General features: G+C 56.1%; 104 protein-coding genes, 3 pseudogenes and 1 other annotated feature (1 of these 108 cut by a window edge). Of the genes and pseudogenes, 44 read left to right on the forward strand and 63 right to left on the reverse strand.

What is annotated here, in order from left to right; all coding sequences use genetic code 11:
* Both ASB66_RS21555 and ASB66_RS21560 read right to left on the reverse strand, forming a co-directional pair.
* Positions 1 to 809, reverse strand: partial view of a methyl-accepting chemotaxis protein gene (locus tag ASB66_RS21555; protein WP_060716619.1) — the start only. The gene continues 1,114 nt to the left of window position 1, outside the view; 809 of the gene's 1,923 nt are visible here — the first part of the coding sequence; it begins with the start codon at positions 807 to 809; the stop codon falls past the left edge of the window.
* A gap of 1,151 nt (positions 810 to 1,960) precedes the next feature.
* Positions 1,961 to 2,464: a TetR/AcrR family transcriptional regulator gene (locus tag ASB66_RS21560; RefSeq protein WP_060716618.1), complete on the reverse strand. Its 504-nt coding sequence runs from the start codon at positions 2,462 to 2,464 to the stop codon at positions 1,961 to 1,963.
* 179 nt (positions 2,465 to 2,643) lie between these two features.
* Between ASB66_RS21560 and ASB66_RS21565 the strand changes: the two genes are divergently transcribed.
* The 3 genes from ASB66_RS21565 (at position 2,644) to ASB66_RS21575 (ending at position 5,667) form a co-directional block, all read left to right on the forward strand.
* The gene (locus tag ASB66_RS21565) at positions 2,644 to 3,492 is read left to right on the forward strand and encodes an oxygenase MpaB family protein (protein WP_156545263.1); all 849 of its coding nucleotides are present in this window, start codon (positions 2,644 to 2,646) and stop codon (positions 3,490 to 3,492) included.
* A gap of 296 nt (positions 3,493 to 3,788) precedes the next feature.
* Positions 3,789 to 5,153 carry an LLM class flavin-dependent oxidoreductase gene (locus ASB66_RS21570; protein ID WP_060716617.1) on the forward strand — a complete coding sequence of 455 codons (1,365 nt, stop codon included), beginning with the start codon at positions 3,789 to 3,791 and terminating at the stop codon, positions 5,151 to 5,153.
* A complete protein-coding gene (locus tag ASB66_RS21575; protein WP_060716616.1) occupies positions 5,146 to 5,667 on the forward strand; it encodes a flavin reductase family protein in 522 nt (173 codons plus the stop codon). The genes ASB66_RS21570 and ASB66_RS21575 overlap by 8 nt, the downstream gene beginning before the upstream one ends.
* Here the strand turns inward: ASB66_RS21575 and ASB66_RS21580 are convergent.
* Entirely contained in the window at positions 5,652 to 6,596 is a 945-nt protein-coding gene (locus tag ASB66_RS21580) for a LysR substrate-binding domain-containing protein (protein WP_060716615.1), read from the reverse strand. The genes ASB66_RS21575 and ASB66_RS21580 overlap by 16 nt on opposite strands.
* A 273-nt stretch (positions 6,597 to 6,869) precedes the next feature.
* Between ASB66_RS21580 and ASB66_RS21585 the strand changes: the two genes are divergently transcribed.
* The 7 genes from ASB66_RS21585 to hisC all read left to right on the forward strand — a co-directional run bounded on the left by ASB66_RS21585 (position 6,870) and on the right by hisC (position 13,038).
* The gene (locus tag ASB66_RS21585) at positions 6,870 to 7,646 is read left to right on the forward strand and encodes a transporter substrate-binding domain-containing protein (RefSeq protein WP_234614283.1); all 777 of its coding nucleotides are present in this window, start codon (positions 6,870 to 6,872) and stop codon (positions 7,644 to 7,646) included.
* Positions 7,647 to 7,673: 27 nt separating this feature from the next.
* Positions 7,674 to 8,321 (forward strand): amino acid ABC transporter permease, encoded by a 648-nt coding sequence (locus ASB66_RS21590; RefSeq protein WP_060716614.1) that lies wholly within the window; start codon positions 7,674 to 7,676, stop codon positions 8,319 to 8,321.
* Complete coding sequence (locus ASB66_RS21595) at positions 8,318 to 8,986, forward strand: amino acid ABC transporter permease (protein ID WP_060716613.1); 669 nt, start codon at positions 8,318 to 8,320, stop codon at positions 8,984 to 8,986. Before ASB66_RS21590 ends, ASB66_RS21595 begins: the two co-directional genes overlap by 4 nt.
* Positions 8,986 to 9,765: an amino acid ABC transporter ATP-binding protein gene (locus ASB66_RS21600; RefSeq protein WP_081088920.1), complete on the forward strand. Its 780-nt coding sequence runs from the start codon at positions 8,986 to 8,988 to the stop codon at positions 9,763 to 9,765. Before ASB66_RS21595 ends, ASB66_RS21600 begins: the two co-directional genes overlap by 1 nt.
* 11 nt (positions 9,766 to 9,776) lie before the next feature.
* Complete coding sequence (locus ASB66_RS21605; protein ID WP_060716611.1) at positions 9,777 to 10,703, forward strand: hydroxymethylglutaryl-CoA lyase; 927 nt, start codon at positions 9,777 to 9,779, stop codon at positions 10,701 to 10,703.
* Positions 10,700 to 11,860 carry a CaiB/BaiF CoA transferase family protein gene (locus ASB66_RS21610; RefSeq protein WP_060716610.1) on the forward strand — a complete coding sequence of 387 codons (1,161 nt, stop codon included), beginning with the start codon at positions 10,700 to 10,702 and terminating at the stop codon, positions 11,858 to 11,860. Before ASB66_RS21605 ends, ASB66_RS21610 begins: the two co-directional genes overlap by 4 nt.
* Positions 11,861 to 11,934: 74 nt before the next feature.
* Entirely contained in the window at positions 11,935 to 13,038 is a 1,104-nt protein-coding gene (gene hisC / locus ASB66_RS21615) for a histidinol-phosphate transaminase (RefSeq protein ID WP_070167324.1), read from the forward strand.
* Positions 13,039 to 14,248: 1,210 nt separating this feature from the next.
* On the opposite strand, the gene ASB66_RS21625 is transcribed toward hisC, so the two are convergent.
* The 3 genes from ASB66_RS21625 to ASB66_RS21635 all read right to left on the reverse strand — a co-directional run bounded on the left by ASB66_RS21625 (position 14,249) and on the right by ASB66_RS21635 (position 16,609).
* Complete coding sequence (locus tag ASB66_RS21625) at positions 14,249 to 14,965, reverse strand: IS6 family transposase (RefSeq protein WP_060720071.1); 717 nt, start codon at positions 14,963 to 14,965, stop codon at positions 14,249 to 14,251.
* Positions 14,966 to 15,180: 215 nt separating this feature from the next.
* On the reverse strand, positions 15,181 to 15,690 hold the full coding sequence (hpaR, locus tag ASB66_RS21630; RefSeq protein WP_060716975.1) for a homoprotocatechuate degradation operon regulator HpaR: 510 nt from the start codon (positions 15,688 to 15,690) through the stop codon (positions 15,181 to 15,183).
* Between the two features lie 73 nt (positions 15,691 to 15,763).
* Positions 15,764 to 16,609: a helix-turn-helix domain-containing protein gene (locus ASB66_RS21635; RefSeq protein WP_060716974.1), complete on the reverse strand. Its 846-nt coding sequence runs from the start codon at positions 16,607 to 16,609 to the stop codon at positions 15,764 to 15,766.
* A gap of 105 nt (positions 16,610 to 16,714) precedes the next feature.
* Here ASB66_RS21635 and ASB66_RS21640 point away from each other — a divergent pair, with 105 nt between their 5' ends.
* The 11 genes from ASB66_RS21640 to ASB66_RS21690 all read left to right on the forward strand — a co-directional run bounded on the left by ASB66_RS21640 (position 16,715) and on the right by ASB66_RS21690 (position 28,008).
* Positions 16,715 to 18,280, forward strand: coding sequence for a 4-hydroxyphenylacetate 3-hydroxylase N-terminal domain-containing protein (locus ASB66_RS21640; RefSeq protein WP_060716984.1), 1,566 nt, complete (start codon positions 16,715 to 16,717; stop codon positions 18,278 to 18,280).
* Positions 18,281 to 18,291: 11 nt separating this feature from the next.
* On the forward strand, positions 18,292 to 18,807 hold the full coding sequence (locus ASB66_RS21645; protein ID WP_060716973.1) for a flavin reductase: 516 nt from the start codon (positions 18,292 to 18,294) through the stop codon (positions 18,805 to 18,807).
* A 90-nt stretch (positions 18,808 to 18,897) separates the two neighbouring features.
* Positions 18,898 to 19,290 (forward strand): 5-carboxymethyl-2-hydroxymuconate Delta-isomerase, encoded by a 393-nt coding sequence (locus tag ASB66_RS21650; RefSeq protein ID WP_060716972.1) that lies wholly within the window; start codon positions 18,898 to 18,900, stop codon positions 19,288 to 19,290.
* A gap of 98 nt (positions 19,291 to 19,388) precedes the next feature.
* Positions 19,389 to 20,906, forward strand: coding sequence for a 5-carboxymethyl-2-hydroxymuconate semialdehyde dehydrogenase (hpaE, locus tag ASB66_RS21655; protein WP_060716971.1), 1,518 nt, complete (start codon positions 19,389 to 19,391; stop codon positions 20,904 to 20,906).
* Positions 20,907 to 20,968: 62 nt separating this feature from the next.
* Complete coding sequence (hpaD, locus tag ASB66_RS21660; RefSeq protein WP_060716970.1) at positions 20,969 to 21,949, forward strand: 3,4-dihydroxyphenylacetate 2,3-dioxygenase; 981 nt, start codon at positions 20,969 to 20,971, stop codon at positions 21,947 to 21,949.
* An 83-nt stretch (positions 21,950 to 22,032) separates the two neighbouring features.
* Positions 22,033 to 23,487 carry an NADP-dependent succinate-semialdehyde dehydrogenase gene (gabD, locus tag ASB66_RS21665; protein ID WP_060716969.1) on the forward strand — a complete coding sequence of 485 codons (1,455 nt, stop codon included), beginning with the start codon at positions 22,033 to 22,035 and terminating at the stop codon, positions 23,485 to 23,487.
* A 13-nt stretch (positions 23,488 to 23,500) separates the two neighbouring features.
* Entirely contained in the window at positions 23,501 to 24,376 is an 876-nt protein-coding gene (locus ASB66_RS21670) for a fumarylacetoacetate hydrolase family protein (RefSeq protein WP_060716983.1), read from the forward strand.
* A 1-nt stretch (position 24,377) separates the two neighbouring features.
* Positions 24,378 to 25,181: a 2-oxo-hept-4-ene-1,7-dioate hydratase gene (gene hpaH, locus ASB66_RS21675; protein ID WP_060716968.1), complete on the forward strand. Its 804-nt coding sequence runs from the start codon at positions 24,378 to 24,380 to the stop codon at positions 25,179 to 25,181.
* 14 nt (positions 25,182 to 25,195) lie between these two features.
* Complete coding sequence (gene hpaI, locus ASB66_RS21680; protein ID WP_060716967.1) at positions 25,196 to 26,002, forward strand: 4-hydroxy-2-oxoheptanedioate aldolase; 807 nt, start codon at positions 25,196 to 25,198, stop codon at positions 26,000 to 26,002.
* A gap of 253 nt (positions 26,003 to 26,255) precedes the next feature.
* Complete coding sequence (locus tag ASB66_RS21685) at positions 26,256 to 26,690, forward strand: low affinity iron permease family protein (protein WP_060716966.1); 435 nt, start codon at positions 26,256 to 26,258, stop codon at positions 26,688 to 26,690.
* A 211-nt stretch (positions 26,691 to 26,901) separates the two neighbouring features.
* Positions 26,902 to 28,008 (forward strand): Fic family protein, encoded by a 1,107-nt coding sequence (locus ASB66_RS21690; RefSeq protein WP_060716965.1) that lies wholly within the window; start codon positions 26,902 to 26,904, stop codon positions 28,006 to 28,008.
* Between the two features lie 89 nt (positions 28,009 to 28,097).
* Here ASB66_RS21690 and ASB66_RS21695 read toward each other — a convergent pair whose 3' ends face one another.
* The 5 genes from ASB66_RS21695 to ASB66_RS21715 all read right to left on the reverse strand — a co-directional run bounded on the left by ASB66_RS21695 (position 28,098) and on the right by ASB66_RS21715 (position 33,746).
* Positions 28,098 to 29,732, reverse strand: coding sequence for an FGGY-family carbohydrate kinase (locus ASB66_RS21695; protein ID WP_070166118.1), 1,635 nt, complete (start codon positions 29,730 to 29,732; stop codon positions 28,098 to 28,100).
* Positions 29,733 to 29,781: 49 nt separating this feature from the next.
* Positions 29,782 to 30,510, reverse strand: a complete 729-nt coding sequence (locus ASB66_RS21700) for an SDR family oxidoreductase (protein WP_060716964.1) — start codon at positions 30,508 to 30,510, stop codon at positions 29,782 to 29,784.
* Between the two features lie 25 nt (positions 30,511 to 30,535).
* A complete protein-coding gene (locus tag ASB66_RS21705; protein WP_060716963.1) occupies positions 30,536 to 31,798 on the reverse strand; it encodes a sugar ABC transporter permease in 1,263 nt (420 codons plus the stop codon).
* Positions 31,795 to 32,628 (reverse strand): ATP-binding cassette domain-containing protein, encoded by an 834-nt coding sequence (locus ASB66_RS21710; RefSeq protein WP_015918479.1) that lies wholly within the window; start codon positions 32,626 to 32,628, stop codon positions 31,795 to 31,797. The genes ASB66_RS21705 and ASB66_RS21710 overlap by 4 nt, the downstream gene beginning before the upstream one ends.
* A gap of 71 nt (positions 32,629 to 32,699) precedes the next feature.
* A complete protein-coding gene (locus ASB66_RS21715; protein ID WP_060716962.1) occupies positions 32,700 to 33,746 on the reverse strand; it encodes an ABC transporter substrate-binding protein in 1,047 nt (348 codons plus the stop codon).
* A gap of 236 nt (positions 33,747 to 33,982) precedes the next feature.
* On the opposite strand from ASB66_RS21715, the gene ASB66_RS21720 reads away from it, so the two are divergent.
* Positions 33,983 to 35,032, forward strand: a complete 1,050-nt coding sequence (locus ASB66_RS21720; protein ID WP_060716961.1) for a LacI family DNA-binding transcriptional regulator — start codon at positions 33,983 to 33,985, stop codon at positions 35,030 to 35,032.
* Between the two features lie 196 nt (positions 35,033 to 35,228).
* On the opposite strand, the gene ASB66_RS21725 is transcribed toward ASB66_RS21720, so the two are convergent.
* Both ASB66_RS21725 and ASB66_RS21730 read right to left on the reverse strand, forming a co-directional pair.
* Positions 35,229 to 36,437 (reverse strand): MFS transporter, encoded by a 1,209-nt coding sequence (locus ASB66_RS21725; protein ID WP_060716960.1) that lies wholly within the window; start codon positions 36,435 to 36,437, stop codon positions 35,229 to 35,231.
* Between the two features lie 60 nt (positions 36,438 to 36,497).
* Positions 36,498 to 37,487 (reverse strand): AraC family transcriptional regulator, encoded by a 990-nt coding sequence (locus ASB66_RS21730; RefSeq protein WP_060716959.1) that lies wholly within the window; start codon positions 37,485 to 37,487, stop codon positions 36,498 to 36,500.
* Between the two features lie 374 nt (positions 37,488 to 37,861).
* On the opposite strand from ASB66_RS21730, the gene ASB66_RS26905 reads away from it, so the two are divergent.
* The gene (locus ASB66_RS26905; protein ID WP_233741825.1) at positions 37,862 to 38,116 is read left to right on the forward strand and encodes a DUF6118 family protein; all 255 of its coding nucleotides are present in this window, start codon (positions 37,862 to 37,864) and stop codon (positions 38,114 to 38,116) included.
* Here the strand turns inward: ASB66_RS26905 and ASB66_RS21735 are convergent.
* The 7 genes from ASB66_RS21735 to ASB66_RS21760 form a co-directional block, all read right to left on the reverse strand.
* Positions 37,999 to 38,994 (reverse strand): TraB/GumN family protein, encoded by a 996-nt coding sequence (locus ASB66_RS21735; protein WP_060716957.1) that lies wholly within the window; start codon positions 38,992 to 38,994, stop codon positions 37,999 to 38,001. The genes ASB66_RS26905 and ASB66_RS21735 overlap by 118 nt on opposite strands.
* Positions 38,995 to 39,235: 241 nt before the next feature.
* Entirely contained in the window at positions 39,236 to 39,544 is a 309-nt protein-coding gene (locus tag ASB66_RS27080; protein ID WP_326492043.1) for a transposase, read from the reverse strand.
* A gap of 13 nt (positions 39,545 to 39,557) precedes the next feature.
* On the reverse strand, positions 39,558 to 39,779 hold the full coding sequence (locus tag ASB66_RS21740; protein ID WP_060716956.1) for a winged helix-turn-helix domain-containing protein: 222 nt from the start codon (positions 39,777 to 39,779) through the stop codon (positions 39,558 to 39,560).
* A 342-nt stretch (positions 39,780 to 40,121) separates the two neighbouring features.
* The gene (locus ASB66_RS21745; RefSeq protein ID WP_060716955.1) at positions 40,122 to 41,600 is read right to left on the reverse strand and encodes a UdgX family uracil-DNA binding protein; all 1,479 of its coding nucleotides are present in this window, start codon (positions 41,598 to 41,600) and stop codon (positions 40,122 to 40,124) included.
* Complete coding sequence (locus tag ASB66_RS21750; protein WP_060716954.1) at positions 41,597 to 42,829, reverse strand: putative DNA modification/repair radical SAM protein; 1,233 nt, start codon at positions 42,827 to 42,829, stop codon at positions 41,597 to 41,599. Before ASB66_RS21750 ends, ASB66_RS21745 begins: the two co-directional genes overlap by 4 nt.
* 80 nt (positions 42,830 to 42,909) lie before the next feature.
* Positions 42,910 to 44,190 (reverse strand): ATP-binding protein, encoded by a 1,281-nt coding sequence (locus ASB66_RS21755; RefSeq protein ID WP_060716953.1) that lies wholly within the window; start codon positions 44,188 to 44,190, stop codon positions 42,910 to 42,912.
* Positions 44,190 to 44,876 (reverse strand): response regulator transcription factor, encoded by a 687-nt coding sequence (locus ASB66_RS21760; RefSeq protein WP_060716952.1) that lies wholly within the window; start codon positions 44,874 to 44,876, stop codon positions 44,190 to 44,192. The genes ASB66_RS21755 and ASB66_RS21760 overlap by 1 nt, the downstream gene beginning before the upstream one ends.
* A 155-nt stretch (positions 44,877 to 45,031) precedes the next feature.
* On the opposite strand from ASB66_RS21760, the gene ASB66_RS21765 reads away from it, so the two are divergent.
* From ASB66_RS21765 to ASB66_RS21775, 3 genes are all read left to right on the forward strand, one after another.
* On the forward strand, positions 45,032 to 46,507 hold the full coding sequence (locus tag ASB66_RS21765) for an efflux transporter outer membrane subunit (protein ID WP_060716951.1): 1,476 nt from the start codon (positions 45,032 to 45,034) through the stop codon (positions 46,505 to 46,507).
* Positions 46,508 to 46,569: 62 nt separating this feature from the next.
* Positions 46,570 to 47,610 (forward strand): efflux RND transporter periplasmic adaptor subunit, encoded by a 1,041-nt coding sequence (locus ASB66_RS21770; protein WP_060716950.1) that lies wholly within the window; start codon positions 46,570 to 46,572, stop codon positions 47,608 to 47,610.
* A complete protein-coding gene (locus ASB66_RS21775) occupies positions 47,607 to 50,690 on the forward strand; it encodes an efflux RND transporter permease subunit (protein WP_060716949.1) in 3,084 nt (1,027 codons plus the stop codon). The genes ASB66_RS21770 and ASB66_RS21775 overlap by 4 nt, the downstream gene beginning before the upstream one ends.
* Positions 50,691 to 50,727: 37 nt before the next feature.
* Here the strand turns inward: ASB66_RS21775 and ASB66_RS21780 are convergent, their stop codons facing one another.
* Together ASB66_RS21780 and ASB66_RS21785 are read right to left on the reverse strand one after the other, a co-directional pair.
* Entirely contained in the window at positions 50,728 to 52,023 is a 1,296-nt protein-coding gene (locus ASB66_RS21780; protein WP_114386922.1) for a Zn-dependent hydrolase, read from the reverse strand.
* A 5-nt stretch (positions 52,024 to 52,028) separates the two neighbouring features.
* Entirely contained in the window at positions 52,029 to 52,871 is an 843-nt protein-coding gene (locus ASB66_RS21785; RefSeq protein ID WP_060716948.1) for a BtpA family protein, read from the reverse strand.
* 46 nt (positions 52,872 to 52,917) lie between these two features.
* On the opposite strand from ASB66_RS21785, the gene ASB66_RS21790 reads away from it, so the two are divergent.
* Complete coding sequence (locus ASB66_RS21790) at positions 52,918 to 53,814, forward strand: ribokinase (protein ID WP_070166102.1); 897 nt, start codon at positions 52,918 to 52,920, stop codon at positions 53,812 to 53,814.
* Between the two features lie 5 nt (positions 53,815 to 53,819).
* On the opposite strand, the gene ASB66_RS21795 is transcribed toward ASB66_RS21790, so the two are convergent.
* Genes ASB66_RS21795 through ASB66_RS21820 form a run of 6 tightly spaced genes read right to left on the reverse strand, consistent with a single transcriptional unit; the run spans position 53,820 to position 59,520 of the window.
* Positions 53,820 to 54,590, reverse strand: coding sequence for a glutamine amidotransferase (locus tag ASB66_RS21795; protein WP_060716946.1), 771 nt, complete (start codon positions 54,588 to 54,590; stop codon positions 53,820 to 53,822).
* Positions 54,591 to 54,620: 30 nt separating this feature from the next.
* Positions 54,621 to 55,688 (reverse strand): phosphotriesterase family protein, encoded by a 1,068-nt coding sequence (locus tag ASB66_RS21800; protein WP_060716945.1) that lies wholly within the window; start codon positions 55,686 to 55,688, stop codon positions 54,621 to 54,623.
* 3 nt (positions 55,689 to 55,691) lie between these two features.
* Positions 55,692 to 56,696, reverse strand: coding sequence for an ABC transporter permease (locus ASB66_RS21805; protein WP_060716944.1), 1,005 nt, complete (start codon positions 56,694 to 56,696; stop codon positions 55,692 to 55,694).
* Positions 56,693 to 57,508: an ATP-binding cassette domain-containing protein gene (locus ASB66_RS21810; RefSeq protein WP_060716943.1), complete on the reverse strand. Its 816-nt coding sequence runs from the start codon at positions 57,506 to 57,508 to the stop codon at positions 56,693 to 56,695. Before ASB66_RS21810 ends, ASB66_RS21805 begins: the two co-directional genes overlap by 4 nt.
* Complete coding sequence (locus tag ASB66_RS21815) at positions 57,505 to 58,461, reverse strand: ABC transporter substrate-binding protein (protein ID WP_114386930.1); 957 nt, start codon at positions 58,459 to 58,461, stop codon at positions 57,505 to 57,507. Before ASB66_RS21815 ends, ASB66_RS21810 begins: the two co-directional genes overlap by 4 nt.
* A gap of 39 nt (positions 58,462 to 58,500) precedes the next feature.
* Positions 58,501 to 59,520 carry a LacI family DNA-binding transcriptional regulator gene (locus ASB66_RS21820; protein ID WP_060716980.1) on the reverse strand — a complete coding sequence of 340 codons (1,020 nt, stop codon included), beginning with the start codon at positions 59,518 to 59,520 and terminating at the stop codon, positions 58,501 to 58,503.
* A 588-nt stretch (positions 59,521 to 60,108) separates the two neighbouring features.
* Here ASB66_RS21820 and ASB66_RS21825 point away from each other — a divergent pair.
* Positions 60,109 to 60,876, forward strand: coding sequence for a Crp/Fnr family transcriptional regulator (locus ASB66_RS21825; protein ID WP_060716942.1), 768 nt, complete (start codon positions 60,109 to 60,111; stop codon positions 60,874 to 60,876).
* Between the two features lie 41 nt (positions 60,877 to 60,917).
* The gene (locus ASB66_RS21830; RefSeq protein ID WP_060716941.1) at positions 60,918 to 61,124 is read left to right on the forward strand and encodes a hypothetical protein; all 207 of its coding nucleotides are present in this window, start codon (positions 60,918 to 60,920) and stop codon (positions 61,122 to 61,124) included.
* 322 nt (positions 61,125 to 61,446) lie between these two features.
* Here the strand turns inward: ASB66_RS21830 and ASB66_RS21835 are convergent, their stop codons facing one another.
* The 5 genes from ASB66_RS21835 to ASB66_RS21855 form a co-directional block, all read right to left on the reverse strand.
* On the reverse strand, positions 61,447 to 62,286 hold the full coding sequence (locus tag ASB66_RS21835; protein WP_060716940.1) for an ABC transporter substrate-binding protein: 840 nt from the start codon (positions 62,284 to 62,286) through the stop codon (positions 61,447 to 61,449).
* Positions 62,287 to 62,361: 75 nt separating this feature from the next.
* The gene (locus tag ASB66_RS21840; RefSeq protein ID WP_060716939.1) at positions 62,362 to 63,129 is read right to left on the reverse strand and encodes an amino acid ABC transporter ATP-binding protein; all 768 of its coding nucleotides are present in this window, start codon (positions 63,127 to 63,129) and stop codon (positions 62,362 to 62,364) included.
* 5 nt (positions 63,130 to 63,134) lie between these two features.
* Positions 63,135 to 63,887: an amino acid ABC transporter permease gene (locus ASB66_RS21845; protein ID WP_060716938.1), complete on the reverse strand. Its 753-nt coding sequence runs from the start codon at positions 63,885 to 63,887 to the stop codon at positions 63,135 to 63,137.
* The gene (locus ASB66_RS21850; protein ID WP_060716937.1) at positions 63,884 to 64,591 is read right to left on the reverse strand and encodes an amino acid ABC transporter permease; all 708 of its coding nucleotides are present in this window, start codon (positions 64,589 to 64,591) and stop codon (positions 63,884 to 63,886) included. The genes ASB66_RS21845 and ASB66_RS21850 overlap by 4 nt, the downstream gene beginning before the upstream one ends.
* Positions 64,588 to 65,340, reverse strand: a complete 753-nt coding sequence (locus ASB66_RS21855; protein ID WP_015918688.1) for an SDR family oxidoreductase — start codon at positions 65,338 to 65,340, stop codon at positions 64,588 to 64,590. Before ASB66_RS21855 ends, ASB66_RS21850 begins: the two co-directional genes overlap by 4 nt.
* 239 nt (positions 65,341 to 65,579) lie before the next feature.
* Here ASB66_RS21855 and nac point away from each other — a divergent pair, with 239 nt between their 5' ends.
* A complete protein-coding gene (gene nac, locus ASB66_RS21860) occupies positions 65,580 to 66,485 on the forward strand; it encodes a nitrogen assimilation transcriptional regulator NAC (RefSeq protein WP_060716936.1) in 906 nt (301 codons plus the stop codon).
* A 190-nt stretch (positions 66,486 to 66,675) separates the two neighbouring features.
* Here nac and ASB66_RS21865 read toward each other — a convergent pair whose 3' ends face one another.
* The 8 genes from ASB66_RS21865 to ASB66_RS21900 all read right to left on the reverse strand — a co-directional run bounded on the left by ASB66_RS21865 (position 66,676) and on the right by ASB66_RS21900 (position 73,765).
* Complete coding sequence (locus ASB66_RS21865; RefSeq protein ID WP_060716935.1) at positions 66,676 to 67,878, reverse strand: pyridoxal phosphate-dependent aminotransferase; 1,203 nt, start codon at positions 67,876 to 67,878, stop codon at positions 66,676 to 66,678.
* A 49-nt stretch (positions 67,879 to 67,927) separates the two neighbouring features.
* Complete coding sequence (locus ASB66_RS21870) at positions 67,928 to 68,695, reverse strand: 5-oxoprolinase subunit PxpA (protein ID WP_060716934.1); 768 nt, start codon at positions 68,693 to 68,695, stop codon at positions 67,928 to 67,930.
* A gap of 15 nt (positions 68,696 to 68,710) precedes the next feature.
* Positions 68,711 to 69,709, reverse strand: coding sequence for a 5-oxoprolinase subunit C family protein (locus ASB66_RS21875; RefSeq protein WP_060716933.1), 999 nt, complete (start codon positions 69,707 to 69,709; stop codon positions 68,711 to 68,713).
* Positions 69,706 to 70,407, reverse strand: a complete 702-nt coding sequence (gene pxpB / locus ASB66_RS21880) for a 5-oxoprolinase subunit PxpB (RefSeq protein WP_234613949.1) — start codon at positions 70,405 to 70,407, stop codon at positions 69,706 to 69,708. The genes ASB66_RS21875 and pxpB overlap by 4 nt, the downstream gene beginning before the upstream one ends.
* Positions 70,408 to 70,415: 8 nt before the next feature.
* Complete coding sequence (locus ASB66_RS21885) at positions 70,416 to 70,856, reverse strand: acetyl-CoA carboxylase biotin carboxyl carrier protein (protein WP_060716931.1); 441 nt, start codon at positions 70,854 to 70,856, stop codon at positions 70,416 to 70,418.
* Positions 70,853 to 72,226, reverse strand: a complete 1,374-nt coding sequence (gene accC, locus ASB66_RS21890) for an acetyl-CoA carboxylase biotin carboxylase subunit (RefSeq protein ID WP_060716930.1) — start codon at positions 72,224 to 72,226, stop codon at positions 70,853 to 70,855. Before accC ends, ASB66_RS21885 begins: the two co-directional genes overlap by 4 nt.
* Positions 72,223 to 72,642 carry an acetyl-CoA carboxylase biotin carboxyl carrier protein gene (locus tag ASB66_RS21895; RefSeq protein WP_060716929.1) on the reverse strand — a complete coding sequence of 140 codons (420 nt, stop codon included), beginning with the start codon at positions 72,640 to 72,642 and terminating at the stop codon, positions 72,223 to 72,225. The genes accC and ASB66_RS21895 overlap by 4 nt, the downstream gene beginning before the upstream one ends.
* A gap of 175 nt (positions 72,643 to 72,817) precedes the next feature.
* Entirely contained in the window at positions 72,818 to 73,765 is a 948-nt protein-coding gene (locus tag ASB66_RS21900) for a LysR family transcriptional regulator (protein WP_272940009.1), read from the reverse strand.
* A gap of 127 nt (positions 73,766 to 73,892) precedes the next feature.
* Here ASB66_RS21900 and ASB66_RS21905 point away from each other — a divergent pair, with 127 nt between their 5' ends.
* On the forward strand, positions 73,893 to 74,567 hold the full coding sequence (locus ASB66_RS21905; RefSeq protein ID WP_060716928.1) for a 4-carboxy-4-hydroxy-2-oxoadipate aldolase/oxaloacetate decarboxylase: 675 nt from the start codon (positions 73,893 to 73,895) through the stop codon (positions 74,565 to 74,567).
* 305 nt (positions 74,568 to 74,872) lie between these two features.
* Here the strand turns inward: ASB66_RS21905 and ASB66_RS21910 are convergent, their stop codons facing one another.
* The 8 genes from ASB66_RS21910 to ASB66_RS21945 all read right to left on the reverse strand — a co-directional run bounded on the left by ASB66_RS21910 (position 74,873) and on the right by ASB66_RS21945 (position 84,974).
* Entirely contained in the window at positions 74,873 to 76,675 is a 1,803-nt protein-coding gene (locus ASB66_RS21910; protein ID WP_060716978.1) for an NAD(P)/FAD-dependent oxidoreductase, read from the reverse strand.
* 92 nt (positions 76,676 to 76,767) lie between these two features.
* Positions 76,768 to 77,841 carry a 2,3-butanediol dehydrogenase gene (locus ASB66_RS21915; protein ID WP_060716927.1) on the reverse strand — a complete coding sequence of 358 codons (1,074 nt, stop codon included), beginning with the start codon at positions 77,839 to 77,841 and terminating at the stop codon, positions 76,768 to 76,770.
* 164 nt (positions 77,842 to 78,005) lie between these two features.
* Complete coding sequence (locus ASB66_RS21920; RefSeq protein WP_060716977.1) at positions 78,006 to 79,892, reverse strand: sigma-54-dependent Fis family transcriptional regulator; 1,887 nt, start codon at positions 79,890 to 79,892, stop codon at positions 78,006 to 78,008.
* A gap of 329 nt (positions 79,893 to 80,221) precedes the next feature.
* Positions 80,222 to 81,307 (reverse strand): ABC transporter ATP-binding protein, encoded by a 1,086-nt coding sequence (locus ASB66_RS21925; RefSeq protein ID WP_060716926.1) that lies wholly within the window; start codon positions 81,305 to 81,307, stop codon positions 80,222 to 80,224.
* Between the two features lie 27 nt (positions 81,308 to 81,334).
* Positions 81,335 to 82,180, reverse strand: a complete 846-nt coding sequence (locus ASB66_RS21930) for an ABC transporter permease (RefSeq protein WP_060716925.1) — start codon at positions 82,178 to 82,180, stop codon at positions 81,335 to 81,337.
* Between the two features lie 3 nt (positions 82,181 to 82,183).
* Positions 82,184 to 83,053, reverse strand: coding sequence for an ABC transporter permease (locus ASB66_RS21935; RefSeq protein WP_060716924.1), 870 nt, complete (start codon positions 83,051 to 83,053; stop codon positions 82,184 to 82,186).
* Positions 83,054 to 83,081: 28 nt separating this feature from the next.
* A complete protein-coding gene (locus ASB66_RS21940) occupies positions 83,082 to 84,377 on the reverse strand; it encodes an ABC transporter substrate-binding protein (protein WP_234613901.1) in 1,296 nt (431 codons plus the stop codon).
* Between the two features lie 93 nt (positions 84,378 to 84,470).
* A complete protein-coding gene (locus tag ASB66_RS21945) occupies positions 84,471 to 84,974 on the reverse strand; it encodes a flavin reductase family protein (protein ID WP_060716922.1) in 504 nt (167 codons plus the stop codon).
* 213 nt (positions 84,975 to 85,187) lie between these two features.
* Here ASB66_RS21945 and ASB66_RS21950 point away from each other — a divergent pair, with 213 nt between their 5' ends.
* Positions 85,188 to 86,492 (forward strand): amidase, encoded by a 1,305-nt coding sequence (locus ASB66_RS21950; protein WP_234613899.1) that lies wholly within the window; start codon positions 85,188 to 85,190, stop codon positions 86,490 to 86,492.
* Between the two features lie 68 nt (positions 86,493 to 86,560).
* Here the strand turns inward: ASB66_RS21950 and rutA are convergent, their stop codons facing one another.
* Together rutA and ASB66_RS26535 are read right to left on the reverse strand one after the other, a co-directional pair.
* A complete protein-coding gene (gene rutA, locus ASB66_RS21955) occupies positions 86,561 to 87,664 on the reverse strand; it encodes a pyrimidine utilization protein A (RefSeq protein ID WP_060716920.1) in 1,104 nt (367 codons plus the stop codon).
* Between the two features lie 116 nt (positions 87,665 to 87,780).
* Entirely contained in the window at positions 87,781 to 88,023 is a 243-nt protein-coding gene (locus ASB66_RS26535; RefSeq protein ID WP_171431150.1) for a hypothetical protein, read from the reverse strand.
* Between ASB66_RS26535 and ASB66_RS21960 the strand changes: the two genes are divergently transcribed.
* The 5 genes and pseudogenes from ASB66_RS21960 to ASB66_RS21980 all read left to right on the forward strand — a co-directional run bounded on the left by ASB66_RS21960 (position 88,003) and on the right by ASB66_RS21980 (position 93,227).
* A complete protein-coding gene (locus ASB66_RS21960; protein WP_234613896.1) occupies positions 88,003 to 88,596 on the forward strand; it encodes an isochorismatase family protein in 594 nt (197 codons plus the stop codon). The two genes, ASB66_RS26535 and ASB66_RS21960, sit on opposite strands and share 21 nt — an antisense overlap.
* A 74-nt stretch (positions 88,597 to 88,670) precedes the next feature.
* Entirely contained in the window at positions 88,671 to 89,540 is an 870-nt protein-coding gene (locus ASB66_RS21965; protein WP_060716918.1) for a nitrilase-related carbon-nitrogen hydrolase, read from the forward strand.
* 8 nt (positions 89,541 to 89,548) lie between these two features.
* Positions 89,549 to 90,853, forward strand: a complete 1,305-nt coding sequence (locus ASB66_RS21970) for an MFS transporter (RefSeq protein WP_060716917.1) — start codon at positions 89,549 to 89,551, stop codon at positions 90,851 to 90,853.
* Between the two features lie 115 nt (positions 90,854 to 90,968).
* Complete coding sequence (locus ASB66_RS21975) at positions 90,969 to 91,931, forward strand: LysR substrate-binding domain-containing protein (protein WP_081088954.1); 963 nt, start codon at positions 90,969 to 90,971, stop codon at positions 91,929 to 91,931.
* Positions 91,932 to 92,002: 71 nt separating this feature from the next.
* Positions 92,003 to 93,227: pseudogene (locus ASB66_RS21980) on the forward strand (IS3 family transposase).
* Positions 92,287 to 92,403: a sequence feature (AL1L pseudoknot), on the forward strand. It overlaps the preceding pseudogene by 117 nt.
* Positions 93,228 to 93,281: 54 nt before the next feature.
* On the opposite strand, the gene ASB66_RS21985 reads toward ASB66_RS21980, so the two are convergent.
* The 8 genes from ASB66_RS21985 to ASB66_RS22020 form a co-directional block, all read right to left on the reverse strand.
* On the reverse strand, positions 93,282 to 93,692 hold the full coding sequence (locus ASB66_RS21985; protein ID WP_060716915.1) for a DUF3830 family protein: 411 nt from the start codon (positions 93,690 to 93,692) through the stop codon (positions 93,282 to 93,284).
* Between the two features lie 124 nt (positions 93,693 to 93,816).
* Positions 93,817 to 95,226, reverse strand: coding sequence for a dihydropyrimidinase (hydA, locus tag ASB66_RS21990; RefSeq protein ID WP_060716914.1), 1,410 nt, complete (start codon positions 95,224 to 95,226; stop codon positions 93,817 to 93,819).
* 9 nt (positions 95,227 to 95,235) lie between these two features.
* The gene (locus tag ASB66_RS21995) at positions 95,236 to 95,964 is read right to left on the reverse strand and encodes an amino acid ABC transporter ATP-binding protein (RefSeq protein WP_060716913.1); all 729 of its coding nucleotides are present in this window, start codon (positions 95,962 to 95,964) and stop codon (positions 95,236 to 95,238) included.
* Positions 95,961 to 98,861, reverse strand: a complete 2,901-nt coding sequence (locus tag ASB66_RS22000) for an FAD-dependent oxidoreductase (protein ID WP_060716912.1) — start codon at positions 98,859 to 98,861, stop codon at positions 95,961 to 95,963. The genes ASB66_RS21995 and ASB66_RS22000 overlap by 4 nt, the downstream gene beginning before the upstream one ends.
* A complete protein-coding gene (locus tag ASB66_RS22005) occupies positions 98,849 to 99,769 on the reverse strand; it encodes a dihydrodipicolinate synthase family protein (protein ID WP_060716911.1) in 921 nt (306 codons plus the stop codon). The genes ASB66_RS22000 and ASB66_RS22005 overlap by 13 nt, the downstream gene beginning before the upstream one ends.
* A 21-nt stretch (positions 99,770 to 99,790) precedes the next feature.
* Positions 99,791 to 100,483: an amino acid ABC transporter permease gene (locus ASB66_RS22010; protein ID WP_060716910.1), complete on the reverse strand. Its 693-nt coding sequence runs from the start codon at positions 100,481 to 100,483 to the stop codon at positions 99,791 to 99,793.
* A 174-nt stretch (positions 100,484 to 100,657) separates the two neighbouring features.
* Positions 100,658 to 101,446 carry an ABC transporter substrate-binding protein gene (locus ASB66_RS22015; protein WP_411910111.1) on the reverse strand — a complete coding sequence of 263 codons (789 nt, stop codon included), beginning with the start codon at positions 101,444 to 101,446 and terminating at the stop codon, positions 100,658 to 100,660.
* A gap of 307 nt (positions 101,447 to 101,753) precedes the next feature.
* Positions 101,754 to 102,395 (reverse strand): GntR family transcriptional regulator, encoded by a 642-nt coding sequence (locus tag ASB66_RS22020; protein WP_060716908.1) that lies wholly within the window; start codon positions 102,393 to 102,395, stop codon positions 101,754 to 101,756.
* Positions 102,396 to 102,546: 151 nt separating this feature from the next.
* On the opposite strand from ASB66_RS22020, the gene ASB66_RS22025 reads away from it, so the two are divergent.
* The gene (locus tag ASB66_RS22025) at positions 102,547 to 103,209 is read left to right on the forward strand and encodes a GntR family transcriptional regulator (RefSeq protein ID WP_060716907.1); all 663 of its coding nucleotides are present in this window, start codon (positions 102,547 to 102,549) and stop codon (positions 103,207 to 103,209) included.
* Positions 103,210 to 103,844: 635 nt separating this feature from the next.
* Here ASB66_RS22025 and ASB66_RS22030 read toward each other — a convergent pair.
* Entirely contained in the window at positions 103,845 to 104,885 is a 1,041-nt protein-coding gene (locus tag ASB66_RS22030) for an AraC family transcriptional regulator (protein ID WP_060716906.1), read from the reverse strand.
* A 274-nt stretch (positions 104,886 to 105,159) separates the two neighbouring features.
* Here ASB66_RS22030 and ASB66_RS22035 point away from each other — a divergent pair, with 274 nt between their 5' ends.
* From ASB66_RS22035 to ASB66_RS22045, 3 genes are all read left to right on the forward strand, one after another.
* A complete protein-coding gene (locus tag ASB66_RS22035) occupies positions 105,160 to 106,602 on the forward strand; it encodes an APC family permease (protein ID WP_060716905.1) in 1,443 nt (480 codons plus the stop codon).
* A gap of 125 nt (positions 106,603 to 106,727) precedes the next feature.
* Positions 106,728 to 108,659, forward strand: a complete 1,932-nt coding sequence (locus ASB66_RS22040) for a primary-amine oxidase (protein WP_060716904.1) — start codon at positions 106,728 to 106,730, stop codon at positions 108,657 to 108,659.
* Between the two features lie 46 nt (positions 108,660 to 108,705).
* Complete coding sequence (locus ASB66_RS22045; RefSeq protein ID WP_060716903.1) at positions 108,706 to 109,428, forward strand: sulfite exporter TauE/SafE family protein; 723 nt, start codon at positions 108,706 to 108,708, stop codon at positions 109,426 to 109,428.
* 160 nt (positions 109,429 to 109,588) lie between these two features.
* Here ASB66_RS22045 and ASB66_RS22050 read toward each other — a convergent pair.
* A pseudogene (locus ASB66_RS22050) lies at positions 109,589 to 111,134 on the reverse strand (hypothetical protein).
* Between the two features lie 262 nt (positions 111,135 to 111,396).
* Between ASB66_RS22050 and ASB66_RS22055 the strand changes: the two are divergent.
* Both ASB66_RS22055 and ASB66_RS22060 read left to right on the forward strand, forming a co-directional pair.
* Positions 111,397 to 111,708: a helix-turn-helix domain-containing protein gene (locus tag ASB66_RS22055; protein WP_060716902.1), complete on the forward strand. Its 312-nt coding sequence runs from the start codon at positions 111,397 to 111,399 to the stop codon at positions 111,706 to 111,708.
* A complete protein-coding gene (locus ASB66_RS22060; protein WP_060716901.1) occupies positions 111,701 to 112,954 on the forward strand; it encodes a type II toxin-antitoxin system HipA family toxin in 1,254 nt (417 codons plus the stop codon). The genes ASB66_RS22055 and ASB66_RS22060 overlap by 8 nt, the downstream gene beginning before the upstream one ends.
* 210 nt (positions 112,955 to 113,164) lie before the next feature.
* Here ASB66_RS22060 and ASB66_RS22065 read toward each other — a convergent pair whose 3' ends face one another.
* Both ASB66_RS22065 and ASB66_RS22070 read right to left on the reverse strand, forming a co-directional pair.
* The gene (locus ASB66_RS22065; RefSeq protein WP_060716900.1) at positions 113,165 to 114,256 is read right to left on the reverse strand and encodes a hypothetical protein; all 1,092 of its coding nucleotides are present in this window, start codon (positions 114,254 to 114,256) and stop codon (positions 113,165 to 113,167) included.
* 61 nt (positions 114,257 to 114,317) lie between these two features.
* The gene (locus ASB66_RS22070) at positions 114,318 to 114,728 is read right to left on the reverse strand and encodes an SDR family oxidoreductase (RefSeq protein ID WP_081088952.1); all 411 of its coding nucleotides are present in this window, start codon (positions 114,726 to 114,728) and stop codon (positions 114,318 to 114,320) included.
* 66 nt (positions 114,729 to 114,794) lie between these two features.
* Here ASB66_RS22070 and ASB66_RS22075 point away from each other — a divergent pair.
* Positions 114,795 to 115,199, forward strand: a pseudogene (locus tag ASB66_RS22075) (sugar O-acetyltransferase); the annotation flags it as partial.
* Between the last annotated feature and the right edge of the window lie 144 nt (positions 115,200 to 115,343).

Consider the following 115,343-nt stretch of genomic DNA (forward strand, 5'->3'; position numbering starts at 1 on the left):
CCCTCGGCCTCTTCTTCGAGGCGTTTGTTCGACAATGCTGCTTGACGGAAAACCTCGACGGCTCCGGCCATTTCCCCGATTTCATCGGCGCGCCCGGCAAAGGGTACCGCAGTTTTTGTATCGCCGCCCGCCAGCTTCGTCATTGCGCTGGTGATCGTCTGAATGGGACGGGCAATACCCGTCAGCGCGAACCAGATTGATGCGAGGAGGACCACCGCGCACAATCCGATGGCAAAAAATGTCAGAACAAGGGTGGTGCTGAAAATAGCCTGACTTTCTGCAAATACCGTCTTGGCGCCCGTGGCATTGATGTCGATCAGCTTGTCTATATCCGCGATGAGTCTTATGGCCAAAGGCTTCATGTCCGTGGCAAGCAAGATCTTTGCCTGCTCATCGTTGTCATTCGCCGACAGTTTCATCAACTGCGTACCCAGGTCCGTGTAGCCTTTGAACTCCTCACGAACCTGCTTGGCGATGTCCAGCTCGCTTTGATACGTGTAAATTGCCTCAAACTGTGACGTCGTTTCAAGAAACGCGGAGATCCTGTTCGTCACGTCCGTTTCCGCGTTTTTCATTCCCTTGTCGTCCAGGGCCATGATATGGTCACGATATGCCAGTCGCAGATTACTGAAATCCTGCTGCATCCGTGTCGCCAGCGAAACGCTGGGCATCCAGTCATTGGCGATATTGCTGACAAATTCGTTGGTCGTCCTCAAGCGATTGACGGAATATGCGGCAAAACCACCGACGATGATGCCGATAAAGATGAAAACACTGATGAGGGCGGTTTTGATTTTCGGTCTGGACATGACGTATCCTCAAGGGCTGCAAGATGTTTCATGGCTCGACCCGGAAGGACAAAATTATTTTGCTGGGGTGGAAGACACGGTTCTCATCCCATGAAGTCGTGAAATAAATTTATAGTTTCTAAGTCTTAAAAAAGTTCATGCGTTATGAGCGATATTCTGTCGAAAGAGCGCCCTTGACCTGGAGGGCGTGACATTGGCGAAGGCCGGATCGACTGAAAGTAAAGACAATGGCTGCGACAGTGAGCGCAGATGGACTCCGATGCATGGGCTCCTAAACTTACCTGACCCACCATCTGACTGATTAGCCCACTCCTGTCGTTTACGATCCTTTAACCATAACCTTTTACAATAAGGACATCGGCACTGTCTCCTCCCTCCGCTGTCGAAGAAAAAACTCGGGCCCTGAGACATGTTCTCGGGCCCTTTTTCGTTCTGCTCCCTGAAGACGACCTTATCTGGGGCGCGGCACGAACGACCAGCACCACTGGAACAAGCCTGGCTCCATAAACCTTTACGCAAATAGACAACCCGAAAAGAAGGTTGCGCTGGTAAAGTCCGAGCTCCGAAAAGAACTGTTCGCCATGACCCTGGAACTGCAAAACGTAATTCTAGAAATGATCGCCCGTGGCGAAGCTTTGCAGGCAACGCTCGAGCGACTGTGCCGCGAAGTAGAGGCTCTGTTCCCGGACGTGGTGTGTTCGGTGTTGTCGGTGACAAAGGACATCTTAATCCCCTTGCCGGCCCATCACTTCCGCATTCCTACATGCTCTCGTGGAGAGAGAAATCGAGGGCCGCTCGCGTCTTGCGGTTCCCCGAGTGGTTATCGCCAAATTTAAGGCCTCAGGTTTTTAAGCTAGAGTCAGTGTCATCCCGCCGTAACCTCGCGTTGGACAGACAGCCCACGGTCACGAGCCAGCGACTGATGTTGCAGGAATAAGCCTTCTCCGCGCCGCTGCCGATGGCCGACATTTAAGGTGATCGCCTAAGTATGGACGTCTGGATAATTGGAAATCGATCCCGAGCGGCATCCCCGATGTCACTTTAATCTCAGGCTGGCTCCCTAAGTCGAGTAAGCGACAAGACGAATTACTACCGGAGTGGCCCCGCACGGCACCGGCAGAGATGTCTGAAGCACACCGAAACTTTTGGTTTCAGTCTCGTATCATGAGCGGTTGAAGTATAAGGGAGCTCAGCAGCTCCGAGATCTCTCCCGTGCTCCGGTCAGGCTCCTCATTGAGCCACCAATCCAGCAGTTCGACGGTCGATGCCACTGCAATCCTGATCGCAAGTCGACGCGGCAGACGGGTCGCGTTCGGATCCGGCGAAGACGCGAGACGATCAACGACTTGATGCCTGAGTTCAGCGCGTAGCGCGTTTCCAACCCGAGTGAGGGCGCTGACCTCCCGCCGTCGCGCATTCACGGCCTCGATAAACGCCCGGGCAGCTCCAGCCCCATCAAGCCGCATCAACGCAGGCATCATAGCCTGCGCCAGGGCATCCGTCAGAATTTCAACAGCATCGAGGACAAGTGCCGAAACATCCGTATAATGCCGAAAATAGGTAGAATAACCGACGCCGGCGCGCTCGGCCACCATAGCCCCCGTAATCTTATCGAGTGGAATGTCCAAAAGCAGCTCGAAAAGTGCACGGTGCATAGCGGTACGGGATCGCGACCTTCGAGCATCCTGCCGCAATCCTACCATTGTCTTTCCCATAGTATCGCCTATTTATGACTAGTCACTTGTCATATCTCGGGCCGACATAGTGAAATCGCGTTGCCACTTTGAAGGCGAGCGTCGTCACTGTCACTCCTAATAATCAGCGAGGTGTAATAATGAGTGCATTTGATGAACTTCTTAAACCGCCACCGGGCATGGATATAAACTTTGCTCAGCCCGCGGGAGAGCCTTCTCTCGCGCCGGCTGGGGGTGTGACGTGGCGCGTTTTCAGTAATCCGATCACAATGTTCGTAGGCGGCGTTTCAGCTGTTCTGCTAGAACTGGCTGAACCTTCGGTGCGGTCAGGCGTGTGGGATCACAGCAGTTTTCGGACCGATCCGGCAAAGCGCCTGCACCGCACCGGCTTTGCTGCGATGATCACAGCATACGCGGCACAATCGAAGGCCAGAGAGGTCATCGCCCATGTTGTATCGATCCATGATAAGGTCCGCGGGGCAACACCCGACGGTAAGCCCTACTTTGCGAACGATCCCCGCTTGCTCAACTGGGTTCAAGCAACTGCGACATTCGGCTTTACCGAGGCCTATCATCGCTTCGCGGCCTCGTTGTCGTCCACCGATAAGGACGCCGCCTTCGCCGAAAGCGGCCCATCAGCAGAGCTCTTCGGGGCGACAGGTGCGCCGCGTTCCTGGCGCGAATGGGAAAACATTCTCGCTGAAATGGCACCGGATTTGGAGGGCTCTGACATCTTAGGGGAATTCCTCGCGATCATGAACCAGGCGCCAATCTTGCCAAGGCCGTTGAGGTGGGTACAGAGGCTCCTCGTGCGGGCCGCCGTGGACATCACGCCGGAGCCCGTTCGGTCTTTGCCGCAATTGCGCGACAAGGGCTTGCGCGCTGGCGAGGCTTTGCTCATCACGGTTTTCGCCCACGTGGTTTCGGTGGTCCCGAAGCGGCACACGCCGGCAGCGCAGGCAGCGAAACGCATGGGCATTCGTCTTTAACTGTGAGCCGAGTGACCTCGGGCTTGGGACCGGAGCACTGTGGAAAAGAGACCCGGCTTCGAGAAGGAAGCAACGTCCTTGTGCTCTGGATCAGAGCAATGCCAATTGGCCGATCAACCGATTTGGAGCCGCAGTTACAGAAACGGCATCCATGCCCGTCGCCGATACCCACCCGCCTGTATCGGCGACACTACTTTAGTCCAGCTTAAGCTTCCCAACACTCGTTCAATATTGCTTCCGTGAACGCCACTTCATAATCTCCCAGATAATTCACTGTAAAATCAAAGGGGAACAATATGAAGCGACTGGACAAGATGAAGCTTGGTACGTTCGTATATACCTTCGGTTTTCATCCGGCTTCATGGCGCCATCCAGCGAGCAAGGTGACCGCGGCAACCGACTTCGCCCATATGCTCGACATTGCCAGAAAGTCGGAGGCGGCCAAGTTCGATTTCATGTTTTTGGCCGACTCCGCCGCTGCCGGTGTCGGGGATCCAGATGCTTTGTCGCGCAGCCCGACAAAGGCGAACCGTTTCGAACCCCTCTCGCTCATATCGGCGCTGTCGGTGATGACCGACAAGCTGGGCTTGGTCTCAACCCTATCAACGAGCTATTACGAGCCGTTCAACGTCGCCCGCATCTTCGCGTCGATCGATCAGCTCAGCAACGGCCGCGCCTGTTGGAACGTCGTTACTTCGGACCACGACGAAACTGGGTACAACTTCAACCGCCTGGGCCTCGATCCGCATGCCGTCCGTTATGAGCGCGCCCAGGAATTTATCGATGTCGTGTTCGGGCTCTGGGACAGTTTCGAACGAGATGCGCTTCTGCTCGATCGCGGAGAGGGCGTCTATTACGACAAGGACAAGCTCCATATCCTCAACCATGTCGGCAAGAATTTCCAGGTTCGCGGACCGCTGAACATTGCGCCGTCCGCCCAGGGCCGGCCGGTGATTGCCCAAGCCGGCGGATCGGAAGCCGGCATGGCACTTGCCGCCCGCACGTCCGAAATCGTGTTCAGCCTTGCCTCCAATATCGACAGCAATCGCGCCTTTTACCAGAACGTCAAGGGGCGCATGCCGGCCTTTGGGCGCAATCCCAACGACATGAAGATCATGCCGGGCATTGTTATCAATGTCGGCGAGACCGAGACCGAAGCCAAGGCTAAGGTTGATTTCCTGATCGACAACCTGCATCCGGACGTCGGACGCCTGATGCTTTCGGAGTTCCTGGAAGCCGATCTTCGCGGCGTTCCGTTCGACCAACCATTTCCAATGGACCGTTTGCCGGCCGAGCCGAAAGGATCGCGCAAGATGTTCGATCAGCTAGTGGAGTTTGTGAAGCAGGGTCAGACGGTGGGCCAGCTCATCCGCCACTATGCCGAACGACATACCGGCAATGGCATTACCGGCACGCCAACGCAGATCGCCGACTATATGGAAGAATGGTTCGAGACACGTGCCGCCGACGGGTTCATCTTGATGTTCCCCACGCTGCCTTCCAGTCTCGACGACTTCGTCAAGCTTGTTCTGCCGGAACTGCGTCGTCGCGGGTTATTCCGAGAGGAATATGAGGGCGCGACCCTTCGAGACAATCTTGGCCTTTCGATGCCGCCGAACCGATACGCTGCTGCAAGGATCGCCGGAGCGGAACATGGCTGAGGACGAGCACTCCGGCCCCTCGCTTCCAAAACCAAGTGCGGATCAGTTCAAAACGTCCATGCGGCATCTGGCCGGCGCCGTGTGTGTCGTGACGACTGGTGAGGGGGATCAACGTACCGGCTTCACGGCAACGTCGGTCACGGCGCTCTCTGCAGATGGACCAACCATCATGACCGCACTGAACCGCGGGTCTTCTTCCTGGCGAGCACTTGAACGTGGCCGACACTTTTGCATCAATATATTATCGGCTGAACATCAAGCGGTGGCACAATCCTTCTCGGGATTCGGGGGCGCTCAGGGTGCCGACCGCTATGAAGGCGCCCGATGGTGGCAGATGGAGACTGGAGGACTGGCTTTGGAGGGAGCCTTGGCGAGCTTCGACTGTGAATTGGAAGAGGCGATCATTCATCGCTCTCATGCCATCGTCATTGGGCTGGTCCGGACGATTGCAACTTTCGATGCAAACGAACCCCTGCTTTACTGGCGTGGTGCTTATCGTCATTTAAAAGCCTGACGGCTGTCCTCATGGGCCCGTCCTGTTTTCATGCATTTGGACGGATCGATGACGAGATCTCCCTGCTGCCGCCCCTTGCTCAATATCCATCGATGAAATTCCCGGCCAGCAGGCTTGTCGAAGGCGGCTGAAGACCACGCGACATAGTAGGGCTGTGGCATGGGAAGCCGGAGGTCGAATGGCACGATCAGGCGGCCCGCTACAATGTCGTCCCAAACCATGGACAACTGCGCGAGAACCACGCCTTCACCGTAAAGCGCTGCATCGAGCGCCGCATTGGTGAATGAAAACACCAATGTAGGCTCGATAAATGGGGAGCTTTTACAGTGTACTGCTGCCCATTGTGACCACCCTGGAGACTGTCCTTCACTGTCTGCCCATTCAATCTCGATGAGCGGCAATTGCAAGAGATGCTCCGGCCGCGTTACCAACTCTCGGCCTTTGAAGCCGGGTGCATAGACGGGCAGCACAATATCTGTAAACAGGCGCGCATATTGTCGATGCGGTTCTATATGCCGGCCATAGGTAATGCGGAAATCGGCGTCACCATTCTCCAGGTTCGGCTCAGTCAAGTCGCCTTGCAGACGCGCTTTTGCGCCATTGCTGATCTTCTGCCATTCCACCATCCTTGGGGCCAGCCACTTTGCCGCAAGGGAGCGCAAGCTGCTCACCGTGATCGAGCTGGTGGATCGGATTTTTCTCACGGCATCTTGGGCATCCTGAAATTCCTGAAAGCCCCGAGCCAGGAAGTTTCGATAGGATTGCCCCGCACTGGTCAGCTTGACGCTATTACCCGCTCTCGTCACCAGACTGATACCGACAGACCTCTCGAGGCTCTTTATATGCTGGCTGACAGCTCCAACCGTGATGCCAAGGGCTTCCGCGGCAGCCGTCATTGTTCCGAGGCGGCCGAACTCTTCAAACGCCATCAGGGATTTCATCGGCGGAAGGTTTTTTAGGGACAAGTCCGGGGCACCCAAGTTTAATTTAGCTAAAGCAGTCTATATTAAAAGCATGCTTCTTCAATAGGCATTAAATGATAAATTGTTCGATATTGGCTATGAAAGCCAATCAAAAGGGGAACGCTGCGGGCCGTCGGTCCGGGCAAAAAAGATGAGGTTACAATGGGAAGTTTCGTCTCAACTATCCGGACTGCTTTCAAGAGATCCGCGGGTGCACACCTTGCGAGCATCGTCCTTGCTGTGAGCGTTCTGGCGCCAAACATTGCCGCTGCCGATGCACTCCAGAAAGCGAAATCTGCGGGCAAGCTGGTGGTCGTAACCGAGATGCAGTTCGCGCCCTTCGACATGAAGGTCGATGGCAAATATGTCGGCGTCAACAGGGATCTCTTCGACGAGATCGGCAAGGAACTTGGTCTTGCGATGGACTACGTCGACCTGCCGTGGACAAGCGTCCTGCCTGGCTTGGAATCGGGGAAATTCGATTTCGTCGGCGCGCCCATCAATGCCACGAAAGAACGCGTCACCCGTTACGCCTTTACCAATCCTTTCGCCTTCTCCGGCAGCGCATTCATGAAGCGTAAGGGCGATGCAGCGGTTACCAAGCCTGAAGACCTCAAAGGGCAGACCGTCGGGGTGGTGAAGTCCAGCGCCATCCTGCGCCAGGTACAACGGTTCAACGAAACCACCCCCGTTACCATTCGCGAGTATTCGGACAACAACCAGCTCTATGCCGATCTCGCAATCGGCCGCGTCACGGCTGCCGCCAGCTCTTTGGCAAACGTCTCCTATGCCGCGCAGCAGCGTCCCGATACGTTCGAAGTCGTTAAGCCGACATTCGGCATCCCGACCTATTACGGCTGGATCGCCCGCAATGACGAAGACAGCAAGAGCCTGATTGCCGCCATCAACGTGGCCCTCGCCAAGGTCATTGCAGACGGACGCATGGCCGCCATCCAGAAAAAATGGTTCGGCGAAGCCTATGATCTGCCGGCAGTCATGCCCGAACCGCAGATCTAACTGAGCAAAGAATGCTGGCGAGAACCCATGCAAACGATATTACATACGCTTCCCTTCCTTCTGGAGGGCGCCTTGGTCACAATCTACATATCGGTGCTTGGAACGATCGTCGGCATTCCGATCGGAACGTTGGTTCTCATTCTGCGCCGTTCCGGAATTGCTGTCGCGGAGTTCTTTGCCCGCACCTATGTCAGCTACTTCCGCTCGGTGCCGCTTCTGGTCCAGTTGCTGCTCTTTTATAATTTCCTGCCGCTTGCCGGAATCGACATGTCGGCGACGATGGCGTCTGTCCTCGCGCTTGGCTTGATCAGTGGCGCCTATGTGGCTGAGATCCTGCGCGGCGTCCTTGGCAGCATTTCGCAAGGCCAGATAGAAGCTGCCCGAACGCTTGGCTACGACCCTGTCAGCATATGGCGCACCATCCTGCTTCCTCAGGTGTTTCGCCTGGCATTGCCGGCGCTCATGAACGAACTGACGCTGATGATGAAATCCTCTTCGCTGATCTCGGTCGTCGGTATCGCGGAACTGGCGCGCACGAGCCAGAATATCGTGTCGACAACATTTCGTCCAATCGAGATCTACACCGCCACCTGCGCCATCTACATCGTCATCACGCAGATCCTGCTTCTTGCCGGTCGGATTTTCGAGCACAGAATGAGGCGAGCAGGCCGATGAACTTCGATCTCTCTGCAATCGTCCCCTATGGTCCGGCACTGCTGAGTGGATTGGGCACGACCCTGCTGTGCTGGGTCGCCGGCAGCGCGGGCGCCATGGCGATCGGTTTTGTCGTGGTGCTGTGCCGTATCTCGCCGAGCCGCATTCTGTCCGCCGCGGCCCTGTTTTACACTGAGATCATTCGCGGGACGCCGCCGCTTCTGGTCGCCTTCTTCATCTATGGAGCAGGCCCTTCCTTTGGTCTGGTTCTAGAGCCCCTGCCGGCCGGCATTCTCGCGCTTTCGCTTCACGGCAGCGCCTATATGGCAGAAATCTACCGGGTCGGCTTCAACGCCGTTCCCCGCGGTCATGTCGAAGCCGGCATCAGCTTGGGACTTCCACGCCTTGCAATCTTCCGTCGGATTCAGGCACCCGAAGCTTTGGTCGCAATCACGCCGTCACTTGTGAACGCATTGATCGTCGTCAGCAAGGAGACCTCTGTCCTTTCCATTATCTCGGTCCCCGAGCTGACTTACGAGGTTCAGAAAATGTCCATCGAAACATTTGCAGCTTTCGAATCCCTGTTCGCGCTGGCCCTCGGTTACTGGATCGTCGTCAGTTCCATCGCCAGGGCCGGCCACTATATCGAACGCCGCGTCATGCGGCACACTGTCAGGAGCGAATAATGGCGGAAGAAATGGTCCGTATCGCCAGCGTTTCGAAGTCATTCGGTCCGTTGAAGGTGTTGCACGACGTCAATCTCGTCGCCGAGAAATCCGAGGTCCTTTGCCTCATTGGGCCGAGCGGGTCTGGCAAGAGTACGCTCCTGCGCTGTGTCAATTTCCTTGAGTCCTATGACGAAGGCGAAATTCTGGTGGAGGGCAAGCTGATGGGCTACGACATGTCCTCGGGCGCGCGCAAACTGATGCGCGGGGGGCAGTTGCGCGCCATGCGACGCAGCATCGGCATGGTCTTTCAGCACTTCAATCTGTGGCCTCACATGACCGCCCTCGACAATGTCGCCGATCCGTTGCGGCAGGTAAAGGGAATGTCCAAGGCCGATGCTCATCGCAAGGCGATGGAGACTTTGGAGGAGGTGGGACTGGCGGCCAAGGCTGACGGTTATCCCGCGGCCCTTTCGGGCGGACAGCAGCAGCGCGTAGCAATCGCGCGGTCGCTTGCCATGGACCCTCATCTGATGCTGTTTGACGAGCCGACCTCTGCATTGGATCCAGAACTTGTCGGCGAGGTGCTTCAAGTCATGCGCGATCTGGCGAAAGAGGGGATGACGATGATCGTTGTCACGCATGAGATCGGCTTTGCAGCGCAGGTCGCCGACAAAGTTGCCTTTCTTGACGGAGGCCGGATCGTTCGCTGCGGCCCTCCACGGGATGTTCTCTATTCTCCAGAGGAGCCGCGCCTCAAGCAGTTTCTCCAGACCTATCACGAACGCAATCAATTTTAGGAGGGGCGGCCATGCCAACCCGCGATATTTCCATATCGGACGTCGTGCTGCGCGACGGGCTGCAGCTCGTCGACACGGTGTTGATGCCGGAGACGAAGATGCAGATTTTCGACATGCTTTACGCAGCCGGCGTCAGGTCATTCGACGTCACAAGCTTCGTGCCGCCGGCGCGATTTCCACAATATGCAGATGCTGTCGAGTTGGTCGCCCATGGCCGCAGCAAACCAGATGTTTTCCTCTCTGCGTTTGCGCCCAATCCCAAAGGGGCCGAGCGAGCGGTTGCCGCAGGCGTTGACTCCGTGAGCTTCGTGGTGTCGGCAAGCGTCAGCCACAACCTCGCCAATGTCCGCAACACGCCGACCGAGCAGATGGAGGCGGCGAAGGCGGTCAAGATCTCCATGGCCTCCGCCGAGCGCCCGGCCCAGCTCGTCCTGGCGATTGCCGCGGCATTTGGCTGCTCGATTGAGGGGGCTGTCGATCCTGAAAGCGTCTTCAGGCTTGCCGAGCAGGCGCGCGACATCGGTGCCGACGAGATCTGCATTTCTGACACAGTTGGGTATGCCAGCCCTCGGCAGGTGAAAGACATCGTCGCGGGCGTCCGATCTGCGGCAGGTGCGGACATTCCGTTGCGCATTCACCTGCACGACACGACCGGAACCGGCATGGCCTGCGCCTACGCCGCTTTGGAGGTCGGGATCACCCGTTTCGATGCGGCGCTCGGCGGTCTTGGCGGCTGCCCGTTCGCGCCGGGTGCATCCGGCAACATTTCGACCGAAGACCTTGTCTACATGATGGAGACGTCAGGTCAGCGCACGGGGATCGACCTCGAAACGCTTCTGATCGCCACCCATGCCCTTCACACGTTTCTTCCGAACGATCCCATGCCGAGCCATATTTTCACGTCGGGGATTCCCAAAGCATACGGAATGCGCACATGACCAAGACCCTTCCCTTAAGCGGCATCAAAGTTCTGGAATTTTCCCAGATGATCATGGGGCCATGCTGTGGTCTGATCCTCGCCGATCTCGGCGCTGACGTGATCAAGATCGAACCGATCAAAGGTGATCGCACCCGCAATCTGACGGGTCTTGCCGCCGGTTTTTTCGACACGTTCGGTCGCAACAAGAAAAGTGTGGCGCTCGATCTGACGCTCAATGAGGACCGTGCCGTTCTCGATGACCTGATTGCCGAAACGGATATTCTGATCGAGAATTTTCGGCCTGGCATGATGAAAGCAACAGGGCTGGACTATGAGAGCCTGAAGAGCCAACATCCAGAGCTAATATATTGTTCGCTCAAGGGGTTTCTCGCGGGCCCCTATCAACATCGTACCGCGCTGGACGAGGTCGTCCAGATGATGAGCGGTCTCGCATTCATGACGGGATTGCCAGATCGGCCGTTACGAACCGGTGCGTCCGTCAACGATATCATGGGCGCCATGTTCGGCGTGATCGGTATCCAGGCGGCATTGCGCGAAAGACAAACCACCGGTCTTGGCCAGGAAGTGCAAGCTTCACTCTACGAGAACGCTGCCTTCCTGATGGCTCCCGCCATGCTGGCGGAGGTCATAACGGGCCAGGCCTCGACACCCTTCTCGGTCACCGAACGTCCTTGGCCGGCCTACGATCTTTTCGATCTCGCCGATGGCAACAAACTGTTCGTCGGTATTGTCGGTGACCAGCAGTGGCATGACTTCTGCGTGGCCTTCGAAAGGTCCGGCTGGCTGGCCGATCCCCGACTAGCAAGCAATGCTTTGCGCCAGCAGGCTCGCTCTTGGCTTATTCCCGAAATCCGCAGTCTGTTCCTGTCGCTCGACGCACCCGAGGTGAAAGCCACTGTCGAGCAGCTTGGCCTGCCGTTTGCTCCGGTCTGCACACCCATCGAGTTGCTGGACGATCCGCATCTCAACGCGAACCATGGCATGATCGACGTGGTGCTGAGCAACGGAATGGCCTCCAAGCTTCCAGCGCTGCCGCTGACGCTCGGCGGAAAGCGTCTCGGCGGAACGCGGCCGCGAGCGCCGCATATCGGCGAGCACACGTCCGAAGTCGCCCGCTCCAGCACGTTCGCTGCGCCGATCACACAGGTGGAGTGACAGGGAACGAACCGACGCTTTGTCGCGAAACGCCGTCAGGTGAAACCCCGCCACTCAGAGTAGGCATCAAACAGTTGGAGTCCGACGTGAAGCTCGTCCCAAATCCGGCAATTGCCGACCTTCCGCTCTACAATGCCGGCATGAATATCGAGTTTGCACGGAAGGTCAGTGGTAGATCGCAGATTGCTGCGCTCGCCAGCAATGAGAATCCATATGGCTGCTCGCCTAAAGTCCGAGCGATGTTCGCGTCGGATCTGTTTGATCCGTCGCGTTATCCGGACCCTGGTTGCACGGCATTGCGGGAGGCGATTTCAGCCAGAACCAATGTTGCCCTCGAGAATATCGTGGTGGGCAACGGATCCGAGGAAATCGTGGCAGCCATTTCCCGCGCTTATTTGGTCACTGGAAGTAGAGCGCTGACCGTCACGCCGAGTTTCGGCCTGCATGAGATCGATCCGATCGCGGCCGGTGCAACGGTCACGAAGATCCCGATGACGCAAGATATGGAGTTCGATATTGCCGCGCTTGAGGTGGCGCTCGCCGCGAAGCCTGCCGTCTTCTTCCTGCCGACGCCCTCCAACCCTGTCGGTTGTACGCTGGGCATGCTTCAGCTTGAGCGTCTTGCGGCAGCCACAAGTCCGGAGACCCTCTTCGTCATCGACGAGGCCTACTTCGAGTTCCAGAATGAAGTCGACGGGACGCGGTTCTTGGGTCGCAGCGGCCTCAACTGCGTCGTTCTGCGGACGTTTTCAAAAGCCTATGGTCTGGCAGGCCTGCGGGTCGGTTACGGCCTGTGCTCAAACGCCGGGATTGCCGATATGCTGAAGCGCGCCAAGCCGCCTTTCGACGTCAACTCCGCTGCGCAAATGGCAGCGACGATCGCGCTCGGCGATCAGGAATGGATGGAAGCCTCTGTTGCAAAAATAACGGCGGAACGTCAGCGCGTCGCGCTGCAAGTCACCGATCTTGGGCTGTTTGCCGCGCCGTCGTCGGCAAATTTCATCTTCGTAAGAACGCCGAAGCCGGGTTACGAGGTGGCACAGGCTCTTTTGATGAACGGGGTCGTCGTCAAGCCCTGGAAAGAAGCCGGTTTTGACAACTGGCTTAGGGTATCGATCGGCACAGATGTTGAGAACGATATGTTTCTCACAGCGCTGAAAGAAGTGATCACACCTTAACCGCGCTCTTCAATGGCGAGTTTTGAATTGCTGGACCAATTTGGGTTAGTCGCTTTTTCGGTCCGCCAGTCCAACATAACTGGTATCGAAATCTGCGTGTGCCGAATGTCGACCAATGCAATTGCCTAGCTGAATAGCCCAAGCCAATCTGCAGCTCTCAAAATCAAATCGCTTCCTTAACTAAGTTGTTTGTTCTCGTACGTCGGTTCACATCCCTTCAAGGCGAAATGGAGTAATTGCGAACATCAATGTGGTGGACATCCATTTAGAGCAGACCCGTGCGCCGGGGGCCGTCGGTCCCGGTTTCCGGCGTCGCCGTCGCTATGCTAAACCTCCTACGGCAACCCTTTTAACCGGTCTTGCGGGAGGCGAACGGATTTCGCAGTTTCTGCTGCATCTGGTATGCCCTTTGTTTTGGACGTCTGCGCAACGACCCAAGATCTGTCGCTCCGCGAAACTGCGCGGTTGTGAACCTTGCTCACCAGATTGGCTGAAAGCGTCCCCCCCGGCAACAAGGTTGAGCTGCCGATCGCGCCGTGTTTTGAAGTAAGAAAATTGGCGGCGGGGCTATGACAAGGAACAGCAGAACAGTTTGACACGTTTTCGGAGCAGGCTGCGGACGATCCGATTTTCACCCGTGTCGCATCCAAATCCGCCAAACCCGACAAACATGCCATCCCGATGAGTGAAGAGGACATGGCCCGGCATCTCTCGCAGACGGGCCGCTACCGCATCCTTACGAAACTGGTGCCGCGCGCGGTTGCGCCAAACCCGCGCCCGGAGTATCCCCCTCAAAAGTCTCGTTCTCGACACGGAGACGAGGGGGTCTCAAAGCGCGCAAGGATGCGTGATCCGCTTGAGAAACTCAACGCGATCATCCCCTGGCTTGTGTTTGAGAAGCCATTGGCGAAGACGCTGAAGCGGTCTGAGGAGCCGAAGGGCGGCCGACCTGTCTTCCCGTCGTGTTTGATGTTCAAGAACTTGGTGCCGCAGGCAATGTATATTCGTCTCCGAGGATCAGGCCGAGTCCGTCATCCAGGACAACCGGCTGTCATTCATGCCGTTCCTCGCTGCCCGGGAACCCAACCGTGCTTGAAGCCTCTTTCGCCCTCCGGCAGCGCGACACCAACCCGGCGACGGCTGGTGAACCCCCCAGACGGCACTGTAAACTTAACGCTTCGAAGGCAGGGTTTTGGATTATGTCTTTGGTTCAGGCGACGCGCAGGCGTGCGATCTGGTGCCATTTTTCCATGGCTATTGCTCGAAGCTCGCGATAATGGCTGGATGGGATGTCGTGGCGGGGAATATGAAAGAGATTGGCGATCGGGTCGTGGATTGAAACGAAGCGTTGCAGGTGCCTCGCTGACTTGAAACGCTTCATGATCCGCTCTCGCATTCGGATCGATTGATGGGAGTTTTCTGCCCGGTTGTTTAGGCCCTTGTGCGAGCGATGTTCGACGCCGGGCATGATATTGCGCTTTGCGGCGGCATAGGACCGAAGTTTGTCGGTGATCATCACACGGGGTAAACGACCTTGCCCTTTCAGAAGCTTTCGCATCAAACGCTTTGCAGCCTTGGTATTTCGGCGGCTCTGGACCAACACGTCAAGTACGAAGCCGCCCTGATCGACGGCGCGCCAAAGCCAATGTTTCTTGCCGGCGATCGTGATGACAACTTCATCGAGGTGCCATTTGTCGCCGAACCTGCCGGTCGATCGCTTCCGGATATCATTTGCAAAGTGCCTGCCGAATTTCTCAGCCCAGAGCCGCACCGTCTGGTGAGAAACGATGACGCCACGCGCGGCCAGCATATCCTCGACCATTCGCAGACTGAGCGGAAACCGGAAATAGAGCCAAACGGCGTGGGCAATCACGTCAGCTGGAAATCGGTGGCGACGATAAAGAGGATCACGGGCAAGTCTGGTCATACCGCCAGATCCCACATTTTGCTCGACGCCCGGTTAACGTTACGGTGCCGGTGCACCTCTTGCCGGAGTGGACGCTGCCGCAGGGCGGCATTTATGCCGTGTTTCCACCGGCCAGATTTCGACCCGCCAAGGTGAGATCCTTTATCGATATGCTAATGGTGGCCGAGCGCAAGCGCAAAACTGCGATGCTTCCCACTGGCGGACCCAGTTGACGATCAATCTTCTTGCGGTGATCCGCCAGCTTCGTTGCGATAGGAGGCAAGTTCGTCCAGAAGCTCTAGCAAAATCTCCATCCGCTCGCGGCTGAAGCGATTTTCGAGGTCCTGATAGATCTTGCGGCTGTCGGGCATGACCTCGCGAATGATCATGTCTCCAGCAGGGGCGATTTTGAGCAGCACGCGGCGCCCGTCGGCGCTGTCCTTGTGCTTGGAAATAAAGCCGCGTTCTTCCAGCGAGCGGATCATTCGCGTCAGGCTGGGGGCCAGAATAAAGGCGCGTTCGGCCACTTCTGAAGCGTCCAGCGTGCCAGCCTCGTGCAGAACACGGATGACGCGCCATTGCTGTTCGGTCACATCATGCTGCGCCAGCATGGGCCGAAAATGGCTCATCACCGCCTCACGGGCGCGCAACAGGGTAATGGGAAGGGAACGGCGCGTGGCGCGCGGTGCGGTTACACCTTCCAGCGCCTCTGCGTTTTCATGCGGTTTCAGGGGTCCGTCAGCCATTTTCTTCCAACTCTTATATTATCTTAACACGTTCATTGTTCCATTCCGGCCCGGATCGCAAGACTTGGCAGTATCAGGCGGGTCGGTTTTTTTGTCCATTGCGCCATTCGCCCGGCGGCAGGCCGGTGCGATTGTTGAAAAAGCGGGAGAAATAGGCCGGATCGTGAAAGCCGATTTCATAGGCCACATCTTCAACCGAGCGCACTGTAAACAAAAGAAGCCGCTTTGCTTCCAGCAGGCGGCGCTCATCAATGAAAGCCTTGACCGAGAGACCATAGGCCTGCCGACAGGATTTGCCGAGCAAATGCGGCGTGGTGCCAAGCGCTGAAACATAGTGTTCAACGGGCCAGTTTTCACGAAAATGCGCATCGACCAGACGTCGGAAGGCCTGCGCCAGCCCATTGCCGCCTTTTGCCGGGGCATGGTCAAGGCTGGCGAGGTCATTGGTGGCAACAGCCACCAGCGCCGCAAGCGATGCCGCATGGCCTTGCCGATAGTCATCATGCAGGCGCTGCATGATGACGAGAAGCTTGCTCCACGCGGGATGGTCGCTCTGCCCACGGGCCATGATGGGTTGATCGAAATCGAGAGATGAAAACGCTGCAATTTGGGGAAGGGCGCTGTCAGCAATAGAGGCAACAATCGCATCGGCAACATCGGCTGCCACTGTAAATCCGTGCACCACGCCGCTTGGTACAAAAGACACAGCCGGTGCAATAAAATCCAATTGCTGATCTTCGATGAAATAGCTGCCGTGACCGCTGGTCCAGAGGGTTATTTGCGCCATTCGATCATGTTTATGGGCATCGACACGGCCATAATGCATGTGTCTGCGCTCCATCACGGTTTCGACATGCAGAAAACCAATGTCCAATTGCTTGTCCGGCTCGCCGTAAATGAAAAAGCTGGGAACAGTCATGAGAAGGCATCCGCCGAAAAAAGTACAATTGATTTTGCCATTCTGTCCATGGTTGACACGAATGGCAAGGGCTACGGTTTGATCATCGTCAAGGGAGGAACTGAGATGAAAGCCGAAGATTTCCGCAGTGAAAAAACACGTCCATTCACCGGTGCTGAATATATCGCATCGCTGCGCGATGGACGCGAAGTCTATATCAATGGTGAGCGGGTAGACGATGTTACCACCCACCCGTCCATGCGCAATTCCGTGCGCTCTCTGGCCCGGCTGTATGATGCCCTGCACGATCCGGCCAAGAAGGATATTTTGACCACGCCAACCGATACTGGCAATGGCGGCTATACCCATAAATTTTTCAAGCATGCCAGCTCGGTTGAGGATCTTGTTGCCCAGCAGGGCGCGATTACCGAATGGGCGCGCATGACCTATGGTTGGATGGGCCGCACCGCCGATTATAAAGCGTCGTTGATGAACACGCTGAACGTCAACGCCGAATGGTATGGCGATTATGCCGACAATGCCCGCGCGTGGCACAAGCGCACGCAGGAATCGGCGCTGTTTCTCAACCATGCCATCGTCAATCCACCGATTGATCGGCACAAGCCCGCCGAGCATGTGAAGGACGTTTTTGTCCATGTGACCAAGGAAACCGATGCGGGGGTTTATGTCTCCGGGGCCAAGGTTGTGGCCACATCGTCGGCGCTGACCCATTACAATCTTCTGGCGCAGGCGTCTGCCACCGTCACCGAAGACCCATCCCTGTCGCTGACATTCATTGCTCCGATGAATGCGCCCGGCATCAAGATGTTCTGCCGCACCTCTTATGAGGAAGCCTCAAACCGCTTGGGCCAGCCGTTTGACTATCCACTGTCATCGCGGTTTGATGAAAATGACGCCATTCTCGTGCTCGACAACGTGTTTGTGCCTTGGGAAGACATTCTGATTTACAAGGATGCCAAGCGTATCCTGTCGTTCACGGTGATGTCCGGCTTCATGCAGGGCTTCTGCTTCCAGGGCTGCGGTCGTTTTATCGTCAAGCTGGAGTTTCTGGCGGGCCTGCTGGCCAAGGCACTCCGCGCCACTGGCGGCGATGCGTTCCGTGGCAATCAGGCCATGCTGGGCGAGGTGATTGCCCTGCGCCACAAGTTCAAGGCGTTTTACGATGCCATGGCGCGCAATCCGCAGGAGTGGGTGGGCGGTGCCAAATTGCCGAACCTCGAAGCGGCGCTTTGCTACCGCGCCTTCATGTCGGATGCCTATCCGCGCATTATCGACCTGATCCGCCGCTCTGTGGCCTCCGGGCTGATTTACCTGCCATCATCGGCCAAAGATTTCGCCAATCCCGAGATTGATCGCTATCTGGCGCAATATGTGCGTGGCTCCAACGATATGGGCCACAAGGAGCGCATCAAGATCATGAAATTGCTCTGGGATGCGACGGGCACCGAATTTGGCGGCCGCCATGCGCTCTATGAGCTGAACTATGCCGGAACGCCCGAAGATGTCCGTCTTCAGGTGTTGAAGGGTGCCGAAAAGGGCAGGGTGCTGCGCGATATGGAAGCGTTGGTGGATACCTGCATGGGCGATTACGACGAGCACGGCTGGACCGGCGACACCTGGCTGCAACCGCTTGACGGCCGCGCGGATGCTCTGCGCGATGCCGCTGAATAAGGACGGCGGTCATGCTCCCTACACCTGTATCGCAAGCCGAATTTCGAGACGCTATGGCGCGGGTTTGCGCGCCAGTCAATGTCATCACCACCAATGGACCCGCCGGACGCGGCGGGTTCACCGCCACCGCCATGTGCTCGGTAACGGATGAGCCGCCAACCTTGCTGGTGTGCATGAACAGTCGCTCGGCCCAGACCGGACTTTTTATGGAGAACCGCCGTTTTTGCGTGAATGTCCTGACAGCCGATCACAAGGATTTGGCAGGCTTTTTTGCTGGCCGGGAGCAGGATATGGCGTCGCGCTTTGCCGCTGCGGATTGGGTCGAGTTTGCCTCCGGCAATCATGCGCTGGCGGGAGCCATAGTCTCATTTGATTGCTACCTGAAAGAAGCCCGTCTGGTGGGCACGCACAATATCATGATCGGTGAAGTTGTTGACATTCGCACCCGCAGCGATGGGGACGCGCTGCTGTATTTCGATCGGAGCTTTGTCAACGTCGCCTCACCAGCAATGGCACTGCCGCGATAATTATGATGCGGACCGCTTGACACCCTCGCCAATATATTTAACATGATAACTACATTGGCGGGGAGCCAACTGGTCAGCGGTGGAGGAACTATGCCGCATTTCAATATTGAATACTCATCCAACCTTGATGGTCGGGTTGATTTTGATGCTCTGTGCGGCCGAATTCTGGATGAGCTGCTGGCAACGGGATTGTTTGAAATTGGCGCGGTGCGGGTTCGAGCGTTTCGTGCAGAGGCTTATGCCATTGCCGACAGATTGCCAGAAAACGCCTTCATCGACATGTCGTTCCGGGTGGGTGTCGGTCGCAGTGCCGAGGATAAAAAGCGAGTGGGTGAGCGCATTTTTGCCGTGGTGACGGAAGAACTCGCCACCCTCTTTGAGACGCCTCATTTCGCGCTGACGCTGGAGATCCGCGAGATCGATCCCGACCTGAGCTGGAAAAAGAACGCCATCCATCCACGGCTACGACAAAAGACCGGCTGACGGCTCACTTTCGGCCCCCAAATCCAACAGAGATTAATGCGCAACAGGGCCGCAGCACGCCTGCACGTCCGCTGCCTGAACGAGACGACGGAGAGATTATGTCCAAGCTTGAAGACAATATTCAAAAGGCGAAGAATTACCTTGCCCGCTTTGCGCAAGATGGCGTTCTGAACCACATCAATGGTGAGGCCGTTGCGGCCCTTGATGGCGCAACCTTTGAGACGATCTCTCCGGTTGATTTGAAGCCGCTGGGGCGAGTTGCTCACGGCAAGGCTGCCGATATTGATCTGGCTGCCAAGGCGGCCCGCGCTGCGTTTCCTGCATGGGCCGCCTTGGGCGGCGATGCGCGCAAAAAGCTGCTGCACCGAATCGCCGATGCCATTGAGGCCCGCGCTGAGGAAATTGCCTTTGTTGAGGCGATGGATACCGGACAATCGCTGAAATTCATGGCGAAAGCCGCGCTGCGTGGTGCAGAAAACTTCCGCTTCTTCGCTGATCGCGCCCCAGAAGCACGGGATGGCAAGAGCATTCGCGCACCCGGTCAGGTGAATGTCACCACCCGCACCCCCATTGGCCCAGTGGGCATTATCACGCCCTGGAACACGCCGTTCATGCTGTCCACGTGGAAGATTGCGCCTGCCTTGGCCGCCGGCTGCACCATTGTTCACAAACCAGCGGAATTTTCACCGCTGACAGCCCGTCTTCTGGTGGAGATTGCCGAAGAGGCAGGCCTGCCAAAGGGTGTCTGGAACCTCGTCAATGGCTTGGGCGAAGATGCGGGCAAGGCGTTGACAGAGCACCCACTGATCAAGGCCATCGGTTTTGTCGGCGAAAGCCGCACCGGATCGATGATCATGAAACAGGGGGCTGATACGCTAAAGCGCGTGCATTTCGAGCTGGGGGGCAAAAACCCGGTGATCGTGTTTGCCGATGCTGATCTGGAACGGGCAGCGGACGCCGCCGTGTTCATGATCTACTCGCTGAACGGCGAACGCTGCACCTCATCTTCGCGCCTTTTGGTCGAGGCCAGTGTCTATGACAGGTTTACCGCCATGGTGGCTGAAAAGGCCAAGCGCATCAAGGTTGGCCATCCGCTTGACCCTGAAACGGTGATCGGGCCGTTGGTTCACCCCGTGCATGAGAAAAAGGTTCTCGAATATATCGCCATTGGCAAATCCGAAGGCGCGACAGTGGCGGCGGGCGGTGCGAAATTTGATGGTCCCGGCGGTGGTTGCTATGTGTCGCCAACCCTGTTTACCGGTGCCAACAACCAGATGCGGATTGCGCAGGAAGAAATCTTTGGCCCTGTGCTGACGGCGATCCCGTTCACGGATGAGGCCGAAGCGCTTGCGATTGCCAATGACGTTCAATACGGCCTGACGGGCTATCTCTGGACATCTGATGTGACCCGCGCCTTCCGTTTCACCGATCAGCTCGAAGCCGGGATGATCTGGGTGAATTCCGAGAATGTGCGCCATCTGCCAACGCCCTTCGGTGGCGTTAAAAATTCCGGCATTGGCCGTGACGGCGGCGACTGGTCGTTCGATTTCTATATGGAAACCAAGAATGTGGCCTTCGCCACCACGCCGCATGCAATCCAGAAACTGGGCGGCTGATCATCAATCAAGAACAAGCATGAGTGTCTGTTTTAAACAACAGATGGACGGAGGAGAATACCATGGCATTACCCACACCCAATCTTTACCCACCCTTCAACATTGTGCGTTTGAGCCATGTTGAATTTGGCGTCAAGGACCTGGCTAAATCCCGCGCGTTTTATGTCGATACGCTCGGCCTGCAAGTGACGGATGAAACATCCGAGGTGATCTATCTGCGGGCAATGGAAGAGCGCGGGCACCACTGCATCGTGTTGCGCAAATCGGAGGTTTCCGAAGCACGTGACCTTGGCTTCAAGGTGTACGATGAAGAGGAACTGGACAAGGCGGCGCATTTCTTCACGGGCAAGGGCCTGCCGGTGGAATGGGTCGAGCGGCCCTATCAGGCCCGCACCTTCCGCACCCGTGATCCCCATGGGATTCCGCTGGAATTTTACGCCCGGATGGACCGTTTGCCGCCGATCCACCAGCAATATGCCCTTTACCGGGGCGTCAAGCCGCTGCGCATCGATCACTTCAACTGCTTCTCATCCAATGTCGATGAGTCTGTTGCCTTCTACAACGAGATTGGTTTCCGCGTCACAGAATATACCGCTGATGAAGAAACCGGTCGTCTCTGGGCGGCGTGGACCCACCGCAAAGGTGGCGTGCATGATATCGCCTTTACCAATGGCACAGGGCCACGTTTGCATCACACTGCCTTCTGGGTGCCGACCCCGCTCAACATCATCGATCTGCTGGACCTGATGGCGACCACCGGCTGGATCAGCAATATCGAGCGCGGCCCGGGCCGTCATGGCATTTCCAATGCCTTCTTCCTGTATATTCTCGACCCGGATGGCCATCGCATCGAGATCTATTGCTCCGATTACCAGACGGTTGACCCTGATCTGGAGCCGATCAAATGGGATTTGAAGGACCCGCAGCGCCAGACCCTGTGGGGTGCGCCTGCACCACGGTCCTGGTTTGAGCATGGCAGCGTGTTTTCTGGCACAGACATGCGCGACTCCGACCTCAAGGCACAGCCTATCATCGCGCCCTGAGCGCGGTCTGACGAGGAGGGAACGCACCCGCTGGAAACAGCGCGTTCCCTTTCGGCGAGAAGAGCAACGAGAGGGTAAATCCTATGCAATTGAAAGACCCGACGCTGTTTCGACAAGCGGCACTGGTGGGTGGTGAGTGGATTGAAGCCGATCCTGCCAATGCCATCAAAGTGACCAATCCGGCGACGGGCGAAGTCATCGGCCATGTGCCGAAACTTGGGGCGGCGGAGACAAGAAAAGCGATCGCGGCAGCAGACGTTGCACAGAAGGATTGGGCGGCGCGCACCGCTAAGGAACGCGCCGTCATTCTGCGAAAATGGTTCGAGTTGATGATGGCCAATCAGGACGATCTTGGCCGCATCCTCACGCTGGAGCAGGGCAAGCCATTTCCGGAAGCCAAGGGCGAAATTGCCTATGGTGCAAGTTTTATCGAGTGGTTTGCCGAGGAAGCCCGCCGCGTTTATGGCGATATCATTCCCGGCCACCAGAAAGACAAGCGCATTCTGGTGATGAAGCAACCCATCGGCGTTGTGGCTGCCATCACCCCATGGAATTTCCCCAATGCCATGATCACCCGCAAGGCCGGGCCAGCTTTTGCGGCCGGTTGCGCCATGGTGCTCAAGCCCGCAGCCCAGACGCCCTTTTCAGCTATTGCTCTTGCGGTGCTGGGCGAACGGGCAGGCCTGCCCGCTGGCATTTTCAGTGTTATCACCGGTTCTGCCCGCGACATCGGCGCGGAAATGACCGCAAATCCTGTCGTACGCAAATTGACGTTTACGGGTTCCACAGAGGTTGGCGCGGAGCTTTATCGTCAATCGGCCCCGACGATCAAAAAGCTTGGCCTTGAACTGGGTGGCAATGCACCTTTCATCGTGTTTGACGATGCCGATCTCGATGCCGCCGTTGAAGGGGCTTTGATTGCCAAATTCCGCAACAATGGCCAGACATGCGTCTGCGCCAATCGGCTGTATGTTCAAGATGGTGTTTATGATACCTTTGCTGAAAAGCTTGGCAAGGCGGTCGCCAAACTCAAGACCGGCAATGGTTTCGACGAAGGCGTCATACTTGGACCGTTGATCGATGAAGCGGCCTTGAAAAAGGTTAGCGAACACGTCGCGGATGCTGTTTCCAAGGGGGCCACGATCCTTCAAGGCGGTAAGCCACATGCTTTGGGTGGCACGTTTTATGAGGCGACCGTGCTCACCAATGTCACTCAGGCCATGGCGATTGCCACTGAAGAAACCTTTGGACCGGTCGCGCCGTTGTTTCGCTTTCACGATGAAGCCGATGTGATTGCCAAGGCCAATGACACCGAATTCGGTCTGGCCTCCTATTTCTTTGCCAAGGATCTCGCCAGGGTCTTCCGGGTGGCTGAAGCGCTGGAATATGGCATGGTTGGCGTCAATACCGGCCTGATCTCGACTGCCGAAGCACCGTTCGGCGGTGTCAAATCCTCCGGCCTGGGCCGTGAAGGGTCCAGATACGGGATCGATGATTTTATTGAAATTAAATATGTCTGCCTTGGCGGCATTGCATAATGGGAGTTCAATCATGACCCAGCATCCTAAATTCGCCAGCTTCACCGCCGGGCAGCGACAGGCGTATGGCCTGATTGTTGACGATGGTGTGATTGATCTTTCCTCGCGTTTCGGCTCGCGCTACCCGACCCTCAAGGACGTGGTCGTGGCCAATGCGTTTCAGGAACTGCTGGATGCCGTATCCGGTCAGAAGCCTGATTTTCCGGTGAGTGACATCACTTACGATATTCCGATTGCCACCCCGGAAAAGCTGATCTGCGTTGGCGTGAACTTCCCTGATCGCAATGAGGAATATAAGGATGGGCAGGCGGCTCCGACCAATCCGTCGCTGTTCATCCGCTTTCCGCGCTCGTTCATCGGCCATGACCAGCCGCTGATCCGCCCGCCGGAAAGCCACCAGCTGGATTATGAAGGTGAAGTCACCATCGTTATCGGCAAGGGCGGTCGTCGCATTGCCGAAGCGGATGCCCTGTCGCACATTGCGGCGCTCACACTTTGCAATGAAGGCACATTGCGTGACTGGGTGCGCCACGCCAAGTTTAACGTCACCCAGGGCAAGAATTTCGATGCCTCCGGCTCCATCGGACCATGGCTTGTGCCGTTTACCGATGAAAGCCAATTGGCGGACATCAAGCTGGAAACCCGCGTGAATGGTGAAGTGCGCCAGAGCGACCGCACCAGCCGGATGATCTTTTCGTTCGCCAAGATCATCAATTACATCTCGACCTTCACCACGCTGGTTCCCGGCGACGTGATTGTCTGCGGCACGCCGACCGGGGCGGGGGCCCGTTTTGATCCACCCATCTGGTTGAAGCCGGGTGATGTGGTGGAGGTGGAAGCCGAGGGCATTGGCCTGTTGCGCAACACCATTGCTGATGAGGAGCTCTAGGATGCTGACACGAGATCAAATTGAAGCCGCAGCCCTAAGCCTTGATGAGGCCGAAAAAACCCGTGTGCAGACAGGGCTTTTGTCCTTGAATCACCCGGATATGGTGATGGATGACGCCTACGCCATTCAAGGCGCATGGGTGAAGCGGAAAATCGCCAGCGGGCGAAAGGTGATTGGCTGGAAGATTGGCCTCACCTCCAAAGCCATGCAATACGCGCTTAACATCAACATCCCTGATTCCGGCGTGCTGTTTGACGATATGGTGTTTGAGGATGGCGCAACGGTGCCCAAAGACCGCTTCATCCAGCCGCGGATTGAGGCGGAAATTGCTTTTGTGATGAAAGCACCTCTGAAAGGTCCTGATGTGACCGTGTTCGACGTGCTGAACGCCACGGATTATGTGACGCCTGCGCTGGAAATTCTCGATACGCGCATCCTGCGGGTTGACCCGGAGACGAAGAAGACTCGCACTGTTTTTGACACCATTTCTGACAATGCTGCCAATGCGGGCATTGTGACAGGTGGGCGGGCCGTGCGTCCCGATCAGCTTGACATGCGGTGGATGGGGGCGATCGTATCGCGCAATGCAGAGGTTGAGGAAACCGGCCTGGGTGCTGGCGTCTTGAATCAGCCCGCGCGGGGCATTGCCTGGCTTGCCAATCGTCTGGCCCAATATGGGGATGGAATCGAGGCCGGGCAGGTGGTTCTGGCAGGTTCATTCATTCGCCCTGTTGAGGCACGACATGGCGATACTATCGTCGGTGATTTCGGACCTTATGGTACCGTGAGCCTCTATTTCGAATAACAGAGACGGATTCCATGCCCGCACCTAAAAACACCTTCAAGCAGGCCCTCAAGGATAAGCGCACCCAGATCGGCTTTTGGCAGGCGCTTGCCAACCCTTATACGGTCGAGATTTCGGCCGATGCCGGCTATGATTGGTTGCTGCTGGATGGAGAGCACGCACCCAATGACGTGCCGCTGCTGATGGCGCAATTGCAGGCGATGAAAGGCTCATCCAGCCACGCGGTGATCCGTCCGCCGATTGGTGAAACATGGATGGTCAAGCAAATGCTCGACATCGGTGCGCAGACTCTGCTGATCCCCATGGTCGAGAGCAAGGAACAGGCCGAAACCATGGTGAAGGCCGTCCGTTACCCGCCCCATGGTGTGCGGGGGGTCGGTGCAGCTTTGGCGCGGGCATCGCGCTTCAATCGCATTCCTGATTATCTTCAAACTGCAAACGAAGAAATCTGTCTGCTTTTGCAAATTGAGAGCCGGGCGGGTCTTGCCGCACTTGATGCTATTGCCGCAGTCGATGGTGTCGATGGTGTGTTTATCGGCCCGGCAGATCTTGCTGCGGATATGGGTTATCTCGGCAAACCGGGTGCGCCAGAGGTGCAGGCCGAGGTCGAGAAGGCACTTTTGAAAATCCAGTCCCATGGCAAAGCCGCTGGCATCCTGATCGGTGATCTCGCCCTTGCACGACGCTATGTCGATCTTGGGGCCAGTTTTGTCGCCATTGGCAACGATGTAACCTTGTTTGCCAATGCCACGAGCAAGCTTCTGGCAGATTTTAACGCGGCTCAGCCCTCCAAAGGTGCCGGCGAAGCCAAGGTCTACTAGGTATTTTCCTTGCTATAATGACAAAAGCGTTCAGTGGAATCCTCAAGGATTGAATGGCAAATTTTTTATCGGATTTACAAACCTTCGCGATTTTCCTCATTTGATGATGGCAGAGTTGATGAACCAGAATCGGATGCTCAAGAACATTATCTGATGAAGCGATAGGCCTTCCGCTTGAGCGAAAAGACAGGTCCCCGGAACTTCCATGCCATCGAAGGATTATTGGTAGGCTTATTCCATCTGGAGGAATACCATGTCCGAGAAAACCAGTCTTTTTTCAAAATTTTCCGGCATGATCGCTGACCTTACCGGCAAGCCAGCAACATTCGTCATCGCGGTTGCCGGGATTATCCTCTGGGCGGTCAGCGGTCCGCTCTTCGGCTTTTCAGAAACCTGGCAACTCGTGGTCAATACCGGAACGACAATCATCACATTCCTGATGGTCTTCGTCCTGCAAAACTCTCAGAACCGAGACGGCAAGGCCGTTCAGGCAAAACTTGACGAGTTAATCCTGACCAGTGCAGCCGAAAACCGGTTTATGGGCATCGAACATCTGGACGAAAAGGAGCTAAAGCGCCTGACGCGACTTCTGAAAGAGGCCGCTGAGAGCGATCCAGATCATGTGCCCTCCGAGAAAGTCGATCATCTCATTCTTGATCGTCGGACAAAGCTACGAAAGAGAGACTAAAAGGGTCTACGTTCCGACTAAGTTAGGAACGATCATGGTTTGAAATGCTTGAATTCCATTCTATCGACCTCATGTCGGAGGCGAGCGGTAATGAAAGCGGTGTTTGATAAAGGACCCACAGCAGATTTCAAATCCGGATGATCGATAGAACGACTTGCAATAGCTCATCAATGGGCATAATTTTGAGTTATAGAAAAGGCGGCTATAACTCATGCAATGGAACTGGCAACGGCCCGATTGGCCAAACTTCTCCTATGACATTGAGAACATGGCCCTGTTGGAGCAAAGGTTTCTCCAGTCATCCGGTGAGGTGATTGGTGCTGTCAGGCATTTCAGTGACGACGACAGTAACCAATTGCGGATTGAGTTACTGAGCGACGAAGCCATCAAAACGTCAGAGATCGAAGGTGAGTTCCTTGATCGAGCAAGCGTCCAGTCATCGCTGCGCCGACAATTTGGTCTCAACACAGACAATCGTCCGGTCCGACCGCAAGAGCGCGGGATCGCAGAGATGATGGCTGACGTCTATAAAAACTGGTCCGGCCCGCTCCAGCATGAGGACCTTTTCCAGTGGCACTCGATGCTGATGGCGGGAAACCGATATATCGAAACAATTGGCGCCTACCGTCGCCACACTGATGCAATGCAGATCGTCTCAGGTCGCCTGGACAAGCCTATAATCCACTTTGAGGCACCGCCATCTCGCCAAGTGGCTGCGGAAATGACGCTTTTCATCGACTGGTTCAATCGGTCGGGTCCAGGCGGGGCAACTCCATTATCTGCGCTGACCCGCGCAGCCATCGGACACCTCTATTTCGAAAGCATCCATCCCTTTGAGGACGGCAACGGTAGAATTGGACGTGCGCTTGCTGAAAAATCACTAGCGCAGAACATTGGGCAACCAAGCCTGATTTCACTTGCCTTTACAATTGAGCGTGACCGAAAGGCCTATTACTGCGAACTTGAGAGCCATCAGCGAAAACTCGATATCAACGGATGGCTTCTCTATTTTTCGCAGACGGTCCTGGAGGCCCAACAGGCGACGATTGATCGTATTGCCTTTTTCATTCAAAAGGCAAAATTCTATGATCGGTTTCGGGACCGGTTTAATGAGCGCCAGGAAAAAGTCATCGCCCGTATTTTTCGAGAGGGTATCGCTGGTTTTAAAGGCGGGTTGAGCGCAGAAAATTACATTTCAATCACAGCCACATCACGTGCGACGGCAACGCGTGACCTCCAGCACCTTGTCGAGATCGGGGCATTCACCCGCACCGGAGAGCGGCGACATACGCGATACACCCTACAACTTCAAAGCTGACCAGCATTTCAATAGGCCAGCATTTTGATCGGATTGTCTGCTCGTCGTTTTGTCCAGGTGTCAGAGAATCCCAAGGATATTCAATGCGCCTACACATCGCGTAGCGCTCTACCCTGGTGTTGTAGCGTTGTAAAATGGCTATATCTTTGGCTGTGGATATTGGCCAACGCCCCGCCCTGTGGATGATAGGTCTTTGTTACGCCGCTCAAGGCTTCCATTGCCTGGCTAACGCCTGAAAAGGCCTTTCCCGCCACGGCACCCAAAATCGCCGATCCCAGCAAAACCGGTTCCGCCATGGCCGGTGCCAACACGGGCTTACCACAGGCATCGGCCAATACTTGCCGCACCAGATCACTCTCGCCAGCGCCACCGCTGATCACAACGCGCTCAATAAACGCGCCCGACGCGGCCTGTGTCTCAATGATTTGACGCAGACCATAACCAATGCCGCACAGGCCAGCGATATAGAGCGCAACCAGACTATCAAAATCCCGGTCCATACCCAGACCGGCAATGATGGCGCGTGCGTGGGGATCGGCAAACGGCGCGCGGTTGCCGAGGAATTCCGGCACGATGTGCAAACCTTTCGCCAAATGCACGACATCGGGCAGGGTGCTGACCTTGGCCGCTGCCGCCTGCGCCAACAGAACCGGCAGAGCAACACCCTGTTCACGCGCCTTTGTGGCTGTCTCTGGTGCTGCCGGGTGAAAGGCCAGCAATTGATCAATCGCCGCACCGGCGGCACTCTGTCCGCCCTCATTCAACCACATGCCCGGCACCATGGCCGAGTAATAGGGCCCCCAGACGCCGGGTACAAACACGGGTTCAACAGTTGAGGTCATGGTGCAGGAGGAGGTGCCAAACACATAGGCCATATTGTCTTTAGGGCCGCTGCCAATGCCCACTGTACCAATGCCGCCCGCGTGGGCATCAATCATGCCTGCGGCCACCGCCGTGCCAGTTGTTAGGCCCATGGCGATAGCGGCGGTTTCTGTCAGACCCTGCCCAAGCGGCGTTCCGGGTTCGACAATGCGCTGGCCAATGCGGCTGAAGCCCTCGTCCGCCAGTTCTCCCAGCCCAATCGCATGGAAATAGCTGGCGTCCCATCTCTGCTCATGGGCCAAATAGGTCCATTTGCAGGTCACGGTACAGGTGGAGCGGGCAAGCTCGCCCGTTGCCTTCCAGGTGAGAAAATCGGCAAGATCAAAAAACTGCCAAGCACTTTTGAAGGTCTCGGGACGATTTTCCTTCAACCAGAGAATCTTGGGCGTTTCCATCTCTGGTGAAATCTTACCACCGACATAGCGCAGCACATCATGGCCGATGGCGTTGATTTTCTCCGCTTGCGTCACGGCTCGTTGATCCATCCAGACGATGATGTCCCGCTCCGCAAGCTCTGACGAACCCACTGGCAATGGCTTTCCACCTTCACCCAGCACCACCAGCGAGCACGTGGCATCAAAGCCGAGGCCGATGACATGAGCTGGATCGTCCACACCTTCGGCAACCTGCCGGACAACCGTGCAGACGGCATCCCAGATATCTGTGCTGGACTGCTCGGCAATTGCCCCGGCCTCGCGAAACAGCGCAATATCGCGTTTGGCAACGGCCACAAGCGTACCGCTCAGATCAAACAGGCCGGCACGGGCGCTGCCTGTGCCGACGTCGACGCCGATAATATAGCGTTCAAGCCCGGTCGCGACGGTGTCAGTTGCTTCGGTCATGGCAAATGCTCTTCAAATATAGATGGGACAATGATGAGGTTGGCGCCGATTAAAGATCGACGCTGTTGGGCACAATCACCAGATCACGGATGGTGACATTGCGTGGTCGCGACAGCATGAAGAGCACAGCCTCTGCCACTTCCTGCGGCTGCATCAGGCTGCCATTGGCCAGTGCTTCATCCATCTTGGCCTTTGGCCAATCATCGAGCAATGCAGTGACGACTGGACCGGGCAACACCGCGCCCACACGCACCCCGTGTTGCGAAACCTGTCTGCGGGTGGAATGCACAAAGGCCTGAACGGCAAATTTCGAGGCCGTGTAAATCGGCTCCCACACCACAGGCACCACGCCTGCAATCGAGCTGGTAAACAGGATATCGCCGGATTTTTGCGCAATCAGATGCGGCAAAACCGCATGCACCGAGCGAAAGGCCGCGTTGATATTGAGGTTCAACATCCGATCCCAAGCATCTGGGTCGCCTTCTGCCACGGCACCGCCAATATAGGCTCCGGCGTTGGCGTGGAAAATATCGAGACCACCTGCGACCTCCAGAATGCGCGGCAGCATGGCGGAAACCTCTGGCCCATTCAAAAGATCCACCACCAGCGGCTTGGCACGCTCACCGAGTTCTGCGCAAAGCGCATCCAGTTTGTCCTTGGCGCGGTCGATCAACACCACCGTTGCGCCTTCCGCCAGCAGAATTTTGGCGCAAGCGAGACCAATGCCCGATGCAGCGCCGGTGATGGCGGCGACTTTGCCTTTCATGATATCTGTCATGATACAATTCTCCTTGTAAATCTTGTTAGGCGCGGCCGTGACTGACACGGGAGCGGCGCGCAAGCGAATCCACAATCACGGCAATGGCAAGCACGGCCCCGGTGATCATGTAACGCAGCGATGAGCTGAGGTTGAGGAGCGTCAAACCATTGGAAATCGCCTGAATGACGATGATGCCAAGCAGCGCCGAATAGGCACTGCCACGCCCGCCAAACAGGCTGGTGCCACCAATCACGGCGGCGGCAATGGCGTTCAAGTTCACATCACCCGTGCCTGCCTGCTGGCTGGACGATGCAAGACGCGATGCCGACAGTACGCCGCCAAGGGCTGCAAGGGTTGAGCACAGCATAAACGCGCTCATATAGATGCGGCGAACATTGATGCCCGCCCGGCGGGCGGCTTCACGATTGCCACCTACGGCAAACATCGAGCGGCCCCATTGTGTCTTGGTCAGGAGGTAATTGACCACCACCACCAGCGCCACAAATAGCGCAAACATCCAAGGCACGCCGCGTCCGAGGTTGAGATAGTAGACGGCAAATTCAAAGCCCAGCGTGAGGATGGCGGCCTTGATCAACAACCCACTCAAGGGTTTTGAGGACAGGTTGACCGCTTGGCGGCGCTTGCGAACAGCCAGCCCAAACACAATCATCACAACACCGGGCACCAAAGCCAGCGTGAAGGACAGCCAATGCGGCATCACCAGAATTTGGCCAAAACGCACCAAAGGTGAGGCATAGGGCAAATTGATACTGCCCGTTGGGCCGAGAATGTAGAGCTGCATGCCCAGCAAGGCCAGCAGGCCAGACAGCGTGGCGACAAAGCTTGGCATGCCCATGCGGTTATACAGCACCGCATAAAGCGCACCCACCGCCGCCCCGGTGACCAGAGCCGCAAACACGGCAACAATCACCGGAAGGCCGGAATTGACCCACAAGACACCAATGATGGCCGAGGCCAGACCACTCATGGAACCAACCGAGAGGTCAATCTCACCCAACAACAACACACAAACAATGCCCAGCGAAATGATACCAACGGTTGCGCAATCAAAAAGCAGATTGACCAGATTGTTCGGGGCCAGAAAAATCGGGTTGAGAATGCTGAACACGGTGGAAATCACAATCAGACCAATGGCGACTGGCAACATGCCCAGATCGCCCGATTTGATCCGATTGATAAAACTGCGCAACATGCCCAGCACACCATCATCGTGGGTGACGCGTTCATCGCTGCGGTCCAAGGCTTGGGAGGACTTGGTTTCAGGGTTCGACATATTGTTGCTCATGCGGGTCTCCCCCTCGTGTCTGGGGCGCTGGTTTCTTGGCTATTTGTCTTGCGGGTCAGGCGGCGCGACACGGAATTTTCCGTGGCCCCGGTGATGGAGGCAACCAGCTCCTGATTGGATGCGTCAGGGGTAAAGACGCCGTTGTTCTTGCCCAGGCGCAGCACCACAATGCGATCGGCCACGGCGCGCACATCTTCCATATTGTGGCTGATGATGATGACGCCCAGTCCGCGTTCGCGCACCCGCTCAATCAGGTTCAAAACTTCGGCTGTCTGGGCAACACCAAGGGCCGCCGTTGGCTCATCCAGCATGATGATTTTCGGGTCCAGAAGTAGTGATCTTGCAATGGCAACCGTCTGGCGTTGACCACCTGATAGCGAGGCAATCGGCTCTCGAACGGAGGGAATCCGCGCTGCCAGCTCCTTCAAAAGCGTCCAAGCACGCACTTCCATGGCCACTTCATCGAGGTTCCATGGCGCAAGCTCGTGACCAAGGAAAAGATTGGCCACCACATCCAGATTTTCGCATAGGGCGAGGTCTTGAAACACCGTGGCAATGCCCAGTTCCAGCGCACGGCTGGGGCTATCGAGCGAGACGTTTTCGCCGCAAAATTCAATGGTGCCGGAGGTTGGCTGATGCACGCCTGCCAGCACCTTGATCAAGGTGGATTTGCCAGCGCCGTTATCACCCACAAGGGCAACCACTTCGCCGGGCCAGACTTCCAGATCAATATCCGTCAGCGCCGAGACAGCACCAAAATTCTTCGAAATATTGCGCAATTTCAGAATAGGGCCACCCGTTTTCGGGGCCGCTTGGTCATTTTGCACCATGGCGAAACGCTCTTTTCAGGTTCGGGGCATGTCCGATCCGGCAGTGCCGGACCGAACACAGATCAGAACAATTACTGGGTGATGCCCAGCTTTTTGCAGCCAGCGGCATATTCACCCGTGCAGACTTCGGCAGGCGTCTGAATCTTCTTATCAAAGATTTCAGCCTTGATGTTTTCTGCCGTCACCACAGCCGGAATGAACAGCTGCGAGGGGGTGTCATAAAGCGTCGTCTTGGCTTCCGGCTTTTCACCCTTCAGAAACTGGACGGTGACTTTAGCAGCCGCCGCCGCAACAATTTCCGATGGCTTGGAAATCGTGTTGTACTGGTCGCCGGAAATGATCAGCTGAAGCGCTGCGATGGTCGCATCATTGCCCGTAACAGGTGGAACCGGATTAACACCAGCCGCCTTAAACGCTGCAATCGCACCGCCGCCCGTGCCGTCATTGGCGGCAACAACGCCCTTGATGTCTGCGCCAAAGCGGGTGATTTGGCCAGCGGCCCATTCCTGCGCTTTTGGCGGCGCCCATTCTGGCGTATCAAATTCGGCCAGCGTCTTGTAACCTGAATCCTTCAGGCCTTTATGAACACCATCGCGGATCAGGCCAGCGGCGGCATCGGTGGGCGAGCCGTTGATTTCAAGAATACCCGCACCCTGTGGCACGCCCTTGGCCTTCAGGTGCTGCACCAAAGACTTGGCAATGGCCTCGCCAATACCAGCATTATCGAAGGACACATAATAATCCGCCGCTTTCTTTGGAATCGGACGATCATAGGCAATGACCTTCACATCCTGCGACTGCGCCAATTCGACCAGTGCTGCGGCAGCAGACGAATCCACCGGGTCCAGTACAATCACCTTTGCGCCTTGCGCAATCACCGAGTTGAATTGCTGCTGCTGAAGCGCGGTATCGCCATTGGCGTTTTGATAAATCACCGTGCATCCGGCGCACAGCTTGGCCATCTCGGCCTTGAAGCCCGGATAATCGTGGTTTTCATAGCGTGTCGATGCCTGATCCGGCATCAGAAACGCAACGGTTGCCTTCTCTTGCGCCAAGGCAGAGCCTGCAAACATGGCAGCGGCAGCAACCGACACCATCATCATGGAATGAAATTTCATAGCTTCCTCCTCTAGAACCCAAAACCAGCAGTGAGAGACGCATGCAACAGAAGACAGTGATCACGACTCAACGAGCGCACGATGATGCGACAACAATCCTGAATTGCTTGAGTGCCTCCCGGTCAACCCTCCAAAGCCAACCAACTTCATCGATTGAGCAACACTGCTCAATCGATGACGCAAGAATTGCCATCTTCTGACTTTGATGTCAAGTTGGGTTTCAACGGGAGGCGCTTGTGAATCAGAAAAAAACCGCCAAGAAGACCACGATCTACGATCTGGCCGAGCTTGCTGGCACATCGGCCAGTGCTGTGAGTGCTGTTTTGAACGGCAATTGGAAGAAGCGCCGGATCAGCACGCAATTGGCGGAAAAAATCAGACGGATTGCTGAAGAGCAAGGCTACGCGCTCAACATGCAGGCCAGTCTGTTGCGCCGGGAAAAATCACAGATCATCGGCATGATCGTCCCTAAGTATGACAACCGTTATTTTGGCTCGATCGTCGAAACCTTCGAGGATATGGCGCGGGCGAGGGGCCTTTTCCCGATCATCACCTGCACGCGACGTGACCCAGAGCTTGAAGTGGAGGCTGCACGCACTCTGCTGTCCTATCAAGTGGAATGGCTGGTTTCGACCGGAGCGACCAACCCTGACCGGATCACCGAAATATGCACGTCTGCCGGGGCGCGCAGCATTAATCTCGACCTGCCGGGAACGGCAGCACCTTCGGTTATTTCGGATAATTTTGCAGGGGCGCGGGAATTGACCCGTCGTATTCTAAAAAATTGTCACAGAAAAACCGGCAAGGCCGCACCGTTGCTGTTTGTTGGCGGGCGCGCCACTGATCACAACACCTTGGAGCGGGTGCGCGGTTTTCGGGCAGCCCATCAGGATATGGGCGTTCCGATCGATGAACGCCACATACTGGCTTGCGGATACGCCCCTGAAAAAGCGGAAAAAGCTTTACAAACACTGGCGATGGTTGAAGGCGAAATTCCAGGCGGAATGTTTGTAAACTCCACCATCTCTCTTGAAGGCGTCATGCAGTGGCTCAAGACCTCCGGCTTTGTCGCGGAGCGGCTACCAGCAATGGGCTGTTTCGACTGGGATCCCTTTGTGGCGCTTTTGGGTGGCGACATCGAAATGGTGCGTCAGGATGTGGACGGCATGCTCAAGGCGGTTTTTGAGATTATCGACACGGGAATATCACAGAATACCTTCATTGAGGTGCCGCCGTTATTCGCTGGACAAGCAAAGGTGGAGGCGGAAATCAACCCTTACCTCTGAACTGACCGACTGCCCGGATTCAGCCATCTGACGATTATCGCAGTTGCTCGGATATCTTGACGTTCATGCTGTCTGCCGTTTTGACGACTGCCCCCATAAGGCAGCAGCTCCGCTGCTCTCGTTGTGGAGCCTCAACAGGTTGTTGATGTTCACATTGAGGCTCAAAGTGGCAAAGGTGGCTGACCCGAAGCGAAGATCAGGTGCGCGGTTGCGTCAGTGCCAAGGCGACCGTCAACGCGGCCAGGGCGGCGGTCAGGGTCAAGGGTCCCGCAGCGCCATAATGATCGACGACATAACCGCCGACAACCGCGCCAATCGTGATCGCGACCTGGAAAGAGACGACCATCAGGCTGCCCGCTGCCTCCAGGGCGTCAGGTGCACTGCGTGACAGGTTGGTCGGCAGCACCACGGGTGCCATGCCGAAGGCAAAGCCCCAAAGCGTAACAAGGCTGAAGGCAACGCCGACATAGCTACCCCAAAGCACCAAGGCGAGCGCTGCAGACGCCATCAACACGGCGGTGACAGCGAGTGCCATATGAATACTGGCGTCAGCCATCCGGCCACCCGCAACGTTACCGATTACCGACGCGACGCCAAATCCGAGAAGTGCCAGGGCAATCGGGCCAGTTTCAAGCAGCGTCACCTGTTCCAGGAAAGGGCGCACATAAACCGAGCCGGCAAAATGCCCCGTCATCAGCAAAAGGATGGCCAACATTCCAAGTTGAACCCCACGCCGCCGCGTCAGCCGGAATACATCAGAGAGACTGTTGCTTGTGCTTGAAGGCAATGTTGGCAAGCAGATTATCTGCAGCAGCATGGCAAGTGCAGCTAGCCCCGCAGTCATAGACATGGCGCTGCGCCAGCCCAACCAGTCACTGATCAAAGCGCCTATCGATGGCGCCGCGATCGTCGCGAGTGAAACGCCGAGCGTAACGATCGCCATGCCCCGTCCTGTTGCGTTGGTCCCAACCAACCTGGAGACGACGGCAACCGAAAGTGCCCAGAAGCCGCTGAGGGCAATGCCGAGGCCTGCTCGACCGAGCATCAATAGCCAAAAATCCGTCGCCACCGCCGCAAGAATATTGGAGCCGATTGCCAACGCACTGAGGCCGACCAGCACTGTCTTGCGGTTTAATCTGCCGATCAGGACATTGCTCAACAGGGCCGTGATGGCGCCCACGAAAGCGGTGGCAGTCACAACCTGCCCGGCTGTTCCCTCACTGATCCCAAGATCACGAGCCATTGGCGTCAGCAGGCCTGCCGGCAGGAACTCAGCCGAGACCAGCGCAAAACTGGTGGCCGCCATCGAAAGGACGGCGAGCCAGGTGGCAGAGCTCCACGCGACCGGCTCAGCGGTATCGAGGTCTATATCCGCGCTGTTAAATTGTGATGTTCTGTCCGTCATTGACGTATCTCCTGAATCCGGAAGCACTTCATAGACGAAAGATTTGGGATTATATGTAGCTTAAAATCCGAAAACCATGTCCGTTCGTCCGGAAACTGTGCGGCGCACAACGCCGGGTGAGACCGTGGTAATGCGTTTGAAAGCGCGCGCGAACGACGCTTCGGATTCATAGCCCAGGCGAGATGCAACCTCGGCAACCGACATGCCACCTTGCCCCAACAACTCACGGGCAAGCTGCATGCGCAGGCGAGCGAGATAGCGTGCCGCGCCTTCCCCTAAAACAGCACTGAAGCGTTCGGCAAAGATCGAGCGCGACTGGCCTGCCACACCGGCAAGGCTTTCAAGCGTCCAGTTATGGCCGGGATCGCGGTGCATGGCTGCCAACACACGACCAAGATGGGGGTCGCGGATGGCGGCGAGCCAGCCGGTGGTTGCCGCTCCGCTGCAATTGACCCAACAGCGGATAAGCCGCGCGACGAGCAAGTCAGCCATACGCGTCAGGATCGTTGCGCTGCCCATCTGGGGTTGTGAAGCCTCTGTCGTCATAGCCGTCAGCAGAGGGCCAATGATCGGGTCATTGCCAGCGACATCGCAGCCCTTGATGATTGGCGGCATCAGGGCGATCAAAGGATCAAGGGCATAGGCGCTCAGCGCCATGGAGCCGCAAAAAAGCGTGCTGGTCGCCCCCGTTCCTTCCCGCACCAATTCGCAAACCTTGCTGCTCAACCTTTTTATCTGACAGCTTTTGAGCGAGTCGCCTTCAACATCCGGCGCGCTGGCCAATCGATGTGCGATACCTTGCGGCAGTAGGACCAGATCCCCATCGTGCAATTCCTGCCATCCCTGGGCTTCGGTATGAATCCAGCATGGACCTTGGCTGATAAAATGGAAACGAAGCAGCTGTTGGTGCGGCAGAGCGATGCTCCACGGATGCCGCAGTTCGCAGCGCCCATAGTTTACTCCACTCAAACGAAAGTCCTGTAGAACTTCGCTTAGCGCATCCATTGGGATATTTGACGGCGACAATCGTTGAGACGAATGATCAGACATTACTCTAATTTATGCACCAAACGTCTGCTGCGCAAGCACGAAGATTTATGAATTCAAGTGTGCTTCCCATCGTCGCGCCCTCACTCATTCCAGTCAGCCAATGGATTAAGCCAAGTCCTGAAAGCGAGGGGTATCCGCTCCTTCATAGTGACCGCGGAGCTGGCGCGACGGCTTACAGGCCAGAGTGCCGTGATGTTATCTCGCTCTACTGCAAAGACAGGTAGCAGGGGACCCAGCTTCCCGCTTTTGACCCAATGGGGTCGCCACAAAGCTCGTGCCAATGCCAGCCGCAACCGTCGCCATGACACATTCCTCGCATCGATGATGTTGCCCGCAGATGGCAAGCCGGTGAAGGCCGGCCTGTGCCGGCTGCCGTGCCGCTTGAAAATACGCAGATCCTGCGGCGCCAAAAGGGTGCCAATCGGGATTCCGTTTTCCGGCAGGGTGCCGAGCACTATGCCCGCGCCCTTAAACGCAGCGGGGAGGGGCTGGTTCGTTTCGCCGTTGACAATCAGAGAGGCATGCCGACCCATGCACATCTCTCTGACCGCATCTTGATATATTCCGGATCAGCGGCTAACGCGGGAGAGACTTCACTCCAACTTAAATCCGATGGCGGTCCGAGGTAAAGGATAGCGTCGAACTGCTCCTCCATTAAAGGAGAGCGCTCGGGATCGACATGAATCTTTACAATCGCATCGCGTTGCTTGGTCAACATAGCGTGCGGGTAATATGATCGAAAGCTTGCCTCTCCCAGCGGAGTGCCTCGAATGGGAACAAGACTCGGTGTGTGCCATGAGCACATATCGGACTGCAAAGTCGTTAGATCGACAAACACGGGCGTCCAGACAGAATAGACATTGGCTCCTTGTGCCTCAAGCAACGACACGATTGAATTTTGTAGCGGGATGGACTCTAATTCCATGGCCTGTCCCTCTTCCGATTGCCAGAAGAGTCTCTTGCGTAGAAGGTGCATACCGCCGTAGATGACTAAAGCGCGGCGCTGCTTCGCCAGCACTTCACTTTGAATAATTCGTGCCGCACAGCTGTCACGGTCTTCAAGTGTATTCCATGTTTCTTGGAGTTCAGCGGCGCTGTTGACCCTAGACCAATCTATTGGCGGGTCACCCAACAAAACACGAATCTGCCGCTCTTTGGGCAGCGTTGCATTCAAATCGCGAACGTCTCGAAATAGTCCCTCAAAGACGGGGCAATCCCACACATCGTGGGGTTGCGTCGTATTCTGCCAAGCTTTGCAGATTTCTCTATCAGGGATATCTTCTCCTGAAATAAAACGGTCCATGATGCTTTGGTAGAGAGAGTTACCGCTCTCCACCACTATGTCGTTCACGAGGGCGGAAAACCGTGGGTCGCGGATGAGCGCACGTCTCAACGCATATGCCTGCTCACAACCGTGCCCGCCGTCGCAAAGGGCAACCACATCGTGGGATTTGAAAGCCTCCAGAAGGCCGGTGATTGGATCATTGATAGTCGCAAAGGTCGTCATCTGGCGCCTCGGTTTTTGTCAGCAGCGTTATGTTTTTCCGGCAGCGGTCTGTGGCGTCAAGGTTGAATGTGCGCCAGTTCGCAAAATAGAAATGTCCGGCGGATCCAATCCGGCACCACGGCCAGCCCCGATCTCAGCGGCTGATCCCAGCTGCAAGATCGGATCGGGGCGGGTGAGAGGCACCGCCATTATTCAACCATAGAATGCATAAACAACGCTTTCTCCCGTCGAGCAATCACGGCTAGATCGTGATGTTTCCTGGCACGACGAGATTGTTGGACATATGCCATCCTGCCTGATCCATGATGAGAATGGCGTGTGCATCGTCGGCAATATGACGAGAGATTTCGGCCAGATGCTGTGTCATGGCATAGGTATCGCACCAAGGCATGATCAGAGTTTCCGCCTTGCCAAGCCTCGGGCCGGTAGCACCGAAGATGTAGGCCGATCTGTTGCGTTGATTGCGAGGCGCTGAAGGTCGCGTCCCTCGTGCGGCCCAGGCGGCGATCTCTGCTACTGCGGCCGGGAAGTTTTTTTTAAAAATTCTCAATGGTTTGAGGGTCTTACGCGTGATGGTTGGGGCAAGCGGTGAGTTTGCTATAGCTCATCGCATTCAGTTCACGCCCAAGCTGCTGGCGGCTCAGTGAAATGCGATGCTCCTGCCAAAGCCATTGCACCAGACCAACCAGCCTCCAACGTACCACACCGCCGAGATAAGGAACGGGACCTTTCTCGACCGCAGCGACAAGCACCTTGCGCTGCTTGTCGTTCAGCCCACGGCTCACGGCCCTTGGCCTTTCCGGCTCTCAGACCGTCTGGGCCGTCCCGATTGAAACGCTCGCCCTAGTCTCGAATGATCTGCAAACCAACCCCGCCCAGCGAAGCTGTCTGGCTGCCTGTAAACTGCTCCGGCTTTGCTGGAGACTGTTTGATTTAAGTTATGCTGCCATGGATGGGCGTAGTAACGTTGTTCGGTTTCGGCTGACTAAGGCATCTGTTACACAACTCTGCTAGAACAAGGCGCCCGCTTCACCCACCCGTCACTTAAAGACCGCAGTCGCCGCTTCCCGCCGGAGGCATCGAGGTCGCGCTTTGCCAAAGCATGGACAAATCGCCAGCTTTTCTCCTTACGCAACAAGTCTACCGATCTGGCTTATGTCGTCTCGAAAGCGCGCGAGTTCTTCGTTTCTCTTGATCTCGTCTGGAATACGAAGCAGGTAGGACGGATGAACGGTGACGAATAGATGTCGCGTTTCGTCCATGACAATTGGCCGGCTGCGGACATCCTCCAACCGGTCCTTTCGATCGGTGAGCGAAAACAGCGCAATTGCGCCCATGGCGACAATCAGCTTCGGTTTCACCATATCGATCTCTTGGGTGAGCCACCACCTGCATTGCTGCACCTCTGCGATATTCGGGCGTTGATGGATACGGCGCTTTCCCCGTGGTTCATACTTGAAGTGCTTCACCGCGTTGGTGACGTAGAGCATACGCCGGTCCAGGCCGGCCTGCGCCAGAGCCTCGTCGAACACTCGGCCCGCCGGTCCGACGAACGGCCTGCCTGCGAGATCCTCCTGGTCCCCCGGCTGCTCTCCAACGATCATGATCATTGCATCGACAGGCCCTTCGCCGAACACGGTCTGTGTTGCCCGGCAGGAGAGATCACATCGATTGCAGCGTCGCGCTTCCTGGCGTAGCGCGTCTATCGTGTCCGCTTCGGCCGCTGGCGCTGCCGGCACACGCGCGGCAGCCTCCTGGAGGCGATGATGAAAAGGCAGCGGCTCACTGGCTTGTCGACGGGCCATATCGATCAGCTTGGCTTCCGCCCCGGCGATCAAGCTAGGAATAAGCTCTGCCTCCGGCAGGTTCTTCCAATATTTCTTCGGCATCTCCGTCATCATCATCTTCACCTTCAAGCGGGCGGGATTGAAGATGGATGCATAATATATGCGCCAGAGATCGTCGGTTTGATCGCGTATATCGGGCTTTATCGCCGGGTCTGTCGAGGTCATAAGTGTCTGGCCATCCCATGACGCGGACCCGTGGGGCGTCAGGATAATCCAATCCATGTCATTGAACCGACGTTGGAAAAACGGCGCGACGCGCGCGATGATAAAGTGGTCAGGCTCAAACCAGGCGACAAAGCGCCGTCGGCCTGCAACACCAACAGGCAATGGCACTTCCTTGAAGCGCAAGAAGGCCGTCATCTTATGATAATCGCGCCCCACCGATTTCTGCATCCGGTACGCCAGCGCCACATCGGCATCCGTCTTCACCTCAAGAAGGTGCCTTTCCTGCCTCAACCGAAAGAGAAGGCGATACAGCAAGGCGAAGCGGCCGGGATCGGAATGACACACAACGGCTTCTCCAAGCTGAAGGAAGGCTGCCGGGACGGACATATGCGCCATTCCACCTGTGTGTTCTGCCGGGCTTGGCGTGCTGCTTTCTTTGGATTGGCTTGCATCAGCACCAAACAGCCCCTGTTCATCACCGATAAGCCGCCAGTCGATAGCTTTTGGTTCGATCCCGGCCTGTAGGCACCGTCGCGCGGCCTCGCGCCATTCAGACAGATCACCGCGACCTTCGAGAAAGCAGGTTTCAGTCATAATAACGATAATTGCTCCGGCTTTGGCATGAACATCGCCCGCAAGTCGGCGCGATCGATCAAGCGATGCGGCGTCCAGCCCTCAGCAATGATGAACGGCTGGACTTTTTTGAGTGACACGCTGAGACGCCCGATATCCTCGAGCCGCAGCCGCTTGAACCGCCGTGTTGAGAGAATGGATGTAACGGTCTTTGTGCCGAAGCCAGGCACACGCAGAAGCGCTTCCTTGTCGGCGAGATTGATGTCGACAGGAAATCGATCGCGATGACCAAGCGCCCAGGCCAGTTTCGGATCGAGGTCGAGATCGAGCATGCCGTCTGGCCGTGCCGCCGTGATCTCTGCGATGTCGAACCCGTAGAAACGGTAAAGCCAGTCTGCCTGATACAATCGATGCTCCCGCATCAGCGGCGGCTTGATCAGCGGAAGGTTTTTTGACGAATCCGGGATCGGGCTGAAGGCGGAATAGTAGACACGCTTCAAGCCGTAGCTCCCATAGAGCCTTGCACTGGTGCCAAGGATGGTCGCATCGTCGGCAGCGTCGGCGCCGACGATCATCTGTGTGCTCTGCCCGGCGGGTGCGAACCTCTTTCGCCGTTTGGTCTGTAGGGTCGGGTCGGCCATTTCTTCGATCTTCAAGCGCAAATTGCCCATCGACTGGCGAATGTTGTCGGGCCGCTTTTCCGGGGCGAATTTGCCGATGCCGGCATCGGTAGGCAATTCGATATTGATCGAAAGGCGATCAGCGTAGAGCCCGGCCTCCTCAATCAGTTGCGCGGACGCCTCGGGAATAGATTTGAGATGAATGTAGCCATGGAAATTATGTGTCGTGCGCAATTCGCGAGCGATGCGGACCATCTCCTCCATTGTGTAATCGGAAGAGCGGATGATGCCAGAGGACAGAAAGAGACCCTCGATGTAATTGCGGCGATAGAATTCGAGCGTCAGCCAGATGACCTCCTCGACCGAAAACCGCGCCCGCTCAACATTGCTGGACGATCGGTTGATACAATACGCACAGTCGTAAATACAGAAATTCGTCATCAGGATTTTAAGGAGAGAGATGCATCGCCCGTCCGGCGCATAGGCGTGGCAGATCCCGGAGCCCTCCGTCGATCCCAGCCCGCCCGCGGCTGCTGCGTTCCGCTTTGTCGTTCCGCTGGAGGCGCAAGACGCATCGTATTTTGCGGCATCCGAGAGGATGGCGAGGCGTTCTTTGAGTGACTTTTTCATATGACGTTCACTAAATGTTCTAATCGTATCTGTCAATATTAGCGCAGTTCACAGTTCGATATCCCTGCTGACGTGCCGCCCTATTTTGAGCCAGGTGAAGCTGGCACTTTCAGCGTCATCAAAAGGTGACCTTCTGGCGTAAGGCTGGCGACGGCGCTGCCATGATGTAGTTCCAGGGCTTTGCGCGTAATGGCAAGGCCAAGCCCGTGACCCTTCGCGGTCTCGCCCATTTCGGATCGGGAGAATGGCAGGAAAATCCTGTCTAGATCGCAAGCGGGAACGCCGGGGCCATTGTCAGAGACACTGATCGACAAGACATCCTGAAATGCCTGCGCCGTCACGGTAACGGTCGAATTGTTAGTTGTAAACTTGACCGCATTTCGAACAACGTTCTCTATCGCCCGGTAGATGAGTTCTCCGTTCAATGTTGCGATAAAGCTGTCACATCCGGCATAGGTCACATTGATTCCGCGGTCCTGCCCTTCAAAGCAGGCATCTTCGACAATCCGGATTATCAGATCAATGAGATCAATGGTCTGGCGTTCTGGCGGTGCATGTTGGGGCGAGCTTATGCGGGCCAACGTTAGGATCTCGTCGACAAGGGCGTCAAGCCGCATGACTTCCCGCCCCATACGCGAGGCGATCATATCGACGCGCCTCGGATTCTTGTCCAGCACGCCCAAAACGGCCTGTAATCTCGAGAGTGGCGAGCGGAGTTCATGGGAGACATCATGAAAGAGCCGCTGTTGCGCTTCCTGCAATTCCTGCAAACGTGCGGCTGTCACATCGAAATCCATAGCCAGCGCCGTGATTTCATCCTGGCCTTTTCCGAAATTGCCGCCGATTCTGGTGTGAAAATCGCCTTTCGCCAAGGCACTGAGCCCGTTTCTGAGTTTGGCCACAGGACCGACCAGATAGCGTGTGATCCAAAGGGCCGATAACGTACTGGCAATAACTGTGGCGATCCAGGGTAGAGAGTCGGGAAGTGCCTCCTCAATGAAATTATAGTGTTTGAGTTGACTGGAAAGGCGAAAACAAGCGCCGTCGTGATGGCGGTAGATACTTAAGGCCTCGTCGTTTCCGGTTCCCATTGCGCATTGAATGTTCGCAACAGGCGAAATGTTAACGACCACCGGATTTGCGAGACTGGCCCAAACCTCTGCAAGCTTACCGGCCTCGACCAAGCCTCTTTGCTCGAGAACCTCCCCCATGGTTTGAACCGCAAGCGAGATGCGTTCTTGCTGCCTTTGGCTTTTCAGCGGAAACAGATGGAAGACCCTATCCAGAGAAACGATACCCATGATGGATACAGTCATCGCCAGCCAGACGAAAATGAAGAACCTGCGGAAGAGCCTTGTCATCAAACATCCTGGATGAGTTGATAGCCTTGTCCGCGAACGGACTGGATCCAGGATTGCCCGTCCTCCCGTCGGCCCAGTTTCTGCCGCACGCTGCTGATGTGGACATCGATACGCCGATCAAAGGCGACGAGCGGACGGCCAAATGCCTGCTTTGAGATAAACTGCCTTGACAGCAGCTGTCCCGCATTGCGCACCAGGACTTCAAGCAGGATGAATTCCGTGCCTGTGAGTTCAAACGGCAGGCCTCGCCATTCCGCAGTTCTGTTGGCCGGGTTCAAAACCAGATCGCCGGATCGTAATTGCTCTGTCTCGACATCCTTGTCTGGTCCAATGCGTCTGAGGATGGCGCGCAGCCGGGCAACAAGCTCACCGGATGAGCAGGGTTTCGCCACATAATCATCGGCACCCAGATTGAGGCCGGAAATGCGGTCTACGTCATCGCCACGGGCTGTGAGCATGAGGACGGGGACCTCGCTGACACGGCGTATCCGTTGCAGAACATCAATTCCGTTCATTTGCGGCATCATAATATCAAGCACGACCATATCGATCTTGCGGGCTGCGATCTCGGCCAGTCCCTGCTTGCCATTGATCGCTGAAAATACCGTGAAGCCTTCTTCCGTCAGGTACTCACTCAGAATCGTGGTCAACTCCGTATCGTCGTCAATCAAGAGTACATTGGTCATCGATCTGGTCTGCCATTGAACTTATAAAGGACAGGATAAACCGGGCGCACGGTTAGCAAGTGTTATTTTACCCAATTTTACTCATCCCTGACGGCACTTAACATTCACATCTTTAAAGATCGGTCCGGACGATTGGGAAACCAGGGCCGGATCTGATGACGCCAGCACATGACAATGCACTTCAAACGGACAATAGACGACGGCATGGCAGATGGTGGCTAAGCCTGATTGTCGTACCGTTGTCGGCCTGCGTGGCGGCTACCCAGTCCAATGTGGACATTTCCAAATTGGCAAGCCGGTGGCATGCGACGTTGCCACATTCAGGCAGTACCGCTCAGCTTGTCGATTGGTGGAGCAGCTTTGACGATCCTGCTCTCTCAGAGCTATTGCGCACCGCCGAAGCCAACAGCCCGACCCTCGAATCCGCAGTCGCCGAGATCGAAGAAGCCCGCGCCACGATGGCCTCATCAAAGGCGGACTATTTCCCATCCCTGACGGGTTCTGGATCCGATGACCGTTCTGGAACGCGAGGATCGAGAGCCAACCGCGTGTCACCCTCCACCACGGGCACCGGAGAGCTGGATGCATCCTGGGAGCTCGATTTCTTCGGCAAGACACGCAACACCGTCGAGGCTGCCCGCCAGCGCGTCGCCGAGGAAACGGCGGATTGGTATGATGCGCGTGTCACGCTTGCGGCTGAGGTGGCCGATGACTACGTGCAATACAGGGCATGTCGGCAATTGCAGGGCATTTACGCGGCCGAGCTTGTTTCTCAACGCGATACGGTCAAAGCGACGGAGGCCTCTGCCGCATCCGGGCTGAAATCGACCTCTGATCTTGCCCTGATCAGGGCAAGTGCTGCGAGCACATCGTCTTCCCTGAAGTCGCAGGAAGCGGACTGCGAAGTTCTGATCAAGTCGATTACCGAACTTGTTGCCGTCGATGAAGGCAAGGTGCGGGATATCCTCAAGAAAAGCTCGTCACGAATACCGCGCCCCGCAAAGCTTTCAGTTGATGCAATACCGGCCAACGTTATCCGGCAAAGACCGGATGTGAATGCGTTGGAAAAAGAAGTGGCCGCCTCGCTCGCGGATATCGGGACGGCCAAAGCCGATCTTTATCCGAGCTTTTCTCTCAGCGGGACCCTGACGGCGAGCCATTCGACATCGACCGGCACGAGCTTGCCGTGGTCCTTTGGGCCGTCGGTTTCGATCCCGATTTTTGACGGGGGATCGCTTCGCGCGACCGTCAAATACAAGGAAGCGGCCTACAAGGCGGCAGTTGCCAGTTACAAGTCAGGTGTCCTGAGCGCCATCAATGCGGTGGAAACCGCGATGGTGAATGTCAATAGCACCGAGCGTCAGATTGGTGACGCTGTTGTCGCGGCAAAGAACTACCGCACGTATTTCAAAGCGATAGACACAAATTGGAAGGCGGGCGGAGCAAGTGTGCTCGATCGCGAGGATGCACGTCGCGAATTGCAGGCTGCCGAACTGACCCTTGTGGAAAATCAACGGGATGCCGTGCGCGATTGGATCACTCTGTACAAGGCGATGGGCGGCGGATGGACCCCGAATGCCTCCGGCGGCGTGATGCCAAGCGACGTAAGTGCCAAAGGAGTAAAACAGTGACTTCAGTTTTCCGCCGTACGGGGTTGGTTGTTGTATCGGTGGCGTGTCTTGGCGTCCCATCCATGGTCTTTTCCAAGACCGAGCAAACACAAACCACACAGTCAGCGACGCTGACCGTCTCAGTTACCACACCACAAACATTGCAATGGGCAGACACGATCGCAGTCAGCGGCTGGTTGGCTGCTTGGCAGGAAGCCATTGTTGCTGCGGAAACGGGCTCTTTAAAAATCACGGATGTCCTGGTTGATGTCGGCTCTGTGGTGAAGAAGGGCGATGTGATGGCGAGGCTGTCAGATGAGAGCGCCATCGCCGATGTTCACAAACAGGAAGCGGCTGTTGCATCTGCCAAGGCCACTCTCGCCAAAGCAAAAGCAGATAGCGCGCGGGCAAAAAAGGTCACCGGTTCCGGTGCGCTGTCCGATCAGGACACCCTTGGCTATTACATCACCGAACAGACAGACGCCGCCGACCTCGCTTCCGATGAAGCCTCGCTTGAATCAAGCAGAATAACGCTTGCGCAGACAACGATAACGGCACCGGACAGCGGAATCGTCTCAACGCGTTCTGCCGATCTCGGCAATGTCGTCTCGGCCGGAACGGAGCTGTTTCGCCTCGTGCGCCAAGGGCGCGTTGAGTGGCAGGCTGAAGTTCCGTCCTACCAGTTGCCGCGCATCCATCCCGGGGCCAAGGCCACCATTCATGATCAATCGGGCCATGATCAATCGGGCAAGAGTTTTGAGGGAACCGTCCGCCTTGTAAGCCCGATTGTGAGCGATGACACAGGACGGGGCACAATCTATGTGACCCTTCCTGATGATCCCGATATCCGGGTTGGTCTCTACGAATCCGGCACCATTGAGCTGGCCGTCACGCCAGCTCTCACCTTGCCCGAAACCGCTTTGGTTTACAGTGACGGCATCAATTACGTCTTCAAGGTTAACGCCGATAGCCGGGTTTCGCGTGTGCGGGTGGACATTGGCCGACGAAATGACGGCCGGGTCGAGATCCTTTCCGGGATTGATGCTTCGGCGCAAATTGTGGAAGCAGGGGGAGCCTTCCTGTCCGACAATGATCTCGTGCTTGTGAAGGCTGCAACCAAATGAACATTTCAGCTTTTTCCATCCGCAATCCGGTTCCAGCTATTCTCCTGTTTGCACTCATGACCGTGTGTGGCTTGATTGCCTTCGAGAAGCTCAGGGTTCAGCAGTTTCCCGACATGGATCTGCCGACGATCAAGATTAGCGCAACGCTGGATGGTGCGGCACCATCGCAACTTGAAACCGAAGTCGCTCGCAAGATTGAGGACAAGCTCGCGACCCTCAACAAGCTGGATCACATCACCACGACAATTACCGACGGCTCGGTGTCGATCAGCGTTTCCTTCAGCCTTGAAAAAGACGGCGAGCAAGCGCTGAACGAAGTTCGCAACGCTGTGGACAGCGTTACCGATCTGCCATCCGCGATGCAGACACCAAGCGTCTCACGGGTCACGGTGCAATCGTCCGTGTTGCAGACCTATGCTGTGCGATCAAAGAAGCTGAATGAAACGGAACTGTCCTGGTTCGTTGACAATGACATGACCAAGGCTTTGCTGACAGCCCAAGGTGTCGGAGAGGTTGATCGTTTTGGCGGTGTGGATCGAGAAGTTCATGTCGATATCAACCCGGCATTGTTGACAGCATTTGGTGTCACAGCGGCAGATGTGTCGTCGCAGCTCAAATTGGTGCAGGAAAATGCGTCCGGCGGGCGTGGAGATTTGAACGGACTGCATCAGACGGTGCGGACATTGGGTGCTGTCAACTCCGTACAGGAGGTTGCAGCAATTACAATTCCGTTCTCCAATGGCAAGAGCGTGCGCCTCGACCAGATCGCCAAGGTGAGCGATAACTATTCCCAAAGATCTTCCCTTGCTTATCTGGGGCAGACGCCGGTGATTGCCGTTGAGGTCAAGCGCAGCAACGGTTATTCCGATACGGGTGTCGCCACCGATCTGGCGCGGGTGATGGCAACATTTGCAGCCGAGCATCCCGAAGTCGAAATTGTGCAGGCCTACACAACGGTTCAGCCAACAATCGACAATTATGACGCTTCGATGCACATGCTGTATGAGGGAGCGGCCCTGGCAATTGTCGTGGTCTTTCTTTTCTTGCGCGATTTTCGAGCAACCATCCTCTCTGCCGTTGCTTTGCCACTCTCGATTATTCCGACATTCCTTGTGATCTATCTCGCGAATTTCAGCCTCAATACGATTTCTCTTCTGTCGATTTCGCTGGTGGTGGGGATTCTCGTTGACGATGCAATCGTCGAGGTTGAAAATATCGAGCGACATCTGCGCATGGGCAAAAAACCCTATGATGCAGCCATGGAAGCGGCAGATGAGATCGGCCTTGCCGTGATTGCAACAACATTCACGCTGGTTGCGGTTTTCCTGCCCACCGCGTTTATGGCCGGTATTCCCGGGTTGATCTTCAAGCAATTCGGTGTGACCGCCGCCGTCGCCGTGCTGGCGTCACTGATGGTTGCCCGTTTTCTGACGCCGATGATGGCTGCGTATATGATGAAGGCGACGCCGAAAGTGGAAGTGGATGGGGTCATCATGAAGACCTATCTCTCCATTGTGCGCGCATGTCTGCGCCACCGCTTTCTGACCAGTCTTGGCATTATCGTTTTCCTTGTCGTCTCACTTTCGGCAGTGTCTCTGCTGAAGACCGGCTTCTTTCCGGCCTCTGACAACGCTCAGACCCAGGTGACGTTGACAATGCCCCCTGGAACAGAGCTTTCCGACACAGAAGCCATGTCGCTTAAAGCCGTGAAACTGATTTCCGGACTTGAGAATATAAAGCGCGTGTTCACTGTCGTCGGCTCCTCCACAAGTGGGGCCGGTGCTGATAGCAGCACAACCAGTGACGTTACAACCGCGACATTGGTGGTTGATCTTACCCCAATCGATGATCGAAAGCTGAAGCAATCGGAAATCGAGCAGCAGATGCGTGATGCCTTGCAGCAGCTTACTGGCGTTCGTGTCGAAGTCGGCAACGGGGGCAATGGCACCGAGCTCCAGCTAACGCTGGCAAGCGATGATCCGACGCTTCTCGATCAGACAGCCGCTGCCGTTGGAGAGCAGTTGCATGGCTTGAAAGGGATTGGTGGCATCACGTCCAGCGCGGCCAGACAGGCCCCCGAAATTCAAATCACGCCGAATTTCGCCCGCGCGGCGGCTTTGGGCATCACCTCGGATACGATTGCGGACGTTGTGCGTGTCGCAACTGACGGCGACTATTCCACATCCCGTTCCAAACTGAATCTTCCTCAGCGGCAGATCGATATCCGTGTCCGGCTCGATCCCAAATATATTCACAACCTTGATGCCATCTCGCAACTGCAACTTTCTGGGACGAACGGAAAAGTGTCACTTGGCGCAATTGCCGGAATCCGAATCGGGGGCAGCCCCTCGGAGATTGATCGGATCGACCGATCCCGCAACATTACCTTCACCATCCAGTTGAACGGTCGTGCCTTGGGAGATGTCAACAAGGAAGCGATGGCGTTACCGGGCCTCAATCATCTCCCACCAGGAGTGCATATCGTCCAGCAAGGCGAGCTTGAGCGCATGTCGGAATTGTTCACCAGTTTTGCCTTGGCGATGGGCATCGGCATCTTCTGTATTTATGCGGTGCTGGTCTTGTTGTTCCACGATTTCATGCAACCGGCGACGATCCTGATGGCACTTCCGCTCTCGCTTGGCGGCGCGCTCTTTCCGTTGATTGTGACGGGCACGAGTTTCTCGATGCCCGCAGTCATCGGCCTTTTGATGCTGATGGGCATTGTCAGCAAGAATTCAATCCTGCTGGTGGAATATGCCATCATGGCGCGACGCAATGGCATGAGCCGCTATGAGGCGCTGGTTGATGCCTGCCACAAACGCGCCCGGCCAATCGTGATGACGACAATCGCCATGGGCGCTGGCATGGCACCTGTTGCCCTCAGCCTCAGCGGCGGCGATACGAGTTTCCGTCAACCGATGGCTATCGTTGTGATTGGCGGCTTGCTCACGTCCACCGTCCTGAGCTTATTGGTGATCCCCGTCATTTTCACCTTTGTTGATGACCTGCTGGACCTTGTCAAAAGGCCTTTCATAAAAAGTCAAAAGGATATCCCTGATGGGGAATCCGCAAGCGGCTGATGGTTTCGATTAAGTTGATTGGCTGTCTCCTGGCACTCTAACGTAGGTGAGCGACAACTACAGATGCTGGTGTCGCCAAGTTCGACAGGAGTTGCAAGCTTGCAGTCAGCAGCACTTGCGCCCCTGCGACAGAATCCGCAGGTTTGACATACTCTTCTTCGTTATGGCTCAATCCATCTCGACATGGAGTAAAAATCATCGCAGAGGGTGCGACACGATTGATGAAAAGTGCATCGTGAAAAGCACCGGACACCATGGATTTATGGGCAAAACCGGCATCAATCGCGGCGCTCTCCAGTATGGTAACCAGATGATCCGTGAAACGCGCTGGAGCCATGTCGAAGAGCAGTTCAATTTCGAGATCACATCCATTCTCGCCAGCATGATCCTGCAGGACCTTGCGTATCTTCGCTTCGATCAGATCCAGTTGCTCAAAATTGGGGTGGCGGATATCCAGCGAAAACGTCACGGCTGCCGGAATGGCATTGATGGCCCCCGGTTCCAGCGAAAACCGGCCGACTGTCAGACGTGATTGGGCATCTTGCGGCATGATGTCATGATAAAGCACGTTCAAGCCGGAGACGGCGGCGCGCATGGGGTCTTTGCGGTAGGACAGTGCTGTGGTGCCTGCATGGGCAGTCTGGCCCGAAATGGTCACCTGAAGCCAGCGGGTGCCTTGAATCCCCGTGACGATGCCGATGGGCAGACCCTCTTTTTCCAAGGATGGGCCTTGCTCGATATGCACTTCAAGATAAGCAAACACCGGAAAGCCCAGCGGCCTCATGGCAGCGCCTTGCAAGTCAGCAAGCGTTGCTGCCAAATCATCGGAAAACAGCGCGCCATCCGTTGCCCGCGCCATAGGCCATGCGGGGGAAATGGCACCCTGCGAAAAGGCCATGGACCCCATGCATCCGGGGGCAAAACGGCAGCCTTCTTCATTGGTGAAGGCAACGACTTCCACGGCGCGCTCTGTCTCTATGCCGTGATCTTCCAATGTTTCGAGCACTTCGAACGCGCAGAGTGTGCCTAGCGCACCATCAAACCGCCCGCCAGAGGGCTGACTGTCGAGATGACTGCCAATCAGCAGCGGCGGTAAATCCGGATTTAGTCCCTCGCGGCGCAGGAACAGGTTGGCGATCGGGTCCTGATAGACAGAAAATCCACGCGCCCGACCAAGATCGGCCAGCAATTGCCGCGCCTGACGATCAAGCGCCGTCAGGGCCTGCCGATTAACACCACCTTTGGACGTAGCACCAATCGCGGCAAATTGGTCCAATCGGGCCAAAAGCCGCTCGCCATTGACCTCTAACAGTCCTTTACCCGCTTGTGCCATGGTATTTACGCCTTCAAGCCCGGCTGGGCCGCCGCCACAAAAGCCTTAACGCGCTCAATATCCACGGGATTCCACCAGACATCGCCATGTTTGAGTGATGAAGCAACGATAACCCCGTTGGTGCGTTTCAGGATCTCGACGATATTGTCCTTGGAAACACCCGAACCAACCAAAAGAGGCAGATGCGTCGCCGCTCCAATCTCTTCAATCTCCTCCATCGTCGCGGAATTGCCGGTGCGTTGGCCGGTGGCAATCACCGCATCGGCATCGAAAAACGCAAGGTCACGGGTCAATTCCTGAATGGTGCGGTCGGCAGTGATGGCGTGGGCGCCGTGCTTGACATGGCTATCGGCAAACACCTTGATATGTTCGGCCCGTAGCATGGAACGGTAGCGCATGGCCTCCGCCGCCCGTCCCTCCATGAAGCCTTCATTCGCGACATAGGCATTGGCCCATTGGTTGACCCGCACGAATTTTGCCCCGCCCGCCATGGCAATGGCAAAGGCCGGAATGGGCGCATTGGCCAGGACATTGATACCCAGTGGCACACCAACCGCACGGCAAATGCGGTCAGTCACCACACTCATGAAGGCGGATGTTTCCGGCCCGATGTCATCCGGCTTGGAAAAAGGAATGTCGCCGTGGTTTTCAATCATCAGCCCATGCATGCCGCCCTCAATCAGCGCTTCGGCATCAAGCATGCAGGCATCGTAAATCTCTGTCATGCTCGCGCCGCGATAGCGCGGCGCACCGGGAAAGGCCGGGCAATGGATCATGCCGATCAGCGCCTTGTCGCGCCCGAAAATTTCCCGTATGGCGCTTGATGTGTTGTCGGATATATCCAGCATTTCTCATTTCCTTTTGAAAGCCTGCCATGCGTGTTGAAAGTCTGTGATGCGTGCCTGGGTAATCGGCAATGTCGCAATCGATGAAATCATGTCCGTACCGACCATGCCAGAGGCTGGCGCGTCGATTTTTGGCCAGCAGCAAAGCACGGATCTGGGTGGCAAAGGCGCCAACCAGGCGATTGTTCTGGGCCGCGCCGGTTTGGGCACCACGCTGATTGCCGCTGTCGGCAACGACTTTCGCGCCTCGATGATCCGGCAGAGCCTGTCTCTGGAGCCGATCGATACCCGCTTGATCGAACTTGTCGATAAAGCCAGCGACGTCTCGATGATCTTCACCATACCGGATGGCGAAAATGCCATCATCACCACAACAGACTGCGCCGCCAGCGTCCGGCCCGAGCATGTTACCAGCGTCTTACAGGCGGCAAAACCCGGCGATCTGGCCATTCTCCAAGGCAATCTCACCGATGATACCACGGCTGCCCTCCTACACGAGGCCAAACGCCGTGGTATGATCACCGCCTTTAACCCATCACCGTTGCGGCCCGGCTTTGCTGCCCTTTGGTCGCTGATCGACATTGCCTTTTTGAACCAGGGCGAAGCCGATAAGCTGACAGGTGAAAGCGGCGAAGCCGCCACCCAATGCTTGCGTGATGCCGGTGTTGGTACCGTCATCATCACCCTTGGCGGCAAGGGAGCGATCTTGGCGGATCGCACCGGCACCACCACAATCCCAGCCGTTCCATCCGTTGCTGTTGACACCACTGGTGCTGGCGACACGTTCATGGCGGTTGCGCTGGCGTCCAGCAGTTTGCGCCATGTCATGCCCGATGGCCTGGCGCTGCGCCATGCAGCACAGGCCGCCAGCATCACCGTCAGTCGCCGGGGAACCCGGTCTGCGTTTCCATCACAGACCGAGTTGGCAGCTATCCTCGCCACGTGAGAACATCACCGCGCTTGCGTCATCCAGCCCAGAATGTTCTTCCACAGCTTGCCATAGCCTTCCCACTCGCAAAACGCAGGCGAGAGCCAATGGGGTCCGATATCAGACGTCCAGGCCACGGTACGGCCCTTGCCAAACGTGCCGGTGACCAGCAGCGGATGGCTGCCCTGATCCTTGGGCAGACGTACAATCACCTCGACATCATCACCCTCGCGCACCTCAACCTCGTTGACGCCGAGCAGCAAAGGCCATTCACCGGTGAGGCCAGCAACGGTTGGGTGGTTGGGCTTGATCACATCGGCGGTTGAGCCTTCAGGGATTTCCACCCGGTCATCATAGGGCAGGCAGGTGACGGGCAGCACGTCTTCCACCGGCGTGCGACGCCAGCGGGCCTTGCCATCAATGCCCTGGAACGAGAAATAGCCACCGACCATCAGCAGGTTGCCGCCCTTTTCCACCCAGGCCTTGATCAGCTTCAGGCGGTTGGGAACGGTTTTGGAATGCAGCCACACGGCAGGTGGCAGCAGCAGGGAATTCGCCCCGATGTCGGAGAGGATAATGGCATCATAGGCATCGAGACCGGCCATCTCGAAGGGGAATTTTTCCACTGCTTCATGGGCAGGCATATAGGTCAGCTCAAATTCGCTGCCTTCCAATGCTTTCACCAGCGGCTCCGCGCCCAGATGAAAGGTGACGCTGCCAAACTGATCAAAACCTTTGTAATGCGTGGCGGAGCTGACCCAGCTTTCACCCACGAGAAGAATTTTCTTTGTCATGTTCTTTGTCCTTATCTGATGCAACAGGTCTCAGGCGGCAGCCTGAAAGACCGAACGGGGATTGCCCCGCATGAGGGTGGTGAGAGCGTCAGCACCGAGGCCATGACGCTGGAGGCGCGGCAAGAAATGCCGCAAAATATAGGCATAGCCATTGCCGCCATAGCGGCTGAGCATCATCTTCAAAAACACATCATGGGAGAGCAGGATGCGGTCGAAATGGCCCATCTCCACCAGCTTGACGATGGCGCGGGCGGCATCCTCATCGCTGGGGCATTGCACCTGCTGATCGGCGTAGAAAAAATCCATGCCGATCATGTCATATTCAATAAACGCACCCCGGCTGGCCAGTTCGCCTTGATAGGTCAGATCATCATGGGATGGGTTCATGTGGCACAGCACCGTGTGGCGCAGGTCTGCCCCTTCTTCTGCGGCAATATCCAGCACTTTGTGACCCAGCCGATACCAGCCCGGCAGATGCACCATCAGCGGCAGGCCGGTGCGTAACTGCGCCTGGGCTGCGGCCCGCAGTGACTTTTCCTCCTCAGCGGTGAAATCAGAGGAGACGCCAATTTCCCCAATCAGGCCGATTTTGACATCGGTACCATCAACGCCAACCAGCGCTTCCTGCACAATTTCATCGGCAATGGCCTCCACCGTCATCTCTGCCACCTTGGCGGGATGGGATGAAGCCAGATAATAGCCAGCGCCCATAACAATATTCAGCCCGGACGCCTTGGCAATACGGCGCAGCGCCATAGGATTACGGCCAATGCCCTGACAGGTTGGCTCTACCACGGTCTTGCCACCCGCTTTGGCAAAATCCATCAGCTCAAGGATGGCCAAAGGCTCGTCATCCAGCGTGATGTTATGCTTGTTCACAAAGGGGTCCTGGCGCAACTCGCCCAGAATCTCCATGCAGACGAAGCCTTCTGCCAGATATTGCCGATCAGGCGTTTTAGGCTGATGCCACCAACAACGGCAATCATTGAGGATGTGCTCGTGCATCAAGGTCACGCCCATCTGGTCCACTGAGATGGGGCCGGCCACCGTCATCACCTTGCCGGAGCGGATATGAGCCTCTGAGAGTTCACTGGTCATATCTCACCCTTTCTTCGCGGCGCCGAAGCGGAAGTTTGCGGAAAAGATCCGGGTGTTCAGCCAGATCGCCACAAGAATGATCGCGCCCGTGACAATCTGCGTGAAAAACGGCGAGATATGCATGAGAATGAGACCATTGCCGATCACCGCGATGGTCATGGTGCCCAGCAGCGTTCCCAGCATGGTGCCGCGCCCGCCCGTCAGCGACGTGCCACCCAAAACCACGGCAGCAATCACCTGCAATTCAAAGCCGACGGCGGCGTTGGAGGAGCCTGAACCAAGGCGGGCCGCAATCAACAGGCCAGCAAGGGCGCAAGCCACGCCAGACACCAGATAGACAGAGGCGACTATCCATTTCGCGGGCATGCCCACCCGACGTGCCGCTTCCAGATTGGAGCCGACGGCCACCACCTGACGGCCATATTTGGTGGAGGAGACCAACACAAACCCAAAGACTGTCACGGCAATGGCAATCAGAGCCGGAACCGGAAGGCTCAGGAACTCGCCACGACCCAGCGTGAAGAACCCCGGCACCTCGTTGATGGGAATGGAATAGCCTTGGGTGATGTAGAGCGCCACGCCGCGCAAGATCGAAAGCCCTGCCAGCGTGACAATAAAGGCCGGAATACCCTGATAGGCAATGAACCATCCCTGAATCAGGCCGATCATGCCACCCAGAACCAGCATCAACAGCACGGCCAAGGGCCATGACAGGCCAGTTGCCAGCACAATGGCCACCGTTGCATTGATCAGCGCCACCAGCGAGCCAACGGAAAGATCAATGCCGCCAGTCACAATCACCAGTGTCATCGCCACAGCAACAATCAAAATGGGAGCAGCTTGTCGCACCACATTGAGAATATTGCCGAGCGTGAGAAATGTATCGGTTGTGACGGAGAAGAACACCATGCAGGCAAAGAAGAAAATCGCAATCGACAGAACCTGGGCATTTTCGGTGATAAAGTCAGCGAAGGGCGAGCCTTTGGCGCGTTCAGTATAGGCGGTCAATGTCTTTCCCCTCCGACGATCAATTTCACCAGATCTTCAAGGTTGGTGCTACCAATCTGCCGCTCGGCCACTTTCGTGCCTTCATACATCACCGCGATGCGGTCGCAGACACGAAACAAATCTTGCAGGCGATGGGTGATCAGCACCACGGAAACGCCTCGGGCCTTGACGCGGTTGATCAGTGCCAACACCGCTTCCACTTCCGCCACGGCCAGCGCCGAAGTTGGCTCATCCATGATCAGCACTTTGGGATTGAAGGAGGCCGCACGGGCAATGGCAATCGCCTGCCGCTGGCCGCCCGACAATTTCTCGACCTTGGCGGTGAGGCGCGGAATGCGGATTTCCAGCGCATCCAGCATCTTGCGGGCTTCCACCAGCATCCGGGCGCGATCCAGAAACGGGCCTTTGGTCAATTCCCGGCCCAGAAACAGATTGCCAACCACATCAATATGGTCACACAGGCTCAAATCCTGAAACACCATCTCGATATTGCGCGAGCGCGCCTCGGCGGGACCGGAAAACCGCACCGCCTCGCCGTCCAGCGTGATGGTACCATCATCCGGGATATAGGTGCCGGAAATCACCTTGGTGAGCGTTGATTTACCCGCCGCATTGTCGCCGACCAAGCCTAAGCATTCGCCGGGAAAAAGATCGAGATCAACACCACGCAGCGCCTGATGCGAGCCAAAAGTTTTGCGGATACCACGAAGCGAAATCCGGGGTTCACGCGCACCGCCTTCTCCGGGTTGCCGGGGGAGATCAACTCCCCCGGCTCCAGAGACAGCGGTTGGGAGCTGTCCACCGGAAATCATTTGAACACTGCCCGGTAAGGCTCAACATTGGCCTTGGTGACGATGGTGACCGGCACGGCAATGGTCTTTTCAACCTTGCCGCCGTCAGCAATGGTCTTCAGCGCTTTCACAGCCGCTTCACCCATGGCTGCCGGGTCCTGCTGGATCACCGCGGCAACATAACCGGCATCAATGCCAGCAATCGCCTGCGCCGTCAGATCCCAGCCAAACACTTTGACACTGTCCTGCTTGCCCTGGCTTTGCACGGCGGCAACGGCACCCAGCAGGGCTGGCTCGCCCGTGGCATAGATTGCGGTCATATCAGGGTTGCCAGTGATCAGGTTTTCGGCCGCTGCCAGTGCATTGTCCTGGACGTTCTGGCCATCAACCACACCTGCCGACGTGATACCGGAGACGCCCTTGATGGTGTCTTCAAAGCCCTTCTGGCGGATATTCTGGATGAAGGAGTTCAGCGCGCCGACAACGCCCAGCTTGGCTTTGCCACCCATGTCCTTCTTGACGTAATCGACGAAGAATTTGCCAATATCGGCTCCTGCCTTGGCGTTATCGACGCCAATCTGTGCCTTCTGAGGGCCAGCAGGCAAAATGCTGTCGATGGCGACCACCGGAATGCCGGCGTCGGCTGCTTGTTTGACCGCTGGCATGATGCCGTTGACGTCAATGGCCACAACGGCAATACCGTCTACCTTCTGCTGAATATAGGTCTCGATGGCGCTGTTTTGAGCAGCAGGGTCATTGTTGGCGTTGAAAATCACCAGTTTTGCGCCTGCGGCATCTGCGGCCTTCTGGGCACCCTGATTAATCTGGTTGAAAAACAGTGCCTGTTGATTGATCTGCACCAGCGCAAAGGTTTTTTGCGCGGCATTGGCAATTCCTGCGGTCAGGCACAGGCCGGTGAGGGCTGTGACAGCCAAGGCTGCATTGATGGTTCTACGTGTGAAAGTCCGGGTCATCATTCCATCCTCTGGTTATAGGTTTGCCCGTTGCTTTTGTTATTTCGCTGGCGGTGCAACGGAGTTCCGCACGACGATTTCCACTGGCAGCAATTCCTCCGATGCTTTCGGAGGCTGTTGCCAATCCGTATCAAGAAGCAGCGAAAGAGCGCGACTTCCCATTCCCCGCACCGGCTGACGGATTGCCGTCAACGGCGGGGCAAAAAGATGCAAAGGTCCAACATCATCGAAGCCGATGACGGAAATCTGCTCAGGAATGGAGATCCCTTCCGCTCTGAGCACTTCAATGACGCCAATGGCAATTTCGTCGGAGCTGGCGAAAATCGCGGTCGCCTCGCGGTCTCCTTCCAGAAAACGCCGCGCTGCCTGTCTGCCAAACTCGGCGGTATAATCACCGCAGTAGCGCTCAATCACCGCATTCTCACCGTGCTTGGCGCGCATGGCGGCTTCAAAGCCGGTAAAGCGGCGCTCGGTGCTGATCATCACATCCGGCCCGCCAATATAGAGAACATGTCGATGGCCAAAACCGGCGAGATGCTGCCCGGCCAGTTCTCCGCCTTGCTGGTTGTCACAAAACAGCTTTGGCACGGTCGCATCCGGCACGTCTTCATCGACCACAATCACTTTTCCGGTGCGGTTAATGATCGCCGCCAACTCACCCTGGTCGGGGTGATTGGTGATAAAGATCAGGCCATCCACATGGTTGCGCTCCAGCAGACTGAGGTATGCCATCTCGCGGCCCGGGCGGTTTAGCGTAGCGTAGAGCGACAGTGCCAAACCGCGCAGATCCGCTTCCTCCTCGACGGCAGCCACCAGAGTTGCAAAGAACGGATTGGCAATATCCGGCACCACAAGACCGATGGTGTCCGAGCGGCCACGGCTGAGACGCCTAGCGTGCGGATTTGGCTGATATTTGAGCGCGACAATGGCGTCTTCAATCCGCTTGCGCGTCTCGCCGGGAAGGTCAAGCGAGCCATTCAGCATGCGCGACACGGTGGTCACCGACACGCCAGCGGCGGCGGCAACATCCTTTAACCCAGTGACCCGTTCCTTGACCATATCCACCCTGTAAAGCGGTTTAGTAAAGCGCTTTACAAAGTTCACATAGCCCTGCGCTTTTTGTCAAGCAACCATAAGGCTATTTTTTAGTCGGCGGCGAATGTCGCATAAAATGTAAGCGAAAGATTCTATTTATCGTTTCAATGAACATCCTTTTATGGCGTTAAAATCCGAGGACGCATGGACTTAATTTCCAATCTGAGAAGGGACGTCTGGGATGTTGACTCCATGCCACATACGGCAAGAAGGTCTTCCATATCCGCTGTGCTCAGGGCATGCCGGTGATGGAGCCACACTGCGTAGGTGGCAATTTCCAGCAGAAAACCAAACACCTTCAGAGAGGGAAATGCGCTCGGAAATTTCATTTCGTCTCGATACCCAAGACGCACGGATCAAACAACTTGGCATTACCATCCAGCATATTGCTTACAACCGAACTCAACCAATGATTTTATATTTGGTCCGATTTCGTACAAAAGTTGTTGCGCTGCACGGTTTTTAACGCCATCATCATATGCGTCGCCAGCCACGCAAGGGCGCAGGCGTTTGAAAGAGACTCGTGCTTTCGCCTCGTTCATGGAGAGCACGATGTCCGGACAACATGCCAGCTTGTTTGAAAACCGCCTGCTTCGAGCGCTTTCGCCGGCCGACCTTCATTTACTTGTTCCCAGCCTCGAGCGAGTGCAGCTCAGTCTCCGGCAATCGCTTGAGACAGCACATCAGCCGATCGATCGCGTCTATTTTCTTGAGTCTGGCCTGGGTTCCGTGGTTGCCAGCAAAGATGGCGGCACGACAGTCGAAGTCGGCCTGTTCGGCCGCGACGGCATGACAGGCACGTCCATCGCCTTGGGTGATACGGAAAGTCCGTTCGATTGCTTCACACAGATGGACGGTTCTGCGATGCGCATTTCGGCTGACAACCTGCGTAAAGCCATGTCCAAAAGCATCGCGGTTACAGACCTGCTCATCCACTATGCGCGCTCGCTTGGTATACAGACGACTTATACGGCTCTTGCGAACGGCCAAATCAAGCTGGAGGAGCGGCTGGCGCGGTGGATTCTGATGGTGGATGATCGCGTCGATCATGGCAGTTTTCTTGTGACCCATGAGTTTCTCGCAATGATGCTCGGGGTCCGACGCCCCGGCGTCACGGTGGCGTTACAGATTCTCGAGTCCAGCCATCTGATCAGGTCGCAGCGCGGCGAGATTGTCGTCAAAGACCGAGAAGGGCTCATAAGACTCACCAAAGGCACATATGGCCCGTCCGAGGAAGAATATGAGCGCTTGACCGGCATTCGTCTTGGGAAATCCAAACCGGTTCCAAAGGACGATACACCTCTTGCAACACCTGCCTGAAAAGCCACCGGCGCAAATCCGGCAACCGTTGAGGACCAGACATGACCTCAATATATGACCGACCGATCGACACAACATCCGACGCCAGTCTTCTGGATGCATTCACTGAAGCCTGCGCACAACATGGAATTTCGCCTGACGGCGACGATGGTTGCGATCTTGCAACCATTCTTAATCGCGCGTTTGACCGAGGCATCACCAGCAAGGATGCGCTTATCGCTCTTGTCCTAAACCTGGTCACGGAATGAAATGAGACCAACATCTTCCGATATAATTGCGCAGTTTCTAGCAACGAATTCGAGGGGACAATACGAGGATTCATTGAAAATGACTCCTCGTATTGCTTTTGAAAGCATCTCAAGCCTCTGATATATTTGAGATATGTTCAATTCTTTCAAATCGAGGAAGCGTCAGCATCTTCGAGACCTGGTATCACTGCAATAATCGAACGTTTGGCAATTGGGATTGGGTCGGTGGCTTGGCATCCTTGCGGCAAGCTCATTCACCGGCATGACATCCGTCATGCCGGTGAATGAGATCTATATCCCCAATCAAGTTTAGGGTTATTGATTATGGAATTGGATCGAACTTCAATTCGCTCAGTTTCACAACCTTGTCGGTGCGGGTCATTTTATATTCGGTATCCGGGCCAAGCCATTTGTTCCAGATCTTGTTGATTTCGCCATCCGCATCAAGGGCGCGCAGCGTATCATTGATCTTGGCGGTCAGGGCAGGCTCGTCCTTTTTCATGCCAACGCCGATGGGCTGATAGAGCATCGGATCATCAATCATCCGCATCTTCTTGCCCTTGGTCTGGGATTCGTTGACGAATTTGGTGGTGGTCATGGTGTTGGCAACCATGCCTTCTGCCTTGCCCTGCTGAACGGCGAGATAGGCCGATGCCGTATCCTGGAAGGTCAGCGGGTCCGACTTGTTGAGCTTGATCGACATCTCGGATGTAGAACCCTTGGTCGAGGCCAAACGCTTGCCGGTGAAATCAGCCTTGGTCTTGCCGGAATTGTCGTCAGGAACAATCAGCATTTCCTTGGCAAGGTAGTAAGGGTCGCTGAACTGAATCTGTTCGGCGCGGCTCAAAGTGTAGGCGAGATTGGCAACGGTGATATCAACGCGGCCAAGCTTGACTTCCGGCACGCGGGCTTCCACCGATACCGGCTTGATTTCGGCCTTCACGCCCAGTTTTGCAGCAATGGCGTTGCACAGATCAACGTCAAAGCCAGCCATTTCGCGGGTCTTGGGGTCTGGAGAAGCAAAAGGGGGAACATCGGCGAAGGTTGCGCAACGCAGGGTCTTGGCGGCCATGATATCGGCCAGCTGATCGGCGCTTGCAGGGGCTGCAATGGCGGTGGTGGCGGCAAGCGCCAGACCTAGGGTGATGCATTTCATGTTCATTGCTGTTCTCCTTGGTTTTTATTGTGATGGTACGTAGGTGGTTTGGTCCTTTTTGCCCGTTTCTGAGATTGAGCCTTAGTGGCGCAACTCTGAGAGAAAACGCTGGGCGCGGGGATGGGTAGGATTGGTGAAAAAGGTTTCCGGCGGAGCCATTTCCAGAATTTGTCCGGCATCGATAAACCAGATGTGGTCGGCCACGTCGCGGGCAAAGCCCATTTCATGGGTCACGCACATCATGGTCATGCCATCGGCGGCAAGGCTTTTCATCACCGCCAAGACTTCGCCGACCATTTCCGGGTCCAGCGCGCTGGTTGGCTCATCAAACAGCATCACGGGCGGTTCCATAGCAAGCGCCCGGGCAATGGCCACGCGCTGCTGCTGGCCGCCAGACAATTGTGCCGGATAGGCATTGGCTTTGTCAGCGAGGCCAACCCGGTCCAGCAACCGAATGGCCTTATCATGGGCCACATCCGGGGAAACGCCTTTGACCCGCACGGGCGACATGGCGACGTTATCGACAACAGACAAGTGCGGAAACAGGTTAAAGCTCTGGAACACAAAGCCAATCTGGCTGCGCAGGGCATTGAGCTGCTTTGTGCGCATTGGCACATGCACTTCTTGCCCCTCGAAGGAAATCGAGCCGCTGCTGATTTCCTCAAGACGATTAATGGTGCGGATCAGGGTTGATTTGCCAGAGCCAGAGGGGCCGCAAATCACCACAACCTCGCCCCGGTTGACATGGGCATCAACACCTTTGAGCACTTCGTAATTGCCATAGCTCTTGCGAACCTTGGACAGCGTGATGGTTTGCTGCTTTTCAATGGCTGGCTTGGATAAGGGCATGGCTTCTACTCCGAGACAAGTTGAGGCGTGATGCTGGGGGCGTCGTCGCCTTTACCGGACAGACCGGCGCGGCGGCGGGAGATGCTGCCCTCCAACCGTTTGGCGGCATGGGTCAGGCTCCAGCAAATCACGTAATAGATCAGGGCAAGGATCAGGTAGACCTGAAACGGCTGGGTCAGCAGGTCATTGTTGACCTGATTGGCGGCAAAGGTCAGGTCCGGCACATTGATGACAGAACCGAGCGTCGTGTCCTTGATGGTCGAGACGAAGGTGGACAGGATACTGGGAATGACATTGTACAGCGCCTGCGGCAGAACCACATAGCGCATGGCGCTGGGATAGCTGTGCCCAAGGGCTTTTGCCGCTTCCATCTGTCCGTGGCCGAGAGCAACAATGCCGCTTCGGACAACTTCACTGAGAAAGCAGCTTTGGTAAACCACCAGCGTTGTCAGCATGGTGACAAAGCTTGGCACATCGGCACCCGTGAGCAGCGGTACCAGAAAATAGCACCACAAAATCAGCATCAGCAACGGCACGCCGCGGGTGACATAGACCAGGAAGGTGACCGGCCAACGTAGCGTGCGCCATTTGGACATGCGCGCAAGGGCCAGAAGAATGCTAAGTGGAAAGGCCAGTGCGATGCTGAGAACTGACAGGATCAGCGTGTTGGCAAGGCCACCAAGCGGACCATTGGGATATTGGCCGATCAACAACAGCAACCAATAATCCTGCACAATCTTGATGATGTCATGGATCATGAACGGATACCCCTTGCATGATCAACGCGCCATGACAGATACGCGCCCCCAGCCATGATCAATAGCGAGAAAAACAGATACAGCACTGTGCCAATCAGATAGCTCTCAAAGGTTCTGAAGGTGATGTTTTCAATTTCCTTCACCGCATGGGTAAGCTCTGACGCACCAACAACAATCGCAAGACTGCTGTTTTTAAACAGTGAGACCGTATGATTGATCAGCGGCGGCAGCGCATTGCGCACCCCTTGCGGGATCATCACGTACCGCATGGCCGAGATGTAGCCGTGGCCCAAAGCGCGGGCTGCTTCCATCTGGCCGGGGCTGATCGAGCGCAGGCCGGAGCGCAGGTCTTCACTGAAATACGCCGCCTGACACAGTCCAAGTCCGATGACCGCAAAGATGGTTTCGGCATTGTGGTTGACAAGCCAAGCGCTGAGGCCACTGGGCATCAGGGTGAAAATGCCGAAATACCACAACACCAGTTGCACCAAAGTTGGCACATTACGGTGATAGGAAACATAGGCCGTTACAATGGCATTGCCGATACCCCCCGGCGAAAACCGCAGCGCCAGCAGCAAAACCGCGAGTGTCATCGCCAAAACCCATGAGCCGATGGCGATAATAAAGGTCATCTCAATGCCGTGCAGCAGCATGGAGACATAGTCTGGATTGCCGAGAATTGCTGAGAGATCGAACCCCTTCAAGGCTTCCGCTCCTCCGGCTTGGCCGTCTGCAATCCGCCCATCACCTGAAGGGTGGGGGTGATTTCCATATGGCCGATGTTAACGGCAATGGGTGCGGCAATGGCAAAGGCAATGGCATCGGCAATGTCGGACGCCTGCGGCAATTCAAAGCCATCGATAAAGCGCTCGCGCACCGATGGATCATCGCCATGCACATGGGTGAAAATATCGGTTGCAACGCGACCGGGGCAGATTTCCGTCACGCGCACCCGCTTGCCAAAGGCATCAATGCGCAGCTGGTTGGACAGCATGCTAACGCCAGCCTTGGTGGCGTGATAGGAGGAGTTTCCGCCAAAATTATACTGGGCGGCAATGGATGAGATATTGATGACGTGGCCACGATCGCGCGCCACCATGCCTGGCACAACCATGCGGCACAGATGCAAGACAGCCCGCAGGTTCACATCCACCAGCAGGTCAATATCGCCGTCTTCGGCTTCCAGAAACTTCTTTGGACGGTCAACACCGGCATTATTGACGAGAATATCAAATGGAATTTTGGATGTGAGGTCCGCCAGGGCGGCGCGGTCCGTGACGTCAATCACATGGGCAATGCAGCCGGTTTTCTCGGAAAGCTGCTTGAGAAGATCACCACTTCTGGCAACCGCATGCACTTCAACATTCTCAGCGCACAGCCGCTCCACAATAGCGGCTCCGATCCCGGAGGATGCGCCAGTGACGAGCGCAGTTTTGTAATCCGAAAATGGCATCTGACGTCCTCTTTTGTTCTTGGGAAAGACTAGCGAAGCTTTAGTCTGAGCGATAATGCCGATTATATGTGGAGTGATAAGCCTATCTTATGAGCTTGGTGGCAATTGCCCAAAAACTGGTCGTCATGATCGCACAACCCGCCTATGTCAGCTCAGAACCTTGTTTTACCCATTTACGGCGTGACGGCTGCTGCCTAGTGTGAAGACTTGACCCCATAGAATTCGAGTTTACTCCCCCCATGGATATCAGGCGCTTCAAGTCATTTATCGTGATTGTCGATACCGGTAGCATCACCCGCGCAGCCGATATTCTGCACATCGCCCAGCCTGCCCTGAGCCAACAGCTTGCCTCGCTGGAAGAGCATTTTGGCACAAAGCTTTTGCTGCGCAGCCAGCAGGGCGTGGTGATGACCGATGCGGGCGCGCAAGTTTATCGTCACGCACAAATGATTTTGCGGCAGATGGATCAGGCCCACGCCGATGTTCTGGCGGCAGGCAAGCATCTGGCCGGGCGGGTATCAGTTGGGTTGGCACCGTTTAGCAGTGCGGCCACGCTCTCGTTTGAGTTGCTGGCGGAAACACGCAGGCTTTATCCGGGCATTGTGCTGCATCTGACCGAAAGCGTGGGGCAGGCCTATAGCCAGATGTTGATGAACAACAAGCTGGAAATCGCCCTCATTCATGGCACGGGGCCAATGAAGGGCGTTCATTTTGATCCACTGTTGCGCGAGGATTTCTTTCTGGTGGCCCATGAGGATTTTGGCATTGAGGCGGATGACAAGCCGCTCTCGGTTGCCAATCTGGAGGAGCTGCCTTTTTTGCTGCCGCCACCCTATAATTTTGTGCGCCGGGCTGTAGACATGGCCTTTGCCCGCAGCCGTACCAAGCTGAACGTGATTGGCGAGGTGGAGGTTATTCGCACCCTGACACGCGCCGTGAGTGGCGGGGTTGGCGCAACTATCATGCCCAAGGCGGTGGCCGACCGCATCACCGCAGAAGCCAGCAGCCAGATCATCTGCCGCACCCTGTCGCCACAGATTGAAGAAACCCTGTCACTCTGCGTGTCGGAACACGCGCAATTGTCTGATTCCGCCGTGGCAGTCAGGGATATTTTGCTGCGTTTGACGCGGCAGTTGAAGGTGTGAGTGAGCAATCTCACATTGTGGGGTAAGAACCTCTCCCCAACCCTCCCCACAAGGGGGAGGGAGCACCTTGAATGTTTTGATGCCGTTGTTTTTTTAATTGTTTACGAAGAGAAATCATACGCTTGCTTAAGACTCGACAGCCTCCCTCCCCCTTGTGGGGAGGGTTGGGGAGGGGTCTTTTTGCCTAAGCCTATTTCATATCCTTACAGAATTGCGCAATCCGGTCACAACCTGCAGTTAGTCGTTCCATGCTGGTGGCATAGGAAATGCGAAAGAAGGGGCTCATGCCGTAGGCCGCACCTTGAACGGTGGCAACGTGCTGCTCATCAATCAGGGCCGAGACAAAATCAGTGTCGTTTTCAATCTTGCGGCCACCCTTGGTGGTTTTGCCAATCAGGCCAGCGATGCTGGGAAAGATGTAAAACGCACCTTCAGGCTTATGGGCGCGCAGGCCATCAATTTCGGCAAGACGCGATAGCACATAATCACGACGGCCCTTGTAGATATTGGCGCGTTCTTTCAGCAAATCTTGCGGGCCATCCAGAACAGCCAAGGCAGCAGCCTGAGTGATGGTGGATGTACCGCCAGAGTTCTGGCCATTGACATTGCTAATCGCCTTGATCAAATCCTTCGGGCCACCGCAATAGCCAAGCCGCCAGCCGGTCATGGCATAGGCCTTCGAGGCACCGTTCACCGTCAGCACGCGGTCATAGAGGCGGGGTTCCACTTCTGCGATGGTGCAGAATTCAAACCCGTCATAGATCAGGTGCTCGTAAATGTCGTCGGTCATGATCCAGACATCGGGATGACGCAGCATCACTTCGGCAATCGCGGCCATATCCTTGCGCGAGCAGGCGGCACCTGTGGGATTGTTGGGGAAGTTCAAAAACAGCCATTTGGTTTTCGGCGTAATGGCGGCCTCAAGGTCTTCCGCGCGCAGCTTGAAGCCATTCTGCTGTGGGCATTCCACAGGAACCGGCACACCGCCGGCAAAGCGCACGATATCGGCATAGCTGATCCACGATGGGGTGGGGATCACCACTTCATCGCCGGGATTGCAGGTGGCCATCACCGCATTGAAAATCACCTGCTTGCCACCGCCCGCGACAACAATCTGGCTTGGGTCATAGTCCAGACCGTTTTCGCGCTTGAATTTGCGAGAAATCGCCGCTTTCAAGGCAGCAGTGCCATCCAGCGGTGGATATTTGGTGTCACCAGCCAGCGCTGCCGCGTGCGCAGCTTCAATGGCGTGGGCGGGGGTGGCAAAATCCGGCTCGCCGGATGAGAGGGATACAACGTCAATGCCCTGTGCGGCAAGTTCGCGGGCACGCTGCGTCATGGCTGCGGAAGCGGAAACCGCGACATTCTTGAGACGGTCGGCAATCATGGGCATGGTCAATGGCTTTCGAGGGTTGTGGTGAAGGTTTCAAAATCGGTTGATGTCAAGCAATCACGTCGCGCGCAGGCGCAAGGGTAGCACCCGTGGCTTCAATTTCACTGCGCACAATCTTGGCCAATTCCAGAGAACCCGGCGTATCGCTGTGAACAAGAATGGAGCGGGCGGGCATGGCAATGGTCTGGCCATCGATGGTGGTGACGGTTGCGGTTTCAAGGAATTGTTTGACGCGCGCACGCACGGCCATTTCTTCCTTGATAACGGAATTGGGCACGCCGCGCGGCACAAGTGCTCCCTTTGCGTCATAGGCGCGGTCGGCCAGAAACAGCGTCAGTGTTTTTAATCCGCAGCGGAGCGCCGAGCGTTCGATTTCCGAGCCGGACATGCAAAACACAATAATCTCAGGAGCCACGGTTTTCACCGCCGTCAGCACTAGATCGCACAGCGCCGGGTCTTGGTTCACCCGATTGCCCATCGCGGCATGAAAGCTGATGTGATCAACGCAAAGCCCTTCGCTGGCTGCAATCGCGCTCAAAGCCCCGAGTTGATAAAGCACCTGCGCCCGCAGTTCTTCCGCCGACACTGGTATATCGCGGCGGCCAAAACCAACCCGGTCTGGAAAGCCGGGGTGCGCACCAATGCCAACGCCGCGCGCCTTGGCCAGCCGCACCATCCTCAGCATCATCTCCGGGTCGCCCGCATGAAAACCACAGGCGATATTGGCCGAGGACACAACATCCATCAACGCTTCATCATCACACAAGCGGTAGGGACCAAAGCCTTCGCCCATATCGGAATTGAGATCAATCTTCATCGTCTATCCTCAGATTTAGCGCTTGGTCATGGTGGCGAGGGCGTCGGTCAACAGCGGCACAGTGTTGCGGATATCAGCCAGATAGGCCGCCATGGCTTGTTCTGCCGCTTTCGCCTCCGCCAAGCTGGACTGCACAAAGCGGATGCGGCTGCCAATGCGGGCTTGGCCCAAACGCCAAAGATCAATGTCAATCACACCCGCCATTTTGGGATAACCGCCTGCGGTATTGGCATCACTCATTTGAATGATCGGCTCACCAGCGGGTGGCACCTGCACCACGCCTGTGACCACGCCATGGGAGCGCATTTCAACATGCTCCTTGAGCTTCACCGGCGTGCCAGACAGGCGATAGCCGGTGCGGTCGCTCTGGGAGGAGATTTTCCAATCCTGCGCCCAGAACCGTATCGATTCTTCACCAAACCAGTCATGCTCACCCGCAGGCAGGGCGCGGATGGGCAAAATGCCATTCTCAACCGCTGGAAAATGATCCTGCAAAGCCACCTCTGGCGGCATCACCCCAAAGCCGGAAGATGGAATCAGCGGGGCTGGCACCTCACCTATTGCCAAACGATCATCAGAGGCCAAAAAACGCCCTTGATAACCACCAAAGGCTCCCCGCAACGAGGTGCTGCGAGATCCCATCACCAGCGGCACATCAATGCCGCCGGAAAAGCACAGGTAGGCCCGCGCCGCTTTGGTGGGTGTTTTCAGCTCAAGTTCTTGACCTGCCAAAACCGGAAGTGCCCACCATGGCGGCATGGTTTTGCCGTCCAGCGTTGCCGCGCAATCGGCCCCGGTGATGGCGACAAAACCGTCTTTCTCAAACCGCAGCCGAAAGGGGAAGGTTTGAATTTCCAAGCCTGCGGCACCCTCATCATTGCCCAGCATCAGATTGCCAATTTTCAGCGCAACCGGGTCCATCGCGCCGCAGGTGGTGACGCCAATGTTGCGAAACCCAAAGCGGCCAAGGTCCTGCACGGTGTTGAGGGGGCCGGTGGTGAGAACCTCGATCATAGCTCGATCCTCTCGGCAATAAAGCGCACCGTATCGCCGGGGGCCAGCAGGGCAGGGGAAGCCGCCATGGGATCAAACATCGGCATTTCGGCAAAGCCGATGGAGTTCCAGCCATTTGGCCCGGTCAAGACGGCAACGCCGGTCTGCATGCCGCCAATGGTCAGGCACCCACGCGCCATTTTCAGCGATGGCACGGTTTTGCGCGGCATGTGAATGCGCGGGTCCAGACCATGCAGATAGCCAAAGCCCGGTGCAGAACCCAGAGTAAACACGGTATAGGTGCCAGCCGCATGAATTTTGACGATATCGCGGTCTGACAGGCCGGAAAGATCGCAAAGCGCGGGAAGATCGGTGGCATGTTCGCCGCCATAGGTCACCGGGATTTCAACGGTTTTTCCGCTCAAATCCATGCCTTGCGCTGCATTCCACGCTTCCAGCAAACGACTTGATATGGCCTCATGATCTTCTGGTGTATCATGCAGTACCAACAGCAGATTGGTCATGCCTGGCACAATTTCCTGCACGTCTGGCCAATCCTGAACCATGGCAGACAAGGCCCAGATGCGGCGTTGCGAGGCCAGATCAAATGGGCCGGGGGCATCGACCACGAAGGCTTTGGTGCCAATGACGGAGATTTTCGGCATATCCGCTGTAGACGAGGCAATCACTGCGGGATGTTTCAGGGCTTTCATATCCATTGTCGCCATCAGTGTTGCTCGACCAGAAACAGAGGATCGCCATAGCCAACGAGGGTACCGCTTTTGACCAAGGCTTCGCCGAGAATGCCATCTTGCGGTGCGCTTACCGCCAGCAGTACAGGGCCAATTTTGACGAAGCCGAGTGTGTCGCCTGCTTTGACCACTGAGCGATCGTTTGATGCTTCATCGGCCCGGGCTGGATGATGCGCCAGAAAATGCCCCACAGAAGGTGCCTTAACTGCAACCACCGCCGCTGTCGGTTTGTCCCGCTTTTGGCGTGAGACCTGGGCAGAACCTCCCGCCATCACAATTTTGATCTGCTGATCGTCTCGCTCAATGGCGATGGCGCTGACACCAGCTTGCTCCAGCCATGATGTGAGCGTTGCGATCACCTCTGGACTGGTGAAGTCCATGCTGGATCGGGATTTGGAACGATTGCGTGGTGTCATGCTGCGCTCCGCTTGCTCAACCATTTTTCAAGATGGTGGATATCGGCACCACCCGCGCAAAAGCCCTCATCTTCAAAAATCGCCTTATGCAGCGCGATATTGGTGGTGATCCCGTCGATCTTGAGTGCGTCCAGAGCTACGCGCATCCGCACAATGGCCTCGTCGCGGGTTGGGGCATGCACAATCAGCTTGGCAATCAGCGAGTCATAATGGGCAGGCACGGTATAGCCTGCCACCGCATGGGTATCGACACGCACGCCCTCGCCGGAGGGAAGCTGCAAAGCGGTGATCGTGCCCGGTGATCCGGCAAAGGTGTAGGGGTCTTCGGCATTGATCCGGCATTCAAACGAATGGCCGTTGGTTTGAATATCCGCTTGGGTCGGCAGCAGCGGCAGGCCCAATGCCACGCGCAATTGTTCGCAGACAATATCCAACCCGCTGGTCATTTCGGTCACGGGATGTTCCACCTGAAGGCGGGTGTTCATTTCAATGAAATAGAATTCGCCATTCTCATAGAGAAATTCAAACGTTCCGACGCCGCGATAGCCAATACGCTGGCAGGCCGCCACGCAACGCGCACCCACAGCGGCAGCGATATCGGCGGGAATGCCGGGTGATGGCGCTTCTTCCACCACTTTCTGGTGGCGGCGCTGCATGGAGCAATCGCGGTGGCCCAGCCAGACGGCATTGCCGAAATTATCGCACAACACCTGAATTTCCACATGGCGCGGCTTTTCCAGGAATTTTTCCATGTACAATTCGGGATTGCCAAAAGCCCGCCGTGCTTCCTCACGGGTGACGGAAACGGCATCAGCAAGGGCCGCCGCATCGCGCACAATGCGCATGCCTCGTCCACCGCCGCCGCCTGCGGCCTTGATAATCACCGGGTAGCCAATCTTGGCGGCGATCTCGGCAATGTCAGCCATGTCTTCGCCAAGGGCCGTGTCGGGTCCCGGCACGCAAGGCACGCCTGCCTCGATCATTGCCCGCTTGGCGGCAATCTTGTCGCCCATAATGCGAATGGCAGAGGCTGGTGGGCCTATGAAGGTCAGCCCCGCCTGCTCAACGGCTTGCGCAAAATCAGCGTTTTCCGACAGGAAGCCGTAGCCCGGATGCACCGCACCGGCACCAGATGCCCGCATGGCCAGAAGAATTGCGGATTGATTGAGATAGCTGCGCCCCGGCGCAGAAGGCCCAATACAGATGAATTCATCCCCCGTTGCACCATAGGGCGCATCCCGGTCGGCCTCAGAGCAGATCATCACGGTGCGCAGGCCAAGCTCCCGGCAGGCCCGCTGGATGCGCAAGGCAATCTCGCCGCGATTGGCAATCAGGACCGTATCAAAGGGGCGTTTCGTGTCCGATGTCATCCGGCAATCTCCAGCACGGGCTGCCCGGCATCCACCTCTTGGCCGTCCCCAGCAAGGATGCGAACAACCTTGCCTGCACGCTCTGCTGCGATGGTGTTGAACACTTTCATCGCTTCAATGATGAACAGGCTCTGGCCCACCTCCACCTGATCGCCAACCGAAACAAAGGGGGTCGCTCCGGGATTGGGAGCGCGGTGAAAGATGCCAAACACAGGCGTAGATACGGTATTGGCACTGCCACTGGCTGATGGATTTGTTTGCTCTGCCACGCTGTCTTTTTGGCCGGTTACGGCGGCATCCTGGGCCTGTGCGTAATGGGAAATTCGAACTGTCGTGCCGTTTTCGGTGACGCTCAACTCCGAAATACGGGATTGACCAACAAAGTCTATGAGCGTTTTGATCTTGTCGAGATCCATTCAAACCACCGGCTGTGATAGTGTCATCATGCGGTCTTCAGAGGCCAGAGCAATTGCGTTGCAGCAGGATTGATCCGTAAAGACGTTCAAAAACAGCTAGCACGACCCTTCCTGTGATGGGGGCAAACAAAGTTTGAATGATGCTCAGCTGACCATAGGAAAGAAGGGGTGTTTCTCAGGCAAGACAGCTCCAATGGCCCTCTCCACCGAGACGCTTGATGACCTCCATCAGGATATGTCTCACTTCAAGAACCGCCTTGGTCGGGGGGTGATTGACCGGCATATCCAGCACAAGGCGTCGAAACAGTTCTGGTCCGCTCAGCGGAATGACCGAAAGTTCTCCTGCCTGATGATCGGCGTAGACAGCTCCCCGTCCCAGAATGGTCAATCCCAACCCGGCACGGATAGCCGCTTTGGTGCTGGCCACTCCCTCAATCACCCGAACAATATTGATTTTCTGACCAAGAATAAGGGCCTGCTTTTCCAAAAGGATGCGAATCCCATGACGCTGCGAGGGCATGATCAGCGGAAGGCTCAAAGCTTCGCGGAGCGGCAAATCATTCTGCCTTTGGGTAAAGGCATTCAGAGGCCCGACGGCATAGAGCCGCTCATCAAACAAAGGCACTGCGGTCGGTTTGGCCACATCCAGAAGGTTCACGGCCAGATCATGCGCATGGGTATCGGTCGCTGTGCGCAAGGTCTGGCTATCGCCCTCGCTGATCGTCAGGCGGATTTTTGGAAAGCGGCGGTCACATGCTTCCAGAACCGGAATGGAGAGAATGGGAGACAGCGAGCTAAGAATGCCAAGCGAGACATCACCACTTGGATATTTCGCCTGCTCCCGCGTTGCGGCTTCGGCCTGCTCTATCGCCCGAAGGATTGCCTGAGCATGGACCAGCAGCGTCTGACCTGCCTCCGTTACCACGACGCCACGCGAGGTGCGATTGAGCAATTGCAGCCCCAGTTGGTCTTCCAGCGCGCGCACATGCAGGCTCAGCGCTGGTTGGGCTACACCCAGTTCACTGGCGGCACGGGTAAAGGAACCCAGCTCCGCAATGCGCGCAAAATAGCGCATTTTTGTCACATCCAATGCCAAGGTCGCCTCCTGATATACAAAATCCATATATCAAGTATCGTCAATATATATTTGTTGGCATAGCGCAAGCCTCTTAAAACGGAGGAGATCGCGAAAGGGCTGGGGTTAACCAGCGCCGTTTCGCCCTATCGAACAATGTTGTTTTGAGGTTGCCATGATCCACATTAAGAAAATTCCCGAGCGTCCAAGCCAGGAAGAGATTAATGCGATTGCGAAATTCTCGCCCGCGACCCTGCATGAGGCACAAGGCCGTCGTGGTGCGCTGTCCTCCCGCATCAAGCCAGTGGATTACCGCATGAAGCTTTGCGGGCCTGCTTTCACGGTCAAGTCCGCGCCACGCGACAACATCATGCTGCAACTGGCGATCAATTATGCGCAACCGGGCGACATCATCGTGGTATCCGGCGGCGAATACGAGGAGGCGGGGTCATTCGGTGATGTTCTGGCCAATGCCTGCCTCGCTAAAGGCATTGGGGGCTTGGTAACGGACACAGGCGTGCGCGACACCTTGCAGCTTCGAGATCTTGGCTTTCCGGTATTTTCACTCAGTGTCTGCATCAAGGGAACCGTGAAGGAAACCTTGACCGCAGTAAACGATCCCATCGTTATCGGTGATGAACTGGTGTATCCGGGCGACATCATCGTCGGTGATGCCGACGGCGTGGTGGTCGTTCGTCGACAGGAAGCCATGGACGTTGCAGCACTTGCCCAAACCCGGGAAGATGCCGAAGCGGGCTATATTGCCGCCTATAAGGCGGGGAAGTCGGTCATTGAAGTCAGTAATCTTGAGCCCGTGCTAAGGGCTAAAGGATTTTCGGTCGAAGCGTGAGCGGGTGCTCCGGACATGGATTTGAAATTCCCCTTAAAATCTAAGGGTCTGTCCGAAAATCATCATTGGCGTGCGATCCGTGTGACGATGGTCACGGCATAAAGATGTGAAACAGCACACATGGTTGGCATCGTTTGAAAAGATAATAGGCAACTGATTTTACTTGCAAAATTGCAACGAAAGCGCTGCGTCATCGGCTCCGCCCGCCACCCTACCCGATCTCTATTTCATTTCCGCAAATCACGACCTTACAAGACCAATCATAGAGAGGGGCACCAGTCAGGCTGGCGCCCCCCCCATGGGCTTTACGACAGATGATGCGGTCTGGTCATGCCATAGACGGGCGTGTCGATACCGACCTGACGAGCTTTCAGCTGCAGTGACAGATATTGCGAATAGTGCCTTGACTGGTGCAGGTTGCCGCCGTGGAACCACAATGCGTCCTGTTGCGTCGGCTTCCACATGTTGCGCTGTTCTCCCTCCCAGGGACCGGGATCCTTGGTCGTATCGGAGCCGAGCCCCCAACATTTGCCGACCTTGTCAGCGACGTCGCGCGAAATGAGATCGGCCGCCCAACCATTCATCGAGCCATAGCCAGTGGCATAGACCACGAGATCCGCTGGCAACTGCGTGCCATCCTTCAATACGACAGCGTTTTCAGTCAGATGCGAGACGTCCACGCCGGATTTGAGCTTGATCGAGCCGTCAATCACCAGATCACAGGCGCCGACATCAATGTAATAACCTGATCCGCGCCGCAGATATTTCATGAACAGGCCAGATTCGTCGTCGCCGAAATCCAGCATGAAACCAGCATCTTTCAGCGCCTCATAAAAATCCGCATCCTGTTCACGAATCCTGTTGTAAATCGGGATCTGGAACTCATGCATGATCCGGTAGGGCAGGGACGCAAAAATCAGGTCGGCCTTACGCGTGGTCATGCCGCCCTGAACCGCCCTCTCCGAATAGAGATCACCGAGACCGATCTCCATCAGTGAACCGGATTTGACAATATGGGTGGATGATCGTTGCAGCATGGTGACATCGGCACCGGCTTCCCAGAGCGCTGCGCAGATATCGTGGGCGGAATTGTTGGAGCCAATCACCACCACTTGTTTGCCGGCATAAGCGTCCGGCCCCGGATGCTGCGAGGAATGCTGCTGTTCGCCCTTGAACAGATCCTGACCGGGGAATTTTGGCACATTCGCCTTGCCCGACATGCCCGTCGCCAGCACCAGCTGCTTCGGCTTGAGCACGACCTCCTTGCCAGCGCGGTCGACAATGACTGTCCATTCGTTTGTCACTTCATCGAATTGCGCCGACTTGCAGGTCGTGGACCCCCAGTAGTTCAACTCCATGACCTTGGTGTACATTTCCAGCCAGTCGCCGACTTTGTCCTTTGGGGTGAAGACAGGCCAGTTTTCCGGGAAGGGAATGTAAGGCAAGTGATCGTACCAGACGGGGTCGTGCAGGCAGAGCGACTTGTAGCGCTTGCGCCAGCTATCGCCCGGGCGCTCGTTCTTCTCGATGATGATTGTCGGCACACCCAGCTGGCGAAGCCGCGCGCCAAGTGCAATGCCTCCCTGGCCGCCACCGATGATAACGACATAGGGTTGCACCGAATAGCCCAGCTCGGCGGTCTCGGTCTCGCGTTTTTCTTTCCAGGTCATGCGGTTGCGATCATGGCCATGCTCTGCCCCCATCGGGCGGCGGGTGCCTTTCGGCTCTTCATGGCCCTTCAATTCGGACATGGTGGTCAAAAGGGTCCAGATCCGCCCATCCTTCAGGCGGATATGTCCGTAACCGCGTGCGACGCCTGTTTCGAACTCGAACCAGCCGTCAGTGATCCCACCAGCATCAGCGGCGGGCTCTTTCGAATCCTGCACGAAATTCGAGGGTGTGATGGCGGCGAGCTGGCTCTTCAGCATCTCTCGGATCTGCTCGTGACCCTCGAGTGTCTTAAGGTTCCAGGTGAATGTCACCAGATCGCGCCAATAGCAATCAGTCTGAAACAAATTGACGGCGGCATTGATGTCGCCGCTTTCAAGCGCTTTGCCGAGCTTCGACAAAGCCGTGTCTATCTTGGTGGCTGGGCTGATATCAAGCATGGTCTTCTCCTCCATGAGTGCTTGTGTCTCGGGTCATGAGGCGCCCCTCCAGGCGCCCTTTGAACCGGTATGGGTTGCGCCTGCCGAGACGCCTATTTTGAAAGATCGATCAGGATCTTGAGTTGGGCTCCAGCCGGGTCGAGCAGGACGTCGAAGCCTTCCTTGACAGCCGTGTCGAGTGTCACACGCTTGGTGACGATCTTCATTGCCGGCAGCTGACCGGAAGCAATCAGCCTGATGACGCGTGGCCAGTAGTGTGTCGGGTAGGCCCAGGATCCTTTGATTTCCAGATCTTTGAATGTCACCTGGAACCAGTCGATCGGATTTTCATGCGGATGCAGCCCGGTCTGGACCACGACGCCCTGTTTGCGCACGGCGTCGACGCAGGCCTTCAGTGCATGTTCGTTGCCCACGCATTCGATGGCGACATCGCAGCCTACTTGGCCTTCCGTCTGCAGGCGGACGACATCGCCGACATTGTCGCGCTGCGGGTTGATCGTGATGACATCGGGCAACACAGCTTTCGCAAGCTCGAGCCTGGAGTCATTGAGATCAGACACGAAAAGCTGGGTGGCACCTGCCGCGCGCGCGGCGAGCAGCGTCAGCATGCCGATGGGACCGGCGCCAGTCACCAGCACGCTGCTGCCGGCCGTTACACCGCCGCGATCGCAGGCATAGACGGCAACCGCCGTCGGCTCGACCAGGGCTGCCTCTTCATCAGACATCTCGTCCGGGATTTTCTGAACATTGTAGTCGTTGACGAGCGCTGCTTCGGCCATGCCGCCGCCATCCCAGCTCAAGCCCACCAGCGCTAACTGCGTGCTTAAGTGGAAAAGGCCGCGATCGGCGAAATAGTCGCCGGACCTTGGCATAACGAGGGGCTGGATGGATACGCGGTCGCCAACAACGACGGACGTAACGCCCTCGCCAATCGCTTCGACGACGCCGCCGAATTCATGGCCGAGCACTTGCGGTCCATGGGCGCCGGTGAAGGGGTGTGGCTCGGTCGGGATGAAGATCGGGCCGTAGCTGTATTCGTGAAGATCCGTGCCGCAAATCCCGACGAAGCGATTACGGACCAGAACCTGGCCCTGTCCCGGCTGCATCGGCTCGGCAATGTCGTCAAGTCGCAAATCCTTGGCTGCATGAAATCTGAGCGCGCGCATGTTTCCTCCCTTGGATGCTATTCATGCCAAGAGAAGAGCAATGCCCGTGCCAGTGGCTCCTGACAGGGCGAATGGCTGGAATTACTTAGTTTTTGAGCCGGGACGGGCTTCGCTGCGCCACAGCTGTGGCGCGACAGGTGTGGCGCGTGCCACAGTGCGGATGTTCAATGCGGCCTGTCTATGCCAAACCTGCGCATACGGCGATGCATGGTGGTACGATCAATGCCGAGGCGGCGCGCTGCCTCGGAAATATTGCCATGGCAGGCAGCGAGCACAGCGCGAAGTTCGGCTTCAGGGCTGTCGTCGCCAGGCAGCTGCACACTGCCAGCCAAGTGTTCTGGAAGGTCCGTTACCTCAATCAGCCCATCGTCGCACAGCGCTGCGGCGAAGGCGATCGCATTGTCCAGCTCGCGGATATTGCCTGGCCAGCGATGATTGAGGATCAAAAGGCGGGCAGTGTCTGAAAGCCTGAGCGATCGGTCGGCCGGAGCATGTTTTTCGAGCAACTTGTCGAGCAGCCACGACAGATCGCCGCGCTCGCAAAGCCGTGGAAGGGAGAGTACGGCCGCATTCAGCCTGTAATAGAGGTCCCGCCGGAATGCACCGGTTGCGACCATGTCGGCCAAAGACCGATGCGACGCAGACACGACGCGAAATTTCACCTTGCGCGCCACTGAACCGCCGACAGGCAATACCTCGCCCTCGGCCAGAACCCTGAGCAACCTGCTTTGCGCGGCGTATGGCATGTCGCCAATTTCGTCTAGGAACAGGGTTCCGCCCACCGCTTCCTCGACCAACCCCTTTCGTCCCTTGGCAAGGGCGCCGGTGAAGGCGCCTGGTGCATAGCCGAACAATTCGCTTTCGATCAGCTGTTCAGGGATTGCTGCGCAATTGACCGCAACGAAGCGGCCTGACAACCCGCTCACCTCGTGGATAATGCGTGCCAGATATTCCTTGCCGGTTCCGGTCTCGCCCTGAAGCAGGATCGGTAGTGCGCTCGGTGCGAGCTTGGCGATTTTGCGGCGAAGGCTGTCCATGATTTCGACACTGCCGCCGAGCAGGCTCATGGCTGGCGGCGACCGATGAGATCGAACGAGCGGCGCCCCGGCCACGCGCTGTTGCGGCTCGATCGCATGGGCAAACAGGACCGACCCATCGCGCACGCCAATCCGCCGGTCTTGCGGCAGGCTGGCGCGTGTCAGCGAAGCGAGCTCGTCCAAGCCAGCCTCGAAAAAATCCGCGACCGGCTGGCCAAGCAAAAGCTCGGGCTGACGCCAGTCGATTCCACGCGAGGCAGCAAGAAGCCGCGCGCCACCATGTGTCATGCCGGTAATGCGGCCGGAGCCATCGACGGAAATCGCCGCTTCCGGATCAACATCGAGAAATTCCGGCGCGCCAGCAAAGCGCAGCACCAGGTCGTGTCGACTGTTCGCCATGAGATTGGCGAGCTCGATGCGCCGCACGGTCGAGGAGACAAGATGACGCGCCATGTTCTGGCTCGTCTTCAAGATGGGTGAACTCAGGAGCGAAATATCGAGGACCGCTGCCAACGTGCCTTGCGTGTCATAGATCGGTGCGGCGGTGCAGGAGAGTGGTGTATGGGTGATGTCAAAATGGTCGGTCTGATGGATCGTCAGAGCCTCGCCGGTGGCCAGGCAGGCGCCAACGGCGCACGTGCCAGCGCGAGGCTCGGACCATTCCGAGCCGAGATAGAGCCCAGCCTTTCGCAGGTTGTTGTTGAAGGAGGGATCGCCAAGAAATTCGACGGTCACGCCCTGCCGGTCGGAGAGGAGAAGAACATAATTCTGCTCGGCAACCTGCCGATAGAGCCGCTCAAGCCCCGAGCGTGCAATATGCACGAGGTCCTCCGCCTGCTGGCGATGTTCGCGTAGGCGTGTTTGAGAGACGATGACCGCCTCACGCGCTTGCGCCGGATCGAGCTGATAGGTCTCCAGGCATCGCCGCCAGGATTCCACGACAATAGCGTCGCGGCCCGTATTGCTTCCCTGCCCGACGCGCTCGATTTCCTTGACGTGATCGGCAAATCCCATGAAATCACCGGCTCTTGAAAAGCCGCCTCCCGTGATTTTTAAGGAGATCATAGCGCCAATTGCCAGAAGTGCCTAATGCTTCAACACATCTTGTCCGCCATATTTAAAGATTGTCGGACAGGCGTCTTTCGCGGAAAAAAATGGCTAACAATGGCAGACTAGCAACTGTCTTCAAGTTGGACTTTTGTGGCTTCACGCGAAGCCGTTTTGAGGGCTTGTGAAACAGCATCGAAGAGTGAGACGGTTAACAATGGCAACAGATCGGCAAATGCGAACTTTTCATCATTCCAGTCATCGGATGCCGACATTTTGAAATCAGCAAAAAATAATCAAGCGATTGCGTAACCCACAGTTTCCAGATCCCATTCATCTTTCTCGGACCATGACACGCTGACCCGATCACCGATGTCGTGACTAAAGGCGAAATAATCGTCATCGCTGACTATCACGGAGATCGATTGCTTGTCGGCTGTCATTAAAGACAGACGGCCCATTGCGCCCTGATATTCGGCTCCGACCACCTCGGCGATGGTGTGTCTGCCATCCTCAGATCCTGCGATTCGGCATTTGTCCGCCCGCACGCAAAATTGCCGCCCGCCGAAATTCAAAACATTATGTCCGCCGATGAAACGCGCGACAAAGGCATTGTGGGGCCGGGCAAAGACCTCGCGGGCAGGGCCTGCCTGCATGATCGTGCCGCCATTCATCACCACGATCATGTCCGACAAGGCCATGGCCTCTTCCTGGCTATGGGTGACATGGATGAAAGTAATGCCCAGCTCTCGTTGGATGCGCTTCAATTCCGAGCGCATGGTGATGCGTAAGAACGGATCCAGCGCTGACAATGGCTCATCCAGCAGCAATACTTTTGGTCTGGTTATCAGCGAGCGCGCAAGGGCGACGCGCTGCTGCTGGCCACCGGATAATTGGGCAGGAAGTCGTTCTGCCAATGCTTCCATCTGCACCAGCCCCAGATAATCCATCGCCTGACGCCGTCGCTCAACCTTGGCCACACCTTTGAGCTTCAGGGAAAATGCCACGTTATCAACCACGCTGAGATGGGGGAACAGCGCATAATTCTGAAACATCATTGATGTGCCGCGCTGAACGGCGGGGGCCAGCGTGATATTGCGGTCCTGTACCAGAATATCACCTTCGCTGACAATTTCATGCCCGGCAATCATCCGCAAGGTCGTGGTTTTTCCGCAGCCACTTGGCCCCAGCAAACAGCAATAACTGGCTGACGGAATCCGCAGCGAAATGGTATTCACTGCGGTGCTGGAACCATAACGTTTGGTCACGGCCACCAGCTCAACATCATTATGGTGGGCTGAAAGTGAAGGGGCGGTTTTCTGGATCAAATTCTTCGCAACGCTATCCGTCGGAGCCGTTGTCAGCTGTGTTTCATGTCTCATTATCACATCCTCATGGAGTGGGTCGCATCAATGCGGTTGCAATCTTGACTGTTGCCGTTTGACCAGCAGCATTGCCAGAAGCAGCATGGCGATGACGAGAATGAAGGATACCGCTGTCGTCAGCGTACCGATGGCAAACAACACCGGTGACGTGGCCGCCGTCAGCAATCCAGTGATTTCCATGGGCATGGTATTGCCCGAGCCAACGTTGAGCGAGGTGCGTGCCAGTTCTTCGTAGGAGGACGTAAAACCTGCCATGAGGATTCCGATCACGCCGGGGAGAATGATTGGCAGGATCACCTGGCTGAAGCGCTGCCAGCTGGTGGCACCAAGATCCGTTGCGGCCTCTTCATAGGACCGATTGAAACGTCCCATCACGATGAACATGATCAACAGGCCAAAAGGCAGTGACCAGGTAAGTTGAGCGCCGATACCCGAAGAGTACCACTGGATCTTATAGCCCAGCAGGTGGAAGGCCAGCGCGATGCCAAAGCCGACAAAAATCCCCGGCAGCACCATGGCTGCTATCGCTGAGTAAAACACTAGATTGGCCCCGGGAAACTTTCGCCGATAAGCCATGCCTGCCGCCACCGAGATCGTCATGGTTAGCGCCGCCACAATGGCGGCAAGGCGCATGGACCGCAGAAAAGCCTCATGCAGATCGCCAACCCCTTCGCCGCCCGTGCCGCCCAGCAACACCTGAAACCAGTGGAAGGAAAAGCCGACCATGGGAAAGCTCATGCCACCACTTGGCCCCTGAAAGGACAGGATAAACACGCACAGCATCGGCCCATAGAGAAAGGCGAGATAGAGCGCAAAAATGCCGAATAACAGATAGAAGGAAGCAGGCCTTGGTTGTCCACGCTCGCGCATCACTCACTCCTGATTGGCCAGTTCTTTACGGATATCGACAACGCGCAGCAGAGAGGCGACGAAGCCGAGCACGATGACCAGCATCACCACCGATTTTGCCGCAGCCGGTGGATATTGAAATGCGTTCAGCTCGGTGGCTATGGCCCCGACCGCCGTGTTGATCTGACCACCGCCCATCTGCTTGACGATGAAGAAATCACCCATCACCGCTGTCACAATAAAGATTGAACCTATGGCGATGCCGGGTTTGATCAGCGGAATAATCACCAGACGAATGATCTGTCCTTCGCGTGCTCCCTGATCACGAGCGGCATGCAGGAGATTTTTATCAATCTTGGCCATGGAATTGGCGATCGGCCCCAACATGGCCAGCGTCAGCACGTTGACGTAGACGACGATGACGGAAAATTCAGAATAGAGCAGCCAGGAGAGCGGCTGCTCGATGATATGCAGATGCAGCAAGACCTGATTGACCAGTCCTTCGCGCCCCAAAAGCGGCACCCAGGACACCATGCGAATTGGACCCGATGTCCAGAACGGTATGGCGCAGGCCGCAATGCACAGCGCCCGCACGATGGGGCTGCGAACATGAAACATCAGGTAATAGGCGATGGTAAAGCCGAGAAACAGCGTGATGGCCCAAACAATCGCCAGGAATTTGAAGGTTTGAAGATACAGCCTGAGCGTCAGTTCCGAGGTGAAAATATCGAGATAATTTTCCCAGATAAATTCCGGGATTACCTCGGCAAAACCGTAATCCATGAAACTGACAACAAGGATCATCGCCAGCGGCAGGATCACGAAACACACCAGAACCAGCGCCATCGGCGCGATTTGCACAAGCGATACCCGCTTTGCCGAGGAGAGTGACATCGAAAATGTCCTTGATTGGAATGAAATCTTACGCGGCGATGAAATCCTGCCAGCGGCGCACCAGATAGCGATCCTCATCCATCAGTGTATTCCAGATGCCGATATTGCCCATGCGATCCCAGAGCGAGCCACCGTCGCGCACGGCACCCGGCTTTTCCATCACCTTGCCAAAAGGGTTGAGAATAGGTTCGGACGCGGGCTTGCCCTCATACCAATAGCCATATTCATTGGCGCTCATCAGCGGCTTCACATTTTCAGGCACGGTGTTGTAAAAGCCTTGGCGGGAAATGAAGGCACCGGCCCAGCCGGAATTGTACCAGTTCATATATTCAATGGCGCACTCGCGCTTCAGCCCGGTCAGGTGCTGCATCTGGAACATCATGATGTACCAGCCGCGATGACCCTCTTTCAGCGGTTGGAATGTACAGGGAATACCGCGCGTGCGTACTTCTGTCACAGCAGGCGACCACATGGATTGCAGCACCACTTCGCCGGAGGCCATCAGTTGCACGGATTGATCGAAATTCAGCCAGAAGGACCGGAATTGCCCGGCTTTTTTATATTCGATCAGTTTTTTGATGGTTTTGTCGATTTCGCTGCGGGTCATATTGCCCTTGTCAACATAGGAGACCTCGCCCAGCGCAGAGAGCGCCATGGCGGCATCCGGCAGGCCGACATTGACACCTTCCTGGAGCGCCACATGGCCCTTGAAGGCAGGATCCAGCAGGCGTGCCCAACTGTCAATCTTGGTGGTGCCAATCAGATCAGGGCGCACGCCCAGCGTATCCGCATTATAATAGAGCGGAATGCCCACCAGCCATTCTGTCGGTGTCATTGAATAGGCGCTGGCGGTCTTATCGGCGTAATATTGCGCCTTGATCGGTGCAAATCCTTCCAGCGAGGCCATTTTCCCATTGGGGTATTTGCCCGTCTGGAACAGGGAAATGGTCTTGTCCCACCACTTGTATTCCTTAGTAGTGATCGGCTGAACAATATTTCGGCCAAGGAGATAGCGCACCGAGGTGTTGGCAAGGTCGGCGACATCCATTGATTCCGGCTGGGTCAGCATTCGGTTCATCTGAGTGGCGACGTCAGCCGTCTGCATTTCAATGGTAAAGCCGAGATCCTTGCTGGCCTGTTCCTGAATGTTTTTGATGGTGGAATAGGACTGGCCGACATGGACCAGCTTGACGTCCTTGATATTCTGCGCCCAGATTGTTGGAAATCCCGATATGGCGCCGGACCCTGCGGCCATGCCGCCCACCGCTGCCGCGCCTTTGATCAATCCGCGCCGTGTTATCCCCTTGCGCTTTTGGTTGCTCATCTGATGCTCCATACGCCGGCTTTTGCCGTGCTTCTGTTCCCGTTTTTATGATCAGTACGAACTATACTTGGTGCCTCGCACCTCATGAAAATCTCACTCAGCGGGTGTCATATCCGGCTCGACCAGCACCTGCCGATAGCGGCCATCCAGATAGACCAATGGTGCATCGGTACTGTCCCAAAGCTCTGTTGCGACGATGTCAGCGATGAAGATCGTATGGGTGGCGTAGGAGAGCGCGTGGCGCACCTCGCAATCGAAACTGGCCAGTGAGTCAACAAGGGCGGGTGCACCGGTCTTCAGCACCTGCCATTCACCACGCAAAAACCGCTTGTCCCGGTCAATGGCGCTGGAAAAGCTGGCGGCAATCGGCTGGGCGCTTTCCGACAGGATGTTGACGCAGTAGATGCCGGAGCGCTCGATATGCCCATGCGCCGAGGCATTCTTGTTGACGCAGATCAGCAGCGACGGTGGATCACCGCTGACGGAGTTGACCGCCGTTGCCACCAATCCGTGGCGCGCACCGTCAGAGAGTGTGGTGATCAGTGACACGCCAGAGGCCAGACGGCGCATGCCAAGCTTGAAGCGGGCAATATCCATGGTTTTCCATCTCCGTTTCATGCTGTTTTGATGGTTCTTGCCAAAACACACGTTAAAAATGCGCATCAGTCTTCGGTGGAAACTATGTTGCCCGAGAGTGCAGACGCCAAATGACCATTTCTCAGCCGCGTCGTGAGAAAATCTGCCGTGTCATAGAACAAGAGTACCGGTAACCTGCGCGCCACGATCGCACCCACCAAAAAGGACATGGGAATGACATTGCCTTATCAATTGGATGCCTGCACGCTCACGACCCTCACCCACGGTGGGCAGCTCTCGGTCACCGACATCGCAACGTCGATTATTCGCCGCATTGAAGAGCGCGACAGTGCCGTGCGTGCCTATGCTCACTTTGATCCCGCCCAGGTTCTGGCCGCCGCACAGCAACTTGATGCAGCAGCCCATAAAGGGCCGCTGCATGGCGTACCCATCGCCATCAAGGACGTTATCAACACCAAGGATATGCCGACGCAGCACAATTCAGCCCGCTATCAGGGACACCAGCCGGGAATGGATGCCGCCTGCGTCGATACCCTGCGCCAAGCCGGAGCGCTGTTGATCGGCAAGACGGTCACGACCGAATTTGCCACAACAAACCGGGGAAGCGTGACACGCAATCCGCACGATCTGGCATGCACGCCCGGCGGCTCCTCCAGTGGATCGGGTGCAGCGGTTGCCGATTTTCAGGCAACGCTGGCGCTTGGCACCCAGACGGGAGGCTCCACCATACGACCCGCGTCTTTTTGCGGGATTTACGGCTTCAAACCAACCTGGAATGCAATCAGCCGGGAAGGGTTGAAAATGTATTCCGCCACCTGCGATACCCTTGGCCTCTATGCCCGCTCGGCCAATGACCTTGCCCTTCTAGCCGATGTGTTTGCACTGGATGCCCCGGAAACGACGCTTGCCGATGACCTCGCCGGAAAGCGAGTTGGTGTCTGCTTGTCGCCCGCCTGGCCAAAAGCAGAGGCTGCTACGCAACAGGCGATGAGCATTGCAATTGACGCTCTGAAACAGGCGGGGGCCGTGGTCTCGGATGTTGTCTTGCCCGCGATGTTTGATGGCATTCTGACCGCCCACCATATCATCTTGCGCCGGGAGGGGCGCGCAGCCTTCCTCAATGAAGCCTATGGAACACCCGATCTTCACGATGAGCTGAAAGCCATGGTTGAAAATCGCGAGGCGATCACCCCGTCTCAGGCCCGGGGTGCTTATCGGCTTGCCGATCAATGCCGCGCCGCATTTGAGGATATTGCGGCATCCTTTGATGTGATCCTCACACCGAGTTCCACGGGCGAAGCACCCAAGGGTATTGAGACAACCGGAGATGCGATATTCAATTCGATATGGACGCTGATGCAAGTGCCTGTCGTCAATGTTCCCGGCCTATACGGGCCAAATGGCAGGCCCGTCGGAGTGTCCCTGACCGCGCAGCGCTATCAGGATAGAAAGGTGATTGCCTATGCTGGTTTGTTGGGTGCAGCCCTGCAAAACCGACAGAGCATGGCGGCCGAATAACATGATTTCACGAAAAAAAGCGCCGTGACTCTGCAATGGAGACACGGCGCTTTCATCATTTGTTCAACTCACGCTGCGTCCAGATCGCGTTTTAGGTTGGGATTGCGGGAACGCATCAAGGGCTGGATATATTGGCCAAACTGCTCCATGCCGATGACGAAGTCATCAAAGGTCAGCATGATGCCTTTCAGGCCTGGAGTGCTCAAAGCAATTTCATCCAGCATTGCCGCGACTTTTTCATAGGAACCGATCAGCTTCAGCATGCCGGTTGGCTGCGGATTTTTGATCTGGCGCACCAGGGCGGCGGCCGTTGAGCCTTCTTTGGCCACCGTATCCTGCCCGGCCTGACTGGCCTGCCATTCCAGCGCTTCGATGTCGGTGCCCTGCTTGTAAAGCTCCCATTTTGCAAAGGCCAACTCGTCGGTGCGGTCGGCAATCACCATCAAAAGCAGAAAGGCGCCGGTGTCGCGTCCGCTTTGCTTTGCTGCGGCTTCCACTTTGGCCACCATGGTGCGGGCACCATCGGTCTGGTTCATATCACCGCCGGCACCAATGAAGTTGTAGTCTCCATATTCTGCCACAAACCGCATGCCGCGTTCCGACTGGCCCGCACCAACCACTGGGATGTGGGCGGATGGACGCGGCGACAGTTTGCAATCATCCATTTGGAAGAATTCGCCCTTGAAGTTGGAGACACCCTTGGTCCACAAATCGCGCATCACCTGCACATATTCCGAGGCATAGTCATAGCGGCGGGCAAAATGCTCGGGTGTCAGCTCAATGCCCATCTGCTGGTATTCTTTGGGCTGCCAGCCGGTGACCATATTGATGCCAAAGCGGCCCGGCGCAATCGAATCGATCGTTGCGGCCATGCGTGCCACCACTGCGGGCGGCATGGTCAACATGGCCACAGATGCAAACAGCTGAATTTTCTTGGTGACGGCGGCCAAACCGGCCATCAGGGTAAAGGATTCCAGATTATGGACCCAATATTCACTCGGGCCATTATAGCCACGAAGCTTGATCATCGACAGAGCAAAATCGAGGCCGTAATGTTCTGCCTGCTGCACCACCGCCTTGTTGAGCTCAAAACTCGGCATGGTTGCGGGTGAAGTGGTAGAAATAAGCCAGCCTCGGCTGCCGATGGGAATGAAAACTCCAATCTTCGTCATAAGCGCGTTCCTCTCTTCTCTTGTTATGCGACAAGAGTTGAACGGCTCGTGTGTAATGCCAAGCGACGAATTCGAAGCTGTACCTTGAGAAAAACTCATGCCCGCAGGGGAGGCCGTTAAACAGACGGCGTGAAAAAGACAGGCTGAACATTTCTCATCACCACCATCAGGAAATCGCAATCGCCAATAGCGTCGCTTGCCTCTACCGTCGCGCAGAGTTGTAAGGAAAAGAGGACAGGCGCATGGCTGTGTGGGATCGATTTCTGACTGACGATGACAAGCTTGTGGTGGCGCGGCGTGCGCGGCGCCCACTGAATGGACCGGGCCGTCGCAATGCCTTGCTGATCATTGATATGCAAGTCACGGCCTGCGGTCTCGACAAGCCGATTTATGAGCAGCTTGATCTTTACTCGGGTGCCTGCGGTCCTCACGCCTGGAAAGCCATACCGGTGCAACAACGCTTGCTGGCGGCGGCACGCGCCGCGCAGATGCCGGTGATTTACTCCAAGCATGTATTCTACGACATCAGTGGTCTTCCCGAAGCGCGGTCCGACAATAACTTCAGCGCCCGCAATGCAAAATCCGATATTCCGTCAGAGGTTGCCATGCAGTCTGGCGATCTTCTGGTGGAAAAACAGACCCCGAGCTGTTTTGCCTTCACCAATCTACATTTGATGTTGAGCAATCTGAGTGTCGACGGTCTGTTACTGGCAGGAAATAGCACCAGCGGCTGCGTGCGGGCCACGGCTGTGGATGGCACGGCTCTTGGTTATAAAATTCAGGTCATCGAAGAGGCGGTGTTTGATCGCATCGAAATGTCCCATGCGGCCGCCTTGTTCGATATGCAGTTTAAAATCTGTGATGTGATCAGCGAAGACGAGGCGTTGAGCCAGTTTAGCAGTCATGGTGCACGCAAAACCCAAGCTGCCTGATCTCCATATTCAACAGTGAGCATTTCAACTTTTCACGCAAACGCGGAAATGCTTTTACTGGAAAGAATTCAATCATGACCTTCCGCGCCGCCGCCGTGCAGCTTGGCCCTGCAAGTGCCACGATCAAAGCCACTCTTTCCCGCATTCTAACCTTGCTGGATAAGGCGGCAGAGCAAAAAATCACGCTGGCGGTGTTGCCGGAGCTGGCGCTCACGCCTTATTTTGCTGCCACGATTCATGACCGCGCGGCTCAATATGCCGATAAGGTGGAGAACGATGCAGCAATTTCGGCAATATCAACCAAGGCCCGCGATTGCGCAATGACGGTGATCCTGCCGTTTGCCGAGCAGAACGGCAATCGCATCTACAATTCCATGGCCTTCATCAATAGCCGAGGCGAGCATGTTGGCACCTTTCGCAAAATGCATATTCCAGGCTTCGTGGAGCAGAAGGAAAGTGGCGAAGTCACCATTCTGGAAAAGCGCTATTTCGCACCCGGAGACAAGGGATTTGCCGTTTATGACTGCACACCCTGGAAGCTGGGCGGACTGATTTGCTATGACCGACGCTTTCCCGAGGCCTATCGCTCGCTGTTTGTGCAGGGTGTCGATGTCATCTGTATTGGCTACAACACGCCTGTCATGCCCGGCAATACACTGTCTGCAAGCCGCCATGCCTCGGAACTTGCCATGTGTGGCGGGGCCTATTCAAACGGCACCTATGTGATTGCGGCGGGCAAAGCGGGCATGGAAGGCGGTTTGCGTTACATCGGCGGCAGCGTGGTGATTGGTCCGGATGGGAACATTCTCAAGAAAGCGAAAACCATGAGCGACGAGTTGGTGGTGGCTGACATCGATCTACAAAAACAGCAGTCTATTCGAGACAGGTGGGATTTCGGGGCCAATCGCCGGGCAGATAGCTATGTTATGAGCGCAGCGGTCTGACGGCACCAATGGCTCTCACGACACTCCGTTTGATGCTGGCAAACCGTTTCCCAGCCTTGCAGATCCGCAATTTTCGCATCTTTTATCTCGGTCTGCTCTTGTCCCTTGCCGGTCCATGGATGCAGACCACCGCGCAGGCGTGGCTGGTGTTGAAACTCAGCGATTCCTCGCTCGCGCTGGCCACGGTGACATCCCTGCAATTCCTGCCGATCATGCTATTGGCATTGGTGGGCGGCGTGGTTGCCGACCGATTTCCAAGACGCCGTTTGATGGCCATTACCCAGAGCCTTGCGGCAGTGCAGGCACTGTTGCTGGGTGTGCTGGTGATGACAGATACGATCGCGCTCTGGCATATCTATCTTTTGGCTCTCAGCCTGGGCGTGATCAATGCACTCGATAATCCGTTAAGGCAGGCATTTGTCAGCGAACTGGTTGATGTGCCAAGGCTTGGCAACGCCATTGCGCTTGTGTCAATGATGCAAAATCTTGGCCGCATCATTGGCCCCGCCATTGGCGGTGTGGTGATTGCGGCATTCGGGGTCGGTCCAGCGTTCCTGATCAATGCGCTGACTTGCAGCACGATCCTCTTTGCGCTGGCATCTATCCGCGCTGGAGATCTGCAACCCATCCGCTTCAGCGGCCGTTACACCATGTTATCTCAGATCGCGGAAGGGTTGAGCTATGCCCGCAAAACCCCCAGTATTCTGTTTCTGCTGATCGCGACAGCCTTTATTGGCATGTTCGGGCAGAACTTCACGACCATTGTCCCTTTGGCGGCCAATTATCTGGTGCATGCGGGTGCTGCAGAATTCGGCCTGTTGAACTCTAGCCTTGGTATGGGGTCATTTTTTTCCGCATTTATGCTGACGGGGCGTCGAAAGCCAACCGTTGGACTGATCCTGGTTGCCGGTCTCAGCTTTGGTCTGGTGCTGATCGCCATTGCCTTCTGTGGCTCCCTCGTTGTCAGCTGCCTGCTGTTCTCGCTGGTCGGTGCCGCAGCAGTCACCTTTTCGACATCGGTCTCCGGTTCATTGCAGATCCAATCTCCGCCGGAGATGCGCGGGCGTTTTGCATCGATGGTCCATCTGCTGATTACCGGCTCATCGCCTATTGGGGCTATGATGACTGGTGTGCTCGCTGAACATTTTGGCGTATCCGCTGCCATTTTCACCAATGGTGTGTTGTGCTGCATTGGCACGGCTTTCGCCTTTTTCTATTTTCACAGGATGCGACGGTATTTTCCTTTCGATCTCACCCGTCCCGCACCCAATGGCCGAACGCAGCCTATCCCAAAGGCACAAGCTGCCGAATAAACTTAGTTTTGCCTATATTTTGAACGTCTTTGATTTTGATCAATTTTTAGACTTGCCGTTCTTATGCTCTCGTGGTCTTCTTTGATTGGGAGGACAACCAATAGGGGACGTTGGCATGAGAAGACGTGTACCTCTTAACTCTGTGCGGGCCTTTGAAGCGGCGGCAAGACGCATGAGCCTTGTGCAGGCCAGTGACGAATTGTGTGTGACGCCGACGGCGGTCAGTCATCAGATCCGGCAACTTGAAGATTTTCTACAAACCAAACTGTTTTTGCGCCGCAGCAGCCGCTTGGAGTTGACGCCGGAATCGCGGGCCTGCCTTGCCAAGCTTACCGAAGCGCTGGACATCATAGACGATGCAATTTCCGCACTTCACAAGCCGGTGGACATGCCGGAGCGTCTGGTGGTTGGCGCATCAGCTTCCGTTGGTTCTTTGTGGCTCATGCCAAGATTGCGGAATTTTTATCGTACAGCGCCAGAAATTGATATCTCGCTGACCACCTTCATCGAACGTTCGACGATTGAGACAGACACTTCCGATGTCTGGATCTGCAACTGGCACACCAATCTCGATCGGCGCGTGGAACTGCTATTAGAAGAGGATATTATTCCCGTTTGTTCGCCGCAAATGGCTGAGGAGTTTGGTGAGTTGAGCTTTGACTCCTTACGGGAGTTACCCCTTGTTCACGTGGACCGCGCCAAGGCGAGCATTAATGGCCAATATCCAGATTGGGACCGTTACCTGCGTGAATATGGCATCAGTCGCAATGACATTGCCAAAGGCCCACGCTTCAATCAGGCTGGCCCTGCCATCGAAGCGGCCAAAGCGGGGATGGGGGCCCTGCTTGGGCGCTCTATTCTGATTGAGCACGCCTTGGAAACTGGAGAGTTGATCCGGCTAGGCGACCCATATCCAATTCGCAATCCTTATTATCTCATTTCACCCCTGCAGCCGGCCTCCAAAGCAGTCAAGACGTTTAAGGATTGGATTTTTGCTGAGGCCAAAAACAGAACCAGCGTTTTTGCGGAACTGCCCCATAAAAACCGGAGAGAATCAAATTTTTGTTTGAATATTTAAGAACGGGCGCGGGAATTGGTGTGAGCCGAGCCAAGTTTGCCGGAGACCCCAACTCGTGAGAAGTAGGGTCTATGACAAGCAAGACGACGAACAAATTCTCCCCTGACGTCCGCGCCCGTGCCGTTCGAATGGTCGCGGAGCAAGAAGCGGAGCATCCGTCGCGTTGAGCGGCTGTCTGCTCGATCGCCGCCAAGATAGGGTGCTCGGCACACACGCTCAATGAATGGGTTAAGAAGTCCGAGGTGGACAGCCGCAAGCGAGCGGGTCTGTCAAACGATGTCTCAGAGAAGATGAAGGCTCTGGAGCGGGAAAACCGCGAGCTTCGTCAGGCGAACGAAATTTTGCGCAAAGCCTCGGCATATTTTGCCCAGGCGGAGCTCGACCGCCCACTGAAGCGATGATTTCCTTCATCGACGAACACCGCTCGGTGCTCGGGGTCGAGCCGATCCGCAGGCTGCTGCCGATTGCCCCGTCCACCTACTATGATATTGTTGCCAAGCGCACGGATCGCCTGTCAGCCCACGCCCGGCGTGACATGGCCATGAAGGTCGAGATACGCCGGGTGTTCAATGAGAACTTCCAGGTCTACGGCCTGCGGAAAGTCTGGCGGCAGTTGCAGCGGGAGGGTTACGACATCGCCCGCTGCACGGTTGCTCGGCTTATGAGGGCGATGGGGCTTCAAGGCGTCATTCGTGGCAAGCCTGTCAAAACCACCGTGTCGGACAAAGCCGCACCGTGTCCGCTCGACCGCGTGAACCGGCAGCTCCATGCTCCCGCGCCGAACAAGCTGTGGTTATCCGATTTCACCTATGTTGCGACTTGGCAGGGTTTCGTTTACGTGGCTTTTGTGATCGACGCATTCGCCCGTCGCATCTCCGGCTGGCGAGCAAGCCGAACCGCCCACGCAGGTTTCGTCCTCGACTCCCTCGATCAGGCACTTCATGACCGGCGGCCCGTCCATCGCGGCAGGCTCATCCACCATTCCGGTCGCCGCGTACAATACGTGTCGATCAAATATTCCGAGCGCCTGGCGGAGGCGGGCATCGAGCCTTCCGTCGGAAGTGTCGGCGACAGTTATGACAATGCTCTCGCCGAAACGATCAACGGGCTTTACAAGGCCGAGGTCATCCACCGGCGAGGACCGGGGCGTAACTTCGAAGCCGTGGAGTTCACCACGCTCGAATGGGTCGACTGGTTCAACAACCGGCGTCTTCTGGAGCCTATCGGAATATCCCACCAGCCGAAGCCGAGGAGCGATGCTACGCCATGCTGGACACCCCAGCATTGGCCGCATAACTTAAACCCAACACTCTCCGGCAAACCCGGCGCGGTTCAATGGTTCGGTTGGAATCAAGCCCACTCGAACAGAATTGGCTGGGCACCTTCCCAAAGCGTCTTCTTGCCAAGTTCGGCCAGTTTCTCGAGACCTGACGTCACGGTGATGAAATGGTTACCGGCAAGCTGGCCCATTTTTGAGGAGAAATCCACACCGCCGTAGGCGATCAGGATCTCGGTCTCGCTGATGCCACCCGGATAGAGGATGACGTGACCTGGTGCGGGATGACTTGTGTGGTTTTCATAGCCGACACCAAAATTATAGTCGCCCAACGGAATCCACACACCTTCCCCAGACCAGCGGACATGCACGATCTGGCCCTCGAATGGCATGCGCGCCAGGAAGGCTTTGGAGGTTTCGGGTGCCTTTTCTGTCTCCAGAATGGCGTCAAATTCAAAGTTGCCCGCAGTGATCTTCAGCTTCATCAGGGTATGTCTCCAGTGTTGATCGCGGCATAACTTTGAAATCAAAATCGATTTGAGATGAAAATGATGCCGCATTTTAAGGTGTTAAAATGTCCTTTGTGCGTTTGAAAAAACGCACAAAGCTTCAGAGATAATTATTGCTGCGCGTGCTGGCAGGGCGGTAGGTACCATCACCCTTTGCACCCAGAAGTTCGCCGTCCTGTATCATGATGCGGCCGCGAAGGATCACCGTGGTTGGCCAGCCTTTGATTGGAATGCCTTCGTAAGGCGAATAGTCCGCGCCGTCATGCAGGTCAGCGTGGCGAATGATGCGTTCGACACCCGGATCCCAGATTGCGATATCGGCGTCGGAGCCGATAGCAATCGTGCCTTTTTCTGGATAGAGCCCATAGGTTTTCGCATGGTTGGTGGCAGACAGGGCCACAAAACGCTGCAGATCAATGCGTCCTGTCATGACCCCTTCGGAGAACAGGATTGGCAGGCGCGTCTCTACACCGGGTATGCCATTGGGAATATGGCGGAAATTCTCGCGCCCTTTAGGATTGAGCTTGCCACGCTCGTCGTCGTAACGGAATGGGCAATGGTCTGATGAAAACAGATCGAAAATGCCCATCTCAATCCCACGCCAGCATTCTGCCTGTGCAGCCTGATTGCGTGGCGGCGGCGAGCAGACAAATTTTGCCCCTTCCCAGTCCATTCCGTCCAATTGATCTGCCGTCAGCATAAGATATTGGGGGCATGTTTCGCCGACGACTTTGACACCCCGCGCGCGGGCACGGGCAATTTCGTCCATGGATTCGCCGTTGGAAATATGCACGATGACTATAGGGACATCGACAACCTCGGCCAGCGACAGGGCACGGTGGGTCGCTTCGCGCTCGACAGCCACGGGCCGCGTTGAAGCATGGGCGCGTGGTGCAACCTCTCCGTTGGCTTCATGCCGTGCGATGAGAAACCGGATCGCATCCTCGTTTTCACAATGAACCATAACAGTCGCCCCGGTTGATCGCGCAACATCGAGCGTTTTCAGGATCTCGGCGTCAGTCAAGCGCAGATCATCATAGGTCATGAACACCTTCAAAGAGGCGTAACCATCCGCGACAAGTGCTGGCAGTTCCTGCCCCAATAGCGACTCCGTTGGATCCGATAGGATCAGATGAAAACTGACGTCAGTATAGCAATTGTCCTTTGCGAGCGCGTGGTAGGCAGTCAGGGCCTCTCGCATGGGTCGACCTTTTTCTTGCAGGCAAAAAGGCATAATGGTGGTATTCCCACCAAACAGTGCCGAACGCGTACCACTTTCAAAATCGTCAGCCATGACAATGCCCGCGCCCGATGGCTGGGAGATGTGGACATGGCTATCAATACCGCCTGGCAGCACGAATTTGCCTGTGGCGTCGATTGTCTGCGCGTCGCCGTTCAGATTGTCGCCAATCTGAACGATCTTGCCATCGCGGATACCAATGTCGGCGTGAAAAATATCGGAGGCGGTGGCAATCGTGCCGCCTTTGATGATCAAGTCGAATGTGCTCATCGTCGTCTCTCAGTGATGCAGGATTTTACCAAGAAACGCCTCGGTCCGCGGATTGTGATGATTGTTGAAAAAGTCTTCTGTTGGCCGATCTTCGACGATCTCCCCTTGATCGATAAAAATCATCCGGGTGGCAACGCGGCGGGCAAAGCCCATTTCATGGGTAACCACCATCATTGTCATACCCTCGCGGGCAAGAGTGCTCATGACATCGAGAACTTCCGAGATCATTTCCGGGTCAAGTGCCGAGGTGGGTTCATCAAACAGCATGGCCTTGGGGTTCATGGCGAGCGCCCGCGCAATGGCTACTCGCTGTTGCTGGCCGCCGGAAAGCTGCGATGGGTATTTTGCCGCGTGACCGATCATGCCGACACGCTCCAGCAGTTCCATGGTCAATTTTTGGGCCAAGCCTTCACTTCGACCCAAAACGATGCGCTGAGCCAGCATGACATTGGCTTCGATGGTCAGGTGTGGGAAGAGCTCAAAATTCTGAAACACCATGCCAACGCGGGATCGCAGGTCGGGTAGATCGGTGGCGGGATCTGCCACTTCGATGCCATCCACACGAATTGATCCCTGCTGAATAGGCTCAAGCGCATTGACGCATTTGATCAGGGTGGATTTGCCTGACCCTGAGGGGCCACAGACCACCACCACTTCCCCTTTTGCCACGCGGGTCGTGCAGTTCTTGAGCACAGCGAACTGACCATAATATTTGCTGACGCCGGTGATCTCGATCATGATCGACCTCCTTGGAACCGAGAAATGGAAAAGGCCGACAGATCACGGCCCGGATCGCGACCTTGAATGAGGGCTGCGGTGATCTGCCCAACGATCGGGCCAAGTGTGTAACCGTTGGATGTGACCGCGTTGAAGAAGCCCGGCATAGCAGGATGCTCTCCGAGAATTGGTGCACCGTCGATGTTGATGTTCATCGCAGCCCAACTGCGGATCACATGCAGTTTTCGCAAGCTAGGCACCACATGCTGCGCCACCCAAAGGTTGCCTTCTATGCTCGAAAACAGTGGCCTGGGATGGCTGTGGACTGGATCAAGGCCTGCGGTCCAGCCGCCACCGATTAGAAAATTGCCGTTGGCAGCTTGTTTCAGGGTTAAATGCCGATCCGCATGGGCGATGAGGTGGGAAATCGCAGGTGCTGCCGCCTCAGTGACCACCATTTGCAGCGGCGCACCGAAAACCGGAACGTCGAGGCCGAGCATCGCACCAATCCGCGCGGCAAATGCGCCTGCTGCGTTGACAATGCGGCGAGCACGAATGGCCCCGCGCGAGGTCTTAATCAGAAATCCGGTGTCCAAATTCTGGATTGACAGCACATCTGTGCGATCAAAAACACGGGCTCCTGCGGTTACGGCGGCTTCAGCCACATGGCGCGTCGCCACCAGCGGATTGATCTTGCCTTCTTGAGGGCAATAGGCCGCACCGATCATGGCATCCGAGAGCAATGGCTCTAGCCGGCGCAGATCGTCCTTGCCGATCACATGGCAATCTATCCCGCTTTCGCGTTCAACGCGGGTCTTTTCTTCCAGAAAGCGCATATGCGCTTCTGTCTCGGCAACCATCAAACCGCCCGTGATCTTCATTTCGAAGTCACGCTCCAGTCGTTCGCTTAAGGACTGCCACAAGTGGATAGAATCGCGCTGCAATGACAGGGTTCGTGCCGCGGGCGTGCCGTCACCCTCGGCTCGTGCACCGTGATCGAAGGACAAAAGCTGGGCGTGCAGACTACCGGCATTGCCGCCAGAGGCTAAACCGCCCGGAAAACCCCTTTCAAGTACCACAACGTCTTCGCCCGCCTCGGCCAGAAAGAGGGCCGTTGATAGGCCCGCAATGCCAGCACCGATAATGACCGTTGCAGCCTGCTGCACCGGCAGAGGTTTTGAATGTGCAAGTGGCGGCCTTTGTGGCAGCAGCGCACGTTTGTGGCCGCCCCATTCGGGCTTTTCGACAGCCAATGCTGCAAGAGGCACAGGCCTCAGCGGCATTTGTGGTGCCAGATAGCCTTGCGTGTGATTTTCGGGGTGCCCAGACAGCAATGTGAGTGTGCGGTTACAATAGCGGCCCTGACATCGCCCCATGCCAGCGCGGCTCACACGTTTGAGCGTTGCAATATCGGGTGGCCCCTGTTCGGCAAGGCCCTTCAATGTTCCAAAAGCAATGCTTTCACACCGGCAGGCCAGAGTATCATCAGAAGGAGGGTGGGAGGTGATGTCCGGCGAGAACAGATGCCAAAGGGCAGATTGAAAGGCCGTTGCGCGGGCGAGCCGTCGATGGGCATCCCGATCAGGCGTGACGGCATGTCCCAGCTTCTTGGCGATCGACAGCCCTGCCAGCCGACCCCTTGCCATAGCCATATGAGCCCCACCGAAACGCACCGCTTCCCCGACGATATGCACATGGGCAAGGGAGCTTTCACCATCTTCACCGCAGATTGCAATGAGCGAGCCGTCTGCTGCCACTGTATGATCGCAGCCCAAAAGCCGCGATAATTCATTGGATGGGGTGAAATCTCCACCGAGGAGTACGGTGTCAACTTCAATCTTGCGCTCGCCATCCGGCCCTGACACGGTTGCCGAAGCGACATATCCATCTCCTTTAATGGACTGAACCTGTGTCTGCCATGCGATGTGGACACCCGAGCGCTGCAGCCGCGTCATGTCACGCAACCCTTTGAGTGCCAATGCAGGGTTTTGGCGCAACAGTGTAAACGCTTCGCGTTGACGGCTCCATGGTGCGGCGGCACGCTCCGCAACACAGATAATTTTGCCACCGGCTTTGTGAATTTCCGCAGCGACCTGAAAATTGAGCGGGCCATTGCCCGCGATCAGGATTCGGCGTCCAGGTAGCGTGCCATAACTGCGTAACAATGTTTGCGCCGCACCGGTTGTCATAACGCCTGCAAGTGTCCAGCCATCAATTGGCGCAGGTCGCTCGAAAGCACCGGTGGCAAAAACCAGCATGCGCGGCTTGATATAAAAAGCACCTTTTGCACCATGACAGGCAATCACAGTGTGGCCCTCAGCAGCTTGGGATGCACCCCAAACGGTCACGCTGGATAAGATCGTTACGCCAAGAGCATGCAGTCGGTCGATCAGATCGGCACCGTCGCGGGCTTGACGATCGCCGTCGAGGGCAAGCGTTGCGTCGACTGTGCTCGGTTGCTTGTAAAATTGACCGCCTGATATGTGCCTTTCATCGACAATGATGACAGAGACCCCTGCGGCAGCCGCAGTCTCTGCCGCTGCAAGGCCGCCGGGGCCTGCGCCGATGATCAGCAGATCGACGTCGAGATTGGCCAGTGTGGTCGCGACAGGTGCTAGATCGGCAAGGCCCGTTTCGGCAATATCCGGGCGCGGCTGTTGACGCACAATACGCATGCCATCACGGATAGGTGTCATGCAGGAACGCTGGCTTGTGCGGCCATCCACCGTGACCAGACATTCGTGGCATACACCCATGCCACAAAACAGGCCGCGCCCGTGACCTTTGGTATCCGTTGAAAAGCCCGGTTGACCAAGGTGACTGAGAACGGCGGCAACGGACATGCCAGCATCGACTCGATGCGCAACCCCGTCAATATAGACAGAGTTTTTTGCGCCTCTCGTGATCAATGCGGGCATGGGTATCCTCTTTTGCTCCAGTTTTCAAACCGCAAGCCGAAATGTTCGACAAGTGATTTCATCTCGGCATCTTGTGCCGGAGGCAGCGGAAGGCGAGGCGGCAACGGGGAGCCCGCAGCAAACCCCATGTGATTGAGCAGGGACTTCGATCCAGCAACATAAGCTTGGCCGCCAACCGCTTGAATGAGAGGTAGCCATTCCAGATAGAGCGCACGCGCCTCATCATATTTCTGTTCGTCTGCGGCCAATGTGAAGATCCGAGACATTGGACCCGGCGCGATATTTGAGGCGACGGCGACCCAACCTTGAGCACCCATGACAAAAGACTCAAAACCCAGAATGCCGCCAAAGGGTGTCATGGATGAGCCGGCTAGACGCACGATGTCGCGAATACGGGTGACTTCGAGGGTGGATTCCTTGACATAGTCGCACCCATCAATCTGCGCTATGCGAGCCAAAATTTCCGGCTTGAGATCAACATTGGCCGTGGCTGGGTTGTTATACACCATGATCGGAATGGAAATCGATGCCGCAATGGCGCGGTAATGCTCGACCAATTCATCGTCTGTTGGTGTGCAATAGAATGGAGGAATGACCATAATACCATCTGCACCCATGGCTTGGGCATTGCGCGCGAGACGCACGGCTTCGCGTGTGTCTTCAGCGCCTGTGCCGATCAACACGGGGACGCGGCCTGCTGCTGTTTCAATCACGGTGCGGGCAACTGCGTCGCGATCATCTTGGGAAAGCGAGAGGAACTCACCCGTCGAGCCGAGCGGAATCAGGCCATGAATGCTTTCACGGATCTGCCAATCGGTAAAGGCGGCAAGAGCTGGAAGATTGACGCTTCCATCAGCATCAATCGGTGTAATCATCACGGTGAAAACACCGCGAAATGGCTTAGGCATAGAATTTATCCTTCTAGAATATCAGCGTTTTTCAGAGAGGTTTACGACTGCCGTGGATCGACCAAACCGCTTTTCAATGTGTCTCTGAACGAAGTCCCAAACTGTGGTCAGGAGCAGGTAATAGAGGGCCGCTACGGTAAACAGCTCCAGCACCATGAATTTTTCCTGGATCAAAACCTGCGTACGGCGCAGCAATTCCTCCATCGAAATCACGGATGTGACCGACGTGGTCTTGAGGAGGCCGTTGACGGAATTTCCGAGCGGAGGAATGATGATTTTGAAAGCCTGCGGCATGACGATGTAGCGCATGATCTGGCGTTCACTCATGCCCAAGGCGCGGGCCGCCCGTGATTGGCCTTCCGATACGGCTTCAATCCCGGCCCGGATGATTTCTGCCAAGTAGGCAGCTTCGTTCATCGCAAGCCCGATCAACGCCGCCTCAACAACCGAAAAGCGCACGCCCAACTGCGGCAGAGCGGTATAAATCATGATCAGCTGCACCAGCAGCGGCGTGCCGCGAAACAGCCAGATATAAAACCAACCGATCGACCGCAGAGATCGCCGTTTTGAGCGGCGCATGAGAGCCACAATGACAGCCAAAGCCAAGCCAAAGAACAGTGAAACACATGTCAGCCAAATCGTGGTGAATACCCCATCAAGAATGAATGGGGTAAAGAGATAGTGGAAAAAACCGGACCAGCTCCAGATTGACACGACACGTCCTTTTTAGAGAATTTCCAGCAAAAACGCGTCGCGGTTTTGCGTGAGGAAATGCGCAAAGAGAGAAATATCGAGCATTTGCCATTTCCATAAAAATGGACATGCTCTCGCGATTGTAGAAGGAGCCGACCGAAGTCGGCATCCTCGCACGCATGATGAGACTTTGGTCTAGCGGTTAGGGCCCTTGACCGAATAGTCACCATCAATCATTGGCAAGCCGTAACTTTCAAAGAGTTTGCCGAGTGAACCATCTGCTTTCATGCCCTTGAGGACACCAGAAACGGCGTCGGCGAGAGCAGGGCTCTTAAAGGCGACAGCGACCGGGGCTGGGTAGAGGCCGCTCACCGCACGGCGGAAATCTCCACGGGTTTCGTATTCCTTGGCGACACCATCAATGGATACGACGCCATCAACCTGACCAGCGCGAAGCGCCTGGAAGGCGAGAGCGAAATTATCGAATGTCAGAATGTTGAGGCCTTTTTTGCCAGCAGCAGTCAGTTCTTTGTCGAGAACGCGGGTCTTGCTTTCTTCAAAGCCACCAATTTCGACGCCAATCCGCAGGCCGGCGAGGTCCTCTTTGGTCTTTATGGATGTGTTCGTGTTGGCGACGGAGATGCTGATCGCCTGATTTTCATAAGGGATCATTTGCATCATCGCAGCACGCTCTGGCGTGAAGAAAATGCCGGTGTTGATCATGTCCCAGCGTCCAGCCTGAAGACCCGGAATCATCGCAGAAAACTCAATGCGGATATATTCTGGTGTCAAGCACAGCCGCTTGGCTATTTCTTTACCAAGCTCGATCCGCATTCCCTTTAGCTCACCGCTCGAGTCGACATATTGCAGTGGGGGCAGCGTTGGATTGGTGGACATGACCAATGTGCCGGGCTTGGTCAGCGCAGAATTTGGAACTTTGGGAGTGCAGTCTTCAGCAAAGGCGCAAGCCGCCGCAGATAGCATGAAGACTGATGCGAGAGATAGGGTGTGAATTTTCATTTTAGACCTCTGGAGCGTTGATGGATGTCTTCTTGTGGACATGCTTTGGAATGCTTGTTTTATTTGCATTCAATTGGTATACCAATTACATACATACAAAATATCGACTCGGCAAGCCTTACTTCGCGATGACTTCATTCTTTAAAGCAAAAGAAAAATCACACGTCGTGTCGCACGCTCAGCCAAAGAAAGATTCGGGGCATCATTGAGGGGTATTAGGAAAATTGCAGAAACGTGCTACTCGTGGATCTTTCACAAAAGAGTATTTGCTCTAATAGCTTGCCAAGACATTTTCACGGACACGCTCGAGGTGCAGCGCCATGGCTGCTTTTGCCGCGTCGGCGTTTCGTTGGCCAAGCGCCAAAATAATGGCACGATGATCTTCAAGCCCTGGCTTGCGTTGCGCAAGTTTACGCTGGCGCTCAAAAATCGTTGTGTAGCGTCGCATTTGCACGATCGTGTCGGCCATGAACTGGTTTCCACTGGCCTCCCCGATCTCCTGGTGCAACATGTCGTCAAACTGCCAAACAAAGGCTTGATTTGGATCGGGGTCCTTTTCAATTGCCTTGAGCATCTCCTCAAGGGAGTGCACTGTGGCGGGTACGATATGCACGCTGGCCAGGGCCGCAGCACTTGGCTCCACGAGCAATCGCATGGCAAGACTATTGAGGTAGTCTTTGAGCGTGATGACGCGCACGGTCAATACACCCTTTTTATTGCGCACCAGAAGACCTTGGCCTTCCAATCGGCCGAGTGCGTCGCGCATTGGGGACCGCGAAACATGAAGGCGGTCGGCAAGCCTTCTTTCTTGTATAACAGCACCACCAGCCAACTGCGCCGAGAGAATTTCTTCGAGCAAGATACCATAGGTTTCGTCGGCAAGGCTCTTGTCGTTCGTGGTTGCGTCACTCATGCATTGTTGTTCCCGATGCTTTTGGCAATCCTGACTGCTATGGACCATGATGGGCACCGTGAAAAGTCTCTCATGTGGCAAGGGTCGACAATGACGCTAAGAACACAATATCAAAAGGATTTACACTGAGGTGATACCGTCTGAGGAGAAAATGGAAATACGCACTCAAGCGCGATCAAGCCACAAACTGGCAGCACTTGCCTATAATGCCGTCTCCGACATGATCCGCCATCGTCGTTTAGGCGGAGGTCATGTGATCGTCGAAGCGCGTCTTGCTGAAACGCTTGGTGTGTCAAGGACTCCGTTGCGTGAGGCGCTTCAGCGTCTGGAAGGCGAAGGACTGGTGCACAAGGGCGAGGGGCGTAACTATGTTGTGCGTCACGTTGACATTGGCGAATATATTCAAAGTCTCAAGCTACGTCTTCTGATTGAACCGCAGGCTGCGGTAGAAGCCATGGTCAGCATTCCTGGACAAAAATTAATTGAGGTGCGGCGCGAGATTGAGGAATTGATGGGGGCAACCGCTTATCATACCGATGCGCATTGGTTCTCCGACGATCATCTGCACAATCTCATTATCGATTACTGCGGCAACGAGGTTATGGCCAACGTCCTGCGCAGTTTGCGCGCCACGACCCGCCTTTTTGAAATCGGACAGTTAAAAGATCGGCTCACGCCCGACTCAACAGAACATCAGGTCATTATTGACGCGCTTCAACGTAAAGATGCTCAAGCTGCGTATAAGGCGGTCGCAATTCATATCGAAAGCTTAATTTCTTTTGCAAGAATGCATCTAAATCTGACGGAATATTAGCCTGGACAAGGAATTGTCATAGTGCATATTCTCTACCACATTCCCGACTTCGAATTTGCCCTAGAGACTTAATTTCGGGCCAGATAAAACACTGGCAACGGGGTGTGAATAAGTACAGAAGGTCGACACAGTTCGAAAGGACGATAAAAACATGAATTTAATTGTAAAATCGTAACGAGAGCGGGATCATCATAGGCACTGATCGTGACACGAAACGATCTCCATTACGTCTCAACAAATCAGAGTCTTACGGGACGGATCTAAGGAGCCAACCTCCGACGCCGATTCATAAATGCAGTCGGCTTGGTTTAGGTCGAGCCAAATTCCGGACGGAGTATTGGGCATCTCCCTGCACGTTTGAGCAAAAGTGTTCGACCATTGCTCTTGTTCCCGCTCGTGGATGCTGGCTTTTTATCACGTGTTCCGAATGGTGTCCTTTGTCCTAGGACCAAGGACACAAAGGCACGCCGTGCCGCAAACACGCGTGTTTCTCCAACTCCGCAGTGGTCTAGTCGCGCTTGGAAGAAGTTTCAAAACAGAACGTTACGATACGCTGAAAAATCTACGGTGCTGATAATAAAAGATAAAATAAATTCGCATCAAAGGTTCGATCCTGATCAAGGCGTGAGGAATGTTCATTCCTTGAGCACGTCAGTATAGTTTCGGGACTTCTGACGGAAGCGAGCTGGAGTGAAGCCGGTCAGATGGCGAAAGCTGCGTGCAAAGGCGCTGAGTTCGCTATAGCCAAGCTGCTCGGCGATGACAGGGATTGGCAGCCGCGTGTTGGCAAGTAGGCTTTTTGCGATTTCCATCCGGACCATGTTGCGCAGGTCCGCATAATTGACGCCGTTTTCTGCGAGTTTGCGCTGGAAACTGCGCAGGCTCATGCCGAAATCACCAGCCGCGTGGTCTATATCGATGCTCGCATGCTGGCAAAGAGCGGCGGCGATCCATGCCTTCAGCGCGGCCACGAGATCGAGACGTTTCTCCCGGCGGTAAAGAAGATCGGACAGTTCGCAGGCGATCTGCAAATGGCGATGTTCATCCCCGCCGGCGCCGATCGGGCGATCTAGAAACTTTTTTGGAAACACGATCGCGTTTTCCCGACGGCCGAACGATAAAGGGCAGGCAAGCTGTGATCGATAAAGCGCCAGATTGTCGCCCGGCATATGCTCAAACTCTATGCAGCACGGTTTCCAATCCTCACCAATGGTCGCAGCCAGCATTGTGTTCAGCAAGCTTTCGGTAAAGTCCGCATCCTGGGTCTTGTGACGGACCGTATTGTCATGGATGGAATAGGAAAACCGGGCGACATCGTTTTCTACGACCAGCGCCGACCGGCTGTTGCTCTGCAATGCCGGAAAATGGCGACTGAATTGCGTCATTCCTTCTTTGAGCGTTGGTGCCGTTAGAAACAGGGCGGCCAGGGAGCCAATTGCTTGGAATTCAAATTCTTTTCCAAGTTTCAATCCAAATATCGGATCGTTCGTTTCTTCAGAAGCGACCTCAAGGGCGGATGTGAAGGCGGCCAGCGGCATGAAATCGCTTTCGGCAAACAACGCATTGCTGCCAAGTCCGATGCGCGCCGACACTGTATCCGCGTCGAGCCCTCCGAGACGGATCGAAGCCAACAAGCCGTTCATGGCAGAGGAGGCAATGATGCCTGTTGTTTTCATGGCTTGCTCCGAATGGAACTTTCGAGTCTGCCCATGCAATAAGTGGGCCACATGGACCGACGCAACAGGCGGCCATTTTGGCATGAAGTGTCAAATACAGGCCCCAAAATTTTTGCATAGTAGAAACCCGGCTCAAAAGAACAAAACTATAGATAAATATCGCCTGTATTTTTTAGTGAAAAAGCTAAATTATACCGGCTTTGCTTCTCTGCAATACACCAAATATACAATTCACAATCGATCAAAAATGAACGTTCTATCTGGGGAAATTTCCATGTCCACAATTGAACTTGGAGAGGCCGGAACTGAACTCCGGCGCAATGCTATCGGGGTCAGCCATATCGTCTTTTTCGTCGTCGCCGCCGCTGCGCCATTAACGGCAGTGGTCGGTGCATCACCTGCCGCCTTTGCCTTCGGAAACGGTGCTGGCGTGCCGGCCACCTATTTGTTGGTCGGTGCGCTTTACCTGGTCTTCAGCGTCGGCTTTACGGCCATGAGCCGGTTTATCGGCTCGGCCGGTGGCTTTTATCCCTATATCGCTGCCGGCCTCGGCCGCCCGGCCGGGGTAGCCGGAGCGTTCGTCGCCCTTGCGACCTATGTCGCCATCGAACTGGCGGTCTGCGGCCTGTTCGGCTTCTTCATGAACGATATTGTCAAGACATCCGGCGGTCCCAGCATCGCCTGGTGGATCTATGCCTGCACACTTGCGGCCCTGATCTATGCTTGCGGCCGCCGCAATATCGAATTTTCCGGCCGAGTCCTCGGCTACTGCATGATCGCCGAGATTGCCATTCTTGCCCTGTTTGCCTTGTCGGTGCTGATCTCCGGCGGCGGACCCGAGGGTATTACTGTCGCTCCTTTCGGCCTTTCCGCCGTGGCCGGGCCTGGAATCGGTGTGTCGCTGGTTTTCGTCGTCGCCTCTTTCATAGGCTTCGAGGCAACCGCGATCTTTGGCGAAGAAGCCCGCGATCCAAAGCGCACCATCGCACGTGCCACCTACCTCGCGGTGATCATCATCGCCGTGTTCTATGCCTTCGTGACCTGGGCCGTTGCCTTGCATTACGGTCCGTCCAACATAGCCTCCGAGGCAACGGCCAATACAGCGACGCTGTACTTGACCGCCGTGCAGGCCATGCTTGGCGGTCCGGCCGGGATTGTCCTTAACGCCCTGCTGATCACCAGCCTGTTTGCCTGCGCGCTGTCCTTCCACAATACCATCAACCGCTATTTCTATTCGCTTGGCCGCGAGGGTATCGCCTGGACGGGTTTCGCACGCACGCACGGAACCCATCATTCGCCCCACATGGCGGGTGGCGTCCAGACCATACTGATGGTCGCGCTGATCCTGGCCTTCGCCTTCACCGGGCAGGATCCCTACGCGGTCGTGTTTGCCTGGATGGGCGCTTTCGCCAGCGTCGGCATCCTGCTCCTGCAGACAATGGTCTGCCTGGCGGTCATCGGCTTTTTCCGCACGGATACCCGTGGTGTCGGCGTCTGGCAGTGGATCGTGGCCCCGATCATCAGCATGGCCGGATTGCTAGCGTGCCTGGCGCTGATGATCATCAACCTGCCGCTGATCAGCGGCTCGCAATCGCCGATCGTCGCCAGCTTCCCTGTCATCCTGGCCATCATCGCCGCTGCAGGCGCCACCTTTGCGGTGTGGCTGAAGGCCCGCAAGCCGGCCATTTACGCCAATCTCGGCCGCGCCTTCGCTTAAAGGTGGGGCCCGGCTCAACCGCAAGACTTGCTGCGGCCCTTCGATAAAACCGCGACGGCGGCTCACAACCGCCGTGCTTCTTCACTTTCCGGCTGCAAAAGCCGAACAGACTAAGGAAGAATACCATGGACACCTGCTGTGCTTCCGCTGCACCCCGTCAGATCCCGCTGAGCATCACCCATCCCCTGCAGCCCCTGACCCCGGACGAAATCCGCGCGGTGGCAACGATCGTGCGCAAGGATCCGCCTTATGGCGATGACACCCGCTTTGAAACGATCGAACTGATGGAGCCGGACAAGGCGACTGTTCGGGCGTTTTCGTCCGGCGCGCTGATCGCCCGCAAGGCACGGGTAAACGTTTTCAGCGCCGCCGCCGTCACCGTCACCAGTCTCGTGGTTTGCCTCGATACGCAAACCATCCTCACCCGCAAGGATTTCCCCGGCAAGCGTCCGATGATCCAACTCGAACAGTTCCTATCCATCGAAGGTATCGTACGGGCCGATCCGGAGTTCATAGCGGCCTGCGCGAAGCGCGGCATCACCGACATGGAGACGGTGTGCGTTGATCCATGGTCGGCCGGAAACTTCGGTGTGCCCGGCGAGGAGGGTCGCCATCTCTGCCACATTTTCTGCTGGCTGCGGCTGCGCGAGAATGAGAACTTCTACGCCCATCCGATCGAGGGGCTGAATGCGGTGATCGACCTTATCACCGGCAAGGTTATCCGGGTCGACGACTATGGCGTAGTGCCCGTTCCGATGCAGGAAGTGAACTATGAAAGTCAGTTCATAGAAACCTTTCAGCCAACGGCCAAGCCGATCGACGTGGTGCAGCAAGAAGGCGTGAACTTCGTTTTCGATGGGCACCGCATCACCTGGCGCAACTGGTCGCTGGTCGTCGGCTTCAATGCGCGCGAGGCGCTCACCCTTCACGACATCCGCTTCGACGGGCGGCCGATCGTTAACCGCGCCTCGATCGTTGAGATGACAGTGCCGTATGGCAGCCCGGACAACGGCCATTTCCGCAAGAATGTCTTCGATATCGGCGAATACGGCATCGGCAAGCTCGCCAATTCCCTGAAGCTCGGCTGCGATTGCCTGGGCGTCATCAAGTATCTCGACGTGCACCTCAACACCATGGACGGCGATCCCTGGACGATCGAGAAGGCGATCTGCATTCACGAGGAAGATTCCGGGCTTTTGTGGAAGCATATGGATTTCCGGACAGAGCGCTCCGAAATCCGCCGGGGCGCCAAGCTCGTCGTCTCAACGATCTGCACCGTCGGCAATTATGAATACGGCCTGTACTGGTATCTTTTTCTCGACGGGACGATCGAACACGAGGTCAAGGCAACCGGGATCATCAACACCGCCGCCTGCATCCCCGGCCAGCCGCCGAAATATGGACGCGAAGTGGCACCTGGTGTCGTAGGTCATATCCACCAGCATATCCTATGCGCCCGCCTGGACATGGCGGTGGACGGCGATGCCAACAGCGTCGTGGAATGCAACACCTATGCCGAGCCGCTTGGTCCCGCCAACCCCTATGGCAATGCATTCTTCGAGGAGCAAACCGTTCTTGCCCGGGAGAGCGAGGCAGCACGCCGCGCCGATCCGGCATCGCACCGCTACTGGAAGGTCATTAACCCGAACAAGACGAACTATACCGGCGCTCCCGTTGGCTACAAGCTCGAGGCGAACCATTGCGTCACCCCGTTCGTTCATCCCGATTCGCCATCCGGAAAACGCGCTACGTTCGTTCAAAATCATGTCTGGGTCACGGCCTTCGATCCGGAAGAGAGATTCCCGGCGGGCGACTTCGTCAACCATTCCGATGGAGCCGGCGGGCTTATAGAATTCGTCGCCAAGAATCGGCCGATCGAGAACACCGATATCGTGCTCTGGCATGTCTTTGGCCTGCATCACCCCGTGCGTGTCGAGGATTTTCCGGTGCAGCCCTGCGTGTTCACTGGCTTTAAGCTGATGCCGAGCGGCTTCTTCGACCGCAATCCGGCTATCAACCTGCCACCGGTGGTCAACACGGCCAGCTGCGCCGCATGAGCATATCCGTCATGAACGGCACGTTGGCGAACAGGAAGAGGCAGAAATGATGCCGGATCTCCCAATGCTTGCGGGCACCGTTGCCGCTGGCTTCCTGATGGGCCTTGCCGGCAGCCTGCACTGCGCGGGCCAATGCGGCGGCATCGCCTCGTCGCTGCTGATCGCGACGGGTCAAGGTCGTTCCGGGCGGCAAAGAGCGCAGGCTTTGCTGGCCACCCAGCTCGGCCGCACGGTGACCTACACGATCGCTGGCTGTGTCGTCGGCATTGCCGGCGACGCATTGGGGCAGCTTTTTGATCTCGCCGGTCTACAGCCTGTACTGCGGGCCCTGGGCGCAGCCATGCTGCTGTGGGTGGGGTTTTCGCTAATTGGCGTGGTCCCAGGTCCTCAGCTCATCGACCGTCGCGTGATCGCCGCCTCGACGTTTTTGCTTGGCGGTCGTCAGGGACCCGTCCATTTCGGGAGGCCCTCAGCGTTGCTGCTCGGAATGGCATGGGGTATTGCGCCCTGCGCCATGGTCTACAACGCCTTGATGACTGCCATGCTCAGCGGCACGGGTGCAACGGGCGCTTTGTTCATGATGAGCTTCGGCTTGGCGACCGTTCCGGCGGTGGCTCTGACAGCTGTCGGCGCCGCCCAAATCGCTGTGATGGGGGCAACGCTGCCCAAGGCTGCGCTGCGCAAAGTCGTCGGTATCGCCATAGTCGCCTTGGGCTTTGGCAGTATCGTAATGCCTGCTGCATCCCTGACGGCGCTTTGCCTAAGCTAGTTAGTTATGAGACGGCCGCCGGAAGGTGGCGAATACAAATCCGGCTATAGATCGAATGCCACGATTCCGTCACATACCTTCTGTGGGTTCAGATCCCTTCAAGGCGGAGACGACCATGGCAGTGTCATGGGCGATGTGGACCAGCTGTTCATCCGAATGGCTATGCAGCTTCCCAAACCTGATTGAGGATTTTCGCCGCAAGCGCGGCCTTATCTTGCGGTAGGAAGCGGCCGTAGTGCTGCGAAGGACATCCGGTGTGTCCTGGATGGCATAGCTCGCCTGCTCGTAAGAACCGGTCTGTTTGAGGATATGCGTTGCCAAAATATCCCGAAGATTATGCGGCCCGTGCGGCAGTAACCCCTTCATGGCGCCGCGGCCGGTATAGGGATTGTAGATGCCATAGCGTTGGATCACGGTTTGCCAGGCTTCATAGAATTTGGCGGAATCGTATGCCGCGTCCAGACTGATTGTTTTGACCGTCCTAACGAACAAGGTGCCGGGAATCCTTCGCCGGACAGAGCAGCACACCGCGCCCTTTGACAATGCCGGTGGGCGAAGCGGCGAGCGCCCCGAACATCAGCCCGAAATGCTCGACCTTCTGCGATGCCGTTTCCTCGTACCATACCCCGTTGCGTTGAAACCCAATCGCCGTCAGCGTCGATGTCTTGAAGCGGATCAGATCGACCATCTCCATAGCCAGCCGTGGCGGTGCATCGACGACACCTGACAGGAGATCAGGATCTTCAAAGGTTTCCGTATTTTAGCTCGTGCTGTCTGGATTGATTTGCGATCGGGGCGACAGGGCTCTGCCGCCATAGGTGACGCCTGGAAACCGAATTGCATAGCGCTGTTTAATCGCCGCCGCCTGGTAGCGGCGATAGTCAGTCGAGCTCGAGATGATGAACCTGCGCACCCATTCGATGATTTCCTCCCGCTTAGAGAACGACAGGCTGCTGAAATCGCCTGGAAGATGCCATGCAAGACGCCGACGTTCCGCAGCGCTGATGTCACCCATATCATGGTCGTAGAGGGAGCGGGATTGGTGCGGCAAGTTCGCCTTGAAATAGCCTTGCACCAGTCGATAACGCTGCTCGATGCGGGATAGGATCTCGAAGCTTGTCATCGAACGTCTCGCCCAGGCGAATGACGACGCGGTAGAGTTGCCAGTAGCTCTCGCCGAACCGGCGCACGTGATAGAGGAGTGCATCCTGGAAACTTGCCGGATCATCGGTCGCCTCAAACAATGGCTTAGGAAATGGACTGATTGGTTTCGGCGGTGGCCCTCGGGGTACGGGCGGTAATTGTGCAGGGGGCTTTTCGGAGAGGATCTGTCGCGGTCTGGAACACGCCGCAGTTTTAGCCTTGCGCTGAACGGTATTGCGCGATTTCGTGCGTGTTTTCGTCGACTGTATGTCCTCGGCGGCAGGCGGTTCTCCGGGCCAGCGGATAATCGCGTCCAGCCCCGGACGGAGCGCCTTCTTCCAATCGGCCGTCAATTGGTTTTCGATCCCGCAAGACTGACCGATTGCTGTCCAGTCCATACGACCATTGGCGATCGGTGGTAACTGGCGATGGATGACGAGACCGATGAGAAAGGTCCTAATGCTTTGCAGCATTCGCTTTGAGGCGATTGGCGCAATGCGTACCTCGCAGTAATCCGAGATGTTTCGTTGAAAGTGATGAGATGAAAGATCGTGTTTTGCCATGCTCTTATTCCGTTTTCTCGGCACCAGTGCCGAGCGCGGGCGGGTAGGAGCGGACATTTAAAGAAGCGTGTATTGCGGGTGGGCTTCCAGTTTCGGTGCGCAGATTGCCTAACGTCCTATCAGTAGAGGAAACAAAATTGATCTGTAAGAAGATCTTTTAGTGTCATATGATCTTTATTCGTGGCATTTAGTTTGACATGCGTAGATACCGTGAGATACGTAAACATATCATAGTGAGAGATATGAAACATTAAGGTATCAAATGAAGTGGGATTCGGAGGCTCTTCAGGACATAGGGCGGCTGCTCAAGACGTCGCGCAAGACTTTGGGCCTAACCCAGGAGCAGGTTGCGGATATGGCGGGTATATCGCGTCCGCGGTACCGCGAGATTGAGGCTGGAGCCAGCGCTGCCCGTACGACCACACTGATCAACATTGGTCGTGCGCTTGGTCTGGAACTGATGCTCATCCCGCAGGCTATGGTCCCGGCGGTTGAAGCTTTGCTGCAGCCAGGTGGCGCCGAAGATGATCTTCCTGCTTTCGTCGCCAGCCCCGATGGTGAAGGCAATGTCTAATACGCATCTTGATCCAAGATCCATAACCTCACTTGACGTGCTGCTAAATGACCTGAAGGTAGGCATGATCGTGAGGACGCCGGGAGACTTCAACGCGTTCAGCTTTGAGGAGAGCTATCGTCAGACGGGTGGTTTCCCAGTGCTCAGTCTGTCATTTCGCGCGGCACATGGGGGTTTGCGGAAGGACCCGAAGCCTGTCGCAAGGGCTTTGCCATCGTTCTTTGCGAACCTTCTTCCAGAGGATAAACTGCGCGAGGCGATGGAGAAGCACCATTCAGGTAGCGTGCGAGCAGGAAATGATTTCGATTTGCTTGCAGCACTCGGGTCGGATCTGCCGGGGGCTGTCCGAATTGTGCCGAGCGAAGGGGCCGTTGCTCATAGTGAGGGTTTGACAGCCTCCAGGTCAAAGGCCCGGTTTTCACTTGCCGGTGTGCAGATGAAACTTTCCGTCATCAAAAACACAGGCAAGGGCGGCGGTCTGACGATCCCCTTAGGCGACGAGCAGGGTTCATATATCGCCAAGTTTCCATCGACATCATTTCCCGGTGTTTCTGAAAATGAATTTGCCAATCTCGCATTGGCCGAAGCGATTGGTATGGACGTGCCGGAACGAGAGCTCGTGGAACAATCGCAATTCGAGGGTGTCCCGGCGGAGTTTGAGACGCTGTCTGAGGGAAAAGTCCTCCTCGTCAAACGTTTCGATCGGGTTGCCGGTGGTGAGCGCGTCCACATCGAAGATTTCGCTCAGGTATTCGGCGTCTATCCGTCTCGAAAATATGAGGGTGCCGCCTATCATGATATAGCCGCGGCTCTTGGGGTCGCCGTTTCTTCAGCGGCAGCCCTAGAGTTCGTCCGACGACTGGCTTTGGCTGCGCTGACAGGAAACGGCGACATGCACCTCAAGAATTGGTCGCTGATTTATCATGGGAAGGGCGACAAGCCGGCACTCGCCCCAGTCTATGATGTGCTCTCGACTGTCCCTTACATTCCGTCGGACGCCATGGCATTGTCGCTGGCCGGTGAAAGGCCGTTCAAGGCAATGAACGCCCAGCGATGGAAAGTCTTCGCTCATCGTGCGCGACTGCCGGAAGCTGCGGTGCTGAAGGCTGTTACGGAGACGGTCGAGCGCGTCAACCAGTCTTGGTGGTCTCTGCCTGAACGAGCTGTCCTCCCCAATAAAGTATTGGAACGGATTGACGCCCACATAAAGTTGATGTCGCCGATCCTCGGCACGTGGGCGGATTAGCAATTGGTGTTTTGCGTAACTCGTTAGCAGTTTCGTGGCCCACAAGTGCCGATCGAGTCGCTGGTTCGAATCCCTTCACCCGCTCCACTTAGGCACTTCAAGAACACAAATGTTGTTGGCTGGTGCACCGGAAAATGAAAAAGTGGAGCAACTGCAGTCAAGACTTAACAGTTACAAGTTCCCACCTTTTAATCAATTGAATCTCCGGCATCATTTCCAGCTCATGTGATCTGCTGCGGCGCATCCGAACGGTGCTCTGTCTTCACCGAAGCGCTTCTTCAGCTGATCGCAGCCCCAGCGGTTCATTGGTGCAGGCATCATATTGTTGATGTCCATGCCAGGAGATTGAAATTGTGTGGGTGAGGTCGTCACATACCAAAGCCAAAAACCGCACAGGCCGACGATCAGCAAAAGCAACGTCCCGAAGAAAATTTGCAGGCCTTTCCAGGCCGACATCGTTTTTTTCGGCGGATGGATAGCTGGCGTGTCGTCAATACTGGCGTGATCTGCGAAGGGTGCCAGTGCCGAGGTTCGCTCGTCTTCGGTCAATGCAACGCGCTGGAGGCGGTCATCCAGAAGGACGGGCAGGGACGTGTTGCCGTGTCGGACGGCCAAGCCCAAAAGTTTGCCGTTGGCTTCGCCGACGATCAGTGGTTCGGCACTCTGTGCCATCCGTGTATAGGCGGATCTGCCAGTTTTATCGGTGGCGATCTTGTCGTTGTAGGTAACGGAAAGAATGTTGCTTTTGCGGTCGAAGGCGGTAATTTCCACCGGCACGGGTTGGAGCAAGGCGGGTCGGCGTAACTGGCTCTTAACCCTTAAAATGCGCAGGGCCAGGAAAATCATGCCGATGCCCAAGCCGCCCAGTGCAAGGGTGAAGATTGCGAGCGTTATGATGCGGTTCCAGAGCTTGTCTAGGCCAAGGCTTATCGTTGCCAGTTCTGGATGATCTGCCGAAATGACCAGTGCAGTTTCATAGTCGCCCACATGAAAATCGACGAACATGACGTCGACCTTCGTGTCGTAGCTCTGGCCGTTGACGTTATAGACAAGCCGAGCCTTGCAGTCGGTGAGGATCGCTTTTCGCGTCGTGCATTGACCATCCTGGATATCACCGTCCTCCACCACCACTGGGTTCTGGCTGATGAGGAAATCGCGATAGACGCCTGGTCCCTCCCAGAAAAGGAGAAAGGCCGCGAGCGCGAGGATAATGGGAGGAGACCAGAAGTAAGCGCGAGGGATCGAGATAACATCGGATGCCAGCGAGAACGGGCGGTTGGGGAGATGAAGCGTCGGCGTCAATTTCGTGGTCTTTCCATTTCAAACGTTAACAGTAACGACAGGTCGGATCAGGACAAGTGGATCACAGCATCGCACGGCTGAGCCCGCCATCGACGGGCATGGCGATGCCTGTAACATAGCTTGCTTCATCGCTGGCGAGAAAGGCGACCACCTCTCCGAATTCTTGTGGTGTCCCATAACGTCTTATCGGGATTTCATTCTGGCTTGCGGCGGCGATGACGCTTGCGTCAACCCCACGCTCAGCAGCATCCAAGGCGTCCAGTCGTGTGGTACGCAGGGTCGCAAAGCGTCCAGGAATCACGACATTTACTGTCACGCCATCCTCCGCGACCTCGGTTGCCAGCGTTTTTGTCCAACCGGCCAGCGCTGACCTCAATGCGTTGGACGTGGCCAAACCAGGGATTGGCTCGAGTGGAACACCATATCGGATTACATCAACTGTAAAGATTGTGATCGCAGGGTGGTTATTCACTTTCCATCAAGACCAGCAGGAAATGAGTTTGGGTCGATCAGTTGAAGTTGGCGGCTCTTTTAGAACCTGAATGCGCTGTTCGCCGCCCCTGGGGAAGCCTTTATCGAGGCAGCGTTTCATTGCGCATACGGTATGAATATTTCACTTGGAAGCGGCGTGTACCTCAATTCTGGCTGCGTCATTCTCGATTCCGCATCGGTTTCTATCGGCGACGGCACGATGCTCGGCCCAGCCGTCCAAATCTACTGCCCCGAACATCATCGCGACATGATGCTACGAAAGGCGGGCCTTGAACGCGCGCGGCCAGTCACCATCGGCAAAGATGTATGGATCGGTGGCGGGGCCGTTATACTCGGCGGGGTGACTGTCGGGGATGGCGCGATCATTGGCGCAGGAGCCGTGGTTACTCGTAGCGTTGCGGCGGGAGCGACAGTCGTTGGCAATCCGGCACGGCCAGTCAGACAGAGTTGATTTCAGACCATTACATTTTCGTCACTCGCGTTGTCATCGAGGCATACAATCACTGGGTTTTAAAACGTTTTGAGGGTCCGGTGGCTAAATGAAAAGGGGTTCACATCGGCAGACGATTCGATTCCTATCTAAGCGAAGGTGCGT

Origin of the sequence: Gillisella vitis, assembly GCF_001541345.2 — a bacterium.
Lineage (GTDB): Bacteria > Pseudomonadota > Alphaproteobacteria > Rhizobiales > Rhizobiaceae > Allorhizobium > Allorhizobium vitis.

Coding starts and splice junctions, on each gene's coding strand:
- ASB66_RS21560 (WP_060716618.1), bottom strand. CDS start 2,464: ATGCACCGTGCACTTTTCGAGCTGCTTTTGGACATTCCACTCGATAAG.
- ASB66_RS21565 (WP_156545263.1), top strand. CDS start 2,644: ATGAGTGCATTTGATGAACTTCTTAAACCGCCACCGGGCATGGATATA.
- ASB66_RS21570 (WP_060716617.1), top strand. CDS start 3,789: ATGAAGCGACTGGACAAGATGAAGCTTGGTACGTTCGTATATACCTTC.
- ASB66_RS21575 (WP_060716616.1), top strand. CDS start 5,146: ATGGCTGAGGACGAGCACTCCGGCCCCTCGCTTCCAAAACCAAGTGCG.
- ASB66_RS21580 (WP_060716615.1), bottom strand. CDS start 6,596: ATGGCGTTTGAAGAGTTCGGCCGCCTCGGAACAATGACGGCTGCCGCG.
- ASB66_RS21590 (WP_060716614.1), top strand. CDS start 7,674: ATGCAAACGATATTACATACGCTTCCCTTCCTTCTGGAGGGCGCCTTG.
- ASB66_RS21595 (WP_060716613.1), top strand. CDS start 8,318: ATGAACTTCGATCTCTCTGCAATCGTCCCCTATGGTCCGGCACTGCTG.
- ASB66_RS21600 (WP_081088920.1), top strand. CDS start 8,986: ATGGCGGAAGAAATGGTCCGTATCGCCAGCGTTTCGAAGTCATTCGGT.
- ASB66_RS21605 (WP_060716611.1), top strand. CDS start 9,777: ATGCCAACCCGCGATATTTCCATATCGGACGTCGTGCTGCGCGACGGG.
- ASB66_RS21610 (WP_060716610.1), top strand. CDS start 10,700: ATGACCAAGACCCTTCCCTTAAGCGGCATCAAAGTTCTGGAATTTTCC.
- ASB66_RS21625 (WP_060720071.1), bottom strand. CDS start 14,965: ATGACCAGACTTGCCCGTGATCCTCTTTATCGTCGCCACCGATTTCCA.
- hpaR (WP_060716975.1), bottom strand. CDS start 15,690: ATGGCTGACGGACCCCTGAAACCGCATGAAAACGCAGAGGCGCTGGAA.
- ASB66_RS21635 (WP_060716974.1), bottom strand. CDS start 16,609: ATGACTGTTCCCAGCTTTTTCATTTACGGCGAGCCGGACAAGCAATTG.
- ASB66_RS21640 (WP_060716984.1), top strand. CDS start 16,715: ATGAAAGCCGAAGATTTCCGCAGTGAAAAAACACGTCCATTCACCGGT.
- ASB66_RS21645 (WP_060716973.1), top strand. CDS start 18,292: ATGCTCCCTACACCTGTATCGCAAGCCGAATTTCGAGACGCTATGGCG.
- ASB66_RS21650 (WP_060716972.1), top strand. CDS start 18,898: ATGCCGCATTTCAATATTGAATACTCATCCAACCTTGATGGTCGGGTT.
- hpaE (WP_060716971.1), top strand. CDS start 19,389: ATGTCCAAGCTTGAAGACAATATTCAAAAGGCGAAGAATTACCTTGCC.
- hpaD (WP_060716970.1), top strand. CDS start 20,969: ATGGCATTACCCACACCCAATCTTTACCCACCCTTCAACATTGTGCGT.
- gabD (WP_060716969.1), top strand. CDS start 22,033: ATGCAATTGAAAGACCCGACGCTGTTTCGACAAGCGGCACTGGTGGGT.
- ASB66_RS21670 (WP_060716983.1), top strand. CDS start 23,501: ATGACCCAGCATCCTAAATTCGCCAGCTTCACCGCCGGGCAGCGACAG.
- hpaH (WP_060716968.1), top strand. CDS start 24,378: ATGCTGACACGAGATCAAATTGAAGCCGCAGCCCTAAGCCTTGATGAG.
- hpaI (WP_060716967.1), top strand. CDS start 25,196: ATGCCCGCACCTAAAAACACCTTCAAGCAGGCCCTCAAGGATAAGCGC.
- ASB66_RS21685 (WP_060716966.1), top strand. CDS start 26,256: ATGTCCGAGAAAACCAGTCTTTTTTCAAAATTTTCCGGCATGATCGCT.
- ASB66_RS21690 (WP_060716965.1), top strand. CDS start 26,902: ATGCAATGGAACTGGCAACGGCCCGATTGGCCAAACTTCTCCTATGAC.
- ASB66_RS21695 (WP_070166118.1), bottom strand. CDS start 29,732: ATGACCGAAGCAACTGACACCGTCGCGACCGGGCTTGAACGCTATATT.
- ASB66_RS21700 (WP_060716964.1), bottom strand. CDS start 30,510: ATGACAGATATCATGAAAGGCAAAGTCGCCGCCATCACCGGCGCTGCA.
- ASB66_RS21705 (WP_060716963.1), bottom strand. CDS start 31,798: ATGAGCAACAATATGTCGAACCCTGAAACCAAGTCCTCCCAAGCCTTG.
- ASB66_RS21710 (WP_015918479.1), bottom strand. CDS start 32,628: ATGGTGCAAAATGACCAAGCGGCCCCGAAAACGGGTGGCCCTATTCTG.
- ASB66_RS21715 (WP_060716962.1), bottom strand. CDS start 33,746: ATGAAATTTCATTCCATGATGATGGTGTCGGTTGCTGCCGCTGCCATG.
- ASB66_RS21725 (WP_060716960.1), bottom strand. CDS start 36,437: ATGACGGACAGAACATCACAATTTAACAGCGCGGATATAGACCTCGAT.
- ASB66_RS21730 (WP_060716959.1), bottom strand. CDS start 37,487: ATGTCTGATCATTCGTCTCAACGATTGTCGCCGTCAAATATCCCAATG.
- ASB66_RS21735 (WP_060716957.1), bottom strand. CDS start 38,994: ATGACGACCTTTGCGACTATCAATGATCCAATCACCGGCCTTCTGGAG.
- ASB66_RS21745 (WP_060716955.1), bottom strand. CDS start 41,600: ATGACTGAAACCTGCTTTCTCGAAGGTCGCGGTGATCTGTCTGAATGG.
- ASB66_RS21750 (WP_060716954.1), bottom strand. CDS start 42,829: ATGAAAAAGTCACTCAAAGAACGCCTCGCCATCCTCTCGGATGCCGCA.
- ASB66_RS21755 (WP_060716953.1), bottom strand. CDS start 44,190: ATGACAAGGCTCTTCCGCAGGTTCTTCATTTTCGTCTGGCTGGCGATG.
- ASB66_RS21760 (WP_060716952.1), bottom strand. CDS start 44,876: ATGACCAATGTACTCTTGATTGACGACGATACGGAGTTGACCACGATT.
- ASB66_RS21765 (WP_060716951.1), top strand. CDS start 45,032: ATGACGCCAGCACATGACAATGCACTTCAAACGGACAATAGACGACGG.
- ASB66_RS21770 (WP_060716950.1), top strand. CDS start 46,570: ATGGTCTTTTCCAAGACCGAGCAAACACAAACCACACAGTCAGCGACG.
- ASB66_RS21775 (WP_060716949.1), top strand. CDS start 47,607: ATGAACATTTCAGCTTTTTCCATCCGCAATCCGGTTCCAGCTATTCTC.
- ASB66_RS21780 (WP_114386922.1), bottom strand. CDS start 52,023: ATGGCACAAGCGGGTAAAGGACTGTTAGAGGTCAATGGCGAGCGGCTT.
- ASB66_RS21785 (WP_060716948.1), bottom strand. CDS start 52,871: ATGCTGGATATATCCGACAACACATCAAGCGCCATACGGGAAATTTTC.
- ASB66_RS21790 (WP_070166102.1), top strand. CDS start 52,918: ATGCGTGCCTGGGTAATCGGCAATGTCGCAATCGATGAAATCATGTCC.
- ASB66_RS21795 (WP_060716946.1), bottom strand. CDS start 54,590: ATGACAAAGAAAATTCTTCTCGTGGGTGAAAGCTGGGTCAGCTCCGCC.
- ASB66_RS21800 (WP_060716945.1), bottom strand. CDS start 55,688: ATGACCAGTGAACTCTCAGAGGCTCATATCCGCTCCGGCAAGGTGATG.
- ASB66_RS21810 (WP_060716943.1), bottom strand. CDS start 57,508: ATGATTTCCGGTGGACAGCTCCCAACCGCTGTCTCTGGAGCCGGGGGA.
- ASB66_RS21815 (WP_114386930.1), bottom strand. CDS start 58,461: ATGACCCGGACTTTCACACGTAGAACCATCAATGCAGCCTTGGCTGTC.
- ASB66_RS21820 (WP_060716980.1), bottom strand. CDS start 59,520: ATGGTCAAGGAACGGGTCACTGGGTTAAAGGATGTTGCCGCCGCCGCT.
- ASB66_RS21825 (WP_060716942.1), top strand. CDS start 60,109: ATGTCCGGACAACATGCCAGCTTGTTTGAAAACCGCCTGCTTCGAGCG.
- ASB66_RS21830 (WP_060716941.1), top strand. CDS start 60,918: ATGACCTCAATATATGACCGACCGATCGACACAACATCCGACGCCAGT.
- ASB66_RS21835 (WP_060716940.1), bottom strand. CDS start 62,286: ATGAACATGAAATGCATCACCCTAGGTCTGGCGCTTGCCGCCACCACC.
- ASB66_RS21840 (WP_060716939.1), bottom strand. CDS start 63,129: ATGCCCTTATCCAAGCCAGCCATTGAAAAGCAGCAAACCATCACGCTG.
- ASB66_RS21845 (WP_060716938.1), bottom strand. CDS start 63,887: ATGATCCATGACATCATCAAGATTGTGCAGGATTATTGGTTGCTGTTG.
- ASB66_RS21855 (WP_015918688.1), bottom strand. CDS start 65,340: ATGCCATTTTCGGATTACAAAACTGCGCTCGTCACTGGCGCATCCTCC.
- nac (WP_060716936.1), top strand. CDS start 65,580: ATGGATATCAGGCGCTTCAAGTCATTTATCGTGATTGTCGATACCGGT.
- ASB66_RS21865 (WP_060716935.1), bottom strand. CDS start 67,878: ATGCCCATGATTGCCGACCGTCTCAAGAATGTCGCGGTTTCCGCTTCC.
- ASB66_RS21870 (WP_060716934.1), bottom strand. CDS start 68,695: ATGAAGATTGATCTCAATTCCGATATGGGCGAAGGCTTTGGTCCCTAC.
- ASB66_RS21875 (WP_060716933.1), bottom strand. CDS start 69,709: ATGATCGAGGTTCTCACCACCGGCCCCCTCAACACCGTGCAGGACCTT.
- pxpB (WP_234613949.1), bottom strand. CDS start 70,407: ATGGATATGAAAGCCCTGAAACATCCCGCAGTGATTGCCTCGTCTACA.
- ASB66_RS21885 (WP_060716931.1), bottom strand. CDS start 70,856: ATGACACCACGCAATCGTTCCAAATCCCGATCCAGCATGGACTTCACC.
- accC (WP_060716930.1), bottom strand. CDS start 72,226: ATGACATCGGACACGAAACGCCCCTTTGATACGGTCCTGATTGCCAAT.
- ASB66_RS21895 (WP_060716929.1), bottom strand. CDS start 72,642: ATGGATCTCGACAAGATCAAAACGCTCATAGACTTTGTTGGTCAATCC.
- ASB66_RS21900 (WP_272940009.1), bottom strand. CDS start 73,765: ATGGATTTTGTATATCAGGAGGCGACCTTGGCATTGGATGTGACAAAA.
- ASB66_RS21905 (WP_060716928.1), top strand. CDS start 73,893: ATGATCCACATTAAGAAAATTCCCGAGCGTCCAAGCCAGGAAGAGATT.
- ASB66_RS21910 (WP_060716978.1), bottom strand. CDS start 76,675: ATGCTTGATATCAGCCCAGCCACCAAGATAGACACGGCTTTGTCGAAG.
- ASB66_RS21915 (WP_060716927.1), bottom strand. CDS start 77,841: ATGCGCGCGCTCAGATTTCATGCAGCCAAGGATTTGCGACTTGACGAC.
- ASB66_RS21920 (WP_060716977.1), bottom strand. CDS start 79,892: ATGGGATTTGCCGATCACGTCAAGGAAATCGAGCGCGTCGGGCAGGGA.
- ASB66_RS21925 (WP_060716926.1), bottom strand. CDS start 81,307: ATGAGACATGAAACACAGCTGACAACGGCTCCGACGGATAGCGTTGCG.
- ASB66_RS21930 (WP_060716925.1), bottom strand. CDS start 82,180: ATGCGCGAGCGTGGACAACCAAGGCCTGCTTCCTTCTATCTGTTATTC.
- ASB66_RS21935 (WP_060716924.1), bottom strand. CDS start 83,053: ATGTCACTCTCCTCGGCAAAGCGGGTATCGCTTGTGCAAATCGCGCCG.
- ASB66_RS21940 (WP_234613901.1), bottom strand. CDS start 84,377: ATGAGCAACCAAAAGCGCAAGGGGATAACACGGCGCGGATTGATCAAA.
- ASB66_RS21945 (WP_060716922.1), bottom strand. CDS start 84,974: ATGGATATTGCCCGCTTCAAGCTTGGCATGCGCCGTCTGGCCTCTGGC.
- ASB66_RS21950 (WP_234613899.1), top strand. CDS start 85,188: ATGACATTGCCTTATCAATTGGATGCCTGCACGCTCACGACCCTCACC.
- rutA (WP_060716920.1), bottom strand. CDS start 87,664: ATGACGAAGATTGGAGTTTTCATTCCCATCGGCAGCCGAGGCTGGCTT.
- ASB66_RS21965 (WP_060716918.1), top strand. CDS start 88,671: ATGACCTTCCGCGCCGCCGCCGTGCAGCTTGGCCCTGCAAGTGCCACG.
- ASB66_RS21970 (WP_060716917.1), top strand. CDS start 89,549: ATGGCTCTCACGACACTCCGTTTGATGCTGGCAAACCGTTTCCCAGCC.
- ASB66_RS21975 (WP_081088954.1), top strand. CDS start 90,969: ATGAGAAGACGTGTACCTCTTAACTCTGTGCGGGCCTTTGAAGCGGCG.
- ASB66_RS21985 (WP_060716915.1), bottom strand. CDS start 93,692: ATGAAGCTGAAGATCACTGCGGGCAACTTTGAATTTGACGCCATTCTG.
- hydA (WP_060716914.1), bottom strand. CDS start 95,226: ATGAGCACATTCGACTTGATCATCAAAGGCGGCACGATTGCCACCGCC.
- ASB66_RS21995 (WP_060716913.1), bottom strand. CDS start 95,964: ATGATCGAGATCACCGGCGTCAGCAAATATTATGGTCAGTTCGCTGTG.
- ASB66_RS22000 (WP_060716912.1), bottom strand. CDS start 98,861: ATGCCCGCATTGATCACGAGAGGCGCAAAAAACTCTGTCTATATTGAC.
- ASB66_RS22005 (WP_060716911.1), bottom strand. CDS start 99,769: ATGCCTAAGCCATTTCGCGGTGTTTTCACCGTGATGATTACACCGATT.
- ASB66_RS22015 (WP_411910111.1), bottom strand. CDS start 101,446: ATGCTATCTGCGGCGGCTTGCGCCTTTGCTGAAGACTGCACTCCCAAA.
- ASB66_RS22020 (WP_060716908.1), bottom strand. CDS start 102,395: ATGAGTGACGCAACCACGAACGACAAGAGCCTTGCCGACGAAACCTAT.
- ASB66_RS22025 (WP_060716907.1), top strand. CDS start 102,547: ATGGAAATACGCACTCAAGCGCGATCAAGCCACAAACTGGCAGCACTT.
- ASB66_RS22030 (WP_060716906.1), bottom strand. CDS start 104,885: ATGAAAACAACAGGCATCATTGCCTCCTCTGCCATGAACGGCTTGTTG.
- ASB66_RS22035 (WP_060716905.1), top strand. CDS start 105,160: ATGTCCACAATTGAACTTGGAGAGGCCGGAACTGAACTCCGGCGCAAT.
- ASB66_RS22040 (WP_060716904.1), top strand. CDS start 106,728: ATGGACACCTGCTGTGCTTCCGCTGCACCCCGTCAGATCCCGCTGAGC.
- ASB66_RS22045 (WP_060716903.1), top strand. CDS start 108,706: ATGATGCCGGATCTCCCAATGCTTGCGGGCACCGTTGCCGCTGGCTTC.
- ASB66_RS22055 (WP_060716902.1), top strand. CDS start 111,397: ATGAAGTGGGATTCGGAGGCTCTTCAGGACATAGGGCGGCTGCTCAAG.
- ASB66_RS22060 (WP_060716901.1), top strand. CDS start 111,701: ATGTCTAATACGCATCTTGATCCAAGATCCATAACCTCACTTGACGTG.